90 protein-coding genes and 2 riboswitches (2 of these 92 only partly in view) are annotated in these 115,343 nt (G+C 66.3%); of the genes, 40 read left to right on the top strand and 50 right to left on the bottom strand.

Annotation, left to right across the window (positions count from 1 at the left end):
- The 4 genes from MTR65_RS08525 to MTR65_RS08510 all read right to left on the bottom strand — a co-directional run.
- On the bottom strand, window positions 1–787 hold the 5' portion of the coding sequence (locus MTR65_RS08525; protein WP_327194327.1) for a diguanylate cyclase domain-containing protein. Its footprint begins 614 nt before the window's first position; 787 of the gene's 1,401 nt are visible here — the first part of the coding sequence; it begins with the start codon at window positions 785–787; its stop codon lies off the left edge, out of view.
- A gap of 170 nt (window positions 788–957) precedes the next feature.
- Entirely contained in the window at window positions 958–2,160 is a 1,203-nt protein-coding gene (locus tag MTR65_RS08520) for a polysaccharide pyruvyl transferase family protein (protein WP_243799142.1), read from the bottom strand.
- A gap of 339 nt (window positions 2,161–2,499) precedes the next feature.
- Window positions 2,500–3,330: a sulfotransferase family protein gene (locus tag MTR65_RS08515; protein ID WP_243799140.1), complete on the bottom strand. Its 831-nt coding sequence runs from the start codon at window positions 3,328–3,330 to the stop codon at window positions 2,500–2,502.
- A gap of 213 nt (window positions 3,331–3,543) precedes the next feature.
- Complete coding sequence (locus MTR65_RS08510) at window positions 3,544–4,677, bottom strand: acyltransferase family protein (protein ID WP_243799138.1); 1,134 nt, start codon at window positions 4,675–4,677, stop codon at window positions 3,544–3,546.
- A 420-nt stretch (window positions 4,678–5,097) separates the two neighbouring features.
- Between MTR65_RS08510 and MTR65_RS08505 the strand changes: the two genes are divergently transcribed.
- Window positions 5,098–5,529, top strand: a complete 432-nt coding sequence (locus MTR65_RS08505; protein WP_243799135.1) for a GtrA family protein — start codon at window positions 5,098–5,100, stop codon at window positions 5,527–5,529.
- On the opposite strand, the gene MTR65_RS08500 is transcribed toward MTR65_RS08505, so the two are convergent.
- The 7 genes from MTR65_RS08500 to MTR65_RS08470 form a co-directional block, all read right to left on the bottom strand.
- The gene (locus MTR65_RS08500) at window positions 5,474–6,487 is read right to left on the bottom strand and encodes a glycosyltransferase family 2 protein (protein WP_243799133.1); all 1,014 of its coding nucleotides are present in this window, start codon (window positions 6,485–6,487) and stop codon (window positions 5,474–5,476) included. The two genes, MTR65_RS08505 and MTR65_RS08500, sit on opposite strands and share 56 nt — an antisense overlap.
- Entirely contained in the window at window positions 6,484–7,485 is a 1,002-nt protein-coding gene (locus MTR65_RS08495; protein WP_243799130.1) for an NAD-dependent epimerase/dehydratase family protein, read from the bottom strand. The genes MTR65_RS08500 and MTR65_RS08495 overlap by 4 nt, the downstream gene beginning before the upstream one ends.
- 25 nt (window positions 7,486–7,510) lie before the next feature.
- On the bottom strand, window positions 7,511–8,770 hold the full coding sequence (locus MTR65_RS08490; protein ID WP_243799128.1) for a class I SAM-dependent methyltransferase: 1,260 nt from the start codon (window positions 8,768–8,770) through the stop codon (window positions 7,511–7,513).
- The gene (locus MTR65_RS08485; RefSeq protein WP_243799126.1) at window positions 8,763–9,983 is read right to left on the bottom strand and encodes a DegT/DnrJ/EryC1/StrS family aminotransferase; all 1,221 of its coding nucleotides are present in this window, start codon (window positions 9,981–9,983) and stop codon (window positions 8,763–8,765) included. Before MTR65_RS08485 ends, MTR65_RS08490 begins: the two co-directional genes overlap by 8 nt.
- Window positions 9,974–11,131, bottom strand: a complete 1,158-nt coding sequence (rfbG, locus tag MTR65_RS08480) for a CDP-glucose 4,6-dehydratase (RefSeq protein WP_243799123.1) — start codon at window positions 11,129–11,131, stop codon at window positions 9,974–9,976. Before rfbG ends, MTR65_RS08485 begins: the two co-directional genes overlap by 10 nt.
- On the bottom strand, window positions 11,124–11,945 hold the full coding sequence (rfbF, locus tag MTR65_RS08475; protein ID WP_226637322.1) for a glucose-1-phosphate cytidylyltransferase: 822 nt from the start codon (window positions 11,943–11,945) through the stop codon (window positions 11,124–11,126). The genes rfbG and rfbF overlap by 8 nt, the downstream gene beginning before the upstream one ends.
- 145 nt (window positions 11,946–12,090) lie before the next feature.
- The gene (locus MTR65_RS08470; protein WP_243799120.1) at window positions 12,091–13,758 is read right to left on the bottom strand and encodes a hypothetical protein; all 1,668 of its coding nucleotides are present in this window, start codon (window positions 13,756–13,758) and stop codon (window positions 12,091–12,093) included.
- Between the two features lie 294 nt (window positions 13,759–14,052).
- Between MTR65_RS08470 and MTR65_RS08465 the strand changes: the two genes are divergently transcribed.
- The 3 genes from MTR65_RS08465 to MTR65_RS08455 are packed head-to-tail and all read left to right on the top strand — an operon-like array spanning window position 14,053 to window position 16,911.
- Window positions 14,053–15,225, top strand: a complete 1,173-nt coding sequence (locus MTR65_RS08465) for a glycosyltransferase family 4 protein (protein WP_243799117.1) — start codon at window positions 14,053–14,055, stop codon at window positions 15,223–15,225.
- Entirely contained in the window at window positions 15,222–16,193 is a 972-nt protein-coding gene (locus MTR65_RS08460) for an ATP-grasp domain-containing protein (RefSeq protein WP_243799115.1), read from the top strand. Before MTR65_RS08465 ends, MTR65_RS08460 begins: the two co-directional genes overlap by 4 nt.
- Window positions 16,186–16,911, top strand: a complete 726-nt coding sequence (locus MTR65_RS08455; RefSeq protein ID WP_243799113.1) for an HAD family hydrolase — start codon at window positions 16,186–16,188, stop codon at window positions 16,909–16,911. The genes MTR65_RS08460 and MTR65_RS08455 overlap by 8 nt, the downstream gene beginning before the upstream one ends.
- Window positions 16,912–16,926: 15 nt before the next feature.
- Here the strand turns inward: MTR65_RS08455 and MTR65_RS08450 are convergent, their stop codons facing one another.
- The 5 genes from MTR65_RS08450 to MTR65_RS08430 all read right to left on the bottom strand — a co-directional run bounded on the left by MTR65_RS08450 (window position 16,927) and on the right by MTR65_RS08430 (window position 24,103).
- On the bottom strand, window positions 16,927–17,598 hold the full coding sequence (locus tag MTR65_RS08450) for a sugar transferase (RefSeq protein WP_243799110.1): 672 nt from the start codon (window positions 17,596–17,598) through the stop codon (window positions 16,927–16,929).
- A gap of 6 nt (window positions 17,599–17,604) precedes the next feature.
- The gene (locus MTR65_RS08445) at window positions 17,605–19,959 is read right to left on the bottom strand and encodes a GumC family protein (RefSeq protein ID WP_243799108.1); all 2,355 of its coding nucleotides are present in this window, start codon (window positions 19,957–19,959) and stop codon (window positions 17,605–17,607) included.
- A 124-nt stretch (window positions 19,960–20,083) separates the two neighbouring features.
- Window positions 20,084–21,295 carry a glycosyltransferase gene (locus MTR65_RS08440; RefSeq protein ID WP_243799106.1) on the bottom strand — a complete coding sequence of 404 codons (1,212 nt, stop codon included), beginning with the start codon at window positions 21,293–21,295 and terminating at the stop codon, window positions 20,084–20,086.
- Window positions 21,292–22,725, bottom strand: a complete 1,434-nt coding sequence (locus tag MTR65_RS08435) for a lipopolysaccharide biosynthesis protein (protein WP_243799104.1) — start codon at window positions 22,723–22,725, stop codon at window positions 21,292–21,294. Before MTR65_RS08435 ends, MTR65_RS08440 begins: the two co-directional genes overlap by 4 nt.
- Before the next feature lies 1 nt (window position 22,726).
- Window positions 22,727–24,103 carry an O-antigen ligase family protein gene (locus tag MTR65_RS08430; protein WP_243799102.1) on the bottom strand — a complete coding sequence of 459 codons (1,377 nt, stop codon included), beginning with the start codon at window positions 24,101–24,103 and terminating at the stop codon, window positions 22,727–22,729.
- A 401-nt stretch (window positions 24,104–24,504) separates the two neighbouring features.
- Between MTR65_RS08430 and MTR65_RS08425 the strand changes: the two genes are divergently transcribed.
- Window positions 24,505–25,857: a pectate lyase family protein gene (locus MTR65_RS08425; protein WP_243799100.1), complete on the top strand. Its 1,353-nt coding sequence runs from the start codon at window positions 24,505–24,507 to the stop codon at window positions 25,855–25,857.
- Window positions 25,854–27,053, top strand: coding sequence for a glycosyltransferase family 4 protein (locus MTR65_RS08420; RefSeq protein ID WP_243799098.1), 1,200 nt, complete (start codon window positions 25,854–25,856; stop codon window positions 27,051–27,053). The genes MTR65_RS08425 and MTR65_RS08420 overlap by 4 nt, the downstream gene beginning before the upstream one ends.
- A 63-nt stretch (window positions 27,054–27,116) precedes the next feature.
- On the opposite strand, the gene MTR65_RS08415 is transcribed toward MTR65_RS08420, so the two are convergent.
- The 5 genes from MTR65_RS08415 to MTR65_RS08395 form a co-directional block, all read right to left on the bottom strand.
- Window positions 27,117–28,358, bottom strand: coding sequence for an outer membrane beta-barrel protein (locus MTR65_RS08415; RefSeq protein WP_243799096.1), 1,242 nt, complete (start codon window positions 28,356–28,358; stop codon window positions 27,117–27,119).
- 2 nt (window positions 28,359–28,360) lie between these two features.
- Window positions 28,361–28,957: a polysaccharide biosynthesis/export family protein gene (locus tag MTR65_RS08410; protein WP_243799093.1), complete on the bottom strand. Its 597-nt coding sequence runs from the start codon at window positions 28,955–28,957 to the stop codon at window positions 28,361–28,363.
- A gap of 190 nt (window positions 28,958–29,147) precedes the next feature.
- A complete protein-coding gene (locus MTR65_RS08405; RefSeq protein ID WP_243799091.1) occupies window positions 29,148–30,029 on the bottom strand; it encodes a sulfotransferase family protein in 882 nt (293 codons plus the stop codon).
- Window positions 30,029–31,231 carry a DegT/DnrJ/EryC1/StrS family aminotransferase gene (locus tag MTR65_RS08400; RefSeq protein WP_243799088.1) on the bottom strand — a complete coding sequence of 401 codons (1,203 nt, stop codon included), beginning with the start codon at window positions 31,229–31,231 and terminating at the stop codon, window positions 30,029–30,031. Before MTR65_RS08400 ends, MTR65_RS08405 begins: the two co-directional genes overlap by 1 nt.
- A 14-nt stretch (window positions 31,232–31,245) precedes the next feature.
- Window positions 31,246–33,342, bottom strand: coding sequence for a nucleoside-diphosphate sugar epimerase/dehydratase (locus tag MTR65_RS08395; protein ID WP_243799086.1), 2,097 nt, complete (start codon window positions 33,340–33,342; stop codon window positions 31,246–31,248).
- Between the two features lie 461 nt (window positions 33,343–33,803).
- On the opposite strand from MTR65_RS08395, the gene MTR65_RS08390 reads away from it, so the two are divergent.
- The 4 genes from MTR65_RS08390 to MTR65_RS08375 all read left to right on the top strand — a co-directional run bounded on the left by MTR65_RS08390 (window position 33,804) and on the right by MTR65_RS08375 (window position 37,915).
- Window positions 33,804–35,066, top strand: a complete 1,263-nt coding sequence (locus MTR65_RS08390) for a glycosyltransferase family 4 protein (RefSeq protein ID WP_243799084.1) — start codon at window positions 33,804–33,806, stop codon at window positions 35,064–35,066.
- Between the two features lie 48 nt (window positions 35,067–35,114).
- Window positions 35,115–36,026 (top strand): methionyl-tRNA formyltransferase, encoded by a 912-nt coding sequence (locus MTR65_RS08385; RefSeq protein WP_243799082.1) that lies wholly within the window; start codon window positions 35,115–35,117, stop codon window positions 36,024–36,026.
- 3 nt (window positions 36,027–36,029) lie between these two features.
- Window positions 36,030–36,719, top strand: a complete 690-nt coding sequence (locus tag MTR65_RS08380; protein ID WP_243799078.1) for a PIG-L deacetylase family protein — start codon at window positions 36,030–36,032, stop codon at window positions 36,717–36,719.
- Between the two features lie 668 nt (window positions 36,720–37,387).
- The gene (locus tag MTR65_RS08375; RefSeq protein WP_243799076.1) at window positions 37,388–37,915 is read left to right on the top strand and encodes a LuxR C-terminal-related transcriptional regulator; all 528 of its coding nucleotides are present in this window, start codon (window positions 37,388–37,390) and stop codon (window positions 37,913–37,915) included.
- A 15-nt stretch (window positions 37,916–37,930) separates the two neighbouring features.
- Here MTR65_RS08375 and MTR65_RS08370 read toward each other — a convergent pair whose 3' ends face one another.
- Genes MTR65_RS08370 through MTR65_RS08360 form a run of 3 tightly spaced genes read right to left on the bottom strand, consistent with a single transcriptional unit; the run spans window position 37,931 to window position 40,517 of the window.
- The gene (locus tag MTR65_RS08370) at window positions 37,931–39,310 is read right to left on the bottom strand and encodes a cobyrinic acid a,c-diamide synthase CobB (protein WP_243799073.1); all 1,380 of its coding nucleotides are present in this window, start codon (window positions 39,308–39,310) and stop codon (window positions 37,931–37,933) included.
- The gene (cobO, locus tag MTR65_RS08365) at window positions 39,307–39,936 is read right to left on the bottom strand and encodes a cob(I)yrinic acid a,c-diamide adenosyltransferase (RefSeq protein WP_243799071.1); all 630 of its coding nucleotides are present in this window, start codon (window positions 39,934–39,936) and stop codon (window positions 39,307–39,309) included. The genes MTR65_RS08370 and cobO overlap by 4 nt, the downstream gene beginning before the upstream one ends.
- Window positions 39,933–40,517 carry a hypothetical protein gene (locus MTR65_RS08360; protein WP_243799069.1) on the bottom strand — a complete coding sequence of 195 codons (585 nt, stop codon included), beginning with the start codon at window positions 40,515–40,517 and terminating at the stop codon, window positions 39,933–39,935. Before MTR65_RS08360 ends, cobO begins: the two co-directional genes overlap by 4 nt.
- 230 nt (window positions 40,518–40,747) lie before the next feature.
- A riboswitch (cobalamin riboswitch) is annotated at window positions 40,748–40,953 on the bottom strand.
- A 62-nt stretch (window positions 40,954–41,015) separates the two neighbouring features.
- Window positions 41,016–41,203: riboswitch (cobalamin riboswitch) on the top strand.
- A gap of 223 nt (window positions 41,204–41,426) precedes the next feature.
- On the opposite strand from MTR65_RS08360, the gene MTR65_RS08355 reads away from it, so the two are divergent.
- The 11 genes from MTR65_RS08355 to MTR65_RS08305 are packed head-to-tail and all read left to right on the top strand — an operon-like array spanning window position 41,427 to window position 51,472.
- Window positions 41,427–43,358, top strand: coding sequence for a TonB-dependent receptor plug domain-containing protein (locus MTR65_RS08355; protein ID WP_243799067.1), 1,932 nt, complete (start codon window positions 41,427–41,429; stop codon window positions 43,356–43,358).
- Window positions 43,358–43,777 carry a DUF1636 domain-containing protein gene (locus MTR65_RS08350; RefSeq protein WP_243799064.1) on the top strand — a complete coding sequence of 140 codons (420 nt, stop codon included), beginning with the start codon at window positions 43,358–43,360 and terminating at the stop codon, window positions 43,775–43,777. The genes MTR65_RS08355 and MTR65_RS08350 overlap by 1 nt, the downstream gene beginning before the upstream one ends.
- Window positions 43,774–44,793 carry a nicotinate-nucleotide--dimethylbenzimidazole phosphoribosyltransferase gene (cobT, locus tag MTR65_RS08345; protein WP_243799062.1) on the top strand — a complete coding sequence of 340 codons (1,020 nt, stop codon included), beginning with the start codon at window positions 43,774–43,776 and terminating at the stop codon, window positions 44,791–44,793. The genes MTR65_RS08350 and cobT overlap by 4 nt, the downstream gene beginning before the upstream one ends.
- Window positions 44,790–45,371, top strand: coding sequence for a histidine phosphatase family protein (locus tag MTR65_RS08340; RefSeq protein ID WP_243799060.1), 582 nt, complete (start codon window positions 44,790–44,792; stop codon window positions 45,369–45,371). The genes cobT and MTR65_RS08340 overlap by 4 nt, the downstream gene beginning before the upstream one ends.
- The gene (locus MTR65_RS08335) at window positions 45,368–46,081 is read left to right on the top strand and encodes an adenosylcobinamide-GDP ribazoletransferase (RefSeq protein ID WP_243799058.1); all 714 of its coding nucleotides are present in this window, start codon (window positions 45,368–45,370) and stop codon (window positions 46,079–46,081) included. The genes MTR65_RS08340 and MTR65_RS08335 overlap by 4 nt, the downstream gene beginning before the upstream one ends.
- Complete coding sequence (locus MTR65_RS08330) at window positions 46,078–47,058, top strand: aminotransferase class I/II-fold pyridoxal phosphate-dependent enzyme (protein WP_243799055.1); 981 nt, start codon at window positions 46,078–46,080, stop codon at window positions 47,056–47,058. Before MTR65_RS08335 ends, MTR65_RS08330 begins: the two co-directional genes overlap by 4 nt.
- Window positions 47,051–48,004, top strand: coding sequence for an adenosylcobinamide-phosphate synthase CbiB (cbiB, locus tag MTR65_RS08325; protein WP_243799053.1), 954 nt, complete (start codon window positions 47,051–47,053; stop codon window positions 48,002–48,004). Before MTR65_RS08330 ends, cbiB begins: the two co-directional genes overlap by 8 nt.
- Entirely contained in the window at window positions 47,992–49,452 is a 1,461-nt protein-coding gene (locus MTR65_RS08320; protein WP_243799051.1) for a cobyric acid synthase, read from the top strand. The genes cbiB and MTR65_RS08320 overlap by 13 nt, the downstream gene beginning before the upstream one ends.
- Window positions 49,449–49,979 carry a bifunctional adenosylcobinamide kinase/adenosylcobinamide-phosphate guanylyltransferase gene (gene cobU, locus MTR65_RS08315; RefSeq protein ID WP_243799049.1) on the top strand — a complete coding sequence of 177 codons (531 nt, stop codon included), beginning with the start codon at window positions 49,449–49,451 and terminating at the stop codon, window positions 49,977–49,979. The genes MTR65_RS08320 and cobU overlap by 4 nt, the downstream gene beginning before the upstream one ends.
- 45 nt (window positions 49,980–50,024) lie before the next feature.
- Entirely contained in the window at window positions 50,025–50,777 is a 753-nt protein-coding gene (gene yaaA / locus MTR65_RS08310) for a peroxide stress protein YaaA (RefSeq protein ID WP_226637497.1), read from the top strand.
- Window positions 50,774–51,472, top strand: a complete 699-nt coding sequence (locus MTR65_RS08305; protein WP_243799046.1) for an SDR family NAD(P)-dependent oxidoreductase — start codon at window positions 50,774–50,776, stop codon at window positions 51,470–51,472. Before yaaA ends, MTR65_RS08305 begins: the two co-directional genes overlap by 4 nt.
- Here the strand turns inward: MTR65_RS08305 and qhpE are convergent.
- The 10 genes from qhpE to MTR65_RS08255 all read right to left on the bottom strand — a co-directional run bounded on the left by qhpE (window position 51,469) and on the right by MTR65_RS08255 (window position 64,448).
- A complete protein-coding gene (qhpE, locus tag MTR65_RS08300; RefSeq protein WP_243799043.1) occupies window positions 51,469–52,227 on the bottom strand; it encodes a subtilisin-like serine protease QhpE in 759 nt (252 codons plus the stop codon). The two genes, MTR65_RS08305 and qhpE, sit on opposite strands and share 4 nt — an antisense overlap.
- Entirely contained in the window at window positions 52,227–53,999 is a 1,773-nt protein-coding gene (locus tag MTR65_RS08295) for an ABC transporter ATP-binding protein (protein WP_327194326.1), read from the bottom strand. Before MTR65_RS08295 ends, qhpE begins: the two co-directional genes overlap by 1 nt.
- The gene (locus tag MTR65_RS08290; protein ID WP_243799041.1) at window positions 53,996–55,006 is read right to left on the bottom strand and encodes a hypothetical protein; all 1,011 of its coding nucleotides are present in this window, start codon (window positions 55,004–55,006) and stop codon (window positions 53,996–53,998) included. The genes MTR65_RS08295 and MTR65_RS08290 overlap by 4 nt, the downstream gene beginning before the upstream one ends.
- 86 nt (window positions 55,007–55,092) lie before the next feature.
- Window positions 55,093–56,196, bottom strand: a complete 1,104-nt coding sequence (locus tag MTR65_RS08285; protein WP_243799038.1) for a YncE family protein — start codon at window positions 56,194–56,196, stop codon at window positions 55,093–55,095.
- A 118-nt stretch (window positions 56,197–56,314) separates the two neighbouring features.
- Window positions 56,315–56,686 (bottom strand): quinohemoprotein amine dehydrogenase subunit gamma, encoded by a 372-nt coding sequence (gene qhpC / locus MTR65_RS08280; RefSeq protein WP_243799036.1) that lies wholly within the window; start codon window positions 56,684–56,686, stop codon window positions 56,315–56,317.
- Window positions 56,683–58,161: a quinohemoprotein amine dehydrogenase maturation protein gene (peaB, locus tag MTR65_RS08275; protein WP_243799034.1), complete on the bottom strand. Its 1,479-nt coding sequence runs from the start codon at window positions 58,159–58,161 to the stop codon at window positions 56,683–56,685. The genes qhpC and peaB overlap by 4 nt, the downstream gene beginning before the upstream one ends.
- On the bottom strand, window positions 58,158–60,029 hold the full coding sequence (gene peaA, locus MTR65_RS08270; protein WP_243799031.1) for a quinohemoprotein amine dehydrogenase subunit alpha: 1,872 nt from the start codon (window positions 60,027–60,029) through the stop codon (window positions 58,158–58,160). Before peaA ends, peaB begins: the two co-directional genes overlap by 4 nt.
- Window positions 60,030–60,263: 234 nt before the next feature.
- Complete coding sequence (locus MTR65_RS08265) at window positions 60,264–61,463, bottom strand: MFS transporter (protein WP_243799029.1); 1,200 nt, start codon at window positions 61,461–61,463, stop codon at window positions 60,264–60,266.
- Between the two features lie 99 nt (window positions 61,464–61,562).
- Window positions 61,563–62,258 carry a TetR/AcrR family transcriptional regulator gene (locus MTR65_RS08260; RefSeq protein WP_243799027.1) on the bottom strand — a complete coding sequence of 232 codons (696 nt, stop codon included), beginning with the start codon at window positions 62,256–62,258 and terminating at the stop codon, window positions 61,563–61,565.
- Between the two features lie 150 nt (window positions 62,259–62,408).
- Complete coding sequence (locus tag MTR65_RS08255) at window positions 62,409–64,448, bottom strand: tetratricopeptide repeat-containing sulfotransferase family protein (protein WP_243799025.1); 2,040 nt, start codon at window positions 64,446–64,448, stop codon at window positions 62,409–62,411.
- A 463-nt stretch (window positions 64,449–64,911) separates the two neighbouring features.
- Between MTR65_RS08255 and MTR65_RS08250 the strand changes: the two genes are divergently transcribed.
- The 4 genes from MTR65_RS08250 to MTR65_RS08235 all read left to right on the top strand — a co-directional run bounded on the left by MTR65_RS08250 (window position 64,912) and on the right by MTR65_RS08235 (window position 71,905).
- Window positions 64,912–67,608 carry a TonB-dependent receptor gene (locus MTR65_RS08250; protein WP_243799023.1) on the top strand — a complete coding sequence of 899 codons (2,697 nt, stop codon included), beginning with the start codon at window positions 64,912–64,914 and terminating at the stop codon, window positions 67,606–67,608.
- Window positions 67,609–67,864: 256 nt separating this feature from the next.
- Window positions 67,865–68,320 (top strand): (2Fe-2S)-binding protein, encoded by a 456-nt coding sequence (locus MTR65_RS08245; protein WP_226637211.1) that lies wholly within the window; start codon window positions 67,865–67,867, stop codon window positions 68,318–68,320.
- Window positions 68,317–70,596: a xanthine dehydrogenase family protein molybdopterin-binding subunit gene (locus MTR65_RS08240; protein ID WP_243799021.1), complete on the top strand. Its 2,280-nt coding sequence runs from the start codon at window positions 68,317–68,319 to the stop codon at window positions 70,594–70,596. The genes MTR65_RS08245 and MTR65_RS08240 overlap by 4 nt, the downstream gene beginning before the upstream one ends.
- 214 nt (window positions 70,597–70,810) lie before the next feature.
- Window positions 70,811–71,905, top strand: coding sequence for a TauD/TfdA family dioxygenase (locus tag MTR65_RS08235; protein WP_226637209.1), 1,095 nt, complete (start codon window positions 70,811–70,813; stop codon window positions 71,903–71,905).
- A gap of 40 nt (window positions 71,906–71,945) precedes the next feature.
- Here the strand turns inward: MTR65_RS08235 and MTR65_RS08230 are convergent, their stop codons facing one another.
- Both MTR65_RS08230 and MTR65_RS08225 read right to left on the bottom strand, forming a co-directional pair.
- Window positions 71,946–72,620: a cysteine hydrolase family protein gene (locus MTR65_RS08230; RefSeq protein ID WP_243799019.1), complete on the bottom strand. Its 675-nt coding sequence runs from the start codon at window positions 72,618–72,620 to the stop codon at window positions 71,946–71,948.
- Entirely contained in the window at window positions 72,620–73,450 is an 831-nt protein-coding gene (locus MTR65_RS08225; RefSeq protein ID WP_243799017.1) for an oxidoreductase, read from the bottom strand. The genes MTR65_RS08230 and MTR65_RS08225 overlap by 1 nt, the downstream gene beginning before the upstream one ends.
- Before the next feature lie 204 nt (window positions 73,451–73,654).
- Between MTR65_RS08225 and MTR65_RS08220 the strand changes: the two genes are divergently transcribed.
- The 7 genes from MTR65_RS08220 (at window position 73,655) to MTR65_RS08190 (ending at window position 82,110) form a co-directional block, all read left to right on the top strand.
- Window positions 73,655–74,617, top strand: coding sequence for a ribokinase (locus MTR65_RS08220; RefSeq protein ID WP_243799015.1), 963 nt, complete (start codon window positions 73,655–73,657; stop codon window positions 74,615–74,617).
- 36 nt (window positions 74,618–74,653) lie between these two features.
- A complete protein-coding gene (locus MTR65_RS08215; protein ID WP_243799012.1) occupies window positions 74,654–75,778 on the top strand; it encodes an LLM class flavin-dependent oxidoreductase in 1,125 nt (374 codons plus the stop codon).
- Window positions 75,771–76,421 carry a cysteine hydrolase family protein gene (locus tag MTR65_RS08210; protein WP_243799010.1) on the top strand — a complete coding sequence of 217 codons (651 nt, stop codon included), beginning with the start codon at window positions 75,771–75,773 and terminating at the stop codon, window positions 76,419–76,421. The genes MTR65_RS08215 and MTR65_RS08210 overlap by 8 nt, the downstream gene beginning before the upstream one ends.
- A 76-nt stretch (window positions 76,422–76,497) precedes the next feature.
- Window positions 76,498–77,748 carry an MFS transporter gene (locus tag MTR65_RS08205; RefSeq protein ID WP_243799008.1) on the top strand — a complete coding sequence of 417 codons (1,251 nt, stop codon included), beginning with the start codon at window positions 76,498–76,500 and terminating at the stop codon, window positions 77,746–77,748.
- A 42-nt stretch (window positions 77,749–77,790) separates the two neighbouring features.
- Window positions 77,791–79,191, top strand: a complete 1,401-nt coding sequence (locus MTR65_RS08200; RefSeq protein ID WP_243799005.1) for a zinc-binding metallopeptidase family protein — start codon at window positions 77,791–77,793, stop codon at window positions 79,189–79,191.
- Window positions 79,192–79,325: 134 nt separating this feature from the next.
- Complete coding sequence (locus MTR65_RS08195; RefSeq protein WP_243799003.1) at window positions 79,326–81,692, top strand: acetamidase/formamidase family protein; 2,367 nt, start codon at window positions 79,326–79,328, stop codon at window positions 81,690–81,692.
- A 199-nt stretch (window positions 81,693–81,891) separates the two neighbouring features.
- On the top strand, window positions 81,892–82,110 hold the full coding sequence (locus MTR65_RS08190; RefSeq protein WP_243799001.1) for a hypothetical protein: 219 nt from the start codon (window positions 81,892–81,894) through the stop codon (window positions 82,108–82,110).
- Window positions 82,111–82,117: 7 nt separating this feature from the next.
- Here the strand turns inward: MTR65_RS08190 and MTR65_RS08185 are convergent, their stop codons facing one another.
- The 11 genes from MTR65_RS08185 to MTR65_RS08135 all read right to left on the bottom strand — a co-directional run bounded on the left by MTR65_RS08185 (window position 82,118) and on the right by MTR65_RS08135 (window position 96,405).
- On the bottom strand, window positions 82,118–83,545 hold the full coding sequence (locus tag MTR65_RS08185) for an MFS transporter (RefSeq protein WP_243798999.1): 1,428 nt from the start codon (window positions 83,543–83,545) through the stop codon (window positions 82,118–82,120).
- 102 nt (window positions 83,546–83,647) lie between these two features.
- Window positions 83,648–84,874 carry a serine hydrolase domain-containing protein gene (locus tag MTR65_RS08180; protein WP_243798997.1) on the bottom strand — a complete coding sequence of 409 codons (1,227 nt, stop codon included), beginning with the start codon at window positions 84,872–84,874 and terminating at the stop codon, window positions 83,648–83,650.
- A 38-nt stretch (window positions 84,875–84,912) separates the two neighbouring features.
- Window positions 84,913–85,725: a TauD/TfdA dioxygenase family protein gene (locus tag MTR65_RS08175; RefSeq protein ID WP_243798995.1), complete on the bottom strand. Its 813-nt coding sequence runs from the start codon at window positions 85,723–85,725 to the stop codon at window positions 84,913–84,915.
- Window positions 85,726–85,848: 123 nt separating this feature from the next.
- Entirely contained in the window at window positions 85,849–86,943 is a 1,095-nt protein-coding gene (locus tag MTR65_RS08170; RefSeq protein ID WP_243798993.1) for an acetamidase/formamidase family protein, read from the bottom strand.
- 60 nt (window positions 86,944–87,003) lie between these two features.
- Window positions 87,004–87,786: a 4,5-DOPA-extradiol-dioxygenase gene (ygiD, locus tag MTR65_RS08165; RefSeq protein WP_243798990.1), complete on the bottom strand. Its 783-nt coding sequence runs from the start codon at window positions 87,784–87,786 to the stop codon at window positions 87,004–87,006.
- 165 nt (window positions 87,787–87,951) lie between these two features.
- Entirely contained in the window at window positions 87,952–88,437 is a 486-nt protein-coding gene (locus tag MTR65_RS08160) for a VOC family protein (protein ID WP_243798988.1), read from the bottom strand.
- A gap of 192 nt (window positions 88,438–88,629) precedes the next feature.
- Window positions 88,630–89,844, bottom strand: a complete 1,215-nt coding sequence (locus tag MTR65_RS08155; protein WP_243798986.1) for an aromatic ring-hydroxylating oxygenase subunit alpha — start codon at window positions 89,842–89,844, stop codon at window positions 88,630–88,632.
- Between the two features lie 168 nt (window positions 89,845–90,012).
- Window positions 90,013–91,272, bottom strand: coding sequence for an MFS transporter (locus MTR65_RS08150; protein ID WP_243798984.1), 1,260 nt, complete (start codon window positions 91,270–91,272; stop codon window positions 90,013–90,015).
- Between the two features lie 296 nt (window positions 91,273–91,568).
- Window positions 91,569–93,977, bottom strand: coding sequence for a TonB-dependent receptor (locus MTR65_RS08145; RefSeq protein ID WP_243798981.1), 2,409 nt, complete (start codon window positions 93,975–93,977; stop codon window positions 91,569–91,571).
- A gap of 353 nt (window positions 93,978–94,330) precedes the next feature.
- Entirely contained in the window at window positions 94,331–95,752 is a 1,422-nt protein-coding gene (locus MTR65_RS08140; RefSeq protein ID WP_243798979.1) for a sensor histidine kinase, read from the bottom strand.
- The gene (locus tag MTR65_RS08135) at window positions 95,749–96,405 is read right to left on the bottom strand and encodes a response regulator (protein WP_243798977.1); all 657 of its coding nucleotides are present in this window, start codon (window positions 96,403–96,405) and stop codon (window positions 95,749–95,751) included. The genes MTR65_RS08140 and MTR65_RS08135 overlap by 4 nt, the downstream gene beginning before the upstream one ends.
- Before the next feature lie 115 nt (window positions 96,406–96,520).
- Between MTR65_RS08135 and MTR65_RS08130 the strand changes: the two genes are divergently transcribed.
- From MTR65_RS08130 to MTR65_RS08120, 3 genes are read left to right on the top strand one after another with little or no spacing between them, the layout of a single operon-like run.
- Window positions 96,521–97,639: an efflux RND transporter periplasmic adaptor subunit gene (locus tag MTR65_RS08130; RefSeq protein ID WP_243798974.1), complete on the top strand. Its 1,119-nt coding sequence runs from the start codon at window positions 96,521–96,523 to the stop codon at window positions 97,637–97,639.
- A 4-nt stretch (window positions 97,640–97,643) separates the two neighbouring features.
- Window positions 97,644–100,754: an efflux RND transporter permease subunit gene (locus tag MTR65_RS08125; RefSeq protein WP_243798971.1), complete on the top strand. Its 3,111-nt coding sequence runs from the start codon at window positions 97,644–97,646 to the stop codon at window positions 100,752–100,754.
- Window positions 100,747–101,997: a TolC family protein gene (locus MTR65_RS08120; protein ID WP_243798969.1), complete on the top strand. Its 1,251-nt coding sequence runs from the start codon at window positions 100,747–100,749 to the stop codon at window positions 101,995–101,997. The genes MTR65_RS08125 and MTR65_RS08120 overlap by 8 nt, the downstream gene beginning before the upstream one ends.
- 17 nt (window positions 101,998–102,014) lie before the next feature.
- Here the strand turns inward: MTR65_RS08120 and MTR65_RS08115 are convergent, their stop codons facing one another.
- Window positions 102,015–103,304, bottom strand: coding sequence for an MgtC/SapB family protein (locus tag MTR65_RS08115; RefSeq protein ID WP_243798966.1), 1,290 nt, complete (start codon window positions 103,302–103,304; stop codon window positions 102,015–102,017).
- A gap of 205 nt (window positions 103,305–103,509) precedes the next feature.
- Between MTR65_RS08115 and MTR65_RS08110 the strand changes: the two genes are divergently transcribed.
- The gene (locus MTR65_RS08110; RefSeq protein ID WP_243798964.1) at window positions 103,510–106,293 is read left to right on the top strand and encodes a DUF3857 domain-containing protein; all 2,784 of its coding nucleotides are present in this window, start codon (window positions 103,510–103,512) and stop codon (window positions 106,291–106,293) included.
- Here MTR65_RS08110 and MTR65_RS08105 read toward each other — a convergent pair.
- Window positions 106,286–107,407 carry a zinc-binding metallopeptidase family protein gene (locus MTR65_RS08105; RefSeq protein ID WP_243798962.1) on the bottom strand — a complete coding sequence of 374 codons (1,122 nt, stop codon included), beginning with the start codon at window positions 107,405–107,407 and terminating at the stop codon, window positions 106,286–106,288. The two genes, MTR65_RS08110 and MTR65_RS08105, sit on opposite strands and share 8 nt — an antisense overlap.
- A 246-nt stretch (window positions 107,408–107,653) precedes the next feature.
- Between MTR65_RS08105 and MTR65_RS08100 the strand changes: the two genes are divergently transcribed.
- The 4 genes from MTR65_RS08100 to paoC all read left to right on the top strand — a co-directional run bounded on the left by MTR65_RS08100 (window position 107,654) and on the right by paoC (window position 114,042).
- Window positions 107,654–109,930, top strand: a complete 2,277-nt coding sequence (locus MTR65_RS08100) for an FdhF/YdeP family oxidoreductase (RefSeq protein WP_243798959.1) — start codon at window positions 107,654–107,656, stop codon at window positions 109,928–109,930.
- 316 nt (window positions 109,931–110,246) lie between these two features.
- On the top strand, window positions 110,247–110,891 hold the full coding sequence (gene paoA / locus MTR65_RS08095; RefSeq protein ID WP_243798957.1) for an aldehyde dehydrogenase iron-sulfur subunit PaoA: 645 nt from the start codon (window positions 110,247–110,249) through the stop codon (window positions 110,889–110,891).
- Complete coding sequence (locus MTR65_RS08090; protein ID WP_243798955.1) at window positions 110,888–111,844, top strand: FAD binding domain-containing protein; 957 nt, start codon at window positions 110,888–110,890, stop codon at window positions 111,842–111,844. Before paoA ends, MTR65_RS08090 begins: the two co-directional genes overlap by 4 nt.
- On the top strand, window positions 111,841–114,042 hold the full coding sequence (gene paoC, locus MTR65_RS08085) for an aldehyde oxidoreductase molybdenum-binding subunit PaoC (protein WP_243798953.1): 2,202 nt from the start codon (window positions 111,841–111,843) through the stop codon (window positions 114,040–114,042). The genes MTR65_RS08090 and paoC overlap by 4 nt, the downstream gene beginning before the upstream one ends.
- 198 nt (window positions 114,043–114,240) lie before the next feature.
- Here the strand turns inward: paoC and rlmN are convergent, their stop codons facing one another.
- Window positions 114,241–115,343: the 3' portion of a dual-specificity RNA methyltransferase RlmN gene (gene rlmN / locus MTR65_RS08080; protein WP_243798951.1), read on the bottom strand. Its footprint extends 223 nt past the window's final position; only the last 1,103 of its 1,326 coding nucleotides appear in the window; the start codon falls outside the window, past its right edge; the stop codon is at window positions 114,241–114,243.

Here is a 115,343-nt window from a genome sequence, read left to right as displayed (position 1 = left end):
AGGCAAGGCCGAGGCTGACGGTGACATGGTCTGCAACCCGGGAGCGCAGGTGTGGGAGCGCGGCGTCCTCCAGAGCTGTCAGGATCGTCTGCGCAACCTCCATGCCCCCAGCTGCCGGCGTGTGGGGCAGGATCAGCGCCAGTTCCTCCCCGCCGATGCGCGCGACCGCGTCCGCGGGACGGCGCGCGCAGGTTTGCAACAGGTGCGCGACCTTGCACAGGCACTCGTCACCCGCAGCGTGGCCATACTGATCGTTGAAGAGCTTGAAATGATCGAGGTCGACGAGGATCAAGCTGAGTGGTTCGCGGCTTCGGCGAGCGCGGGCCAGCTCGTTGTGCAGCACCTCCTCATAGCGGCGTCGGTTGATGAGCCCGGTCAGCGGATCTGTCAGGTTGAGCTGCTCGAGTTCGCGGGTCAGGCGGGCCAGTTCCAACTGTGTTTTCACGCGGGCGCGCAAAACCGCTCCGCGGGGTGGCTTGGGGATGAAGTCCACGGCGCCGTTTTCCAGACCTTCGGTCTCGAAGCTTTCCGCGGTCTGTGCCGTGAGGAAGATGATGGGCACGTGCGCAAGGCGCGCGTCGCCGTGCAGCGCGCGGCACAGATCAATTCCGTGGGTGCCGGAGAGCTCGGTGTCCAGCAGGATCAGGTCAGGCACGCGCTGAGCGATCTGCTTCATCGCCTCGCCTGCGTTCGCGGCTACGCGAGGCCGCGCAAGTGGGGCGAGCTGTTCGCTGAGAATCTGGGTCATGATGGGATCGCCATCAATCGTGAGAATGTCGTGCTCCACCCCATACCCTTTTTGCCGTGCCGGGAAGGTCCTGAGGGTAAAGGCCAAATTAAAACGGCGGCCTAGGGTGAGGGTAGGTGTAAGCTCTCGTATTGGCGTCAACCGACTTTGCCTCGGCGCGAGGCGCCGCCGCTGTCAGGTCAGCGTCGCCATCGCGGGGCGATACGCAGCTAGGCCAGAATACTGACCGCTTCGCGAACCACGGAGGTGGTCTGGATATTCTCCAGTGCGCCTTTGATGCGTAGGGACTCGTTTGCGTGTTCCGCGCTCATGCGGTCGATCTGCTGGAAGATCCGGCTGGTGTCGGGCTCCCGGATGTCGACGACGTAGTCCTGCTGCGCGAAATGCTCGGCGAGGTCGGTGTACTTGCTGGCCCAGCCGAGGATCACGGCCGGAACCCCGCTCCTATAGGCAAACACCACCGAGTGGTAGCGCGATGCAACGACGTATTTGAAACGGCTGATGATCTCGATCAGGGTTGGGCTCGAGTGTTCTCCGCTTATGATCTGTATGCGCTCGGGCTTGCGGACCTTGCCGAGGACACCGTTTACAAGGTCCGTATCGGCGGTGGACGTGTTGATGATGTAGACATTCTCGCCGTTGTCGATCAGCCGGTCCAGGATCTTCGCATAGAGATCGAGGACGGCGTCCGGATCGCCAATCCGGAAGACGTTCTGGTTGATAATGAAGCCGACGGAATCTTCAGGGGGCAGGTCGAACGGTTTGGCTGCCAGGGATGTGTGGATGTCCTGGGCTGTCGGGAAGATCTTCTCGCGGATGACCATGTCCTGCGACAAGGCGACGTTCTTGAGGCCAAGCGATGTGAGGCAGTCGTAGCCCTCCTTTTCGCGGGCGTAGATCTTGAGGCAGTATTCCAGTTCGTCCTTGATCCGAGCAAGAAACTCGGAATTGTCCTCATCTGCCCAGTCGAAGGGCCCGAAGCTTTGCGGCATCAGGATGATCTTCTTGTTATAGGACCGCGCGATCCGGATCGTCTGGAGCAGCAGTTCTCCGGCCTCCTTGCTCCAGCCGGAGCCGAGCGTGTAGCCGCTGGCATCGAAAATGGCGTCGGCCTCGCGCAGCGCCTTCTCCATGGCAGGCACCTTGCCGTTCCACTTGTCGCTCTTTTTCCAGAGGCTGACCGAATAGGTCAGGAGCGATTCCAAGGGCAGGATCTTGTTGAGGTGATACTTGAATACACGGCGGGTGTAGTCGTCGTAAGGCAGCATGTCGAAGGTGTATTGTTCTGGGTGATCATACTTGTTGGCAAACCCCACGACCTCGCAATCGGGATAGAGGGAGCGCAGGGTGTAATACAGCGAGAGAAACATGGCCTGGGAGCCCTTGTTTCGCATCTGGATGCCGGTGATCACGAATTTCTTCATCGTTGTTACCCTCTCCCGCTGTGTCCGCATTCGGTGATCCCGCAGTGGGGGCGGCCTTGTGGGTTCTGCCATTCGCTTGCCTGGAAGATGCTTCGATCAGAGCGTGTCCAGCATATGCATCTGACCCTGTATCGCGCTGCCTTGGCGTTAGCCTTCGCAGGATCTGGGTTATCAGGGCGCGCGCTGGGGCACATCTGCATAAAGGGGATTAGCACGTTATCGACATCGCCCATGCCCATGGGAGCGAGGCCCAGGCGCGAAGGACCGAGCGACCCACTGGGGAAGGGGGAGGCCGTGCCCCTCAGCGCAGGCATTCGCATGCCCACCTCATGGCGTGGGGCCATACCAGTGGCGAAGGGACTGGCCGCTGATCCGCTCCAGGGCCTCGATCGAAGGGCTGTAGTAGTCGTTGAGACGCTTGCGCAGATCCTCCGTCAGCGGCGGGTACTGGACCTTTCGGGCAATCAGGCCCCGCATGGATTCGAAGGCGGGCGTGCCGCGCAAGGGGCGGGCGAGGGGCTTCATCCAGGCAAGGCGCTTTCGCAAGATGGGCGGGACGAGCGGGACCGTCTTGTCCTTGACCTTCCCCCCGCCATCGCTCGCGAGAGCGCGCGAAGGCAGGCCCAGGTGGGAGCGAACAAGAGCCATCTGCGCGTCGGGATCGCCCATGACGCCTTCGAAGAACAGCACAAGAAGCCGCTCCTCACCGAAGAGGTCGATATAGGGCTTCAGGTGCGCGGCGAAGTTCCCCGAGCCCAGGAGCTGCATGTTCTCGCTTGCCGCAGGATCGAGGTAGGACGTGATGTCCGAGCCGACCTCTCCGCGCCGGAACAGCATGCAGTAGCCCGAATAGGCGCGTTCGACCGGATTGCGCAGTTGGGCAACCAGCTTCACGTGCGGGAGGTGGCGATGCAGACGGGTCGCCGCCTCGGGTGAATAGAGGTACGAGTTGGACTTCTCGCCAACGGTCCGGCCCGCCGGATCCGTGCCAAACTGCGAGAGGTACCAGTCCGGACCGCGCGCGTACTCCCGCGAAAAGTAGTGAAGTTCCGGGTCTGGCATATAGACCCCCGGGTCGGACTGCAGTTGCTTCTGGAGCCAGGTTGTCGCCGATTTGGCGGCTCCAATGATGACGAAGTCGATGTCATTGAACTGCATGGGCGGACAAGGCCTTCCGGTTGATGCACTGTCACGGTCGACAACGTGAACGGCGAGTGGCTTGTGTCAGGGGACGCCACGGCTGCAAACGTTGTTGGTGCCTTTTTCGTACAAGTTGCGCGGGCAGCCTCGCAATTACCTCTTAGGTTGAGCGTTGCGCAAAAAGGGGCATTTGGCAGGCGGCCTTGTGGCTCTTCCGGTCAGTGCCAGGCCTCACTTGTGGAAGATGCGCTCGTGGAAGAAGCGCCGGTAGGGGTAGCGTTCCAGCGCGCGGTAGACACCTTCGGTCAGCAGCAACGTCAGCGGGATCGTGCAGGCGAGGAAGAGCGTGATCGAGACGAGCCAGTCCGATGTGAACAGGCCGGCTTTCACGAATACCGCGCGCAGCCCGTAGTAGGTGTAGGGATGACAGATGTAGAGGCTGTAGCTAACCGTGCCGAGATAGGATGAGAAGCGGTTTGCCAGCAGGCGCGAGGTGAGGCTGTTCGGGCTGATCGCCAGATAGAAGTAGGTGACCGTGGCAAGAAACACTGCGTAGGTACGCGGGTCCGAGAGGTCGCTGTGCCCGAAGGTATAGTGCCGCACCGAGGCGAGGATCAGGCACGCAGCGAAGGCCAGTATCTCGAGCCAGGGCCGTAGCCGTAGCGGTGGCCAGACCCGGCGCTCGTGGAGCAGGCGTACCGCGATCCCCCCAAGGAAGAACGCCATGGCGGGATAGCGCCACAGAAATACCAGTGAAATGGCCGCGAGGGCTAGCGTGAGGCCCTTGTTTCCCGTGCGAACGCCGGTGTGCACGATGAGGCAGCAAAGCGTGTAGAAGACGACTTCGTAGCTCAGGCTCCAGGCGTTGGGCGTCAATTGCTCGGTGTGGGTGAGCAGGTTGATCATCAGCAGCGCAGGCACGATCGAGCGCCAGTCGTTGAGCGCGGGATAGGCATTGGTGAGAGCGTTCGCCAAGATGAATACGAGCGAGAAGGCGAGGAACAGCGGGTAAAGGCGCAGCAGGCGGCGCAGGGCGAACTCGCGCGGGGAATAGCGCATGACGCTGGGCAGGATGACGAAGCCGCTGATCACGAAGAAGAGCCACACGCCCCAGCGCCCGAAGTTCCAGGGCGCGTACGTCAGGGCGAGGTAGGCCGGGACGTTGGCGTAGACGTGCTCACCCACGCCGCCGAGCATATGCGCAAGGAACACCATGAAGGCGGCCACCCCGCGAAGGGCGTGGACGGTGGTGTTGAAGGTTCGGTCCTGAGCGTGCGCGCGTTCGGGCGCGGCCGCGCTCTGGGCCGTCCGCGGGGCAAGTCGGTCGGGAGCCGTAGGGGCGAGGGTGTCGAGCCGGTCGAGCATGGGCGAAAGGGCCTGGTGATCCTGTACTGGGTCCCGAAGTGGTCGAGGGCAGACGGGAGGATCGGGGCCTGGCCGGTGCCGGATTCCGCGGGGACGCGAGGTTGAGCCTCGCGGGGAAGGCGGCCCGGGTCAATTGCCCTGAATTGCCGCGATGTGCCTCGAAAGATGGAGCGAACTGGCCAGGACGGGGCGACTTCGGGGAGCCCCCGAAAGGCCATGGCCCACCCCTTTGCGCCCTTGTTCCGGCGAGGGCGGGAGGGCAGCGTGGAGAGCGTGCGTCAGGCCTGGCGCGCATGTCCGCGAGCATGTCCCCCCGGCCCCTGAAAGGAGCGTCTTCGTGGCAACGCCTGTCCAGCTTTACTCTTCCGGAGCCCGTTCGAGCCCGAGCAGCCTCCGTTGCCAGGCGCGGCAGGTGCTCGGGTGACCCGCCTGCGCGCGGCGGCACTGCGCTCCGAACTCTTGCTGGCTCTGCGCTTCGGTCTTGTCGGGCTTGGCAATACGGCGATCGGTTATGGCCTGATCCTGGCCTGGCTTTTTGCGGGGGTCGGTGACTATGCTGCCAACGTCCTGGGTTTCGCGCTGGGCTTTCCGATCTCCTATGCGCTGCATCACAGGTTTACCTATCGCCGCCGGGAACCGATGAGCCGCCGGGCTCTGCGGGCCTATGCGCTCGCCTTCGCGGCATCCTATGCCGTCAATCTGGGGGTTGTGGCTGCCGGGCGGGCGCTGGGACATGCGGGCAGCCCGCTGGTGCAGGGGCTGGCCGTCCTTGCCTATGCCGCCTGCCTTTTCGTTCTCACTCGCTGCCTTGTTTTCCGTTCTTCACAAGCGAGACGACCTGCGGAAAGTTGAGCTGGCTCTCGACGATCGGCTTGATCTCGGTCTTGGCCTGCAGGAACAATCGGCCCACGTATTCGCCCAGGATTCCCATGAAGATCGCGTTGATCGCGATCGACATCAGGAGGAGGATCGTGGTCGTGGCAAAGCCGTCCGGCCAGGCCTGCCCGAAGATGAGCCGCCCCACCAGGTAGACGAAGGTCAAAAGGAGGCTGAGCAGGCCGATCACCAGCCCTGCAATTGAGGCGAGGCGCAGCGGCAGCAGCGAATGGTTGAGCACTCCATCGACTGCCAGCGAAAGCATCGATTTCAGAGGGAATTTGCTCTCTCCCTCGGTGCGGCCCATGCGGTCGTACTCGAGCCCGACCTGGGAAAAGCCCATCGCGCTGATGAGCCCGCGCAGGTAGGGCGAGGCATCGGTAACCTTCTGGAGCTCGACCAGGATGCGCCGGTCGACGAGGCGGAATTCGCCCACGTTGACGGGGAGCTCGTCCTCGCTGATGAACGAGACGAAGCGGTAGTAGAGGCGCCGCAGCGAGGCGATTACGAACCCGTCCTGCAAGGTGCGCCGGATACCGTAGACGACCTGGTGCCCGATGCGCCAGAGCTGCAGCATCTTGGGGATCAGTTCGGGCGGATCCTGCAGGTCGCAGTCGAGCTGGATTGCGCAGGCCCCGCTGGCCGCCTGGTAGGCCGTCAGCAGCGAGCGCTGGTAGCCGTAGTTGCGCGAGAAGCGGATCACCTTGAGTGCGGGATCCTTCGCCGCAAGTTCTTCCAGCAGCGGGAATGTCCGGTCGGTCGAGTGGTTGTCGGTGACGATGATCTCGTAGTCATAGTCCGGCAGCTGGCGGAAGACCTTGACGATGGTCTCGTAGCAGCGAACGACGTTGCCTTCCTCGTTGTAGGCCGGAACCAGGATCGAGACCAGCGTCCGGGGCGTGCCGGTGAACCCGGTGATGCCGGGGCCGGTCACGAGAAGGTCTCGGCAAGACGGGGCGCGGCAAGATGGGCCTCGGCACAGCGGGCGGCGCGTGCGCGGCGCTCGGATGCGATGGTTTGCACAAGTCCTTCCTCCAGCCCGATCTCACAGCGCCAGCCAAGACGATGCCAGGCAAGTTCCGGGCAGGTGCGAAGTTCCGTCGCAGGACGTCGCGAGGCTCCACTGGCGGGTTGTACGAAGTTCTCGGGGGCTCCGATCAGGGCGCGCAGCGTGTCGAGCACGTCGGCCATGCGCGGCGCATGGCCCGAGCCGATGTTGATGACGGGGCAGTTGGCGGGCACGATGTCGGCGATCCGCATCAAGCCCGCAACGGCATCGTCGACGTGCATCAGGTCGCGGCAATCGTCCGGCGCCAACAGGGCTATCGGGCGCTCGTCGAGGAAGGCGTCGATCGCCTCGGCAAGGAGAAAGGCATGCGATTGGCCGGGGCCGTAGCACAAGGCAAGCCTGGCCGTGACGACGGGAAAGGGCAGGCTGGCGGCCAGGACGTCGAGGGCGGCGGTCGCGGCAAGCATGCCCGCGCCGTAGGGCGTGGTCGGACGGACCGGGCCGTCCTCACGGCTGGGCACGTCGGTGGGACCATATTCGGCCAGTGTTCCCGCGCGGACCATGATCCGGGGCGGTACGGGGAGGCAGGCCAGGGCCTCCACAAGGGGCAGTGTGGACGTCAGGCTGGAGTGTATCGCGGCGTCGACCGCCGCGATGGGAGAGGCCGCCTGTGGCCGCGTATCCGCGGCAAGATGGTAGACGTGGGTGGGCGAAACCTCCTTGAGGCAGGCCTCCAGTGCCGTACGGTCGGCAAGATCGAGCCGGTGCAGGGTGATCCGGTCCAGCACGGGGGCCAGCCGTTCGAGCCGGGTCGAGGGCCGCACGAGAGCGTGGACCTGCCCCCCGCGTTCAAGGAGACGCCGCACCAGGTGCGCGCCGACGAAGCCGGCGGCACCTGTTACGAAAGAGACACTGGAAGGCACGCAATCCTCCTGAGGCGGGCGTCAGTCAGACGATCTGCGGCGAGGGCAGGGGGACCAGGAACTTGCCGCCGCGCGCGCGGAAGGCCTCCTGCTGCTCGTAGATCTCGTCGAAGAAATTCCAGGCAAGGACGAACAGGACGTCGGGTGCCTCCTCCTCGATCGCGCTCACCGGCTTGATCGGAATGCGCGTGTTGGGGGAGTAGAGCCCGTGCTTGAGCGGGTTGCGATCGACGAGGAAGTCGAGATAGCGCGTGTCGATGCCGAAGTGCGTGATCAGCGTGTTGCCGCGCGCCGAGGCCCCGTATCCCGCGATCTTGAGCCCTTGCGCCTTCAGGTCATCGAGCATTGCACGGGTTTCCCGGCCCATCTCCTCGACCCGCGAGGCGAGCTCGTCGTAGGTGCGTTGTTCGAGCATCCCCGAACCCATTTCCTCGGCCAGCATCGCGCCCACCCGGTCACTGGGCGCACGCGGTGCTTCCTTGCGGGTGAGAAAGACGCGCATCGAGCCGCCGTGGATGTCGGGAAGCGAAAGCGCGTCGGTGACTTCGAGGTCGAAGTTCGCCGCCAGCTTGGCAATCGAGAGCAGGCTGAACTCGGAGACGTGCTCGTGGTAGATGTTGTCGAATTCAGTGTGCTCGATGTACTCCTTGGCCCGCGGAACCTCGATCACGAAGGTGCCGTTGGGGGCCAGGAGAATGCAGATCGCTTCCATGAAGGTGTGCAGGTCACCGATGTGATTGAAAGTGTTGGTGGTGACGATCACCTTGGCCGGCCCGCGTTCGTCACGGACCTGCGCGGCCGTCTCGGGCGTGAAGTAGGCAAGGAAGGTCTCGACCCCGCGCTGGGCGGCGAGCTCGGCGATGTTCTCGGCCGGATCGAAACCCAGTGTCGTGCAGCCCAGCGTGTTGCAGGCGGCGAGCAGCAGCCCGTCGTTGCTGCCGATGTCGACGATCAGCTCCTCGCCCGCGATCCCGGCAAGGACCTCGGCGAAATCGTGGAAATGCGTGTGCATCCGCGCCGCGCCCGAGGGGACGTAGAGGTAATGGCGGAAGAAGTCGGCCGGGATCTGGTCGGCGATCTCGATCAGGCCGCATTCCAGGCACACCTGGGTGTTGAGTGGAAACGCGGGCTGGGGGCGATCAAGGTCTTCGGGACGGATCAGCATCTGCGCCGGGGCATGGTCGCCCAGCGGCAGGAACAGGTAGGGCGAAGGCGCCTTGCAGGCCCTGCAGGCGGTCAACGTGGAGTTGGTGGCGAGCGGCGGCATGGTCGTGTTCTCAGGCATTCGAAACCTCCCGGCTGCGCTGGTCGGCGAGCGCGTTGCTGAAATCCTCGAAACTGGCGTGCATGTAGTCGATATGCGCGTCCGTAAGACCGTGATGGCAAGCAAGCAGGATGCCGCCGCGCATCACATCGTCGGCGACTGGATAGCCCGCGGGATCGCGCGCCACGGTGACCGACTTCATGGCCGGCTGGCGCAGGATGTTGCCGGTAAAGACTGGCCGGGTCTGGATGTCACACCCCTCCAGCCAGGTCTGCAGCTCGCGCCGGGTGAAGGGCGCATCCTCGCGAATGGTGAGCGGGAAGGCCAGCCAGCCGGTGCGTGAGCCGGGCATCTGGCGGGGCAGTTCGAACCAGTCCTCGTAGGCCTTGAAGAAGTCGTACTGGCGCTGGAAGTTGTGCTCGCGCGCGGCGATGTTGCGTTCCAGCTTGCCCAGCTGGACAAGGCCGAAGGCCGCGCCGATCTCGGAAGGCTCGACGTTGAAACCCAGCTCCTCGAACAGGAACTTGGCATCGTAGCTGAACCCGTCGAGCTCGACGTTGAAGCGCTTGTCGACGCTTTCGGAATCGACGTAGAGCGAACTTGTCCGCCCCCATGAGCGCAGCAGCAGGCCGCGCCGCGCAAGGTCCGGATCCGAAACGCAGAGCATGCCCCCGTTCCCCGCCGCGTTGATGACGTGGCTGCCATAGAAGCTGGTCGTGGAGATGTGCGAGCGTGTGCCCGTGCTGGTGCCATGCAAGGTGGCGCCCAGCGTGTCGGCGCTGTCCTCGATCACCATGAGGCCATGGGCCTGAGCGATCTCCCAGATGCGGTCCCAGTCGGGAAGGTTGCCGATCAGCGAGGGGATCATCATCGCCTTGGTTCGCGGTGTGATCATCGCCTCGATCTTGTCGACATCGATGTTGTAGGTGCCAGGCGCGGCATCGACGAAGCTGGGCACGAGCCCTGCGCGCACGAGCGGGGCGACCGTCGTTGCGAAGGTGAGCACCGGGGTGATGACCTCGCTGCCCTTGGGCAGGTCGAGCAGCTCGACCGCGAGGTAGTTCGCCGAGGACCCGGAGTTGACCATGATCCCGTGCTCCTTCGCGAAGAGCGCGGCGACCTTTTCCTGCATCTCGCGGACCTTGGGGCCCATCTGGGTGGAGGTGCGCAGCACCTCGAGCACGGCGGCGATTTCTTCCTCGCCGTGGACTGTCTGGCCGTAGTTTACGCGCATGCTGCTGCCGCCCTTTCGATGGATGGTTGACGCGGGGTGAGGGAAGTGGGGTGTTCGCTGAAGCGGGCGATCTGCGCGGCGCTGAAGGCGCGCATGTCGGTGCCGTGTGCGCAGGCCTCGCGGTACCATTCCACGCTCATGCGCACGGCCTCTGCGGTCGAAAGGCGCGGTGTCCAGCCGAGCACGGCGCGCGCCTTGCTGCTGTCGAGCGTGAGCAGGCCCGCCTCGTGCGGGTCGTCGGGCCGCTTGCCGAAGACGATACGCGGGGCTCCTTCGCCCCAGGCCGCGACGACGTGCTGCGCGATGGCTTCGACGTCGAGGAAATCTTCGGCACTCGGCCCGAAGTTCCAGCCCTGCGCATAACGCTGGCCGTTCTCGCCCATGAGGCGTGCGCCGAGGAGGAGATAGCCCGCTAGTGGTTCGAGCACATGCTGCCAGGGGCGCACGCTGGCCGGATTGCGGATCGTGACCGGCTGGCCGGCAAGGGTCGCGCGCACGATGTCCGGAAGCAGCCGGTCGAGCGAGGCATCGCCTCCGCCAATGACGTTGCCCGCGCGCGCGGTGGCGATCTGGCAGCCCTTAGGATCGGTGAAGAACGAGCGGCGAAAGGCCTCTGCGACCAGCTCGGTGCAGCCCTTGGACGCGCTGTAGGGATCGGCTCCGCCCAAGGCGTCGGTCTCGCGGTAGGCCCAGTGCCACTCCCGGTTGTCGTAACACTTGTCACTCGTCACCACGACGACCGCGCGGGCGCTGGGCATGCGGCGCACCGCGTCGAGAACCACGGCCGTGCCGGTGACATTCGTGGCAAACGTCTCGACCGGCGCTGCGTAGGAGGGGCGCACCAGCGCCTGGGCTGCGAGGTGTAAGACGATGTCGGGAGCGAGCCCCGCGCAAGCCTCTGCAAAGGCGCGCTCGTCGCGGATGTCGGCGATGCGGTGGTCGATGAGCTCGGTAATTCCGACCTCGCGGCCGAAATCGGGGCCGTCGGGATCGGTGGGAAGGGCAATGCCCGTGACCTCGGCGCCGAGCGCTTTCAGCCACAGGCTGAGCCAGGCCCCCTTGAAGCCGGTGTGCCCGGTCACCAGCACCCGCTTGCCGCGATAGGTGTCAGCCAGCGTCTGCCCGAGAGAGGCGGCGCCTTCAGACATTGATGAGCTTCGTGGGGGCATCGGTGGTCAGGACGGCCTGCCCGTTCTCGAAGTCCATCCAGGGCGGAAGGGTCTGGTTGGCCAGCGCATCGAGCGTGTCTCGGTCGCGCACGGTGTCCATGGGATGCCAGAAGCCCTTGTGCTGGTAGGCCATGAGTTCGCCGTCGTGGGCGAGGCGGGTGAGCGGGGCCTGTTCGAGCGGTTCCTCGTCGCCCTCAAGGTAGTCGAGAACACCCGGTTCGAAGATGAAGAAACCGCCGTTGATCCAGGTTTCGTACTTGCGCACCTTCTCGGTGAATTCGACCACCTGGCCATCCTCGATCTCGAGGTTGCCGAAGCGGGCTGGCGGGCGCACCGCGGTCACCGTGGCAAGCTTGCCGTGCGAACGGTGGAAGTCGAGAAGTGCGCCGATATCGACGTTGCCTACGCCATCGGCATAAGTGACCATGAAGGTTTCATCGTCGAGCCAGGAGCGCAGGCGGCGCAAGCGTCCGCCGGTCATCGTGGCAAGCCCGGTGTCGACGACGGAGACGCGCCAGTCGATCTTGCTGGTCGGGCGCAGCGCCATCTCGCCATTGCCGATCCCCACCGTGAAGTCGTTCGACATCAGGTGCAGGTCCTGGAAGAAGCTCTTGATCGCCATGGCCTTGTAGCCGCACGCGACGATGAAGTCGTTGTGGCCCCAGTGGTCATAGATATCCATGACGTGCAGCATGATCGGCCGTCCGGCGACCTCCACCATGGGCTTGGGGACGCGAACCGTCTCTTCGGCAAGGCGGGAGCCCAGGCCCCCTGCGAGCAACACGACTTTCATGTTCCAAGGCTCCGATCAGTGATTGGGATCAGCGGTTGGGAAGCGCTCCTGAAGGTCTCGCTTCGGGACATGCAGGAAGGGTAAGGCTTGCGCGGTGTGCGGCGAAATGGGCATCGGGGTTAGGCGGGTTTAGCCAGGTGGACACTCAAAGGGTGGAGGGCCCGCCCGCCCGGGGCAGGACAGGCGTCGCATCCGGGCGGCGGTAGAGTTCGATGGTCCGTCCCTTGTGGCGGCGCCGATAGCCGGTGTAGCCGTGGGACAGGGCATAGGCCTTGAAGGGCTCTTCCAGCTTTTCCTCGCCACTGATCAGGATCGCTGGAGGCGGGGCCGCGTCGAGGAAGGCGGCCAGCCCGGCGGCGGAAGTCGTGGTGTAGTAGCGCCGGTCACCTGCCGGAATGTAGGGCGCAACGCGGTAGACGAACTGGCCCGCCGCGAATTCGGGGGGGACGGCGAAGTTCCCCGCGAGCGCTAGGGCCGGGGTGAGTGTTGCCACCCGTTCACCGCCGGAAAAGCCCGCTTCGCGCGCCAGAGCGCGCATGTCGCGGTGCAGGCTGATCGTCTCCCACTGCTGGGGCCGGGCCAGCTGGACAAGTCCGGGCCCGATCCGCGATGCGCATCCGACAAGGGCGAGGAGCGCCATGGCCCCGAGCACCGCCTGGGCTCCCGGAAGGTCGGGCGTTGCCGTGCGGGCGCGCAGCAGGACAACAGCCAGAATGAGAAACGGGATCGGGGGCACGAAATACTGCGGAAACGAGGGCGAGGGGACGAAAGCCACCACGAAGCCTGTCGCGGCAAGGCCAAGCGCCAGAACGACGCTCCAGCCCCGGACAAGGCGGAGGCTCTCACGCATGTTCGTGCGCATTGTGGGGATGAGCGCGAGCGCCACGATCCCCACGAGGGTGAGCAGCGTTGCATTCGCAAGCCAGATGCTCTCGGCGAGCAGCAGCTTGGCGGCGAGAGTGTCCACCTTGGGTTCGCTCGACGCGGCCCAGTAGGCAGGCTGCAACTCGGTGAAATAGCGCAGGGTGTGGGCAAAGAAGCTCTGCGTATCGAACACCACATACATCAGGACGGGCAGCCCTGCGAGCAGGCCGCCTGCCGCCAGCGGAAGGGTCCCGGCCAGAAGCCGTAGCGCGAACCCGCGTGGAGCTGGCGCGAACAGGGTCGCAAGCGCAAAGAGCGGGGCCAGGAAGATGTAGTTAGCCTTGAGGCCGATGGCGCAGGAAACCAGGACACCCGCCGCAAAGCAGGCGAGGGGCGAGGGACGTGTGGATCCGATACCGTGCAGCAGCGCGTAGAAGGCCAGCAACGCGGGGGCGAGCGGGAGCAGGTTGTTGGTGGCCAGCATCCCGGCGCCGCCCAGCAGCAGGACGTTGCCCATCAGCAGGCACGCGGCGGTGAAGAAGGCGAGGAACCCGGCTTCGGTCCGGCGGCAGATCAGCCCGATCGCGCCAAGCGCCGTGGCCCATCCGGCCAACACCAGCAGGCGCGCGACGAGGAGGAAATGTTCGGTTCCGACAAGGTCGTACAGGCCTCCCAGCAGCCAGGGCAGGATGGGCAGGTGATTGTAGCCAAGGTCACGATAGATGTCCTGCGTTCCGCCCAGCCGGGCGACCGTGAGGAACAGGTTTTCGTCTCGGCTGAGCGGGGTGGACATGAGCCGTCCCGCAAGCCCCAGGAACATGATCCCGAGCACTCCGAGCCCTGCAAGTTCGAGACGGGCAAGAGGCTTTGGCCGAGGACGAACATGCACGGCCTCGGCGTATTCGGGGCGAAGCTCCATCCAGTCCTCGGCGATCTCGACACGTTGCATCTGTGGCCCTGCATTTCTCGCTGTTGATCCTGTGAAATCTGAAGGATTGGCAGGCCGCGAGGCGAGCGCGATTCGGACGTACCCATTCCGGGTAGCGCCTCCTACGAAGGGGATCGCGAGAGCGCCGGGCGGGCGCGAAGCCGGGGCGTAGGTCTCCCAAGGGCTGCGGGTCGGGCCAAAAGGGGTAGACCGTATTCCCAGATTTCCGGAGGGCGCGATCTGATACGCTCGGGAGAACCGACAGAGCTCCGTGCGGGGGCTCCTTGCGTGAGACCGGAAGACGGATTTTGCCGCGTGCCTTCTAGCCAGACTCCACCCCAACACATTCTCATCGTGACCTCGGGCCTTGGTGCGGGGGGCGCGGAACAGGTCATCGCGCAGCTGGCGCACCACCTGGTCGAAGCTGGCCATGAGGTGGACGTCGCCGCTTTCGATACCGACGAGGCGCGTATCTACCACGAGCTTCCCGTCGTGAGCCGGGTCTTCCGGCTGGGCGGGCGCTCCGGATTTTCGGGCGTTGCAGGACGGGTCATGGCGCTTCGCGGCCTTGTTGCCCGGCGCCGTCCCGATGTCGTCCTCTCGTTCCTGACCAAGATCAACCTGGTGGCGGCCCTTGCGGTGCAGGGCCATCCTGCCCGCCTGATCTGCGCCGAGCGCAACAACCCCGAGCAGCAGCAACTGCATCCCTTGTGGAACCTGGCGCTGCGCTGGTTCTACCGCCGTGCCGACACCATCATCTGCCAGACCGAAGGGGTGCGCCGCTGCTTTGCGCACGACCTGCAGGGGCGGCTGGCGACCATTCCCAACCCCGTGCCCGAACCCGATGTCGTGCGCGGGGAGGGGGCCAGCTACACCGTCTGCGCGGTCGGGCGTCTCACCTATCAGAAGGGGTTTGACCGGCTCATCGAGGCTTTCGCCGGGATCGCAGCCGATCACCCGCAATGGCGTCTTGCCATCTGGGGGGAAGGCCCCGATCGCGAGGCGCTTGAGGCCGGTATCCGCGCGAGGGGCATGGAGGGGCGCATTGTCTTGCAGGGACTTGGTGAAAGGCCGCGGTCCTGGATCCGCGAGGCCGATGTCTTCGTGCTCTCGTCGCGCTACGAGGGGTTCCCCAATGCCCTGGCCGAGGCCATGGCGGCTGGACTTCCCGTGCTGGCGACCAGATGCGATTTCGGTCCCGAGGACATGATCTCGGACGGCAAGAACGGCCTCCTGGTCGAGGACGCGGACACAAGCCCAGCATTGGCCACGGCGCTTGCGCGACTGCTTGACGATGCGCCGCTGCGCGAACGGCTGGGTGAGGCGGCGGCGCGCTCGATGCTACGCTTTCGGCCAGCCTACGTGCTGCGCCGCTGGGACGAGGTCTTGCGGCAGTCTCCCGGCCATGGTCTGTCCTCAGGAGGTTCACGGCGAAGCGCGCGCCGGCGGGAGCCGGATAAGGCGCATGCCCTGGCGAGGAGCGAATGAGCGTGCCGATGCTGCGGGTCCTGTTCACGTCGGCGGGACGCCGGGTCGAGCTGACCCGATGCTTCCGGCGAGCGGGCAAGGTGCTGGATGTCGACATCGAAGTGCATGCCTGCGACCTCACGCCGCACCTCAGCGCGGCGTGTCTCGATGCCGATGTCAGCTTTGCCGTGCCGCGCTGCACCACCCCCGACTACGTGCCCCGCCTTCTTGAATATTGCCGTGCGAACGGGATCGACCTGCTGGTGCCGACCATCGACACCGAACTCGAGGCACTGGCCGCTTCACGTGAGGACTTCGCGGCGGCTGGAACGCTGGTTCACGTGAGCGCGCCCGAGACGATCGCCATTGTCCGTGACAAGGCCCGGACGACCGAGGTGCTTGAGCGCGCCGGTGTTCCGGTGCCGCGCACCGCGCCCATCGAGGCGGTGCGCGCAGCGCCGGACGAATGGAGCTGGCCGCTCTTCGCCAAGCCGGTCGGAGGGAGCGCCAGCCGCGGTATCGGCGTGCTGGAAGGTCCCGGCGACATTTGCGCCCTCTACGACGAGCCGATGCTGGTGCAGGACCTGCTCGAAGGTCCCGAATACACGATCAACATGTACCTTGATGGCGAGGGGCACATGCTGTGCGCCATTCCCCACGAGCGCCTTTCGGTGCGCGCGGGCGAAGTGGAGAAGGGGCGCACCTTGCGCGATTCCCGCATGATCGAGATTGCCGAGGCCATCGCGCGGACCCTTCCCGGGGCACAAGGGGCGCTGTGCTTCCAGCTGATCGATGACCCTTGCCATGGCCTGCGCGTGTTCGAGATCAACGCGCGTTTCGGTGGTGGGTACCCGCTTGCCGATCATGCAGGGGGACGCTTTGCCGAGAACCTCCTGCGCCGGGTTCTGGGCCGCGCACCGGTGGACCCTTCTGACTGGCGCGCCGGGGTGACCATGGTGCGCTACGACGCGGCCCATTTCCTTGGCTGATCCAAACCTGCCCGAGGACAGCGGACGCCTCGATCTGACGGGACGCGTCCTCGTCCTTGATCTCGACGACACCCTTTACCTCGAACGCGACTTCGCCTTCAGCGGGTTTGCCGCGCTGGAGCCGCTGGTCCTTCAGCGCACGGGCCGGAAAGGCTTTGCCCGGGCCTGCCGCACCCTGTTCGAGGCGGGCCTTCGCGGAACGATTTTCAACGAGGCACTGAAAGAACTGGGCGCCGGCGGTGAACAGGAACTGATTGGCGAACTGGTCGCGGCCTACCGTGCGCATGACCCTCAGATTGCGCTCGCCGCTGATGCGGCGCGCTTTCTTGCGCGGGCGATCTGCGCGAACTGCGCGCTGATCTCGGATGGGCCTGCTGGCATGCAGCGCTCCAAGGTGCGTGCGCTCGGCCTGGATGAGAGGCTGGGGCGGATCGTTCTGACCGGCGAACTGGGCCCGGGCTGCGGCAAGCCGCACCCTCTAGGCTATGCGCTTGTCGAGGAATGGTCGCAGCGTCCTCCTGAGGCGCATGTCTATATCGCGGATAACGCGGCCAAGGACTTCCTCGAGCCGCGCCGACGCGGGTGGACGACGATCCAGGTCCTACGGCCCGACAGGGTTCATCGCGGCGCAGCACCTACCCTTGCGCACCGCGCGCACCATGTCGTCGGTTCGCTGGATGGGCTTACGCTTCGGAGAGGTACGGCGAGCGTGCAGTAAGGTCCGGGGCGGCGCCTATTCGGCAGCGTCGGATGGGCAGGTCTCTACCCGGGGCGTCTCGATCTGCGGGGCCCGGCGTTCCCCGCCCAGCATCACCCAGAACGTGCGCAAAAGGATCTGCATGTCGAGGCGCGGGCTGGCGTTATCGATGTAGCACATATCGAGCGCGACCTTCTCGTCAAGTGAGAGCAGGGTGTTGCCGTTGACCTGCGACCAACCGGTGAGCCCGGGACGGACGCGCGCGCGCTGTCGGCCGCGTTCGCCGAGCTGTGCGATGGTTTCGGGAAGGAGCGGGCGCGGTCCCACGAAGGCCATGTCGCCGCGCACCACGTTCCACAGGCCAGGCAGTTCGTCGAGACGGCTTCGGCGCAGGAACTTGCCCAGGCCCGTGACGCGCGCCTCGTCGGGCAGGGGCGCTCCCGCGGCATCGAAAGCGCTGCGCATCGAGCGCAGCTTCAAGAGCGTGAAGCGTGCCTGATGAAGGCCGGAGCGTTCCTGCCGGAACAGGACCGGACGGCCCATGCTGAGCGCCACGCCCAGCCCCAGAACGCCGATGACGGGCGCGCAAGGGACAAGCAGCAGCGCGGCAAGTGTGCGCGGAAGCAGGCGCAGGCCGCCGGGGCGCGATGCCTGGAAGGCTTCCTGGGATGGGGGGGGCTGCAAGGGGGGCTCGGTGAGGTCGGCCATGGTCCCTCAGGCCGCACTTGGCTGGAAATCACCACGCGCGAACATGCGGCGGATACGCTCACCCCAGGTCGGGATCGGCGGGATGTCGGAGGTGTAGTAATCGGCCGAATAGCGGTAGAACTGCACCGAGTCCCCGTACCTGCGGCGGGCGTGTTCGGCGTAGTCGACCTGGTCGAAGATGACGCCGCGGATCCTGTCGGTGTCCATGACCTCGAAGGCGGCGCGCATCTGGTCGATGGTGGTCTTGCCCCAGCGCGCGACCAGGATCGTCTGGTCGGCAAAGTCGCACATGGTACGCGCATCGCGCACGGCCAGCGCGGCGGGGGCATTGATGACGATGAGATCGAAGCGTTCGCGAAGCTGTTCGAGCAGGCCGGTGAGCCGGTGGGAGGACAGGATCACGGCGGGCTCCGCGACGGGTGCCTTCGCGCTCAGGAGATAGATGCGCTTCTCGCTCGGCTCGCTGCCCAGGATCGCCTCGAGATCGCGCTCATCCCGGGCGATGTCATCCGGTCCTTCGACCCGGCGATGCGGCAGCATCAGCCCGTCAAGGTCCGCGCGGCCAGTCACGATGTCGACGAGGTCCGGGGCCAGCGACTGTTCCTGCAGGCGCTGGAGCACGCCGCGCTTGCGCAGGTCGAGGTCAAGGACGACCGTGCGATCCCCCATCGCGACGCCCGCTGCCGCGAGCGAGAGCGAGACGGTCGATTTGCCATCGCCGGGAACTGGCGAACTGATCAGGACGACCTGCGAGCCCTTTCGCCCCGGGCGCAAGGCGCGCAGGTCGCAGTAGGCCGAGCGGGCGACTTCGGAGAACAGCGACTGCGGTTCTGTGAGCACGACGCTGTCCTTGGGGTCCTGCGAAAGGCCGTGCGCGATCTGGGGCAGCATGCCCAGGGTCGGGCGAGCGAAGAGGCGGCGGATCTGGGCGACGGTGCGCAGCTTGTTGTCCAGGAATTCACGCGTCAGGGCCGCCATGAAGGCAAGGACGGTCGAGCCCAGGAACGCGGTGACCGTCATCTTGAGAGGGTTGGGCGCGATCGGTGCGTAGTCGGGAACCGCGGGCGAAACGATGGTCGAGGCCACGCCCTGCAGCTGCATCTGGGCACCCACCTGCTCCACGCGCTCGGCAAGGACCTTGTAGGCCGCTTCGGCAAGGTCGGACTGGCGCACCAGCTTGTCGAGCTCCACCGTGTTCTGGGCGTTGCGGTAGGCGCTGGACGACAGACTGCCGACGACGTTCTGCAGGCGCGCGGCCATGGCGGCGGCTCCGGCCGCTTCGCTGCGGGCAAGCTGGGCCATCTTCTCACCCTCGGCACGGGCGACGGCTTGGGTCGCGGCCTGAACCTGGTTGCGTTCGCGAGCGATGCTGGTGTCGATCGTGGCCAGCTGCGAGTTGACCCGGCGCACGTCGGGGTGATTGGGCCCCAGACTGGTGCTCAGCTTGGCCTTTTCCGCCACGAGTTCGCCGCGGCGCCTCTCCAGGGAATCGAGCGCAGTCGAGGTTGCGGTTGCCGTGCTCTGGATCTCGCTGGCGCGCGAAATTCCGGCGCTGCGGGCCGCCGAGGCATCGCGCGCGGCGTTGGCCGTTGCACTCTGGAGGGCAATGCGGTTGATCTGCTGGAGGTCCTCGGCCCCGCCAGCGCCCACAAGCATCCGGTTGCGCGTGCGGAACTCGGCGACCTTGGCGGCGGCGTCGAGGGCGGCCTGTTCGCGGGTCTGGAGCTCCTCCTGAAGCGAACCGAGAAGTTCCTGGCGCCGCTCGTTGGTCTTGGCGTTGCGCAGGATGCCGACCGAGACGGGCAGCTGGTTGGCGATATCGGCGGCAAGCTCGGGCGAACGCGAGGTCACCGAGATCTGGATGAGGTCGGAACCGCTTTCAGCATTGATCGCCAGCATCCCGAGCAGGTGGTTGATCGCAAGCTGCATCAAGGCCTTGCCGGTAAGGTTGTCGTTGCCCAGTTCGCGGCGGAACCTCTCGTCGTTCAGGAGGTCGAGGTCCTTGATGATCTGGCCGGCCACCGAGCGTGAGCGATGCAGGCGTACCGTGTTCGCGACACGCTCGGCGTTGCGCGAGTTGACGTCGGCCTGGTTGGTGCCAACCTCGTCGATCAGTTCGACCTGGACGTTGGAGCTGGACTGATAGAGCGGGGGCGAGGCCAGTTGCTGGGCGAGCACGAGCACGGTGATCACACTGACGATGGCGAGGATCATGCCACGATAGCGGTGGAACAGGCGCACCAGGTCCTGTGGCCCGATCTGCTCGGAGGCTGCGCCCATCGCGCTTCCTTCCGGCTGGGGGGATGTGCGGTGCAGCGCAACCGAAGCGTCAGGGTCGTGATGTGCGATCGACGTCGACATTTCCGCTCTCCTCGGGCTGGCCGCGGGGGCCATCCGATGTGTGTGGTGTCAGGAGGGGGCAGTATGGTTCACCGCCCAGCCGGAACAAATCGCGCATCCGGAAGGGGACCTGCTCCTTTTCTGGCTAGTCCTTATGGGCAGGACCGGAACGAAGGAGGGACTTGTAGAGGTCGAAATGGCGCTGCGCGGAGCCCTCCAGGCTGTAGCTCTGGCTCGTTGCGAGCGCGCCTTGCGAGTAGGAGTGGTAGTAGTAGGCGTTGTGGGCGAGGCGGGCGATCGCGTTGGCGAAGGAGGTCGGCTTGTCGAGCGCGCACAGCGCGCCATTACGGCCGGGCACGACCAGCCCGCGATTGCCGTTGACGTCGCTGGCAACCACGGGAAGTCCCATCGACATGGCTTCGTGGATCGCGATTGATGCGCCCTCGTAGCGCGAGGTGTTGAGGTAGATATCACTCGCGGCGAGGAGGTCGCGGATGTCGGCGCGTTCCCCCAGGAACTGCACCATGTCGGCAAGGCCAAGGGCATCGACCTTGCCGCGCAGCCGCTCCAGGTCCGTGCCGCCGCCCGCCACACGAAGGCAGAAGACGGGCTCGGTCCCGGGGCGGTACTGGCGAAGGACGCGCGCGACCTCGATCAGCAGGTCGTAGTTCTTCTGTTCCGAGATCGCCCCCACGGTCAGGATGCGGCAAGGGGTGCCCACGTTCTCGCGTGGGGCCTTGGCGCGGTAGCTGGCGGCCGGCGCATTGGGGATCAGCGAGAAGGGCCGACGCGAGAGGTCGCGATAAAGCGATGCGGTCTCGTTGCTGATCGCAACATAGTGCGCGACCACGTGGTCGAGGAAGCGGAATGCCGCTGGCGGAAACGAGAGCCGGCTGTTGTGGTGGGTGAAGACGATCGGCCCGCCAAATCCCGAAAAGGCGAGCATGAGGACGGCCCGCACCGTATGGGCATGGACGATGTGGGGGCGTGTCTCATGCAGGTGGCGCCGTAGCGCGCGGACCCCTTCGATCAGTCCGCGCCGCCGGGTCAGGGCCAGGCTGTCAAAGTGCGCGCCGGCTTTCGCGATGCGTTGCTGCAGTTCGGTTTCCATCGCTTGCGAATTGCCCAGGGTCTGGGCGTCGCACAGGGCCGTGATGCAGGCGCGCGCGCCAAGCCCGGCATAGGCCTCGTTGAGATTGGTGATCAGGATCTCGGCGCCGCCCGAGGTCAGGCTGGTGAGGATCGAGCAGATCCGCAGGGGCTCGGTCCCGGCCCTGGTCCGCGCGCCAGGCGATGACGCGGAGACGGGCGGCTGGGAACGGACGACGAATTTGCCCTGAGGGGACTGGAGGGTCATGGCAAGGGCTCCTTGGTCGAGGCGGCCACAGGTTCCGCGCGTCGGCTGATGGCGAGGCGGCCATGGAGCGCGATATCGAAGGCGAGGACCAGCATGAGGCCAAAAACGATGTGGGCGAAGTTGGCCCCGATCGCGCCGTAGCGCGGGACCATGAGGGTGGCCGTGATGAAGAAGGCGAGGGTGGCCAGAACGCTGCAGGCCAGGACGAAGCTCGGCCGGTTCATGGCCAGAAGCGCCGAGCGGGCCGGGGCGGCATGCAGCATCAGCATGATCGCGACGAGCTGGGCGAGGAGCAGCGCGAAGCTGCCCGAGAAGGCATTGCCGAAGACGAATTCGAGAAGCGGTCGGCCCATGAGCCAGCACAGCGCGAGGGCTACCAGTCCGATCCCTCCCAGGGCCAGTTGCAGCATCGTCACCAGGCGCCGCACGCCCTTGCGCGAGGACTGGTTCCACAGCCGCGCCAGGTCGGGATAGATGATCGTCTGAAGCAGGTCGCCCGCGGTCTGAACGACTTTCGCGATGCGCCGCGACAGATAGTAGAGGCCCGCCGCAGCGGGTCCGGCGAGAGTGCTGACAAGCAGCGTGTCCATCTCATGGGTCAGAGTGCGCAGACCCGAGGACAGGTTCGTCGAGATCGCAAAGCGCAGGAAGCCGGGGAACCGGCTGGGCAGATGCCGCTTGTCCGCGCGCCAGGGGCTGGGAATGCCGGTCTGTTTCAGGGTGCGCAGCCCCAGCGCATTGAAAAGGAGGGAATCGAAGAGCTGGGACACGGTCCAGGCCACTACGAATTCGGTGATCCCCCGGCCCAGGGCATAGAGCAGGCAGGCCAATGTCAGGCGCAGCATAACGGCGGCCAGCTGCACGTAGGCGAGCACGCGGAAGCGCCCGGCAAGGCGCAGGGCCGCGCTGGCCATGCCGCGCAGGTTCCCGGCAATCGCCAGGGCATAGATCGCCACCAGGAAGCGCGCCTCGCCTTCAAGGCCAAGCAGGGGTCCTGCGATCAGCGCGACCGCCACGGCGAGCAGCGCAGCGCCCAGCGCGCTGGCGATGTCGAGAAGGAGGCCATAGGCGTAGAGCGAGGCAAGGCGCTCGGGTGAGGCATTCTCTTCCTCGGCGGCGACGAAGCGGATCAGTGGCTGCCAGGATTCGAAGCGGACCAGGCGTTCGCAGGTGCGCGAGATGGTGAGGACGATCACGAAGGTCCCGAAGGCCTGGGTGCCCAGCGCCCGGGTGGCTATCGCCAGGGTCGCCATCATCAGGACAGCGGCGCCAAGGCTTCCGGACATGAGGTGGGCCAGGCTGACAAGACGAGGGCGGATGAGCGTGCTGCCCTGCCAGCGTACGCGCAGCGAGGCTCGCGGCGCGCCGGGTGTTATGGTGCGGGCATGGCGGCACGAGCCGCGCGGCGTCGGGCCGATGAGGTCCGTCATCTCAGGTCAGCTGCTGGTGGCGGGAGCCGGGCCCAGGCTCAGGCCCGTATGCCGTCCGGTGGCCGCCTGCGGGCAGTCCCGGTGCCGAGCGCGTGGAGATCCAGGCCAGCGCGAACATCAGCATGACGGGGCCATTCCAGAGCCGGGCAAACATGTGCGGCAAGGACATGGTGTAGATGAAGAACACGGCGAGGATCGCGAGGCAGGAAATGCCCTCCACCCGGTTCACTCCCGCAATCGCCTTGCCCTGGAGGAGAAGCGCCAGCGCCATCAGGCACAGGCCGAGGAAGGAGACGATCCCGCCTTCGTTCAGGACCAGCAGGTAAAGCTGGTGAACCGGCATCCCGTGGGGGCTCGCAACACGGTATCCATCGCTGCCAAGGCCGATGAGCAGATGGTCGTCGGCCAGCTGCCAGGCCTCGACGATCAGCGCCGAGCGGCCCACGAATGTCCCGGCCCGGGTCGGATCGCCGGTCATGAGGGCCTCGCCGACACGCTCTTCGAAGATACTGGGCACCGGACCGCCCAGGCTGGTGTAGGCCAGCACGATCAGGGCAAGGGGGACGGCGATGCGCACGAAGGTGCCCAGCCGCGAGAGGCCCAGCACGAAGCCGCAGGCAAGCAGGGCGGCGAACGTGCCGGTAAAGGTGGCGGAATAGACCAGCCCTGCGATCACGCAGAGCGCGAGGATCAGCGCGTAGATCGTGCGAAGCCGTCCGGTCATCACACCCCGGATGAGGAAGATCAGCGCGAAGGCGCAGACCGCGCCATTGGAATTGGGCTCTCCGGTCATCGCGCCCAGACGCCCATTCCCATAGACGACATGCTCATTCACCAGGGCGCTGACCTGTGCGCGATCGAACAGGGTTATGAGAGTGATGCCGATGACCTGCGAGACCGCTACGCCCAGGATGTAGGCCGTCGCGCAGCGTTCGAGAACGGGGCGGGAACACGAAGTCAGGAGCATTGGCACCAGCAGCATGGCAAAGGCATATTGCCCCGCCACGATCGGCCAGCGCATGAAATCGCCGTGGACGAGCGAGCCGACCAGCATTCCGCCCAGAAGCATCGTCAGCCCCGCCACCCACAGCGCTGTGTAGCGTGCGAACATGCGCGCGTTGAGGCCACCTGCGACGAGCGCAAGGGCAAGGGCCGTGAACAGTGCGACATCGGAGATCGAGATGTTCATTCCCGGCAGGCGTCCGGCCTGCCACCAGGACAGGAAGAAGGCCGCACCGGGCAAGAGTACGCCCAGCGCCCGTTCCTGGCGCGGGCGTGAGGCCGGGATGGGAGGTGCCCATTGCGGATGCTGGCGTGCACCTGCCGAGGGCGTGTCGCTGCCTCCGAGAGGAGCGTAAGGGGAAGGGCTGGTGGCCATGACGCAAGCATGAAACGCCCAGAGCCGGCAGGCAAAGGCGAGTGTGGAGAAAGCGCGGCGCATTGTCGGTAACGCCAAAGGGGCATCGCGAAGGGCGTAATATACCCAAAGGATAGCTTGTCCGGGCAGCAGGGCGCACCCACACTTGTCCGGACGCGTAAAGCCGCGTCGTGGACGAGGCGAATGGGCGTACACGCGGCGCGCAGGCGTCCGGGGCAAAGGCCCGAAGCCCAAGTGCGAAGGCGCTGACCTCATCCGCACAGGGCCTGATCTGGCATCCTGTTCCGATCGCGTGTGCGCCAGTCGGTCGGCAACCTTTCACCTGAAGCTGGCGCCAAGGGGAGAGCGCGGTGCGAACAGCAAGGCAGGAACGGGCGAGAACGGATCGCGCGGAAAGGTTCATGGCGGGGCGTTTCATGGCGAAGCGCGGGCTTGTGTTCGCAGGGCTCTTCGGTCTTGCGCTCGCCGATTGCGCGCCGCCAAGCGCGGCAGCTTCGGCCCCGGTCGTGAAGACGCCCTCGGGGCAGAAGGCCTTCCCCGGCGCCGTTGGCTATGGTGCGGTCAGCGCCGGCGGGCGCGGGGGGCGGATCATCTATGTCACGACACTTGCCGACGGCGGTCCGGGATCGCTGCGCTCGTGTATCGACTACAAGTTCCCGCGGGTCTGCGTCTTCCGCGTGAACGGGGTGATCCGCTTCACCCAGCGACCGCCGCGCATCCGCTATCCCTACATCACCATCGCCGGTCAGACCGCGCCGGGCGGCGGCATTACGCTCAGCCACAACGGCGGGGCCAACGGGCAGACGCCGCTCGTCATCAAGAACTCGCACGATGTGGTCGTGCGCCACATCCGCGTGCGCAATGACAAGGCGGGCAAGTACCGCGGCGCCGAGGACAACATCACGATCGAGAACAGCTCCAAGGTCATCATTGACCACGTCAGCACCTCGTGGTCGCGCGACGAGGGGATCAACGGCTATGCCGACAACGATCTTGTGACCATCAGCAACTCGATCTTTGCCTGGGGCATCCCCAAGCATGACAAGTGCGCGCTGCTTGCCAGCGACCCCAGGGACAAGCAGAATCTCAGCTTCATCAACAACATCTGCGCGCACAACGGTGACCGCAATCCCGACATCAATTTCCCCCGGGGCTCGTGCGTCGAGGTCGTCAACAACATCCTCTACAACGCCCAGTCGGAGTTCGCCGAGGTCTGGGAGACCTATGGCGGCTCGCCGGTCTCGATCGTGAGCAACACATTCCTCGCTGGCAACAACACCAACACCAACAGCCGGGGCATCGCGCGCGAGACGATCGGATCGACCGGCCGCGCCCAGATCTACCTTTGGGGCAACAAGTACGAAGGCAACTTCAAGCACATCAGCCCCGAGGTCGATGTCGCGCGGGTGCAAGATGGTCCGTGTCCGCTGACGATCACGCCGCAGACCGCCAATGCCTCGTTCTACACCGTGCTCGCCCGTTCGGGCGCGTTTCCGCGTGACAGCATCGATGACGAAATCCTGTCCGACGTGCGCAACCGCACTGGACAGATTGGTTCTCCGGCTCCCTCGCTTCCCTACCAGCCCGCCGCGAACCCCTATCCCGATGCGGACAAGGACGGCATGGATGATAGCTGGGAGGCCAGCCATGGCGCCAATCCCGCTAAGTCGGATGCCTGGGCCGATGCCAACGGCAACGGGGTCTCCAACTTCGAGGACTTCCTGACATCGCGCGAGCGGGGCTTCGGGCTGTGAGTGGCCTCGCCGGGACACAGCTCGCCTCCGCACCGCCGGTCGGCCGCGCCCGCGCGCAGGGCCGTCCGCTGACGATCTGTTTTCCCTTCAGCGGGGACGAGCTTGGCGGCAGCCACATGTCGGTGCGCGGGCTGCTCGAGCAACTCGATCCGAGCCGTTACCACGCCCTGATCGTGCCCGAGAGGCCGGGCGGGGATATCGCCGAGTTCTTTGCGTCCTGGCCGCAGGCCGCCGATCCCGCACCGCCGCGCCAGTCGCTCGTGCCCGGTGCCCGGATCGGTCCGGCCAAGGCGCTTGGCGCGCTTGCCGGGGTGCGGGCGCGAAGCCGCTTCCTGCAGGCGCGGGGCGTGGATATCGTTCACAGCAACGATGGGCGCAGCCATGCGGCCTGGGCGTTGGCCGCGCGCCTCGCGGGAAGCCGGTTACTATGGCACCACCGCGGAGATCCATCCGCGCGGGGGCTGCGCTACGTCGCGCCGTTGCTGGCCGACCGGATACTGACCGTGTCCCGCTTCTCCCTGCCCGCGCAAGGCTCGCGCGCCGCGCAGCGCGCGCAGGTCGTCCACAGCCCCTTCGACACGCAGGTTGAGGCCAGCCGGGAGACCATGCGGGCCCGGATCCTCGAACATATCGGAGCCCCGGCCAACGCGGTCCTGTGTGGCTATTTCGGGAACTTCATCGAACGAAAGCGTCCGCTGGGTTTTCTCGATACGGTCGAGGAACTGGGGCGTCTGGTCGATAGGCCGGTCCACGGGCTGCTCTTCGGTGATCCGCGCAACACCGAATACGGGGAGCTTCTGCCCGAGCGTGCGGCGCGGATCGGAGGCAACGCGCGGGGGCACATGATGGGGTTCCGATCGCCCGGCCACGCCTGGCTGGCGGGGTGCGATGTGCTGCTGGTGCCCGCCGCGCGCGAGCCGCTCGGACGCACACTGGTCGAGGCGATGCTGGTCAAGACGCCCGTCGTGGCGACCCGCTCGGGGGGCAATCCCGAGGCGCTCGAAGGTGACTGCGGGATCCTGTGCGATCTCGATGATCCTGTGGGCATGGCCCGCGCCGTCGCGCGCCTTCTTGCCGAGCCGGAACAGCGCCAGGCGATGTGCCTGCGGGCACAAGTCGTGGCCCGCGCGCGCTTCTCGCGCGAGCACCACGCCGAGCAGGTGGCGAGCGTCTACACCGAGCTTGCGATGTCCTGATGCGTGGCCGGGGGCAGGCGCCCCCGGTTGATGGCTGCGTGAGGGTGATCGAGGCTGGCCTCGTCAGAACCGGGCGCGCAGGCTGAAGCCGGCGCGAAAGCGTTCGAAACGCGCCGCGAACCGTTCGCTCGTGCGCTTGGAAAACTGCGCGTCGAGACTGAGCGAGAGGTTGCGCGCGATCACGTGCTCGATCTCGCCCGATACGGACGCTGTGTCCTCGCTTATACCGGTGCCCACGAACTTGCTGCGCCGGAAGCTGCCACTCAACCTGGCGAACAGGTCGTGGCGTATTTCCTGCTCGGCGGTGATCCGGAAGCGGGTGTCGGTACGTCCCTGCGCGCCGGTGCGGAAGGTCGCGACATCGCCATTGAAGGCATCGAGCAGGAGCGCGGTGCGCCGCGAAGGGCGGTAGATCAGGGCGCCCGAAACCGACAGGCCGGTGCGGCCCGGCGCGGTCGGCTCGTCGGGATCATAGCGAAAGACACCAACGCCCAGGCGCCCTTCGAAGAGCCCTCCAGGTTCGACGTTGAGCCCGAGCTGGCCGCCGTAGGTTGTCGTATCCCGCTCAAATCCGGCAGGGGTTCGCGATAGACGGAACTCGCGGCGATTGACGAAGGCACTGGCGGTGACGAACACGGTGCCACCCACGCGAAGGCCCATGGCCGCCTGGCCGTTGTAGGCGGAAAAATCGCGATCAGCATCGACGCTGGACAGGGCATCGAAGCGGGTCGCACTGGCCTGGACATCGAACAGGAGGCGCCCGGGCTGCGTGCGCAGGTGAAACTCGGTGGCCAGGATGTCGAACCGGCGCGGGCCGCGATCCGGGTTGGTACGGGCCTCGGAATCGCTGCGATCCTCGACCGCGCGTTGCAGGCTGGCGCCAAGCGAGTAGAGCGAGGTGCGGGATGGAGCCCATTTCACCGTTGTATCCAAACGCCAGCGCTCGGAATTCTCGGTGCTCCGGCTGCCATAGCGGCGCACGGTTCCCGTAATCCCGCCCGTCACCGTGACCGGCCCCGGGCTGCTGTCGGCGCGCACTTCGCCCGAGAAATCGGCGTAGACATCGTCGTACCGTTCGACGGGCGCGGCGTAGATGTTGCTGTCGTAGTTCAGCCGGACATTGGCGTTGGTGGTCAGGCTGAGGCCGCCCAGACGGATCGGTTGCGCACGGTACTCCGGATCGTCGGGATAGACCGTGGGCGCGGTACTGCCGAGGGTCTCGGTCTGCGCGCGGGCGGGGATGGCAAGGGCGCCCAGGGCACCCAGGTCGAAAACCAGCGCGGAGAGCGCGAGACGGGCCTTCATGGTCAGAACCAGCGTTCGAAGACCTGGATCCTGTCACCGGGTTGTATCGGTGTCATCTCGGTTGCCTTGGCGATGATGTCCCGTCCGTCGACCGAGCGCGTGATCGAGACCTTTCCGGTCGAGGCGCGGTAGGTGTACCCGCCGGCAGCCGAGAGGGCGGCAAGCACGGTCATGCCGTGGCGATAGGGGAACTCGCCCGGCCGATTGACTTCGCCCGTCACGTAGAAGGGGCGAAGTTCGATCGGGCGGACATTGACCACCGGCTGCCCGACGAGGATGCCTTCGGAAAGAAGCCGCCCCGCGATGCCCTGCTCGATCTCGCGGTAGCTGAGGCCGGCGACGGGCATCGTCTTGACGTAGGGCATCGAGATCGTGCCGGTCTCCTCGACGACGTAGTCACCGCTGGCGTCCTGCAGCTCCTGGATCGCGACGTGGATCTTGTCACCTGCGGCCACCTGGTAGGGAGCGGCCTCCATCTCGGCGAGCGCGGGCAGCGATCCGGTGGGCGAGGCGCAGCCGGCGAGCGCCATGGCGGTGGCCGTGCAGACAAGAACGGCGGTCTGTGCGAAGAGATGTCGGCGAGGCGCGGGGGCGGTCATGCTCGGCTCCTGAAACGGCTGGCCCGGCCAGGGCGTGCCATGCGGCGCGAGGGGCAGGACCAATGAACGGGTAGGATGCCCATAGGCTAACCTGTATCGGCCTGAATCGGAGATGCTATTCAGGGCTAGATCCCCCCTGAATTCGAACAGGGCGCTACCTATTCTGGAGCCGCGCCGCGGACACGAGGCATTACCTCGAAACCTGCGCGGGGATCGGTGTCCGGGCACTCTGCCAGCAGTCGAGGGAGCGTTCGATGAGCGCGCCCAGTCTTTGCGTGTCGGGCGCGTAGAACTCGCATAGCCGCGCGCGCAGGCTCGTACTCAAGGGTGGATAGCGCATTTCCTGGGCGAGGAGCGAGCGCGCGCCTTCGAAGATGGGCGTGCCCCGCAAGGGGCGCGCGGCATCCTTGAAAGGAGCCAGCATCCGGCGCAGCGGCAGGGGCAGGATCATCGTCCGGCTCGAATTCTCGTGCGTGGTGTCGATGGTGTCGGGAAGGGCCGGCTCCAGCCCGATATGGTGGGACACTTCGGCGAGAACCTCGCGCGGGCGCTCGTCGAGATCCTCGTGCAGGTAGACCCGGATCTGCTCGCGCGGGAAGACCTCCAGCCAGCGGTCGAGGTGGCGGGCATAGAGCCCGTCCTCGAGAAAGCGCGGGTGCGGATTGGCGAGATCGGTCAGATAGTCCTCGGGCGGTCCGGTGACGGTGCCGCGCCGGTAGAACATCTTGTAATCCGAATAGGCTCTCTCGACCGGATCGCGCAGCATCACGACCAGGCGGGCATGGGGGAGCATCCGGGCCAGCCGCGCGGGCGCTTCGGGATGGGCGAGGTAGTCGGCGGACTTTTCCCCGATGCAGGTGACGCCCTCGGGGATCTCGTTGAAGAAGCCGCGGTAATGGCCTTCGCCTTCGGCGTAGTCGGTGCTGAAGTAATGGGGTTCGGGATCGGGCATGTAGACAGCCGGATTTTCCTGGAGCCGGGCCTGGATCCAGGTCGTCGCCGCCTTGGCCGCGCCGATCACCACGAAGTCGGGCTGCCATCTGGCATCAGGGCGTGTGCGCGGCGCCGCCATCAGGTCACCACCTCGCCCAGAGCTTCGCCGATGCGCTGCATGTCGCGGGGCGAAAGGGTGTGGTCGCAGGGAAACATGAGGGTGCGTGCTCCAAGTGCGTTGGCAGCTTCCAGCGCGCCGTCGCACCTAAACGATTGCGCTTCGAGTGCGCGCTCGCGGCTCATGTCCGGGCACGATCCGCTGGCCGCCGGAATGCCTCTTTCGTGCAGGGCCGCGATGATATCGAGCCGGCGTTCGGCCAGATCGGGTGCGAGCTGGACATAGAACTTGTACCAGGCATGGCGCACGTGCTCGGGCGGCGCGGGCGGCGCGATGGCGGGAAGCGGAGCAAGGGCGGTACAGAGCGCCTGTGCATTGGCACGTCGCTGCGCGAGCCAGTCCTCCAGCTTGGTGAGTTGGCGACGGCCGATCGCGGCCTGCATCTCGGTCATCCGATGGTTCGATCCCGGCCGGGCGTGGACATAGCGGAATTCCCCGGGGCGCCCCTTGCCATCGCGCAGCATGGCCAGGTCCTTGCCGTGATCCTTGATCGACCAGCCCGTCTCCCAGGCATCCCGGTCACGCAGCAGGATCATGCCTCCTTCGCCGCCGGTCGACATGATCTTGTCGGTGCAGAACGAGAACGAGGCGACGGTGCCGAACGAGCCGACACGGCGCCCGTGCCACTGGGCCCCATGCGCCTGCGCGCAGTCTTCGAGGAGCGCAAGGCCATGGCGTGCGCACAGCGCCACGAGCCGGTCCATGTCGCAGGGCCATCCGGCATGATGGACGCAGATCACGGCGCGTGTGCGCGCCCCGACAAGGCGTTCGACCGAGACCGGATCGATGTTCTGGCTGTCGGGCTCGACATCGGCGAAGGCAAGGCTCCCCCCCACCGCGAGGACCGCGCTGGCGGTGGCAAAGAAGCTGCGGGCGGGTACGATGACTTCGTCGCCCGGCCCGATGCCCAGCGCCTTGAGCGCGATCTCGAGCGAGACGGTGCCATTGGCGACGCAAATGCCGTGCGGCATGCCGTTATAGGCGGCGAACTCCTGCGCGAAGCTGCGGGTCTCATCGCCGTGGACGAGTGCGTTTACCCGCCCGGATTGCAGGACCGCGCTCGCGGCCGCAATCTCGTCGGGCTCGTGGCATGGCCAGCCCGATTTCAGGGGCTGAGGGACCAAATGCGGGGGCTGTGCATCGGCAAGAACGTGGGATGCCATGCGTTCCGGGCTCCTTATGCGGGGGTGCGCGAGCGCGTGCGGGAGGTGTCCTGGGACATCGCCGGATTCTCGATGACCTGGAACGAGGCCGCACCGCTGGGCATCTTGACGAGGGTGTGGGTAATGCGCCGGGCCTCGGCCTGGTCGCCCGCCTCCACGGCGTGGGCGAGCTGGTCGATGCTGCGGGAAATGAGCGGGAGCGGGATGGGCCGCGACTGGGCCTCGAAGATGCCCTTGATCCGCGAACTGGTCTGTTCCTCGCAGATGTCGAAAAGCTCCTCGTAGAGCTTTTCGCCCGGGCGCAGGCCGACGAACTGGACGGGCACGTCGATCTCGGGCTGGAGGCCGTAGAGCCGGATCATGCGATAGGCGAGATCAACGATGCGTACGGGCTTGCCCATGTCGAGCACGAAGATCGTGCCGCGCTGCGACTGCTCGCTGAGCGCGGCGGCGCTGCTTTGCAGGATGAGCTGCACCGCCTCGCGCACGGTCATGAAGAAGCGTTCGATATCGGGGTGGGTGACAGTGAGCGGGCGGCCTTCGCGCAGCTGGCGCTGGAACAGCGGAACGATCGAGCCGCTCGAGCCGAGCACGTTGCCAAAACGCACGGTCATGAAGCGCGGCGCGTCGGGATCATCGATCCCGCACATGTCGAGGGCCTGGCTGTAGAGTTCGCCCACGCGCTTGGTCGCACCCATCATGCCGACCGGGTTCACGGCCTTGTCGGTCGAGACCTGGACCATAGCCCTCGCGCCGAATTCGCAGACCGCATCGGCGATGATGCGGGTGCCCAGGATATTGGTGTGGACCCCGGCACACGGGCTCGTCTCGACGATCGGCACGTGCTTGAGGGCCGCCGCATGGTAGACGATGGTCGGGCGGTGCTTGGCGAAGATGCGGCGCACCTCGGAGCGTTCGCGGATGTTGCACAGCTCGGCCTCGATGGGGACATCGGGGTAGCGCTCGCGCAGTTTCATCTCGGCGGCGTAAAGGTGGTATTCGCTGTGATCGAGCACGACCAGTTTGGAGGGGCGGAAGCTGGCCAGCTGCCAGCACAGTTCCGAACCGATGGTGCCGCCACCGCCTGTCACCAGCACGCACTTGCCCGATATCTGGCTGGTGATCTGCTCGCCTTCGAGCGTGAATTCGCTGCGGCCCAGCAGGTCCTTGACCGAGAGCTCCTCGTGGACCGCGCTCGGGCTGCGCTGGAGGATGTGGCTCCAGCAGTCGCGAATGCGCGAGAGCTCGAGGCCCAGGTGGCGCGCACGGCTGGTGAGCCGGGCCATCTCGCGGTTGGTGAGGTCATTGCCGTCGTCGCTCGCAATCACCAGCGAAGGGCGCTGGTCCTTGGCTTCCAGGCGTTCGACGGCATCCACGATATCGTCGTGGCTGCCCAGCACCGGCACCTTGCCGATCTGCATCAGCGTGTCGTTGAGGGTCGGCAGGAGAATGCCGGAAATGACGAAGGACGGGGTCGTTTCACGCCGGAGCATCTCGATGATGGAGAGCACCCAGTCGGGCGAGCCGACAAGCAGCGCGTGGGGCAGCTGCCGGCCTGCGACATGGCGCAGGTGCGCGCTGCTGGTGCGGGTCAGGTGTTCATGCACCAGGCGTCGCAGGGCCCGCAACGTCACCAGGCCCGAGGTCGCCAGAAGCCAGTGGATGGCGATGACCGCGGCCAGGTTGGACTGTTCGGCGCGCACCGCCGGAGAAAGCAGCGCGACCGCCCAGCCCAGACCGATGCAGGGTAGGATCAGTGCGACCAGATGGATCGAGTGGGCAAAGCTGAAGAAGCGCCAGCTGCGGCGGTAAAGGCCGCTCATGAACAGGCCCAGCACGGTCACGATGCCCATGCCCGCGGTCGTCCAGGAGATGCCCTCGCTCTGCAGGAAGGGACCGCGTCCCACCAGCAGGAAAGCCGCGATAAACGTGGCGCCGATAGTCAGGGTGTCGAAGCTGATCAGCAACTGGTTGCGAAAGGTTCGTCGCAGGCTGAAGCGTCCGATTGCGGCGTTTTCGCGCGCGCCGTCCAGCTTGCGAATACGCAGCAGCGGACGGGAGGATGCGCTCCTGGCGGATGACGCGGCGCGGTCTGCAATGTTCTTGCTCATGCGGGCAGCCTTCGCTGTTTTGGACGATCCGGGGATCCGGGCGAGGCAAGATGGCCGTGGCAAGTGCTCCGGCGGCCTCTGCAGTTTGCTAGGCTATGGTAGCGCTGCCGGGGGCGCACGTGATCTTAAAGCCATAAGCCGAAATCGCCGTTTTGGGAGTTCACCTCCCGAAAGAAATGCCAGCCCTGCCAAATATACGTATCGGAATTCCCCGTAGCTGTCGCAAAAGGGGATCAGCCACTTGCGTTCTTGCAGTTTCGCCGGCTGCGGGCATCGTTGGAGAGGACCTGGGGGGTCGTTCAGCCAGGAGAAGAAAGTCGCAGGAAGGATGCGTGGTGCCCTGCAGGTGGCCGCGCTCGACTTCGGCTTTTCCTATCCATGGCGGGCGAGGTCGCGGTGCCCAGGGCATCGTCGATCGCAGCCGCCCTCGGCCGTCTCGCAATCACGGGCCAAACCGCGCTATGAAAGTTCTTGTTCTCTCCAGTCTTGCCTATTCGCTGACCAATTTTCGCGGCGCCTTGTTGCGCGAACTTGTGGCCAACGGACACACGGTCGTGGCGGTGGCGCCCGACCGGAACGAGGATGTCGAACGTGAACTGGATGCATCCGGGATCGGGTTTCGCCAAGTCGCGATGGAGCGCACGGGAACCAATTTCCTGCGCGATCTGGGCCTTCTGTTCGAGTACGTGCGGCTGATGCTGCGCGAGCGCCCGGATCTCGTGCTGGCCTATACCCAGAAACCGATCATTTACGGTGGGATCGCGGCGCGCTTGCTGTGTGTCCCGCGCTTCTACGCGCTGATGTCGGGGCTGGGACATGTCTTCAGCGAGGACAGCCACGCGCGTGTCGGACTGCGCAAGCTGGTAAGCAAGCTCTACCGCGAGGCGGTGCGCCGGGCACGGGCGATCTTCGTGTTCAACCGTGACGACCGGGCCGACATGATCCGCTTTGGCATCGTCACGCCCCGGCACAATGTCGTCCAGGTGCCGGGTTCGGGCGTCGATCTGGAGCGGTTCGTACAGGCCCCGCTGCCACGCCAGGGCCTGCGCTTTCTGCTCATCGGCCGGCTGATGCGCGACAAGGGCGTCTACGAGTTCCTCGAGGCCGCAGCCCGCATCAAGGCGGACCATGGCGACTGCGAATTCTGGGTGCTGGGCCATTATGAGCGCAACAATCCGACCGGTATCGACGAGGAGGAATGCGCCCGGCTCGCCCGGCAGTATCCGGTGACCTTCATTCCCGGCTGCTCGGACGTGCGGCCCTATCTCGAGGCCTCCTCGGTCTTTGTCCTGCCCTCCTTCTACCGTGAGGGCCTGCCGCGCACTATCCTGGAGGCGATGGCCACCGGACGCGCGGTGATCACGACCGACATGCCCGGGTGCCGCGAGCCGATCGTGGAGGGCGAGAACGGCTATCTCGTTGAGCCCCGCGATGCCGAGGCGCTGCGCGCGGCCATGATGCGCTTCGTTGAGGAGCCAGAGCGCGCCGCGACCATGGGCGCAAGGGCACGTGACCTGGCCGAGAAGGTCTACGACGTGCGCAAGGTCAACCACCAGCTGCTCGAGGAAATGGATCTGCTGCAGGCGCCCTGGCGGGCCGAGCCGGAGGCGCCGGAAGTACGGAGGGGCATTTGCGATGCTGCTGCGTCAGGGGGGGCGACAGGTCCCGTGCCGGTGCGGTCCGAGCCGGACACGGTGAGCGAGCCGCGCAAGGTGGCGCACTGATCTCCTGCGGTGATGCCGCGGCGAGAAGAGGGAAAGCGGGAGGAGGTGATGGGGGTGCGGGCAGTCGTGGTTGGTGCCGTAGGGAGCACGCAGGTGCTCCTGGAAGAATTGCTCGGGGCGCCCGGCTGGCAGGTGCCGCTGGTCCTAACCCTGCCGCCAGCTCTTCATGGGCGGCACTCCGATCTGGTGGACCTTGCTCCCCTTGCCGGGGATCTGGGAGCCCGGCTGGAGCATGCGGCGCAAACGAATTCTGCAGAAACCCTGACGATGGTTCGCGCTGCCGCACCCGACTACGTCTTCGTCGTGGGCTGGTCGCAGATCGTGGGAGAGGCGTTCCTGTCCATCGCGGCCTCGGGCACGATCGGGTATCATCCCGCGCCCCTGCCACGCCTGCGCGGCCGGGCTGCAATACCCTGGACCATCCTTCTGGGCGAACCGATCTCCGCGTCCAGTCTGTTCTGGATCGGGGAGGGCACCGATGATGGTGACATCCTGGCCCAGAAGTTCTTTCACGTCGCGCCCGACGTGACGGCGCAGCAGCTCTATGACCAGCACATGGACGCTCTGCGCGCGATGCTGCGGACATGCCTTGCGCAGTTGGCCTCGGGCACCGCGCCGCGCGAGCGTCAGGACGCGCGCCTTGCGACCTGGGCGGCGCGGCGGACCCCCGCCGATGGCCGTATCGACTGGCGCGCCGATGCCACCCGGATCGACCGGCTCGTGCGCGCGGTGGGACGCCCCTATCCCGGGGCGTTCGCCATGGACGGACCGCACCGGTTGACCGTCTGGAGCACCCGTCTGTGCCCGGACGTCTGGCGCTACCACGCCTTGCCCGGGCAGGTCCTCGGGATCGAGGACGGGGTCTTGCGGGTCATGACGGGCTCGGGTCCGATCGACCTCGTCGAATGGGAAAGCGCGAGGGGCGCGCCTCCCAAGTTGCACGGTATCCTGGAGGCCTAGATCATGTCGCTTGCGCATTTCGGGAAGGTTCTGGTCGTGGCACCGCACCCCGACGACGAGATACTGGGGTGTGGCGGGACCATGGCCCGTCTCGTTCAGGAGGGGCACGAGGTGGAGGTGTGCCTCGTCACGCGAGGCCGGCCTCCAGCCTTCGATGAGGAGGGGGTTGCCCGCGTCATGGCCGAAATGGAGCAGGCCCATGCGCACCTTGGTGTTTCGCGTGTGCACCGTCTCGATTTTCCCGCTGCACGGCTCGATACGGTTCCGGCCTGGCAGATCAACCGGGCGATCGGCGAAGTGGTGGAGGAGGTCGCCCCCGATACCCTGTTCCTGCCCTTCGTCGGCGACATCCATCTCGATCACCAGATCGCCTTCCTGGGAGCGATGGTCGCGGCGCGACCACGCAACGCGGGCGTCCCCAAGCGCATACTGTGTTACGAGACCCTGTCCGAGACGAACTGGCTGGCCGCGCCCGTGACGCCGGCCTTCGTGCCGAACTGCTACATCGATATCGGCGCGACGCTCCAGCGCAAGCTTGATGCCTTCGCCCTGTTCGAAAGCCAGCTCAAGCCGTTTCCGGACGAGCGTTCGCTCAAGACGATCGAGAGTCTGGCGGTGGTACGGGGCTCGACGGTCTTTGCACAGGCTGCGGAGGCGTTTGTTGTCGTGCGGCAGATTGAAGGACGTTTGTAGGTCAGGCGCGGGCAATCGGATGGGCACGCGAAGCCCAGACGAATCGCCGAGTCGTTTCCTTCGGGTGTCAAAACATTTCCAAAAGGGTATCCTATTCCCATCTGAATCTGAGGTATTTTACGTATTTATACGGCAGTTGTATAAATAGGTCGACTTGCTGTTAACTATGTGGTTTACTTATTCTCATGAAGTGCAGTCGCAAGATGACGTAGTGTAAAAAATAATATACAATATCTGTGCTGGCCGTGTGATGCGCCCAGATTGCCTCGACAAGGTCTCTGCGTTTGGACAGAGACATGTGGGGAGGGGCAGATATTATCTTCTTGTGCGTCAAATCTTGCTTGGTTTTGTAATTTTCATGTCTGTTCAAGATTTGAATGGATTATGAAGGCGCAAAATTTTCAAGTGCGGTCTTGGGTCGTCCGTATTTCCATCTTAGGGAGAGAAAGACGATGACATCTCTAGATTCCGTAGTGGATGTTTCCATAATTGGTTTTACTTCACTTATTCGTGAAGGTATTGGGAAGATACTTGAGGGAAGCGAGTTCGCTTGTGCGAAATGCTTTTCCTCATGCCAGGATGCGCTGTCCGACGAACAGGCGTCGAACCTCGATCTGGTCATTCTCGACCTCGCCGTTCTGGAAGGCGACATCGATAATCTTCACCCCTTGAAGGAGCGCTTTCCCGGTCTTCGCATCGCGGCGCTCGTGGACAGCTTCAACTTCGGTCAGATGGTCGATGCCTTCAATCGCGGTGTCGATGCTTACCTCCTCAAGGAGATCGCCTCGGACCCGCTGCTGGGGTCGCTGCGTCTCGTCCACCAGGGGGAGAAGGTCATGCCCACGGCGCTGCTTGAACATCTCGCGCACAAGCGGCCGCTGATCGAGGGGGAGGCCGAGATCAAGGTCGAGCTGGGCGAACTGTTGTCCGAACGCGAGATCGATACGCTGCACTGCCTGGTGATGGGCTATCCCAACAAGGTGATCGCCTATCGTCTCGATATCAGCGAGGCGACCGTGAAGGTTCACGTCAAGGCGATCCTGCGCAAGCTCATGGTCCAGAACCGCACCCAGGCCGCGATCTGGGCGGTCAACCAGGGGGTCGTCCTGGCCAATGGGCGCTTCGCCGATGCGGAGCCCGGCGAGGTCGTGCCGTCCGAGGATGCGACGCCGCCGCTGGTGGCCATGGCGCACTGAAGGGGCGCAAGGCCGTCAGGCCCTTGCGGGTTGCAGCGTGCGACCGGTGCCGTCGGCAGGACTGTCGGCACCGGCGCGCGTTGCGCTTTTCTGGAATAGGAGCGCCGTCGCTTCCGGGGCGGATGCGAAATAGAGGTGCATGTAGGTGGCGGTGAGACGGCTGCTGGCAAACACGCCTTCACCGGCGCGGCCGCGTGGTGAGCGCGATTGCGCGATTGGTGACAGCGGCGTTTCCATGGTGGAGTAATGGAAAGTGTGGCCGCGCAGGCTCCCGCCCTTGAGGGTGACCTCCTGAAGACCAAGGGCGGCGAGGCGCGGTTGCAGCGCTGCGTGGCCGGGCAGCAGTCCGGCCATCGCGACAGGTGCGCTTTCACGCGGGGCGAGGGTGTCCAGGCAGAAGAGCATGCCGCCGCATTCGGCAAGGATGGGCTTGCCTGCATGGTGGTGGCGGCGGAGGTCCGCGATCAGGGATGTGTTCGCGGACAGGCGCTTGGCGTGAAGTTCGGGGTATCCACCCGGCAACCAGACCGCATCACAGACGGGAAGCGCTGTGTCCTCCAGTGGCGAAAAATAGGAAACCCGTGCGCCGAGCGCTTCGAGGCAGGCAATGTTGGCGGGGTAGATGAAGCCGAACGCGGCATCGCGGGCGACGGCGACCGTGTGCCCCTCCAATGCGCGCGCGGAGACTGGTCGCGGGGCGGGCGGCGTGAAGGTCACGGCTTCGGGTAGCCAGTCGGCGCCGTCCGGGAGGCTGGTCGCGGCCCGGTCAAGGCGCGCGTCGAGATCGGCGATCTCGTCGGCCTGGAGAAGGCCGAGGTGACGCTCGGGAAAGGCCAGGTCGGGATCGCGCGCCAGCGCGCCCAGCCAGGCGATGCCTGCGGGCAGGCTCTCTTCGAGCATCTCACCGTGGCGCGCACTGCCGACCCGGTTGGCAAGGACGCCCAGTAGGCGCGTGTCGCTGCGATAGCTCGCTAGCCCCAGCACCAGTGCGCCGAAGGTTTGCGCCATCGCCGACCCGTCAAGCACGGCCAGCACCGGCAGGCCGAAGCGGGCGGCAAGGTCGGCGGCGCTCGGGTCTCCATCGTAGAGGCCCATGACCCCTTCGACGAGGATCACGTCGGCGTCTCTGGCGGCCTCGTGCAGCAGGCGTCGGCATTCCTCCTCTCCGACCATGAACAGGTCGAGCTGGTGGACCGGCGCCCCGCTCGCGCGTTCGAGGATCATCGGGTCGAGGAAATCCGGCCCGCACTTGAACACGCGCACGCGCCGCCCGGCACGCCGGTGGCGGCGGGCGAGGGCGGCCGTCACCAGTGTCTTGCCCTGGCCCGAGGCCGGGGCGGAGACGAGCAGGGCGGGGCACTGCGCGCTATCACAAGCGGGGCCGCAGGGGCTCACAGGTCGATCCCGACCTGCGCGCGCACGCCCGCGCGAAAGGCGTGCTTTTCGTCGCGGATGGCGCTGACCGTGTCGGCCAGTTCGAGCAGTTCCTCGTGCGCGGCGCGGCCGGTGATCACCACGTGCTGCATGGGGGGGCGGCCCCGGATCGCGGGCAGGATCTCGTCCAGTTCAAGGTAGCGATAGGTCACGAGATAGGTCAGTTCATCCAGCACGACCAAAGAGATGTCGGGATCGGCCAGCGCGGCCCTGGCCTTCTCCCAGCCCGCCCGCGCGGCGGCGATGTCGCGTGCGCGGTTCTGGGTTTCCCAGGTGAAGCCCTCGCCGCAGTTCTCCCAGGTGACGCCCTCCTGGCGCGAGAGGAAGGCGCGTTCGCCCACGTCTTCCTTGCCCTTGATGAACTGGAACACCGCGGCCTTGCGGCCATAGCCGAGCGTGCGTGCGACCATGCCGAAGGCGCTGGAGCTCTTGCCCTTGCCGTTGCCGGTCAGGACGAGCACCAGGCCCTTGTCGATTTTGGCCGCCGCGATCCGCGCGTCGACCACCTTCTTGTGCTTTGCGGTGCGTGCCTTGTGGCGGCGCTCCTCCTCGCTCAGCGTGGCGGTTTCGCTGGGACTGTCGCTCACCGTGCGGCCCCGCGGCGCAGGTCGGGGCGCGCGCTCAGCGTCAGCGCCCAGAGGGCTGCGGCAATACCGCTCCAGGTCAGCGAGGCGACCAGCGCGCGCGGGAAGTAGCGTGCGAAGCGGGGCGCGAATTCGGCCAGCGTCGGGTCGGGATAGCGCCCGCCCAGGAAGTAGAACCCGCCGCTTGAGCACAGATGCGCGACCACCGTTGCGCCGCCGACGAGGAGGGCCATGATGGGAAGCGAGGAGAGGCGCTCGGGCAGGTTGGCCGCAAAGCGTCCGGCCATCCACATCGCCGCGTAGGCGGGGATCAGCATGGCGTAAGCGGGCGTGTAGCAGAAGTCCGAGACCCCCAGCACCGACATCGAGACGACGTCAATCGCATAGGCAAGGCCGAACAGGCCCGCAAAGCCTGCCGCACGGCGCACGAAGTAGCCAAGGACGAAGAAGCTGGCGAGCGCGGTGCTGGGCACATGCTCCATGTGGGTGAGCGCGTGCGAGCGGGTCAGCAGCATGACAGGGGCGAGGATGGCGAAGATCGTCCACTGGAAGCGGGACGAGGAAAGGGCAGGCGAGCGGTGCATGCGAGGTATCTCCTTGCGGAAAAAGGGGAAAGGTGCGTCGGCGCGCGCCCGGACGAGGGCACGGCCACGGGAAGCCCACGGAACGGGCCCTGGCTGGAGACCAAAAAAGGAGGTTCAGCAGTACGGCATGGATCACAGGCTCCCTTCGACGCGACACACGAATGTCGTCCGCCAAGGGATCTCCCCGCAGTGTGCGAGGCCCTCGTCCGCCCGGTTCATCCCGCCCGCGCGAAGAACGACGGCATCGGGCCGGTTTCCTGACTTCCCGGTTCACAGCGCGTCTTCGCCGCCTTCTCGGGAGATCCCTCCCAATGGCACCTGGCGATGCGCTCCCCGGTCACAGTTGCGGGAGCAGTGCCGGCCCAGATCGCCCTCTGGCGACCTTTCCGGACTTCCCGATTAAGCCCTCTCGGGCACCCGTTGCGCCCCCACGATTAGGCGAGCATGGCCTTTCCCGCAAGCATATTGCACTTGCGCAGCGGGCAACGGAGCTATAGTTCGCGGGCCCAAGCGACAGGTTCCCCGCAAGGGGATCAAAAGGGAACCGGGTGCAAGACCCGGGCTGCCCCTGCAACTGTAAGCGGCGAGCCATCCGGCCAATCTGCCATTGGGACATGTGTCCTGAGAAGGCGGCCGGAGCGCCCTGACCCGCGAGCCAGGAGACCTGCCTGACGCCGTCGTTCTTCATCCGGGCAGGGTGCACCGGGTGTTCGAGGGCCGCGCCGTCACTGGTCAAGGTCATCCCTCGCGTAGCGACAGCCACCGCCTTGCCGGATGCGATCCGGGCAGGGGGCGTCGGGTCGTGCGCTCTTCTCGCAAGCAGAAGACCTGCGATACGGCGGTTCCTTGCCACAACGGAGCGCAAGCGGCGGGCAAACCGTTGTTTGCATGAAGGGAATTGTCCCGCCCGTGTTGAAGCTTCCTTATCTGGCCGGCGTTTCGGCCCTCGTTGTTCCGCTTTCCGTCCTCGCGCCTTCCTTCGCCCATGCGGACGAAGCCCCTCCAGGCACGATCTATGTCAGCGCGCTTCGGACGCCGGTCGCGGCCGAACGGGTTTCCTCCAGTGTCACCGTGCTTGATGAAGAGGCTATCGCGCAGGCTCAGACCTTCTCTGTCACCGATATCCTGCTGCGTACGCCCGGTGTCTCGATCTCGCGCAACGGGGGCTACGGCACCAGCACGAGCCTGCGCATTCGCGGCGCCGACGATGGCACCACGGTCATGGTGATCGACGGCATGCGCCTGTCCGATCCCTCCTCGACGGCGGGCGGCGTCAACGTCTCCAACCTGTTCCTCGACGATGCCGAGCGCATCGAGATCCTGCGCGGGCCGCAGTCGATCCTATGGGGCAGCAACGCGATCGGCGGTGTCGTCAATGTGACCACGCGGCAGGCGTCCGAACCGCTCGAAGGCAGCTTTGCCGCCGAGGCAGGTTCGAACCAGACCGTCTCGGCCCGCGCTGGCGTGGGCGGCACGAGCGACCTTGTCGACTGGCGCGTGGCGGGCTCCACCTTCCGCACCGACGGCATCTCGGCCCGTTCGAGCGGGACCGAGGACGATGGCTACCGCCGTACCTCGGCGAGCGGTTCGGCTCGCTTCAAGCTGGCCCCGGATGTCTCGCTGGACCTGCGCGGCTATTGGTCGGATGCGCGTTCGGAGTTCGACGGGTCATCGGGCGATACCTATGCCTTCGGCACGACGCAGGAATGGTCGGGATATGCCGGGCTCAACTTCGGCCTGTTCGATGGGCGCCTCGTCAACCGGCTCGCGGTGACGCAGACGACCTCGGATCGTGAGAACTTCGATCCCGAGCGTGACATTCGCCAGATCACCTTCGACGCGCATGGCCGCCTGCGCCGCTTTGAATACCAGGGCACCTTCACGCTGAACGAGGCCGTACAGGTCCTTTTCGGCGCCGAGCGCGAAGAGCAGCGCATGACTACCGCGTCGCCGGGCAACAACCTCGTGGCCTATGAGCTGACGCGCCACGCGGTCGATACCGACAGCCTCTACGGCCAGCTGCGCGTGACACCGCTCGAGGGGCTCACGCTCGATGGCGGCGTGCGCTACGATCACCAGTCGCGCTTTGGCGGCAACACGGTGGCAAGCGCGGGCGCGGCCTACTCGCCCAACGATGGCGTAACCGTGGTGCGCGCGAACTATTCTGAAGGCTACAAGGCGCCTTCGCTGTACCAGATGTTCTCGGCCTACGGCGTCGCCGATCTCGAGCCCGAGCAGGCCAAGGGCTGGGAAGTCGGGATCGAGCAGGGGCTGGGCGAAATCCTGCGCGCCTCGGCCACCTGGTTCGAGCGGCGCACGACCAACCTCATCAACTTTGCCTATTGCCCGAGCGGCGCCGACCAGCCCGAAGTCTGCTACATTCCGGGCACCGACACCACGCGCTTTGGCTACTACGCCAATGTCGACAAGGCACAGGCCAAGGGACTGGAGCTGGCCGCGACGGCGCGCCTGGGCGTCTTCTTCGCCGATGGCAACTACACCTGGACGAATGCCGAGGACCGCACGCCCGAGGCTTCGACGTATGGCCGCCAGCTCGCCCGCGTGCCGCGCCATACCGCCAATGTCGAGGGAGGTGTAGACATCGCAGGACTTCGGGCCAGTGTGGCTGCGCGCTATTCGGGCAAGACCTTCACCAGCGCCAGCAGTTCGACCGTGCTCGACGATTACTGGCTGGTCGATCTGCGCGCGCAGATGGAGGTCACGCCTGGCCTTACCTTCCAGGCCCGCGTCGAGAATGTCGGCAATGAGCGCTACGAAACCGCGAGCGGCTACGGGATGCTGGGCCGCACGGTCTACGCCGGTATCCGGAGCCGTTTCTGATGCTGCGCGCGCTGGAGGGAGATGGGGCGGGAAAGACGCAGGTGGTGGTCTGCTCGACCTGCCGTCATACGTCCGAGGCGCGCGAGGACGGCGAGGGGCTGCGCGGCGGCGCGCGCCTCGCTGCGGCCTTGCGCGAGGTGAAGGCCGCCGAGGAGGGCTTCGCCGGGGTCGAGGTCCAGGACATGCCCTGCCTCTTTGCCTGCAAGCGTTTCTGCACCATCCACATCCGCGCGCCCGGCAAGGTCGGCTACGTGCTGGGCGACTTCTCGGCCGACGCCGAGGCCGCCCGCGCGATCCTGACCTATGCAGCGGCGCACGCCGAAAGCGAGGAGGGCGTCGTGCGTTACGCCCATTGGCCGGACGGCGTGAAGGGCCACTTCATCACCCGCACCCCGCCCGAAGGATACCTGTGCACATGAGCCTGTTCGAGAACCGCGACGTTTTTCTGGCCGCGCTCGCGGAGATGCCCGGGCCCGATGCCGGGGCTGTCGCAGCCGCGCGCGCCCGACAGGCCCAGCTGACCAAGCCCACAGGATCGCTGGGACGGCTGGAGGACATCGCAGTCTTCATGGCCGGATGGCAAGGAGCCGAGCGCCCTCGGCTCGACACGGTACAGGCGGTGGTCTTCGCCGGAAACCATGGTGTCGCGGCGCGCGGGGTCAGCGCCTTCCCGGTCGAGGTGACCGCGCAGATGGTTGCCAATTTCGCGGGCGGCGGGGCGGCGATCAACGCACTTGCGGGTGCGTGCGGGGCGGACCTTTCGATCGTCGCGCTCGATCTCGACCGTCCGACCGGCGACATTGCCTGCGAACCGGCCATGGACGAGGCGGACTGCCTGGCCGCGCTGAACGCGGGCGCAAATGCCTTGAAGGAGGAGGCCCAGCTTCTTTTCGTGGGCGAAATGGGCATCGCCAACACGACCCCTGCCGCCGCGCTTGCGGCGATGGCGTTCGATGGGGAGGCGGCCGACTGGTGCGGGCGCGGCACTGGCCTCGATGCAGCAGGTGTTGCGCGTAAGGTCGCCGCGGTCGAGGCCGCTCTGGCGCTCCATGCCGGGGCCTGCACCGATCCCTTCGAGACCCTGCGCCGCCTTGGCGGGCGTGAAATCGCCGCGATGGCAGGTGCCATGCTGGCCGCGCGCATGCAGCGTATTCCCGTGCTGCTCGACGGCTTCATTGCCTCGGCATCAATCGCGCCGCTGGCTGCGGCTTTTTCGGACTTTCCCGACCACTGCCTGGCCGCGCACCGTTCGGCTGAAGCGGCGCATGGGCGCTTGCTGGACCACCTCGGACTGGAGCCGCTGCTCGCGCTGGAGATGCGGCTGGGTGAGGGCTCGGGCGCGGCGGTGGCGGTGCCGCTGGTGCGCGCCGCGCTTGCCGCGCACGGTGAGATGGCGACCTTCGCCGAGGCCGAGGTGGCCGCCGGGAGCGCATGAACGTGCGGCGGATCCACCTTGTCCGGCACGTCCCTCCGGTGAGCCCGGGACTGCTGTGGGGGCATGGCGACGTGGCGCCCGCCGTGGTTGATTGCGCCGCGCTCCAACAGCGCGTGCAGGAGCTTGCGCCGACGCGGCTGGTGAGCTCGGACCTTGCGCGCGCAATGCTTCCGGCACAGCGAGTGGCCAAGAGGCTGGGGCTGGAACTGGAGACCTGCCCGGGCTGGCGGGAGCTCGATTTCGGAGCATGGGACGGCCTTGCGCCCGAGGCCATCGATGTTGAGGCCCTGACCGCCTTCTGGGAAGATCCCGAGGCAAACCCTCCTTCCGGCGGCGAGCGCTGGTCGCAGCTTTGCGCCCGCGTTCGGACGGGGCTGGCTGCTCTGGAGGACGGCGCGCTGGTGGTGACACATGCAGGCGCAATGCGCGCCGCGCTCTCGGTTCTGACCGGGCTCGACCATCACGGCGTCTGGGCCATCGATCTGCCCTACCGGGCGCGCCTGACCTTGCGGATCTGGCCGGGCAGCACGCTTGCCGGGCAGATCGTGGGGCTCGAAACCGGGGATGCGGGCCCATGAAGGCAGCGATCCTTGCGCTCCAGTTGATGACGCGCCTGCCGCTGCCGGACGTGGGAGCCACCAGCGATGACATGGCCCGCGCGATCCGCTGGTTTCCGATTGCGGGCCTCGTGGTCGGCGCCTGCCTTGCAGGGGCGGTCTGGGCAGGGGGGCTCCATAGCGGAGCCCTTGCGGCCTTGAGCGGGCTCCTCGTCTGGGTCGGCATTACCGGCGCGCTCCATCTCGATGGTCTGGGGGACATTGCCGATGCGTCGGGTGCGGCCCATGGGGACCGTGAGCGCCTGTCCGCCGTCCTTGCCGACCCGCATATCGGCAGCTTCGGCGTGGTCGCCATCGTCCTGCAACTGCTGGCCAAGCTGGTCCTCCTTTTCCTCGCGTGCAGCATGGTGCCCCTCCCGGCGCTGGTGCTCGTGCCCGTGGCGGCGCGCATCGCACCGCTCGCCTGGACGTTGCTGCTGCCCCCGCTCCATTCCGGGATGGGCACGCGCTTTGGCAGCGGTGCGAGCTGGCAGGTGTGCCTTGCCTGGTGCGCCTTGCTCGCGGTGTGTGCGTCGGTATTCGCGCCAGCTCTCCTGGCCGCACTTCCGGCGAGCGCGCTCTGGGCGCTCTGGCTCAAGCGCTGTATCGGCGGGATTTCGGGCGATGGGCACGGTGCAGGGATCGAGCTCGTCGAGACGGCGACGCTGGCCGCACTGGTGGTGCTGGCATGAGCGCCTTCGTGGCCCACGGCGGACGCCTCTCGGCGGCCTGCGCGCGCTACGGTGGGGCGCCCGAAGACTGGCTCGACCTTTCCACCGGCATCAACCCTGTGCCCTGGCCGGGGGCGCAGACTTATGTGCCTGACTGGCGAGCCTTGCCCGACCCGGCCGCGCTCGCCCGGCTAGAGGCGGTGGCCGCGTCCCACTTCGGAGCCGATCCGGCATTGTGCGCGGCGGTGCCGGGAAGCGAAGCGGGCCTTCGCGCTCTGGGAGAGGTACTGCGGGAATTTCCGCTTGCGCCGGGCCCCCTCACGTACAGCACCTATACCAAGGCGTTCGGCTCCGCTGATAACGGTGCGCCGGGCCCGACCGTGCGTGTCCTCACCAATCCCAACAACCCCGACGGTACCTTGCAGACGCGCACCGAGGTGCTGGCGGCGCTGGATCGTCAGGAGGCGGACGGCGGCTGGCTGGTCGTCGATGAAGCCTTCGCCGACCCGCATAGGGACGTGAGTGTTGCGGGTGAGGTGCGCGAAGGGCGCCGTTTGATCGTGACCCGCTCGTTCGGCAAGTTCTTCGGGCTGGCGGGGCTGCGCCTTGGTTTCGTGCTTGGGCCGCTGGCCATCCTCGACGCCCTCCGCCGCCTGCACGGAGACTGGCCGCTGTCGAGTGCAGCCATTGATCTGGGCCTTACCGCCTACGCGGATACCGACTGGATCGGGCAGGCGCGTCAGAGCTTACAGCGCCGTGCGCAAGCGCTTGATATGTTGCTCGCGCGTCACGGCCTCGCGGCGCAGGGAGCTTCGCCACTGTTTCGCTTGGTGCGCACCAACAGAGCCGCTTCGCTCTTCGAAACACTCGCCAGAGCGCATATCCTGACCCGGCCTTTCGAGGGGTATCCCCAGCTCCTGCGCTTCGGGCTGCCGGGACATGATAGCGCACTGGCCCGGCTGGAGGCGGCTCTCACGCGCTGGTCCTGTGATGGTTGAGGGCCTGGCTGTCCTCGGCGCGCTGGTGCTCGATGCCGCGCTCGGCTGGCCCGATGGGCTCTACCGCCGGATCGGTCATCCGGTCGGGGCCTTCGCGCGGTTAATCGGCGGCCTGGAGCGTCGCTGGAACCGGCCAAACTTTTCGTTCTCCGCGCGGCGCCTGCGGGGCGTTGCTGCGATGATCGTGCTCCCGGTGATGGTGGGAGGGGCGGCCTGGGGTGTGGAAACCGTCGCAGGCCGCCTTGCTGGCTCCTGGAGTTGGTTCGTGGTCGCACTCGCGGCCTGGCCCGCGCTTGCCCAGCGCAGCCTGTACGAACATGTCGTGCCCGTGCGCCGCGCCTTGGCTGCGAGCGACCTTCCCGCCGCTCGCATGGCCGTGGGGCGCATCGTCGGGCGCGATACCCGGGACCTGGACGCGCCGGGCGTAGCCCGCGCAGGTATCGAAAGCCTCGCGGAAAGTTTCTGCGACGGGGTGATTGCGCCGCTGTTCTGGTTCGTCCTCGCGGGCCTTCCTGGCCTGTGGGTCTACAAGGCGATCAACACCGCCGACAGCCTGATCGGCCACCCTGAAGAGCCCTTGCGCGCCTACGGTTGGGCGGCGGCGCGGATTGATGATCTCGCCAATTTCCTGCCTGCGCGCCTTAGCGGCGTTCTCATCTGCCTTGCAGGCGGCGGAGGCTGGCGCATCCTGTGGCGCGACCATGCCCACCATGCCTCGCCCAATGCGGGCTGGAGCGAGGCGGCGATGGCCGGCGCGCTGGGCCTGAGGCTCGCAGGTCCCTTGCATTACGACGGCATCCGCACCGAGAAGCCCTGGATCGGGGACGAGGGGGGCATCGCCAATGCACCGGCGATGCGCAGGGCCGAGACCATCTATCTGCGCGCCTGCCTGCTGGCCTGGCTGGTCTGCGCGCTTGCTACAGGAGGCCGCGCATGGCTGGGGTGATGTTGCAGGGGACCGGCTCGGATGTCGGCAAGTCGGTGCTGGTCGCAGGGCTGTGCCGGGCGCTGTCGAACAGGGGTCTGTCGGTCCTCCCGTTCAAGCCGCAGAACATGTCGAACAACGCCGCGGTTACCGTCGATGGGGGGGAGATCGGCCGGGCGCAGGCGCTTCAGGCGCTGGGAGCCCGCGCGCCGCTCCTCACCGACATGAACCCGGTGCTGCTGAAGCCCCAGGCCGACCGCACTTCGCAACTGATCGTGCATGGCGAGGTGCGCGGCACGCTGGGATCGGGCAATTTTCGGGAAGGACGCCGCAATCTTCTGAGTGAAGTGCTGACCAGTTGGAAGCGTCTCTCCGAGCGCTGCGACGTGGTGCTGGTCGAGGGCGCGGGCTCACCCGCCGAGATCAACCTGCGCAGCGGGGACATTGCCAACATGGGCTTTGCCCGCGCGGCGCATGTGCCCGTCGTGCTGGTGGGCGATATCGACCGGGGCGGGGTGATCGCCTCGCTGGTGGGAACCCGCGCCGTACTGGAGGCCGAGGACGCGGCGATGATCCGGGGCTTCATCGTCAACAAGTTCCGGGGCGATCCGGCGCTCTTTGCCGATGGCTACACGGCCATCGCGGAGCGCACGGGCTGGCGCGGCTTTGGCCTCGTTCCCTGGCTCTCCGCCGTCGCCGACTTGCCGAGCGAAGACGCGGTGATACTGGAGAAACGTCAGGACCGCTCCGAAGGCAAGACGCTCATCGCCTGTCCGATGCTGCCACGCATTGCCAACTTCGATGATCTTGATCCGCTGCGCGCCGAAGAGGATGTCGAGTTGGCGATGATCCCGCCCGGCACGCCGATCCCGCCCGAGGCGGCCCTGATCGTCCTGCCCGGCTCCAAGGCGACGCGCGCCGACATGGATTTCGTACGCCAGCAGGGCTGGGACATCGATATCCTGGCCCACCATCGGCGCGGCGGGCGCGTACTGGGGATCTGCGCAGGGTTCCAGATGCTGGGGCGGACCATCGCCGATCCTGACGGGATTGAAGGTCCGCCGGGCGAGACGCCGGGGCTCGGGCTCCTGGACCATTCGACCGTGCTCGGTCCGCGCAAGGCCCTGCGGCAGGTGCGCGGAACGGCGTTGGGCGAAGGCTTTCGCGGCTACGAGATGCACATGGGCGAAACGCACGGGGCCTCGCTGGCCCATCCTTTCGCCATACTGGACGTCGATCGCCCGGACGGGGCGCTGTCGGGCGACGGGCGTGTCATGGGGACCTACTGCCATGGCCTGCTCGCTGCCGGGCCGTTGCGCCGCGCCCTGCTCGAGCGGATTGGCGTTACAAGTTCGGGGGCGGATCACGACGCGCGTGTCGACGTTGCGCTCGACGCCTTGGCGCAAGGGCTGGAGGCGCACCTCGATATCGACGCGCTTATTGCGCTTGCCCGCGAGAAGACGGCATGACGAGCCTGCTGGTTCTAGGTGGCGCGCGCTCGGGTAAGTCTCGCCACGCGCAGGCGCGGATCGATGCCGTGCCCGGACGCCTCGCCTTCATCGCCACCGCGCAGGCCTTCGATGCCGAGATGGACGAGCGCATCGCCCGCCATCAGGCCGACCGCGACGCGCGCTGGACGACTATCGAGGCGCCGCTGGATCTGGCCGAAGCGTTGGGGCGCGCAGGCCTGGAGGCCGAGGCGGTGCTGGTCGATTGCCTCACCTTGTGGCTTTCCAACCTGATCCTGGCCGACGAGGATGTCGCTGCGCGCACCGAAGAATTGCTGGCCGCGCTGGCAATCTGCCCGGTGCCGATTGCCTTCGTCGCCAACGAAGTCGGCATGGGCATCGTACCGGATAACGCGCTCTCGCGCCGCTTTCGTGACGAGGCGGGACGGCTCAACCAGCGCCTCGCGGAGGAGGTCGACGAGGTCGTCTTCGTGGCGGCGGGACTGCCCCTTGCGCTCAAGGGCGAGGGCAAGTTTGCAGGGGGCTGATCTCGCTGTTTGACGCTGCCCTTCGTCATGGGTACCCAGCCTCCCATGATTGCGCTCCTGTCCCCTGCCAAGACGCTCGACTTCGAGCGTGAACTCCCGCCGCTCGACCTCACCACCCCGCACTTCGCCGAGGAGGCGATGGGGCTGGCGAAATCGGCCTCGAACCTCAGCCAGAAGAAGCTGTCCGAGCTGATGCACATCTCGCCCAAGCTGGCGAAGCTCAACGCGGATCGTTTCCGCGATTTTCCCGAGCTTCCCGAGCGCCAGGCGCTGTTCGCCTTCGCGGGCGACGTCTATGCAGGCTTCGACGCCTTCTCGCTGCACGAGGAGGGCATTGCCTTCGCGCAGAACCACATCCGCCTTCTTTCTGGTCTCTATGGCCTGCTGCGTCCGCTTGATGCGATGCGCCCCTATCGCCTTGAAATGGGCACGCGCTGGGCGCCGCGAAAGAAGGCCCTGACCGACTGGTGGGACGACCGTATCGCCGCCTTCCTGCGCGCCGAAGTTGCCGAGGAGGGTTCGGGCGCGATCCTCAATCTGGCGAGCCAGGAATACTTCGCCTCGGTCAAGGGACGCCTCGAAGGCTTGCGCGTCGTGGATGTCGATTTCCGCGAACCGGGTCCCAACGGTCCCCGCTTCATCAGCTTCAACGCCAAGCGCGCGCGCGGCATGATGGCGCGCTGGATGTGCGAGCACCACATCACCGAGATCGAGGACATGAAGGGCTTTGATGCCGAAGGCTATCGCTTCGTGCCCGAACAGAGCGAAGAGAACCGCTGGATGTTCTCGCGCGCATGAGTTCGAGCGCGGTCGTCATCGGCGCCTCGGGCGGGATTGGTGCGGCCTTCGAGGCGGCGCTGATCGAGGAAGGAGCCTTCGAGGTCGTCCACGGGTTCGCCCGTTCGCGCAGGGGTGACGCGCATATCGACCTTACCGATGAGGCGAGCATCGAGGCGGCCGCGGCGCACGTGGCCAAGGGCTCGCCGCCATCGCTGGTGATCGTGGCGACAGGGCTCCTCCACGAAGGGGACAAGGGACCGGAAAAGGCGCTGCGCGATCTTGATCCCGAGTGGCTGGCGAAGACCTATGCCGTCAACGCGATCGGTCCGGTGCTGGTCGCCAAGCACTTCCTGCCGCTCATCCCCAAGGGCCACCGCGCGGTTTTTGCCGCGCTTTCGGCACGGGTCGCTTCGATCAGTGACAATGGTCTGGGCGGCTGGCACGGGTACCGTGCGTCCAAGGCCGCGCTCAACATGATGGTGCGCAATCTTGCCATCGAGGAGGCGCGGCGCAAGTCGCGTACGGTCGTTGTCGCGCTGCATCCGGGCACGGTCGATACGCCGCTCTCCAAGCCCTTTCAGGGTAATGTGCCCGAAGGGCGCCTGTTCGATCCCGAACGCGCCGCGCTGCAGCTCCTCGACGTGATCGAGGACCTGAAGGTGCCCGACAGCGGCAAGCTGTTCGATTACGAGGGTCGCGAGATCGCGTTCTAGGACAGCGCCGGAGCGGTCTCGAGCGCCGCGACGAGCGCGGCGTGCAGGGCCTCGGCTCGGTCACCTTCGTCATGCCTTTCACGGCCCTCCAGGGCGCACGCGGCAAAGCCGGTCACCTGCGCAACGGCGAAGCTGATGCCGTATAGGTTACGCCGGGGCGCAACGCCCGGAATCGCGCGCGGATAGCCCGAGGCGCATAGCGCGCCGGGGACGTGGGCGGGCACATAGTAGCGTTCCCGCGGACAGTCCCAGTCGAGCGTAACCCCGAGCACGCCAGGCAGGCTTCCGGGCAGACATGCAGTTCCGTCCACATCGTGCGCGGCGATTACCGCGATCCCCTTTGCAGCGGCCTCTGCAACCGCCTCGGCGAAGACCGCGGTGTGGGCCGTGTTGGTCGTGCCAAGGCTGAGGTTGATGACATCGACGTCCTGCGCCGTGGCCCAGCGGATTGCGGCAAGAAGCGCGCGGGCGTTGGTGGCGAGGCTGTCGGCAAAGACACGCACGGGGATACAGGTCGCGCCGGGGGCCTTCTCGAGGATCGCGGCCGTGACCGCCGTACCATGGCCAAGCCGGTCGAGCGTTTCGTCCGGTCCTTCGTGGCACTGGCCTTCGCGGTCGATCCGAACGCCTGGCGCGATGCGGGCGGCATCGATGTGGTCGTGCGCCGGGTGGACGCCGCTGTCGATCACCGCAATGCGCACGCCCTTCCCATCACGTCCGGGAAAGAGCGGGGGCAGGGGCCTATCGGGACCCATCAGGCGTCGACCAGCGGCGCGAGGGTGTCGGGCGTGCGGACGTACGCACGCCCCTCCTCGATGGTGATGATGCGGTCGGCGACCTCGGCAAGCGCGGGGCGGTGGGTGATGGCGATGATCGTTGCCTCGGGGAGGAACTCGCGCAAGGTCTGCGCGATGTGGCGCTCTGTCTCGGGATCAAGCGCGGAAGTGGGTTCATCGAGGATCAGGACCTCGGGGCGGCGCAGCAGCACGCGGGCCAGCGCAATGCGCTGACGCTCGCCGGCGGACAGGGCAAGGCCGCGCTCGCCCGCAGGCGTCGCCAAGCCCTGTGGCAGGCGCTCGAGCAGGGGATCGAGGCCAGCCTGGTGCGCGGCGGCGCGGATCGCCTCTTCGCTGGCTTCGGGGCGCGCGAAGGCGATGTTGGCGCCGATGGTGTCGTTGAAGAGATAGGGCGTCTGGTCCAGCAGGATCACCTTCTCGCGCAGGGACCCCAGCGTAAAGGCAGACAGCGGCGCCTGATCGAACAGGATGCGCCCCGCGTCCGGATCGAGGTAGCGTACGAGAAGATCGGCAAGCGTCGACTTGCCCACGCCGCTCGGCCCCAGCACCGCGCAGAAGCTGCCACGGGGGATCTCCAGCGTGAAGCCCTTGAGGACTGCGCGGCCGTCATGGGCAAGGACGACATCCTCGAAACGGATCGCCTCGGCAAGGCCGGGGAAGGCGCGGGCGTCGGCACTTTCGTGGACTTCGGCCTGCGTGTCGAAAAGCTCGAATATGCGCGCGAGCGAGACACGCGCGGAACTGAGCCCGGAGACGAGGCCCATCAGCACCTGGATGGGGGAAAACAGGCGCGACTGGTAGGCCATGAAGGCGACCAGCGTGCCGATCGACATGGTCCCCTCGATGATCTGGTAGCCGCCGTAGAGTATCACCCCGGAGGTGGTGACGGCGAGCAGCGTGCCGGGCACGGCTCCGGCCATGAACGAGGCGACCTGCATGCGCAGCATGGCCTCGACAAAGGCGGAATTGCGGGTGCGAAAGCGCTCGGTCTCATGCGCGGCGGCGTTGAGCGAGGAGACGACGCGCATGCCCATGATCGTGTCGACGAGCAGACTGCCGAGGTCCGCGCCGCGCTCGCGCATGGTGCGAGTGAGGCGGTCGAGCTTCCGCTGGAAAACTACGAAGAGACCGACACACGCGGGCAGCAGGACAATGGCGAGCAGGAACAGCTTCCAGTCGAGCCACAACATGATCGCCACCCCGCCTGCCAGCATCAGGAGGTTGCTGAGGACCGAGAGCATGGTGTCGGCGGTGACGCGCTGGATGTCGCTGACATCGCTGTTGATGCGCGACATGAGGTCGCCCAGCCGAAAGCGGCTGTAGAAGCGCGGCGAAAGCGTCTGGAGATGGCGCAGGAGCGCGACGCGGATATCGAAGAGCATGTCCGCCGAGGTCGAGATGTAGCGGTAGCTCGCCAGGATATTGAGCGCGTAGTTGCCGATGGTGACACCGATCATGGCGAGCCCGATGGCAACGAGCGCCCCCATGTCGCGCGGCAGCAGCGCGTTGTCGATCAGCATCTTGGAGAGATAGGGCTGGGCAAGGCCAAGTGCGGTCGAGACCAGGCTGACGAGGAGAACCAGCGTCAGGCGTCCGATATAGGGGCGCAGGTAGGGCAGGAGGCGCGCGTAGCTGCCCCAATCGGCAATCCGGTCCGGCTCGCGCGCAGGTCCGGGCGGGCCGATCGGGCGCTGGGGCATGGGGGCAGCTTTGAGGGACGGGCGGCTCATTGTGGGTTCCCGAGCGCTGTCAGGGTCAATCCGTCGAGACGGTAGCGCGGTTCGGGGAAAGTCGCCAGCTGCGCGCTGCACCAGTCGAAGCCCTCGCGCGTGGCGTCCAGTTGTGCGCGCCACCAGGGGCTGTCCGCGCCGGTTGCGTAGAATTGCCCGCATTGGCGCAAGTGGCGCCGCATGCCGGCCAGTAGCATCGAATGGTAGTGGTCAAGATAGGGGCGCACGGCCTCTTGGCTACCGTCCGTATCCGCAATGGCGTGGAGCGTGGCGGCGGCAAGGCTCGCCTCGCGCGCGGCCTGCGCGGTGCCATCACCGCACAGCGGATCGAAGGCGAGCGCGTCCGTCCCGCAGGCGAGCCAGTCGGGCCCGGAAAGGCGGGTCAACATGCGCGGGGCCGTCTCGAAGCGGGCGGAAGGCGCCGCTTCGCCGCGTTCCATGCGCGGGGCGATGTGGCGGCTGAGCGCGAGCAACTCGGGGATCTCGGCGCCGACGCCCAGCAGCCAGGCGGCCCTGTGGCCCGAGGGGATCATGAAGAGCCAGCCCTGTGCCACAGCTTCCACCCAGCAGGCCTCTTCGTCGTCGGCATGGAGGAGGGCAACGGCCTCGGCGCTGGCTGGACGCGCGCCGAAGTGACGTGTCTCCTCAGGTGGGAAGGGAGCTTCGGTGTGGATGCCAAAAACACGGGGAAGTAAGGCCCCGCCGGGCCGGGAAGTGCGCTCGTGCTCCATCGCCGCATGCAGGTCGCCGCCCGAAAGAACAACGGCATCGTGAGGCAGGACGGTCGGCTCGGAGCCGCCCCAGACGACGATGCGGCGCCGGATGTGACGGGCATTCGCCAGAAGGTCGGGGGCTTCCAGGCAGTCGCGCAGGAGCTTGACCGCAACCGCGCCCAGCAGGATCGCGGGCGTAGAGGAAGGGCGCGCAGGCGGATGCATGGCTGCAAGTCCCGCCTGGCGCAGAAGCCCTGCGCAGCAGTGCGCCGCCACGCCTCCCCCGCGGATCAAGATTGGAGCGATCTTCGAGGAAGGCGCCGTCTCCGCGTGCAGAGACGTGTCGCGGCGACCCGCGGCATAGCGGCGCAGAGTTTGGTTCACGGCAGGTGCAGCAGGCCCGCCATGGTGATGTCGTTGCGCACCTCCCAGTCGGCCTCGAGCTTGAGCGTGGCGGCATCGTAGACGGCGATGTCGTAGCCCGCGCCGTAGATGTAGAGCTTCTTGCCGTCGGCCGACATGGCGAAATAGAAGCGGCGACGGCATTCGAATTCGGCCTTGCCGACCGCGGTGTTGGTTTCGAGGTCGAAGTGCCAGAACTCGCAGCGCTGGTCGCCCAGGTCATCCATGACCGCGACGGTGTAGCCGTCCTTGCCATCGGGCGTGACCTGGAGGCCTTCGAGGCGATCGGGCGCGGGTCCGATGGGATCGAAGGTGAAGCTTCGCTGCGTCAGGTCGAAGCGGGCGATGCCGAAGACCTTGTTGTGGATGTAGGGATCCTCGCCGTTGAAGAGCGAGACATAGGTGCCCGGATCCTGGCGCGAATTGAGCGTGCCGCCAAAGCTCACGTCCTGGAGCGCGGAAGACTGGGGCTTGGCAAGGTCGATGCGCTCCAGCACCGAGAAGTCCTTGGTGTCGAGCACGCGGACCTTGTCGCCAAAGACGTAAAGCGTCTTGCCGTCGGGAGAGATCGCCATGCTGGCCGCCCAGCCCGGACCGTTGTCTTCCTCGGCGAAATCGACTGCGCGCACGACCTCGCCGCTCTTCAGGTCGATGGTGTAGTACTGGAACTTGCTGACCCGGAAGAGGTCCACTTCCTTGTCGAAGCGCTGGCCAATGGCGTAGAAATAGCGCCCTGTGGGATCGGGCACACCGCCCTTGAAGCGGTAGCGCGTGCTCGGCGTGTTGAGCTCGAAGTGGTTGAGGACCTTGCGGGTCTTCGTGTCGATCACCTCGATCCCTGTACGGGTGAGGGTGGTGACATAGAGCTTCGAGCGATCCTGCGAGAGCTGCAGGTTGTCGGGAAGGCCCGTCTCCAGCGTGACGAGGTCGGTGACCTTGCCGCTGGTGTCGTCGATGAACTGCACCTGGTCGGGATAGCCGCCGATGACGATGGTGTCGGCAGCGGCGGGCTGGGCGAAGGCCAGGGCGGCACCAAGGGCGGCGCTGGCGCTGCCGGCAAAGGCATGACGAAGCGATTTCATGAAGGCTGCCTCTTTCTCGAGGGGCGTGGGCGCGTGGCGGTCCAGGCGAACGGGGCGGACCGAACACGGCCCGCACGGCTCCCCTTCACACAGATCGGGCGAAGGGGAGGGGCGCGCATCACGGGAAGACCAGGTCGAGATTGCGCCAGTCCTTCGCCGCCGAGGCGCAGTTGCTGGCCCAGTCGGGCGAATAGTTGACGTGGTCGGGCACCTGCACGGGCCAGAAACAGCTGACGTAGCAGTCGTAGATGTCGCGCTCGACCGGCTGGCACAGGCCTGCCGTGCCGCCGCCTGCATCGACTTCCCAGCCCGGCGAGAAGGCCAGCGTGCAGCCCATCGGTACGTGGGGCTGCTGGGTCTTCTGCTGGAGCGCGACGACGTCGTCCTCGCCCAGCGGGTCGGACGTGGCATCCATCGTGGTTTCGGGGGCAGGAGAGGCCAGATCGTCGATCCTCTGGGCCTTCCGATTGATCGGCTTCAGGTGCTTCATGCGTTGGCCTTCCGCGTTGCGAAACGTTCGAGAAATCCGGGGTTTTGCGCTGCGACCGCGCCGTAGACACGCAGGCACGTGTCGGTCCATTCGCGGATCCAGTCGCAGTAGTGCAGATTGGCGTGGCCGGTGTCGCCGTAGCGTACGAAGGCCTCGTGATGGCAGCCGCCCGCGCACAGGGGCCGTGCCCAGCAGCTCTGGCATTCGTACTTGGCGCTGACGTGCCCGCGCGAGAGGAAGTCCTCGCGCTTGTCCGCATCGATGCCGCTTTCGATGTTGCCCAACGTGTGGGTGTCGGCGTCGGTGAAGCGGTGGCAGGGCGACAGATCGCCCGAGGGGCTGACACCCAGCAGGCCAAGTCCCGCGCCGCACGGGTGCGACTTGTTCACGCCCTGCATCAGTTCGGCGATGGTCTCCGAGACGTTGGAGAAGCCGTGCATGCGGTTCTCCAGCGCGTAGTCCAGCCATTCGTCGGCCAGCGCGTGGAAGTCCACCAGAACCTTGCTCATGCCATCGCCGTTGATCGCGTAATCCTGCTCGCCCGAATTGGTGACGGGGGCAAAGCCGACTTCGTGAAAGCCCAGCTCGTCCTTGAGGTGGCGGTAGATGCGAAGGACATCGGTGACGCCTTCGCTCAGCGTCACGCGCGCGGTGATGGCGCGGGTGCGGTGGCGGGCGATGAGCTTCTTCAGGCGCGGCTCGATGACCTCGTAGGAGCCCTTGCCACTGCGGTAGATGCGGCGATGGTCCTGGAGGTCCGCGGGGCCATCAATGCTGACCGTAACGCCCACGTCGTTGTCGGCGAGGAACTCGATGATCGGGTCCGAAAGCAGCGTCGCGTTGGTGGTGAGGCTGTAGGTGATCGCGCGCCCTTGCGCGGCGGCGGCGTCATTGGCGTAGAGGACGACTTCGCGCAGCAGCTTGAAGTTCATCAGCGTCTCGCCGCCGAAGAAGGTGACGTGGACCGTCTCCCGGCTGCCCGACTGGGACAGCAGGAAGTCGATCGAGGATTTTGCCGTCTCCAGCGTCATGAACTTGGGCTTGCCCTGGGGCGTCGCGATCTTGTCCGCGCCGAACTCGTAGCAATAGGTGCAGGCGAGGTTGCACTGGTTGGTGATGTTGAGCACCAGCGCTTGGAGCGGGAAGTCGGCCGGAGGGGCGCTCGGCTGCGGATCGAGCGCGGGCGCGATCCGGTCCGAGACGATGCCGCGCACGAACAGCAGTTCGCGGATCAGCTCTTCGGCGTCGGCATGCGCATAGCCATGGGAAACGAGCGCGGAGACGATCTCGCCGTGCGCCATCTCGCCTTCTCGCAGTTCGTCGAGCACCGCGCGGGCGCCGTCGTCGAGAGCGAAGATCGCGCCGGCGCCGACAAGGTAGACATAAGGCTGGTCTGCCGCTTCGAACTCGTGCAGCTCGCCCAGGCGATAGCGCGCGGTGCGAAAGTCGGCGGCAGGGGTGGTCATCGTGTTCATTCGGACACCTCCGGCTGGTCCCAGCGCTTGTAGGTGGGAACGGTGGTGACGAGGTAGGAACGGCCGACCAGCGGCTTGCCGTCCTTGCCTGCGAAGTTCTTCGCGGTCGCAACGACCCAGACCTCGCCATAGTTGTTGCGCCCGAAGCGGCGTTCGGGATTGGGGCCTTCGACATTGGGCGTGAAGAGACCCGAGGCCGCGTCGAGCGAGCCCACGAACTTCGTGTCGTTGTCGTAGGTCGTGGTGATGAACTCGCCCAGCGACCAGGTCGCCTCGATCGGCATGATCGCGAAGTCGTCCTTCGTGCCTTCCTTGCCGTCGGGACCATTGGAATAGCCCCAGGCGGCGAACTGCTCGAAGCCCTTGGCGTACTTGATGCCGCCCAGGTGGGCGAGGGCTGTGTCGGGGGTGACCTTCACGTAGTCGACTCGGGCATAGACCGGCAGGGCCTTTTGCAGCACCGCGCTGCCGACCGTGACGTCGCGCGGGCCGGGTACCGCATTTGCGGCGATGTCGAGCGTGACGACCGCTTCGCCCGGCGTGACCGAGACGAGCTTCGCCACCTTGGTCCCGCTGCCGAAGTCGATGTCGCCGGCCGCGAGATCGGCGGGAAGGTTCGCGCCATAGATGTGGACTTCGGCACCCTTGGTGCCGGTCTTGAGCGCGTCGAGCGAGATCGCGGCCAGTACCGGCGCTCCGCTCTCACGGCGCAGCGTCACGTCATAGCCAAACTCGTGGTATTCGCCCCAGTACCAGCGGCCCATGGCCATGGTCTGGTCAGGTGCGAACCACAGCGTCTCGCGCAGCTTGCTGTCGAGGTCGTCCGGGGCGGCCGAAGGCGCGGCGCCGAGTGACGAGCCGCGCCACGAGAAACCGCCGTAGATCAGCGATGCCCCCTTGCGGGTGTGGACCGAACCGTCCTTGAGCGAGCGCAGCACGGTCGAGGTGATGTACTCGTCCGATCCGGGTTCGCGCGGGGCAATGGTCATTTCGCCCACAAAACGGCCGTGGCCGCGCATTTCGGCCGAGACGAGCCACTTTCCGCCCAGCTTCGGAGCGCGAATGCGTGGGCGCCAGGCGGACCATTCGGGCGTGTGCAACGGGGCGTTCTCGGAAAGCCACTTGAGCGCGGCAATCGCCTGCTTCTCGGGCTTCGCGCCGTCGCTGTCGCCCGCGCCGCCGTTCTCGTCGTAGCCGCCGCCGACCGGCGTCTCGTAGATGAATTCCGCGGTCGAGTAGAGCGCACGGTGCATGTTTTCCAGCAGGCCCCATTCGCGCTTGGAGCGGCGCGAGGACATCGGCTGGGCAAAGGCGTGGCAGCTCGCGCAGGTCTGGCGCAGCGTGTCGTTGGGGATGATGGTCTCGTCCTGGATGCGCTTTTCGGCGAGGTACATCACCGGCTTTGCCTCTTCGGGCGCAAGGCCATGGTAGGTCGAGAGGTACTTCACCACTTCGCGCGCTTCGCCCGGCTCGATCTCGAGGCCGTTCAGCTTGACCATGCGCTTGATGGTCTGCGCCCAGCCCTCGGGCGTCGCGCGGATCCAGGAGATTCGCGAGAGATTGCCGTCCGCGTCGGGCGCGTGGCAGGTGCCGCACTTCTGCATGGTAAGGCTGTCGGTGACCGGAATGCCGGCTTCGGTCTCATCCCAGCCGGCCGGGTCGCTGGTGAAATCGTCCTCACCCCCGGCCTGCGCGACGACCACGCTGGTCGAAAGGGCGCCTGCGGCCAGCAGCGCGGCGACGGGCAGGCGGTGCCAGCTGCGGGTGGATGGGCCCGTGGCGGCAAGTACGCTGCCCGCTTCAACATCGGATGTGACTTGGGGCGTGCGCGCAAGGGCGTCGCCGCGATTCTTTCGCGAAAGGCGCATTATTTGAAAATACCCCCCTGATTACACGCGCAATTCGGTGATTCCGCGCTTGGGCAGTAGAAAACTGGACAATCATCAAGAGTTGGTCAAGGCGCTTTTTCGTGTCGCCGCATTTTTGTGTCGGAGTGGCGCTGGAAACGGGCGTCGTTGCCTTCGCAAAGGGCTGCAGAAGCGACAGATCTTGCGCAATGCCCGCTGCCTCCAAGCCATCACGCAGATGCAGCATCGGTGGGCTCAGGCGGCCTGGCGTTCCTCGTAATAGAGCTCCGCCGGGAGGACTTGCGGGACGGGACGGCGCTGCCAGGCGATGAAGGCGCCGCAGGCCAGGACCGTCGCGAGCGCGGCAGCCTCGAGCGGGCCGTTGCGGCTGTCGCCCATCGCGGCCAGCGATCCCAGCGCGGGGCCCGCGATCATGCCAAGGGTTTGCATCGAGGAGACGAAGCGCAGCGCGCGGGAGGAGGTGCATGAAGCTGCGGCAAGCCCGGAGCAGCGAATGACGCTGGCCGTCGCGCCGATGTTGAAGAGGACGATGGATGCAATGAACAGCTCCGATTGGCCCGCGCGCGCGCCTAGCATGGGGGCCAGCAGCGCCGCCCCGCACAGGAGCGCGGTCAGCGTCGGAGGGACCAGGATCCGCTCGCGAAGAACGGCGAGGGCGGTCACGGCACCGGCGAGCGAACCCAGGCTGACCGCGGTGCCAAGCGTGTCGTTGCCCAGTCCGGCGCCGAGCGCAAGCGCGCCGGTCAGCGACCATACGATCATGTTGGCGCAGACGAAGGCGAAGATGGCGCCTGCAATCAGCAGCGTACGGGGCGTGATCGCGCGGGCGGTGGCGTGCGTGTTCAGCGCCTCACGGCGGGGGGCGACGTCCCATTCGGAGCGCTGGCCCAGCGCATCGCGGCAGGTGGCAAGGATAAGCAGAATGGCGAAGGGGGCGAGGGCGAGCAGTTCGAGAGCCGCGGACGCGCCGCGCTGATCGGCCAGACTGGGCAGGCCGGCGGCCACCACCATCGACAGCAGCAGTTGGACAAGCAGGGCGGCAGCAAAGGCGCCGGTCGGGCGGTGGCGCGCGGCGTGGGCCATGGCTTGCGTGTAGATGAGGCCCATCGCCGCTCCGTGGGCGGCGCGCAGGGCCAGGAGCGCTGGGAAGTCGGCAATCGCGCCGGTTGCCAGGGCGGCCGCCATGGCGGCCAGCGCGGCGGCGGCAAAACTCCATGAGGGCAGGCGTGCGCCCGCAAAGAGGCTCAGCAGGGAGCCGAGGGCGAGCCCGGCCTGGGCGGCGGCCACGACCCAGCCGTGAAGGTCGGGCGAGAGAGCATGGGCCTCGCTCAGCAGGGCGAGGAAGACCGGGTCGATGCCCGGTTGCAGGATCGCGAGCGCGGCGACGCCGATGGCCGGTGCAATGATGCGAAATCCGGAACCGAAAACCTGCACGAGCCCTCCCTGATGTGCACGAGTGCTTGCACGCCCCCACGTGCACGTCCCATCAGGTCATCGCTCTCCCGGCCCGGCGAATTCGCGAAGTCCTCTTCGTCAGAAATCGATCGCCTTGGTCATCTCGGCAATGTCACCGGGTTTCAGGGTCTTTGCAAGATGAATAAAGGTCTCGACACTGAGCGCCATTATCTGGGGCATCTTGGCACGCCAGGGCTTCTCGTAGCCCAGGAACGGCGTGGTGCCTTCCATCGAGGCGCTGATGAAGAGCGCGAGGGTGTGCACATCTTCGTCCTCGAGCGCGGGGTTGAGCACGCGGATCTGCTCGCCGATCTGGACGTGGACGTCGCTGTAGAAGGCCTCGATGCGCTCGGCGATGAACGCGCTCTGGTTGGCGAGGGACCACAGTTCGGTGAAGAGGCGGGTGGTGCGCTTGGAGCAAATGTCCTCCAGGCACATCAGGATCACGCGGCGCAGGCGCTCCTCGGCCGAGATGTCGGCAAGGCGCACATCGTCGTCGAGCTTGGTCTGGTAGCTCTCCATCATGTCGTCGAGCATGACCTTCACCAGCAATTCCTTGCGGGGGAAGTGGTAGCTGACGTTGCCGACCTTGAGACCGCACTCGGCGCCGATCCGGCGGATCGAGAAGGCGGTTGCGCCCTCGTCGATGATCACACGCAGCGCGGCCTTGATGATGGTGTCGACCGTGTCCGCACCGCGCGCGTAGACGCCGGGGCGCTGGTGCTCGGTACCTGTGTCCTTGGGATTCTCGTTGGTTGCCGCTTTGCGGGGCATGGCGATTCTCCCTTGCCGTGTTGCCCGTCGATCCTCTTCCCTCGGTCCGCGTGTACCCGAGAAGGTGAAACGGGGCCGGAGGGGCGCCCTAGGCCCCTTTGCTGCGCACGTAAATACAGTGTCTTGCCCGTCCCGCGGGTGAGAGCGCTCTCAGTGTGCGGGTGGCTCGGGGTAGATCGCCTCGATCGGGCCGAGCGCCTCTTGAAGGGGGGCGAGCCAGGGGGCGTAGTGGGTCCAGGCATCGAGGCCTGTGGTGAAGATGGGTTGGCGCACCTGCTCGGAACTGGCCGTACGCACCGCGCGCGCGTTGGTGTGGAAGTGAAGGCAGGCCTCCTCGAAGGGTAGATCGAGATAGGCGAGCAGGCGGCGTATCTCGGCTTCGGTGGAGTGCACCATGTCCTCGTAGATCACGCGGTGAACGGCGCCCGGCGCGGCCGCATCGTAGGCAGCCATCAGCCCCACGTAATCCCGGTAGTAACGCGCGATCTCGGCGAGGTCGTAGGTGAAGGTCTGCCCGCGCGCGAAGTGCTGTTTCCAGCCCGAGAAGCAGCACGACATCGGGTGACGGCGCGCATCCACGATCTTCGCGTTCGGCAGGATCGTGCGGATAAGGCCTACGTGCTGCCAGTTGTTGGGCATCTTGTCGATGAACAGCGGCGCATCGCTCTTGCGGTGGACGCGCGTGCCTTCGAGATATTCCTCGCCCAGGCGCACCCGGTCGCGCGGCGTCAGGCTTGCGATCATGGTCTTGAAATCGGGAAACTCACCCTCGTCGACGCGCGCCTGCAGGCGGCTCGCGATGATCATCATGTCGGGCAGTTCGAGCGTGCCTTCGACCTGGCTGTGGCTGGAGAGGATCTGCTCGACCAGCGTCGAGCCTGAGCGTGGCAGTCCCACCACGAAGATCGGGTCCGGCGCCGGGCACCCGCCATCGCCCAGCGTGGCGAGGAAAGGGGCGGTAAAAGTCTGCGCCGTGGCGGCCACTTCGGCGGAAAAGCCTTGCGCATCGTGGGGCACGCGGGCGCGCCGCAGGCGGTTGCCTTCCTCGTAATGGCGAAACGAGGCGGCGTAGTCCTTCGCATCTTCCAGCGCCTTGCCAAGTGCGAAGTGCAGGTGGAAGCGGTCTTCGGCCTGCTCGTCGCCGTCCTCGGGCAAGGTCGCAAGAGCGGCCTCCATCGCGGCGATGTCCTCGGCCCCGAGCCGTGCGGTCTTGAGGTTGGCGAGGCTCCACCAGGCCTCCCCCATCGAGGGCTGGCGGGCGACAGCCTCGCGGTAGGCGGCGATCGCCTCGGCCTGTTCGCCCAGGGTCTTGAGGACATGGCCCAGGTTCTGCCAGAGCTGGGGCTGGTCGGCCTTGAGATCGAGCAGCGCGCGGTAAAGCTCGCAGGCGCGTTCGTGTTCGCCAAGGCGCACCAGCACAGAGGCGAGGAGCAGGCGGTGCGCCGGGTTCTCAAGCGGCGATTCGACCAGGATCTCGGCTTCGCGGCGCGCGTCGTCCAGGCGGTTGGTCTGGAGTAGCAGGCGGATGCGGAAATCGCGGGCAAGGTCGAAGCCCGGCGCGCGTTCGAGCGCGCGGCCGGAGTAGTCGAGCGCCTCGCTCATGTTGCCCTTGCGCCAGTGCATTTCGCCCAGCAAGCGCAGCGAGGGGGCATCCTCGCCGCCCCGCGCCGCGCGGGCTTCGAGCAGGGCAATGCACTCGTCCAGCCGTCCCTCGTTCATGGCAAGCGCGGCGTCGACCAGTTCGGGATCGCCCGCGGAGGCGTGGACGCCCGAGATGTCTGCGCGCCAGGCCTCCTCAGCGCGTCCGGCCTTGCGCAGTTCGCTGGCGAGGAGGAACCAGCCGTGGCTGATGCCGGGCTGCAGTGCGGTCAGGCGTTCGAGCGCGGAGATGGCCGTCGCGCTGGCTTTCCCGGCAATCGCGGTCTGGGCCAGTTCCCAGAGCACGGCAGGCACCTTGGTGTCACGGCGGGCGAGCGTTTCGAGCCGGGACAGCGCCTCTGGCGTGCGGCCAAGCTGGCGCAGCGCCTGGCAGGCAAGCAGTTCGGCAGGGCCTAGGCCGGGCGCGGTCTGCAGCAGGTTCTCGGCGTCGGCCAGAGCCCGGGCGGGCGCGCTGCTGATAAGCGCGGCGATGCGGGGCAGGGCGCGTGCGGGCGAAACGGGACGGGCGGCCTCAGTCGTCGATCCGGTCATGGTCTGGAGGTCTATGTCCTTTCTGCGAGAGGCAGGCCCGATTGCCAAAGGCGTCGCGGCGCGGGTGAAGTTGCGCGGCTGCGAACATTTTCAGGTGTGCACATGCACATCTTCAGGATCATCATTTCCCCGGCTTGGGCAAGCACGAAATAAAGCTCCAAAATTCGTACCGATAGGCGCTTGACAGGATCGGGCCGTGTCGGTTTACTCAATCTAGGACAGGCGTTCAAGTTTGTGCAAGAGCGAACGCGTCCGGACGAATTTTTCAATACGAGTTCTTTGCAGGTGCAAGTTGCGCCTGCGAACCCGAGGGCGACTTCGGGGCAGGAGGTGTGCGTCTGCAGGGGCCGGCAAAAGGTCGCGGGCGCACTATTCGTGAAAATGGGGGGACCCGCGCCAAGCGGGCAGTCTTCTTGGGGGAGGAGACGCACGAATTTCAGGGAAATAGGGGGACTCCAACAGTATGAGTATTCGTACCCGTGTGCGCCGGTGGAACGCCGTGTGCCTTCTTTCCACGACCGCGATCGTCGCGCCTCTGGCCGGAGCCGGAACGGCCTACGCCGAGGACGACGTGCCGGCGGCGGCTGCCGAAGCACCCGCACCGGCACCCGAGGCCGCGCCCCAGGCGCAGTCCTCGCTCGGCGATATCGTCGTGACCGCGACGCGCACTTCGGAGAGCGTCCAGAAGGTGCCGATCTCGATCCAGGCGCTGGGTGAAGCAAAGCTGGAGGCGCGCCAGATCAACGGCCTCTCGGATTTTGCCAACCTGCTCCCCTCGGTCACCATCGCCGGGCTCGGGCCGGGCCGTCAGACCCCGTATTTCCGCGGCATCGTGCCCGCAGGCGGCGCATATGCCTCGGTCGGCTACTATCTCGATGATATTCCCATCGCGGGCACCGACCTTCCCGACATTCACGTCTACGATATCGAGCGCATCGAGGCGCTCTCGGGGCCGCAGGGCACGCTCTATGGCGCGGGCTCGCTGGCAGGCACGATCCGTTTCATTTCGAAGAAGCCCGAAATCGGCGAGTTCGAGTGGGGCTACAACGCCGAGCTCAACAAGTACGGCTCGGGCGACTTCGGCCAGCAGATCGAGGGCTACGTCAACATTCCGGTGAGCGACACGCTCGCCGTGCGCGCGATGGGTTACTATCGTCACGATGGCGGCTTCATCGACAATGTCGCCAACAATGGCCTCAACAACGTGGGCGATTCGCTTGCGCTGGAGCTGGGCGATCTCAACCCCGCGACGACCTATACGCTCGACAACGGCGACATTGCCGAGAACGACTATAACCCGATCTACGAAGTGGGCGGGCGCCTGCAGCTTCTGTGGGAACCGGCCCCGGGCTGGGAAATCCGCCCCGAAGTCACCGCGCAGCGCCAGATCGCCTATGGCTACTTCGGCTACGATCCGCGCGTGGGCGACCTGGAAGTCCACGACTACGACCTCACCCGCCAGAACGACAAGTGGTACCAGGCGCAGCTCGCGATCCATGGCCACATCGGGGACTGGGACGTGGTCTCGGCGACCGGCTACTTCAACCGCAAGGTGAACCTGCGCAACGACTACACCTACTACACCGTCACCTACGACAGCTTCGGCCCGGGTTACGAAAGCTACCTGCAGTTCTGGGATCCGGCGAGCTGTTCGGGCGCGGGGGCGGACATGGCCTGTACCGGGCTTATCAACCCGCAGCAGTACTACAAGGGCCTGACGCGCGACAAGCAGTTCACCCAGGAACTGCGCGTGACCACCCCGTCGAGCTGGCCCTTCGATGTCACCTTCGGCGGCTTCTACCAGTCGCGCAAGGAGCAGACGAACGACCAGTACGCCACCCACGGCCTTGCCGACATGATGGGCTACACCCAGGCTGGTGGCGGCGATGTCGCAGGTGGCCTGCTGGGCGTTCCGGGCATGTACGGCATCGCCTGGGACGATGATGGCACGCCGTTTTTCGACACCAGCGACGTCATCAATCCCAACGGCAATCCGATGGGCACGATGATCCTGGGCTCGCGCGCGGTGAAGTACGATGCCTTCTACCTTTCGGAACGCAACAACGACTGGAAGGACAAGGCGCTCTTCGCCGAAGGGCACTACGACATCACGCCGACCCTGAAGGTCACGGGCGGGATCCGCTTCTTCTGGACCAGCTTCAAGTCGGAAGGCTTCAGCGGCGTGGCGGCCTCGGCGGCAGGCGCGGGCTGTTCGGTGCCGTTCCCGATGGAGCGCCTCTCGTGCATCAACGCCAACGGTTCGTACAAGGAATCGGGTGAGACCCACAAGATCGCGCTCGACTGGCAGATCGATACCGACAAGATGGTCTACGCGACCTACTCCACCGGCTTCCGTCCCGGCGGTTACAACCGAGCCCTGCGTGTGAACGGGGTGGGTTTGGTGACGGTGCAGCCCTACGATTCCGAAACGCTCTCCAACTACGAGATCGGCTTCAAGACGACCTGGGGCAACATCTTCCGCTTCAACATGGCCGCCTATTACGAGACCTGGGACAACATCCAGTACAGCGTCGTGGTCTCGGGCACGCAGGGGGCCGGCATGACCGGCAACGCCGGCAAGGCCGAGGTGAAGGGCATCGAATACGACGCAGACCTGAAGCTGGGCGATGTGACCATCTCGTCCTCGGGCGCGTTCAACGATGCCAAGTTGAAGGGCAACTTCTGCAACTTCGCGCTTGATCCGGTGGCGATGTCGATCTCGCAGCTTTCAAGCTGTACCGCCGGGGCCTATGTGCCCGATTCCTATCCGCCCACGCCGCAGGTCGCGGCCGCGGACGGCACCCGCCTGCCGCGCCAGCCCCGCTTCAAGGGCACGACCTCGGTGCGCTACGACACGTTCCTGGGCGGGATGGACGCCTACCTGATGGGCTCGGCCAATTACCAGACCGGCGCCACGCAGGACCTCAACGTCGCGAACAACGCGCTGCTCGGCAACACGCCCGGCTTCGTCTCGTTCGACTTCTCGGCAGGCCTCAAGCGCGATGGCTGGACGCTCGACCTGTTCATCCAGAACGCCTTCGACAAGCGCGGGCAGCTGACCAAGAACACCTTCTGCTCGATCACTTTCTGCTCGGGCTCGTCACGCACGTTCGCGATCAAGCCGCAGTTCTTCGGCCTGCGCTGGGGGCAGAAGTTCTGAACCATCCGTCTCTGACGACCTGAACGGCTCCCTCTTGCGGTCTGGTACTGCGGGAGGGGGCCATTTTTTCAGAGGCTTGAAAGAAAATTGATCGGGGCTGGCGGAGGGGCTAGAGGACCGCCTGCCCCGCACGAGCGTTGGGGCGTTGTCTCACGCGAAACGATTGCGTATTCCTGTCCTTCGGGGTCGACGGCAGGTGTGCGCCGCACGTGGGCCGGACGGGCGGACAACCCGCAGGACTATCAGGGGAAAGACCATGAAGCTTGAGATCAACGGCGAGATGCGCGAGCTCGACGCCGAGCCCGAAATGCCGCTGCTGTGGGCACTTCGCGACGTGCTGGGCATGACCGGCACCAAGTACGGCTGCGGTATCGCGCAGTGCGGCGCCTGTTCGGTGCTGGTCGATGGTGTGGTCACCCGTTCGTGCGTGACGCCCGTTGGCAGCCTTGAAGGCAGCAAGGTCTCCACCATCGAGGCGATGGAACAGGACGCGGTGGGCCAGAAGGTCGTTGAAGCCTGGGTCAAGCACCAGGTCCCCCAGTGCGGCTACTGCCAGTCGGGCCAGGTCATGGCGGCGGTCTCGCTGCTCAAGGAGAACGCCGCGCCAAGCGAAGAGGACGTGCGCGCCTCGATGCAGAACCTGTGCCGCTGCGGCACCTACAATGCCATTCACGCCGCGCTGAGCGACCTTGCCGGACAGGAGAACGCATGATGGCCCGCATCTTTCTCGATGGTCCCGCAAACGGCAGCGGGGATGAGCGTTTCGCGGCGCCCGCGCAGCCTGTAAACCTTTCACGCCGCCGTTTCCTTATGGGTAGCGCGGGCGTCGCCACGGGCGCGCTCGTCCTGGGTTTCGGTATCCCCGTCGGTCCGGCCCGCGCCCAGGGCCCCGCAGCGCCTGCGCCCAAGGCGCTCGACGTGCCCGCATTCCTGGAAATCCGCCCGGACAACACCGTGCGCTTCCTCAGCCCCTTCATGGAAGGCGGGCAGGGGGCCTTCACCGCGATGGCGCAGATCGTGGGCGAGGAACTCGACATGGACCCGGCCGTCTTCGAGGTGGAAGCTGCCCCTGCGGGCAAGGTCTTCCAGGTCATGTTCGGCGGCACCATGCGCATCACCGGCGGCTCGATGTCGGTGCGCACCAGCTACGACACGATGCGCCGCCTGGGCGCCTCGGCCCGCGCGATGCTGGTCAGTGCGGCCGCACAGCGCCTTGGCGTCGGCGTTGACACGCTGACCACCGAGCCGGGCAAGGTGATCCACGCCGCCTCGGGCCGTTCGCTCAGCTACGGCGAACTGGCCGAAGGTGCGCTCGACATGGGCGTTCCCGAAGCGGGCCGGATCTCGCTGAAGGATCCCAAGGACTTTCGCTGGATCGGCAAGCCGGTCGCGCGCATCGACATGCACGCCAAGTCGACGGGCCAGGCGATGTACGCCATCGACAGCCAGGTCGAGAACATGCTCCAGGCCGCCGTGCAGCACGCGCCGCGTCTGGGCCTCCAGCCCGGCGCCATCCGCAACGAGGCAGCAGTAAAGGCGATGCCCGGCGTCCACTCGGTGCACACGCTCGATGGCGCGGTGGCCGTGGTGGCCCCGTACTGGTGGCACGCACGCCAGGCCGCCGATGCGCTCGATGTCGACTGGCAGGATCCGGGTGAGAGCGAGGAGGTGCGCTACATGCCCGCCGACTTCGCGACCGATGCCTTCACGCAGCATCTCTCCAGCCAGACCGGGCGCGGCGAGGAAGCCGAGACAGCGGGCGACAGCGCGGCGGCCTTTGCCTCGGCGGCCAAGGTCGTGGAAGGCGAATTTACCAGCCAGTACCTCCACCACGCCCAGCTGGAGCCGCCCTCGACGCTGGCGCGCTTCAACGAGGATGGCAGCCTGGACCTGTGGATGCCCAACCAGGGGCCCGAGATCTTCCAGGCGGCAATTGCCGCCAAGACCGGCCTCGCGCCCGAGAAGATCAACATTCACAGTCCCTTGCTCGGCGGTTTCTTCGGCCGTCACTTCCAGTACACTTGGGGCAATCCCTATCCCCACGCCATCGCGCTCGCCAAGGCGACGGGGCGTCCGGTCAAGGTGATCTGGAGCCGCGAGGAGGAGTTCCTGCGCGACCCGATGCGCCCGATGGCGGTCGTCAAGTTCAAGGGCGCGCTCGATGCCGATGGCTGGCCGGTCGGTCTGGACGTTGTCAGCGTGTGCGAGGGCCCGGGTGAGGGCATTGCCAACAAGCGCGGCGAGAAGCTCGACGAATCTGCGCTCGAGGGCATCACCGCCAAGTCCTATGCGATCCCCAACCGCCGCATCGCGCAGCTTTTCGTCAAGAACCCGACCACGCTGGCCTACTGGCGCTCGGTCGGCAACTCGATGAACGACTTCTTCTACGAGAGCTTCTTTGACGAAATGGCGGACGCTGGCGGCAAGGATCCCTACGCGCTGCGCCTGAAGCTGCTGGAAGGCAACGAACGCCTGACGACGCTCCTCAACGCGGCGGTCGAGCTTTCGGGTGGCTGGAAGCGCGGGCCTTTCACGGCAGCCGATGGTACGCGCCGCGCGCGCGGTATCGCCATGGCCTCGCCCTTCGGATCGGAAGCCGCCGCGGTTGCCGAAGTTTCCATCCAGGACGGGCAGGTCGTGGTTCACGACGTGTGGGAAGCCATCGATCCGGGCAGCATCGTCAACCCGGCGATTGTCGAGGCGCAGGTCAATTCGGCCGTGGCGCTGGGCCTCTCGCAGGTGCTCGTCGAAGGAGCCGAATACGAGGCCGGGATGCCGGTCGCGCGCAACTTCGATGTCTACCAGATCCTGCGCCCCGAACAGATGGCCAAGGTCCACGTGAAGATCGTGGAAAGCGGCGCGGAGATGGGTGGTATCGGCGAGCCGCCGCTGCCCGCGATCCCGCCCGCCGTCGCCAACGCGGTTTCGGTCCTGACGGGTAAGCGCGTGCGCGTGATGCCGCTCTCGAAGGAAAGCTTCGAGGCCTAAGGCAGGAAGACAGGAATGGGTCCGAGGGCCATAGCCCTCGGGCTCCCCATACCATCGACTTCACTTTGTGCCGGTTGCCTTGGCTGAGCGGGGTGAGGTTGGCAGTTCCGGGGCGTTCCCAACTTTTTGAACATCGCGCGACAAGTCTTGGCTCCGGCGCGCGGCTAGTCTGCCCGAAACACAGACCGCAGTTTCAAGGAGCAAGGATCAGCGCATGGCCACCAATCCGTCCGCGTCGATGGAGGCAATTCCTCCGGTTACCACCGCGGCTGCCTGGCGCGGCGATGAACTGGTGAAGTCGGGGGAGTGGATCTACCTTCTCTCCGATGCGCAGGTCCTCGAGCTGGAGCAGCTGGGCAAGCGATTCCTGGATGAGAACCCGGACCTTCGCACCGTGCAGGCCTCGGACTATCCGCTCGTCGCCTGTGCGGATGCGGTGAAGGAATGGGGCGCCGACGTCGACTACGGGCGCGGTTTCGTGCTCGTGCGCGGACTTCGCACCTATCTCTATTCCGACGCGTTCTCCGCGGCGATCTACTACATCCTCGGCCTGCACATGGGCGATCCGATCCGCCAGAACGAGATGGGCGATCTCATCGACCACGTCTACGCGACCTCGGACAAGACGATGGACGATCCGACGGCCCTTTCGGCCAAGGTGCGTGACAAGCTGGTCTACCACTCGGATAGCTCGGACATCGTTTCGCTGATGTGCCTGCGCCCGGCCAAGGAAGGGGGCGCCTCGTGCCTCGTCTCGGGCGCGCAGATCTACAACGAGATCCTGAAGCGCCGTCCCGATCTGGCCCCGCTGCTGCTCGAGCCGTTCCACTGGGACTGGCGCAAGCAGGACCACAGCGCACCCGCCGATACCTACACCTCGCCCATCGTCAGCCTGGTCGATGGCGTGTTCTCGATGTACGCGGGCTCGCTCTACATCCTGACCGCGCAGGAGTACGAGGGCGTGCCCAAGCTGACGCCGGAGCAGATCGAGGTGCTCGAACTCTTCGACACGATCACCTACGAAGAGGGCATGGCCATCGAGATGGATTTCCGTCCCGGCGACATCCAGTGGCTCTCGAACTACGCCGCACTTCACGCGCGCACGACGTTCTGGGACTATCCCGAACCGCAGCGCCGCCGCCACCTGCTGCGCCTGTGGCTGAGCCGCGATGCCGGGCGTCCGGTCGTCGATGGGTTCGGCAAGAACGGTGTCGTTCAGGTCCGCTCGGCTCCCCGCGACGGCGCGCCCGAGCATCCCGAAGCCCATTTCGACATCTACGGCATGTCCGTCCCGCGCGTCATCGAGTGAACGCCGGATAGAGAGGTCCCAACCGGAAGGGCGCCGTTCCTCAAGGAGCGGCGCCCTTCGTCATTTCCAGGACCTGTGCGCAGCTCTTCACGTCGGCGAAGTTGAGCCGCAGGTTGAGGAGCGTGGCGTCCTGCTCGGCATCTGTCACGGCCGAGCAGGCATCGGCGACGACGAGCACCTTGTAACCGCGCATGTTGGCTTCGCGCGCGCTCGATTCCACGCAGACATTGGTGAGCGTGCCGACCAGCACCACCATCTCGATCCCCCGCCGCGCCAGAGCCCGGGCAAGCTGGCCATCCGGGCACGAGAAGGCCCCGTAGCGATACTTGTCGAGACGGACGTCGCCCTCGTGAAAGTCCATCGCGGGATGCAGCGCGTGGGAGGAACTTCCGGGGCGCAAGGCCTCGACCGCACGGGCGACCTCGGGATCGGTGAGATCGTACTGCCAACTGGGCATGGCCAGTGGCGCGCGGTCGCTGACGGTCTGGCGCGTCCAGATCACCGGCGCACCAAGGGTTCTAAAGGCGGAGCACAGCGCGTTGATCGCGGGGATCGTGGCGCGCGAACTGGCTTTCCCGAAAACCTCGCCTTCGCCCACGAACGCGCTCTGCATGTCGATCACGACAAGCGCGGTCGCACCCGGTTCGAGCGCGTCGAAGCGGTTGAGGCCCTGGCCGCGCGCGACGGCCCAGTCGGGCAGGGAGAACGGGTGCATCAGGCCTCGGCGAAGGCGATGGAGCGGGCGAGCGTTTCCCAGGTCTGCATGTCCTGCGCGACGCGGGCGTGCTGGTCGCTGGCGTAATGCAGCGCATCCTCGCCCAGCAGCAGATGCAACGGCGGCTCGGGGGCATCGAGCGCTTCCAGGATCGCTTGCGCGGCGCGCGCGGGATCGCCAGCCTCCGAGCCCGCATTCTCGGTCAGGGAGCGGCGGGCGAAGTGGGCGACCTCGTCGTATTCGGCAATGTCGCGCGCGGCGATGGTGAGGTTGCCGCCTGCAAACTCGGTGCGCATGCCGCCCGGCGCGACGTTGGTGACGCCGATGTTCATGGGCGCGACTTCCTGGGCAAGCGTCTGGCCGATGCATTCCAGGGCGTACTTGCTGGCCCCGTAGATGCCGGTTCCGGCCCAGGGCGCGTGGCCACTGACCGAAGTCACGTTGACGATATGGCCGCGCTTTTGCGCGCGCATCGCAGGCAGCACGGCGCGGATCATGCGCAGGGCGCCGAAGACGTTGATTTCGAAGAGCGCGCGGGCCTCTTCGATGGAGACTTCCTCGATCGCCCCGACAAGGCCATAGCCGGCGTTGTTGACGAGCCGGTCGATGCCGCCGGTCAGGATCTGCGCGCGTGCGACCGCCGCTTCGACCGAGGCTTCGTCGGCGAGATTGACCTGAACGATGTGCATGCGCTCGGGCGCGAGGGCGGTCAGCTCTGCATCCTCGCGCTTGCGGGTGAGGCCCACGACCGTGTCCCCGCGCGCGAGGGCGGCTTTCGCCAGTTCGCGGCCAAGTCCGCCGCCAATGCCCGTGATAAGCCAGTTCGTCATGTCTGAGGTCTCCTTGTTGGCGCCGAGACTAGGTAGTGGCCCTGTGCATCCTCTTTGCGCTGGCGCCCGCAAATCTTGTGCGAGGGCGCACCGCCCGTGCCCACGCTTGACCAGCGCGCGCAACCCATGCTGCACCACTGGGGCTGCAATGCCATTCGAGGCATTTTCGGCAAGGTTTTTTGGGTAACGGGACGGGGCGCGCACTTGGCTGTTCACATCGTCGGTTCGATCAACATTGATATCATCACCTCGCTCCAGCGCCTGCCGCTGCCGGGCGAGACGGTTCTGGCCGAAGCCACCGCCCGCCTGCCGGGGGGGAAGGGGGCCAACCAGGGCGTGGCCGCGGCCCGCATGGGGGCGCAGGTCCACTTCGTGGGCGCGGTCGGCGAGGACGACTCGGGCAAATGGATGGTCCAGCGTCTGGCCATGGAAGGCATCGACGTTGCGGGTATTCGCACGCTTCCCGGCGAGGCGACCGGCACCGCCTATATCGCGGTCGATGCGCTGGGCGAGAACCAGATCATCGTCGTCTCGGGTGCCAATGCGCGGCTGGAAGGCTGCGCACCGGTGGAGAGCGGGGTGCTGCTCTCGCAGCTCGAGGTGCCGATCCCGGCGCTGTCCTCGCTTCTGGCCGAGAGCGGGGCGTTGCGGATCCTCAACACTGCACCCGCCCTGGTCGAGGCCAAGGCGTTGTTTGCGCACGTCGACATTCTTGTCCTCAATCGACCAGAGCTCGACGTCTACGCGCCCGCCGCACAGGTCAGCGCGCCGTTGCCGGGCGAGGACGCCGAGATGGCGGCGCTGGCGGCACGCACGCGCACGCTGTTCTGTCGAGAGGACCAGGCCGCGATCGTGACGCTGGGCGCGGCTGGCGCGCTGATCGTGCGCCAGGGGAGTCTGGTCCACGTGCCCTCGATCCCGGTCCAGCCGGTCGATACGGTGGGCGCGGGCGACTGTTTCTGCGGGGCATTGGCCGCGCTGCTTGACGAGGGGCGCACGCTCGAACAGGCGGTTCCCTTCGCCTGCGCGGCGGCGGCGCTCTCCACGCTTTCGCATGGGGCCGCACCTTCGATGCCCTCGCGCGCGGTGGTTTCCGATCTGCTTTCCGAACCGGCAACAGAACATGCGCTGCCAATCAAGAACCGGTCGGCCGCCATCCTACCTTGATGGGGCGAGACACGAGAGAGACGATGGGACAAAGTGATGGCTGAACTGCAACCGACCCAATTCGGCGTGCCTTCCGACACGGGCGGCAAGGATCTCGGGATTTTCCTGCCGATCGCCAACGGCGGCTGGATCATCTCGAAGAACAAGCCCGAGATCGACGGCTCCTACGATTACTGCCGCCAATGCGGCGTACTGGCCGAGGAGGCCGGGTTCGACTTCATCATGGCGATGGCCAAGTACCGCGGCTACGGCGGCGAAACGCACCACTGGGACAGCTCGCTCGATTCGGTCATGACCATCGCCGGTCTGGCCGAGGCGACCAGCCGGGTGAAGACCTGGGGCACGGTCCATACGCTTCTCCAGAACCCGGGCGTGGTTGCCAAGATGATCGCCACGCTCGACCAGATCTCGGGCGGACGTGCCGGGCTCAACGTCGTGACCGGCTCCTACAAGGGCGAGTTCTCGCAGATGGGCGCCTGGCCCGAAGGCGTGGACCACGACGCGCGGTACGATCTCGCCAAGGAGTGGGTCACCGCGATCAAGCGTCTGTGGGCCGAGGATTCGGTCACGATGGACGGCAACTACGTCCAGCTTGAGGACTGCCAGTCCTGGCCCAAGCCCCAGAAGCGCCCCTTCCTCGTGTGCGCGGGCTCGTCCAAGAAGGGCATGCGTTTCACCTCGGAGGAAATGGACGCGATCTTCCTGTCGGGCGGCGATGCCGAGCAATTGGCGCAGGCCAGCAAGGACGCCAAGGAGGACGCCGCCAGCATCGGGCGCTTCGTGCGCACCTATTCGATGATGACCATCGTGCTGGGCGAAACCGACGAGGAGGCACAGGCCAAGGCAAAGCACTACGCCGACGGGTTCGACGAAGGCGCGCTGGAAGGCATGATGCGCGCCTACGGGTTCCTCGATAATGAGATCGGCAAGGAAAACGACTTCACCCGCAAGGCGCGCTCCAGCTTCATGTCGGCGCACATCGCGGGTTCTTCGGAAACGGTCGCGGCGCAGCTGACCGAGCTGTTCGAGGTGGCCGGGACCGATGGCCTGATGCTGATCTTTGACGACTACGTCACCGGGATCCCCAAGTTCGGCAAGGAAGTCCTGCCTCTCCTGCGAGAGCGCTTCCCAGGCAAGATCGCGGTCGGCCAGAATGCCTGAAGTGGCCGATCTGCCCCACGTTGCGGGCGCTGATCTTGCAGGCATGATCGATCCGGCAAAGACGGCGCTCGTCGTTGTCGACATCCAGGTCGATTTTGCCTCGCCCGAAGGCGTAGCAGGCACGTTCTGCAACGACTTCGCGCCGATCGAGACGACCATCGATCGGATCGAGGATCTGATCGCGGACCTACGCCATGCAGGCGGCACGGTTGCCTTCATGCGCGTGGTGACGCGGCCTGAAACCGACAGCGGTGCGCTCAAGACCCTGATGGTCCGGCGCGGCATGCCGGGCGGTGAGGCGATCTGCCGGGGCGAGGGCGGCGGTGCGGACTATTACCGCGTGGCTCCGCAAGAGGGCGACATCGAGATCGAGAAGCTGCTCTTCGACAGCTTCCACGGAACCGATCTCGATGCACAGCTGCGCGCCCGCGGCATCGACACGCTGCTGATGAGCGGCATGACCACCGAGTGCTGCGTCGACAGCAGCGCGCGCACGGCCTTTCACAAGGGCTACAACGTGTTCCTCGTGAGCGATGCCTGCGTGGCTTACGAAGAGCATTTGCACGCCAGCACGCTCGACGTCCTGGCGCAGAATATCGGTCTTCTGACAACGAGCGCGGCCGTGCACGAGGCGCTGGCCTGATGCGCGGCGGGCCGGGCCTTGCACAGATGCACGCCCGGTCGGCCTCCCGAGACATTTTCAGGAAAGGTGCTTGCCGATGACCCCGCGAGATCCCTCCGCCGTAGCGGGACGCACACCTGTCCTGTTCGCCTGCACGCTGGGCAATGCGGTCAGCGTGACGCCTGCGGTTCACGCCGTCTTCGGCCTGTTTCTGGTGCCCTTGTCCGAGACCTTTGGATGGTCGCGCGCGAGCATTTCGGGCGTGCTTGGCATTCTCGCGGTCGTGGGCGCGGTCAGTTACCCGATCATCGGGCGCCATGTCGACGCGCACGGCGCGCGCCGTACCCTGCTGACGGGTGTGGTCGGACTGGCTCTCTCCATCGCCGCGCTGGCGCTGACGAGCGGCAGCCTGATCCAGTTCTACGCGACCTTTGCCGTACTCTCGATCTTCAGCGCGATGGCGGGAACGCCGATCTACCAGAAGGTCGTGGCGGACTGGTTCGAGAGCAACCGGGGCACCGCGCTGGGCATTAGTGCGGGCGGGGGCTGCGGGATCGGATCGGTCATCATGCCGGTGCTGGCCGCTGTTCTCGTCGGCGCCTGGGGCTGGCGCGCGGGGTATCTGGGCATCGCCGCCTTCGTGCTGCTGCTGGCCTTCCCGCTCCTCGTGCTGTTCCTGCGGGACCGGGCTGCAAGCGCGAGCGCGGCGCAGGAAGAGGCCCCGCGCGACGGTCTGACGCTGGCCGAGGCTGCCAGGCTTCCCGCATTCTGGCTGGTTCTCCTGGCCGTTGCGGCCGGGGCTGGCGGGACCACCGCAATCTTTAGCCACGTTGTGCCGATTCTGGGGGACCGGGGTGTTTCTGTCGCGACGGGCACTGCGGTGGTCAGCGTCTTTGCGCTCGCGACATCGGGCTGGCAGGTCGTGACCGGGCGGATCATGGACAAGATCCAGACGCCGCGCGTGGCTGTGCCGATGTACGGCCTTGCCATCGGCGGCCTCGCGCTCCTGGAATTCGGCGTGGGAACACCGGTGCTGCTCTTCGCCGGACTGCTGCTGGGCGTGGGCATGGGCGCACAGTACGGCGCTCTGCCCTATTACATTGCGCGCTATTTCGGGGTGCGCCACTTCGGCTCGATCATCGGGGCCATGTACTCGGCCGTGATCGCGGCACAAGGCATCACCCCGATCCTGCTCGACCTTGTCTTCGACAACGTCCATTCCTACCGCCCGGCGCTTCTGGGCGTGGGCGCGGCGCTTGCGGGCGGCGCGGTGCTGCTCCTGCTGCTGCCGCGCTATGGCGAGGTAGAGGGCACTTCCCCGGACGCCATGCCCGTGCCATCCCACTGACGCCTGCCTTTCCGGTAACATTCGACAAACGAGGACCCTTTCGTGGCCGATATTCCTGCCTGTGCCCCCGCTTTCGCCGATCCTGCCGCCGCGCCTTACGCGGTGAGCGAGGAGGAGCGCGAGGCGATTGCCGCCGCGATCGACACCGACGAACTGGTCGCGCTGGCGCTGGAACTGGGCAACATCCCCAGCCGCTCACGCGAGGAACTGGCCGCGGCCGAGTTCGTCCACGACTGGATGGGCCGTGAGGGCTTCAAGCCGCGCAAGGTCGGCGCCGTGCCCGAACGACCCAACGTGATCGGCGAATACGGCGGCACCGCGCCGGGCGCGAACCTGCTCTTCACCGCGCACCTCGACACCGAGAGCCCGAGCGGCATCGCCGAGCAGGACCGCTTCCGCTACCGCGAGAGCACGATGGCCGACCCTGAGTGGACGAAGTGCTGGCTCGACGAGGAGGGGCGCCTGCGCGGCTTTCCCATCTCCAACGACCGGGGCCCGATGTCCTGCTTCCTGATCGCGGCGAAGGCGCTCAAGAAAGCGGGCATTGGCCTCGCTGGAAAGACCTGGCTGACCGCGTGCCCGGGCGAGATCGGACCAGAACCGATCGAGGAATTTTCCGGCATCGACTACATGGGCAAGGACATCGGCGCCCATTACCTGTTCCACCACGGCGGCGTTGCGCCCGATTACGCCATTGCGGCGGAAGGCACCGACTTCGGCCTCACCTGGCAGGGCTCGGGCTATGCGGTCTTTCGCGTGCGCATCTACGGGCAGGGCATGTTCACCCCGATCCTGGAGGCGCCGCGCCTGGCCACGGCCCACCCCAACCCGATCTATCGGCTTGGCCCGGTGATCGAGGCGCTTCACGCCTGGGGCCTGACATGGGAGGCGAACTCGGTCCTGCGCACGGCGAGCGGCGAGGTCGCGCCCAAGGTGCAGATCGCCTCGGTGCGCGGCGGCATGCCCACCGACTTCGGTGCGGGCACCGAGATCTGCGCGCTCTACATCGAGGTCGGCCTCAACCCGCGTCAGAAGGCGGCCGAGGCCATGCACGGGATCACGGCGGCCATGCGCAGCGTCGATGTCGAGAGTTTCGATGTCGAGCCGGTCGTCGTGCGCCACGGTTTCGAGGCCGCCGAGCGCGAAGTCGCTGCTCTCACTGGTGCCGTCGATGCCGCGACCCGGCTGGCGCGCGGCGCGCCGCTGGAGGTGGCCCATCCGGTCTATTCGAGCATGTGGCGCGACCATAACGTCTTCAACATGCACCGTATTCCGGCGGTGACGACCGGTATGCCGCGCTGGCGCCCGACCCCTGCGGACATGGCCTCGAGCGCGCTCGTCTACGCGCTCACCATGCTCGCTGTCTGCGGGCGGGGCGAGGCGCCGGGCGACGATGGTCCCACCAGCGTCTATGGCAGCGCCGAGACCCCGTTCGAGAGCTGAACCCAGCGCTTTTGTCTGGGTACTTGCCGTAATGGGAAGGGCGCGCTAGCGCATGCGAGCGCGGTGGCGGATGAGGGCGGAGCCAAGGCTTCGGCCGCCCCCGTTGAGAGAGCAGGATAACGGGTGGAAATTCCTTGCGTATAACGACAAATGTCTATCCCAAGGAACAGCGCCGCGATGCCTGGCGCTTTGCCTTGAAACGGCTTTCGCTGACGCTCGACGAGGCTGACGAGGCGACGCTCTATGGGGAACTGATCCAGTTCAAGTCGAGCACGGGCATCAGTTTCATTCGTGTCACCGGGACCCAGCAGACCTGGACCATCGACTTTCGCGATCAGCCCCAGACCTACTGGGTGGCGCTGCTGCTCGATGGCAGCGCGACGATGCGCGATGCCAAGCAGGAATTGCGCCTCTCCGATGGCGAACTGATCTGCGGGCAGGGCGATGTGCCCGTCCAGCTCTCCTTTGCAGGCGACAACCGCACGCTCATCGTGCAGGTGCCCCACAGCGAACTGACCGCGCGCCTCAAGACCCCGGTCGGTGCCGCGCCGCGCCAGATCGCGACCGACACGGGCACTGCGCGCGTCTTTGCCGGTATGCTGCGCTCGCTGGCCGATACCATCAACGAGATCACCACCGATCAGGCCCGGCCGGTGGAACTTGCGTTCCCCGAGTTCCTCGTTACCAGCCTGCTCGACAATGCGCCGCCCAAGGCGCTGGGCGGCGCTGCGGGCATGCGCGCGGCGCTCCTGGAGCGGATCTTCCAGACCATCGAGATCCGCCTGTCCGACCCGGACCTCAACTACCAGCAGGTCGCGGCCGAGCATGGCATCTCGCCGCGCTACCTTCAGAAGCTGTTCGAATCGATCAACGACAGTTTTGGCCATTACGTGAAGGTGCGAAGGCTGGAGCGCTGCCGCCTCGACTTGCGCAGCCCGCTGCACGTTCAGAAATCTATCTCGGACATCCTGTTCGAATGGGGCTTCAACGATTCCGCCTCGTTCAGCCGGGCCTTTCGCGAGCAGTACGGCATCTCGCCGCGCGAGTACCGCAAGGGCCAGCCCCAGGAAAACGAGGCGGTCGAACTCTTGCGCCGCGGCAAACCTGCACGCGGCGAGACGCCCGCCGCCAAGGCCGAGAACGAACCTGTCGAGAGCGAAGATGCCACCGATGCGGAAGCGCCGGACACGGCGGAGGCCGTGCAAGGCGGCCCGAAGGTTGGCGCGCCCTACAGTCCGCATCTCGAGGGGGAGCAGGTGCGCCATCACCACCTGCCTGCCTCGCCCGAGACGGTGCACTGGGGCTTTCTCAGCAGGGATTTGAAACCGGCGCTCTCCATCCGCTCGGGCGATTTCGTGACCATCGAGACGCTGACCCACCACGCCAACGACGATGCCGAGCGCATGGTTGAAGGCGATGGCGGTGCGGAAAGCGTGTTCCACTGGGACGCGCAGGGCAAGTCGGTCAACCGGCGCGGGGCCGGTCCGATGGACGCCTCGGCGCTCGGGCGTGGTCCTGGCGAGGGTTTCGGCGTCCATATCTGCACGGGTCCCATCGCCATCGAAGGCGCGATGCCGGGAGATCTCATCGAGGTGCGCATCCTCGATCTGAAGCCCCGGCCCAGCGGGAATCCGCGCTTTGCGGGCAAGTCCTTCGGCTCGAATGCGGCGACCTACTGGGGCTTTCACTATCATGACCTCCTGACCGAGCCCAAGCAGCGCGAGGTCATCACCATCTACGAGGTGGAGGCAGGCGGCATGCGTCCGCCCACGGCCCACGCGGTCTATTCCTACCGCTGGACCGAGCAGACCGACCCGGCCGGTGTCGTGCACCCGCGCTACGATTATCCGGGCGTGCCGGTCGATCCGGCGACGATCGAAAAGAACTTCGATGTGCTGCGCAATGTCGAGATCCCGATCCGGCCACACTTCGGCGTGATCGCAGTGGCGCCCAACCACAACGGCCTTGTCGATTCCGTGCCGCCGTCCAGCTTCGGCGGCAATCTCGACAACTGGCGAACGGGGCCGGGCGCGCGCGTGTTCCTGCCGGTCCAGGTCGAGGGCGGGCTTCTTTCGCTGGGCGATCCGCACGCCTCGCAAGGCGACAGCGAGCTATGTGGCACGGCCATTGAATGCTCGATGACCGCGCTGATCCAGGTCGTGCACCACAAGGCGCAAGGCGTCATGGAGCAGCTGCGCGATGTCGATTACCCGCTGATCGAGACCGAGACCGAGTGGGTTATCATGGGCTTTTCGCACCCGGATTACCTCAAGGAACTGGGCGCGGACGCGCAGAGCGAGGTCTACAAGAAGTCCTCGCTCGACGAGGCGATGCGCGATGCCTTTCGCAAGGCGCGCCGCTTCCTGATGACGGCCAAGCAGCTTTCCGAGGACGAAGCAATCTCGCTGCTCTCGGTCGGCGTCGATTTCGGGGTGAGCCAGGTCGTGAACGGCAACTATGGCGTTCACGCGGTGATCCGAAAGGCGCTCTTCACGAGTTGAGCAGGAAGATATTTTTCAAGGGGTTATTACCCCTTGACCCCAAGAATGGGCGACGTTGCCTTTTGCAGCCAGGGGAGCGCGAGCAACGTGAGGTCGACAATTTTGGGAGCCCGAGGGCGATGGCCCTCGGACATGTTCTTCCTGCTCTGGGGCAATTCGCCCGCTGGCAGCTCTCAAAACCCTGTGCTAGCGGCCGCCCATGCCTTCCAAACTTGCTGCCGGGGCGTTCGTTCTCCTCGCCCTTCTCTTCACGTTCGTCATTCTCTTTGCGATCCTCGTCATCGTAGGCTTCGCCGGGTTCGATGCGCTGTTTCGACGTCCGCTCGAATTTCTGATCGTGCTGCTTCTGGCAGGCTCGCCTGTCCCGGTGTGGAGCTGGAGCGCGCGCCGTGCGCGGCGCGCCTGGGCAAAGGGCTAAGGCAAGCTCAGGCCTGCGACTTACGGCCGACGAAACTGTCGCCCGCATCGCGCGGCAGGCGTAGCGCTTCGATCAGCGTGGCAAGACACAGCAGGCTGAGTGGCAGGAAGGCGAGGCGGTAGGGCATGTCGGGCGCGCCGGTGCCGAGCGCATCCCCTAGCTTCACCGCGAGGGCGGAGAGCGCGATGCCGCTGGCCATCATCAGCTGGATCGAGGTGTTGAACAGGCTCGTCGCATCGCTCATCTGCGGCTTGGGAATGTCCGAGAAGGCCATCGTTCCCAGCGTCGTGAAGTGCATCGAGCGGGTCATGCCTGAGAAGAACAGAAAGGCGCAGATCAGCGTGACGGGGGTTCCCGGTGCGAGCAGCGCGCCGCCGGCGATCCCGGCAAAGCTGGCGAGCGAGGAGCCGATGAGCACGCGGCGATAGCCGAAGGTGCGCAGGACCGGCGTCGTTACCGACTTCATGGCGAGGTTGCCCGCAAAGAGCGCGATCAGGATCAGGCCCGCCTCGGACGGGCTGTAGCCCAGGCCAACCTGCAGCAGCAACGGCACGAGGAAGGGCGCGGCGGCGACCCCGATGCGCGAGAGCGAGCCGCCCCGGATGGTGGCGCGGAAGGTCGGGATCGCGAAATTGTCGAGCCGGACCATGGGTGTGGGCACGCGGGCCATGTGCCGGAGCGCGAGGACCAGGAAGGCCAGCCCGAGCGCGACGAGCGCCAGCGCCGCCAGGCTTCCGGTCGCCCCCATGAGTTCGAGTCCGGCCAGGAGGCCGAAGGTGCCGAGTGCGGTGATCGCAAATCCGGCCCAGTCGAAGCGGCGGCTTTCTGCCGGGCGGGCGCTCTCGGGCACGAGTGCCCAGGCACCCACAAGGCCGATGAGGCCGAGCGGCACGTTGAGATAGAAGATCCAGCTCCAGCCCAGGTGCTCGGTGATGAAACCACCCACAGGCGGTCCGACCACCGGCGCGATGAGTGCGGGCCAGATCAGGTTGGACATCGCCACCATCAGCTTGTCGCGCGGCGTGCAGGTCAGGACGATGACCTGGCCGACCGGCACCATCATCGCGCCCGCTGCCCCCTGGAACACGCGCAGGGCGACGAACTCGGTCAGGGAGGATGCCTGTCCGCACAGCGCCGAGGCGAGGGTGAAGAGACCGATGGCGATGGCGAAGATACGCCGCGCCCCGAAGCGTTCAGCCACCCAGCCACTTGCCGGAATGAGGATGCCAAGGGTCAGGATATAGGCGGTTACGCCGATGTTGAGCCCCACCGCGCTCGTCCCGAAATTGCGCGCCATGCGCGGCAGTGCGGTGATGATGATGGAGGCGTCGAGGATCTCCATGAACAGGGCGCCGGTGACCAGCGCCATGATGAGACGCAGCCGCAGCGGTGAGAGGGAAGGTGTCTCGGGTGAGGCGGGGGCGGTCGTGCTCATCGTGAACCTGTCGTGGCGTGGCTGTGCATCAGGGGCCTTTAGTGGTTTTCCAGCCTGGCGTCGTTGCGCTCGCGCAAAGCATTCGCGTTGGACGCGGTCACGCTAGCGCTCGGCCACAGCCAGTGCGGCGCGGTTGATCGCTTCGCGCAAGCGCCAGGTGCGCGCTTCGAAGGGGCCCGGCGTCAGTTCGTTGGTCATCAGTATCGCGACGATATCGTGGAGAGGATCGACGAAGAAGTAGGTGTTGGCCGATCCCGACCAACTGCCTGCACCGATCGGAAGCCCCCCGCGCGCCTCGGTTCCGGCATCGCCGATGGCAAGGCCGAGGCCGAAGGGGCTGTCCAGATGTTCGCCGCCTCCGGTGCGCAGTCGGGGCGAAAAGATGAGGTTCACGCTGGCCTCGGAAAGTACGCGTTTCCCCTGCCAAACGCCCTTGTGCGCCAGCATTTCGGCGAAGTGGCGGTAGTCCTCGAGTGTTCCGGCGAGGGCGCCGCCGCCATCGCGCAAGCGCTTGGGATCGCGGTATTCCGAGGTCGCAGGGGCGTCGACGGCGACGAGACCGCCAGGGCTCGCTCGGTATCCGGTGACAAGGCGCCGGGCCTGCGCGTCGCTGACGACGAACGTCGTGTCGGTCATCTGGAGCGGGGCAAAGATATGCGCCTTCAGATAGGCATCGAGGCTCTGGCCCGAGACCTTCTCGATGACTGCGCCCAGAACCGTGGTGGAAAAGCCGTAGCTGAATGGCTCTCCGGGCTGATGCAGCAGAGGTGCCGTTCCCAGGCGCGCGACCAGTTCCCCAAGATCATGCGCTGGCTCGGCCTGTGCCTTGCCACTGGTCGCCTGCGTTGTCCGGCCTACGCCATGTTCCCGGTAGAAGCGGTGAACGGGCGATGCGCCCATGAATTCGTAGGTGATGCCCGAGGTGTGGGTCAGGAGGTCGAGAATCGTGACGGGACGCGTCGTGTCCAGTGTGCGTGGAGGATAGGCCGCGCTGCCATCCCAGACCTTGAGGTCGGCAAGTTCGGGAAGGAAATCGCCCACCGGCGTGTCGAGGGCAAACCGGCCCTGCTCGACCAGCTGGAGGGTGGCGAGGGTCGTGATCGGCTTCGACATCGAGTAGAGCCGGAACAGCGCATCGCGCCGGATCGGGGTTTTCGTCGCGATATCGCTGTAGCCGGCGGCGATTTCGATCAGCGGGGTATCGTCCTGGCTGATGAGGACCAGCGCCTGGGGCAGGCTGCCGTCTGCGACCAGAGCCTTGAGTTCGGCTTCGAGGGCCTCCCGCACGGCGCTGGGATCGGCCTTCGCCTCGAGTGCGGCGGGCAGCATGGCCAGGGCACAGGCTGCCAGCGCCAGCAGGGCATGTCTCAGAATGGGCGATCACCCGCGATGGTCACGCGGTAGCCCGAGCGCGTTTCGGGGAAGTAGTCCCACACCGCGAAGTGCTGGGTGCAGCGGTTGTCCCAGAAGGCGATGGAGTGCGGGCGCCAGCGGAAGCGGACCTGGAAATTGGGGTCCTTCACGTGCTCGTAGAGGCACTTGAGGACCGCATCGCTTTCGGTCTTGGACAACTCGTTGATCTTCGTGGTGTAGGAGGAGTTCACGAAGAGCAGCTTGCGGCCCGTTTCCGGATGAGTGCGGATGACCGGGTGCGTGTTGCACTCGTACTGCTTGTCGATGTCCGGGAAGATCGCCTTGTAGACTGGGTTCGCATCGTGAACCGCGGTCAGCGGTTCGAGGAAGCGCTTCATCGGCTCGGACAGAGCCTCGTAGGCCGCGGTCATGCTGGAAAACAGCGTGTCGCCGCCGTCCTCGGGCATGGTGTGCATGTAGAGGATCGAGCCCATCGGCGGTTCGGGATCGCACGAGAGATCGGAATGCCAGTTGTCGCCCGCGATGTACTTGCTGTCGGCATCGGCGTGGATCTGCACGATGTGCGGGTGGTCGGGCAGGCCCTTTACCGCCGAGTGCGTGTGGAACTTCCCGAAGGCCTGGCCGAAGGCGAGGTGCGCCTCGTGGTCGATCTCCTGCTCGCGGAAGAACACGACCTGGTGCTTCAGAAGGGCTTCGCGGATCTCGGCGTAGGTCTGGTTGCCGAGCGGCTTCGTCAGGTCGACCCCGAAGATCTCCGCGCCGATCCGCTTGGTTACCGGCCGCACGTCGATCGTTTCATAGCTCATGGTCATTCTCCGTCGGGGCCTGGCCCGTCTCTCTAGCGCGGTCGGTGAAGAGGCGCGAGGCCGGACCGGAAAGAGGAGGTTTTCCGGTCCGGCCTCGCCTTGCGGTCGCCCGCAAGCGGTATGTCATTCAGGATCGGTGAAGGTGCCCTTTTCGGGGAAGATCCGCCGTTCGATGCGGCAGTGGATGCCCTGCGTGCCGTCCACCACCTGCGTCACGCCGAAGTCGGAGGCGACGCTCATCAGCGAGTAGCTGTCGTGGCGCGAGAGGCCCTGATGCTCGGTCAGAAGGTGCATCATGTCGAGCGAGGCGCCCTTCATGGCCGCGTCGAGATCCTCGCCAAAGCCGTGGACGATCCAGTAGTCGGGCGTTTCCAGAAGGGGCGAGGGGAACGAGAAGTCCTTGCGCAGGATGATCTGGAAGAGGACGTCGAGCGAGCTTTCGATCGCCGTGCCGCTGATCTCGCCGTCGCCCTGACTGACATGGGGATCGCCGATCGAGAAGAGGCCGCCCTTGACCTGCACCGGGTAGTACATCTTGGCACCTGCGCCAATGCGCCAGTTGTCGATGTTGCCGCCGTGAAGGCCGGGCGGGATCGTGCTGACCGGTTCGTTGACGGCGGGCGCGACGCCCGCGGTGCCCAGATGCGGACGGGCCGGAATGGTGATGCCGGGAAGGGCTTCGGAGCGGTCGCAGGTCGGGCAATGCGTGATGCGTCCGGGCGTCGTGTAGACGCCCTCGACATCGTAGGCGTAGAGCGCCGAGGCCGTCATCGCGTTGGGATCGAGCTTGTAGATCGTCACGCGCTCGGTCTCGTCGAACTCCTTGTAGAGGTGGCCCCAGTTGGCCTGAAGGTTCGAGCCGTAGTTGTGGCGCGGCTTCATCTCGAAGTAGCGCACTTCCAGCATGTCGCCCGGTTCTGCGTCCTCGATGTAGATCGGGCCGGTCATGATGTGGCAGCCGGGCGCGCGGGTGGAGGGATCGATCTCGGTGAAGATGCGCTTGATGTTCTCGTCGAACATCAGGTCGGGATCATCGCCAGCGTGGTGGGTGATGGCCTCGCCGTGGATGAGGTCCCCGCTCTTCACGCGCAGCACCGGCTTGATCTCGGGCGAGAAATAGCCCCAGTGCACGGTCTCGGGCGTGGCCTTGAGGTGGTGCAGGGCGCCGGGCATCGCGGTCGCGCGCGCGGCTTGGGACTTGGGGTTGATGAGGGCCATCGAAACTCCTGTGGGCGTAGAAAGGGGGAGTGCGCGAGGTGCAGGATGCGGCGGGACGGATCAGTCCGCGCCGATCAGCACGCTCGTCATGGAAAGCGATTTGTGCTGGATGAAGTGGGGCGCGAAAGTGGCGTCTTCCCCTTCATGCCGGGCACCCAGGAAATAGAGCAGCGGCAGGAAGTGGTCCGAGGAGGGCACCGAATAGCGCGCCGCATCGCCCAGTTGCTGGTAGTCGATCACGACCTGCGGATCGTCGTTTTCGACTGCCTGGCACATCGTGTCGTTGAAGAGGGTGGCCCAGGGGTAGGGCTCGGCCATCGGATTGGCCCAGTCCATCGCGGGCAGGTTGTGGACGATGTTGCCGGTGGCCATGATGAGCACGCCCTCGTCGCGCAAGGGGCGCAGCGCACGGCCGATCTCCCAGTGCTGCTGCGGCGTCTTGGCCAGGTCCATCGAGAGCTGGATCACCGGCACGTCGGCTTCGGGGTAAGCATGGACGAGGACGGTCCAGGTGCCGTGGTCGAGTCCCCAGTTGGCGTCCATCTTCACATCCATGGGCGCGAGCAGTTCGCGCACGCGCTGGGCAAGTGCGGGATCGCCGGGCGCGGGGTACTGCACGTCGAAGAGCGCCTGCGGAAAGGCACCGAAGTCATGGATGGTGCGCGGCTGGGCCATGGCCGTGACGGCGGTACCGCGCGTCTGCCAGTGGGCCGAGATGCACAGGATTGCGCGGGGCTTGCCAATGCGCTCGCCCATGGCCTTCCACTGGCGGGTCACGTCGCTCTTTTCCAGCGCGACCATCGGGCTGCCGTGCCCGAAGAAGACGATGGGAAGTCGGCTCATTGCTCTTGGCTCTCCTTGGACCTGGCGGCCCCCTTGTCGTGTCGTCGTGGGTCTGGGGGCGTGCTTGGACGCTATGGCGCAGGCTGCCTCCCGGTCTTGGATCGCGGCGCACAAGAACTTGTCGCGCAGCTTTCGGGCCGGAAGGCAGGTCCTCCTGCGTCCCGCTTATTCGCGGGTATAGTCCTCGGGCACCTTGGGCGGATTGCCGGCCTTGCCCCAGAGCATGATGTGGTTGCCCCAGGGGTCCACGAAGCAGTGGTTGAGGCCGTTGAACTCGGCCCAGTAGTGGTTGCGCCACAGGACCGTCGCGCCCAGCTTCTCGGCGGTGGCGAGGATGCGCTCGGGCGTGTCGTCGTCGTCGATCAGGATCCAGATGCGCGGGCCGCGGCCACCGCTGCTCATCGTGCGCGGCTCGATGCCCTCGGGATCGGGATGGGGGCGCATGTTGGAGACCTTGCCGATGCCCATGTGCAGGTGCCCGATCTCGCTGTCCGAACCGTCCTTGTTGGCGAAGAAACCGCCCGGAACCATGCGGTGGTACGCACCGCCCAGGCGCGGATCGTCCTCCCACCCGAAGACCTCGGCGTAGAACTTGCCCGCCGCATCGGGATCGTCGCTGGGAATGTCGAAGAAGATGAGGCTGTTGGTCATGTGCCGGTATGCTCCCCTTGGCTGGCATGTCTTGGCCTTGTGGGTAGCCAGAGGGGGTGCATGAAGGCTGGAGCGGGCACGCACGAAAGCTTGATCGGCAGCGACCGGAGCCTGTTTGGGTCCGCAAAGAAAACGGCGCCCGGACAGGCCGGACGCCGCAAAGTTGGGAGGGTATCCAGTGAAGGATCAGGTTCAGCCGGACGAACCGGCACGAAGGCGGGTGACGGGTGCGGAAGGGCCGCGGCGGCGGTCCCATTCGGCCCAGTAGCGATCGACCAGCCAGACGTTGAGGAGCCGCTGGGCGCCTTCCTGCCAGGAATAGCGGCCGCGCGGTGCATGGCGTGAGCGCAGCCCCTGCTGGACGAGCTCGTCGACGTGGAAGTCCTGCGCGACGATGCGCTCCACCGCCTCGTCGGTCATCTTGACCTTGAGGTCGTAAAGCGGGTCCTCCATCGCCTCGGGCGCCATCAGCGTGCCGATGGTGAGTGCGTGCGAGTTCGCGGACTTGGGGTCCATGATGAGGTAGATGACGCTGTCGTTCAGCACGACCAGGCTGAGGCTGGGCGGCAGGTTCACGAAGAGCAGGCGGTTCTGCTCCTCCTCGGTCAGCTTGGGGAAGACCGGGAAGATCGACTTCTGCGTCGCGTTGAACCCGGCGTTCTTGTGGAGCGTGCCGTTGAGGCGATAGTAGCCTGCGCTGTCGGCTGGCACTTCGGGGAAGGTCGCAAGGCCGCTCGGGATGAAGTCGTGGAGGGGCCCGGCATGGAGACGGCTGGCGTGGTAGCCGTCGTTGTTGTTCTCCAGCATGACCTTCCAGTTCCAGGGGAACACGGTCGGCTCTTCGGGCCGGGGGCCGCGCAGCGAGGCGAAGTCGTAGTTGGCCACGACATCCTCCAGCCCAGCCAGGCGCGGGGTGAGCGGCTCGGCTTCGGGATCGAGGTTCACGAAGATGAAGCCGTGCCAGATCTCCATGCGGATTTCGGGCAGCGAGGCGGCCTTCTTGTCGAAGTTGCAGGTCCGGCTCATCGCGGGCGCGCCGACCAGCGTGCCGTCGAGGTCATAGGTCCAGTGGTGGTAGGGGCACACGAAGGCGCGGGTGTTGCCATGGCCTTCGGCGACCAGCATGGCGCGGTGCTGGCAGACCGAGGAGAGCGCCTTGATCGTGCCGTCGCGGGTCTTGCACACGATCATCGGTTCGTCGGCGCGGCTGACGGTGAAGAAGTCGCCCGGCTCCTCCAGCCATTCCGCGCGCCCGACGCAGAGCCATTCGTGGGCGAAGACGGCTTCCATCTCGAAGTCGTGGAATTCCTCGCTCGCGTAGCATTCGCGCGGCAGGGTCTCGGCCTCCAGCGTATCCAGCTTCGAGCTGGCGAGGCTGTCGAAGAACTGGTCGGTGAGGAGTGTCATGCGTGCCTGTTCCCGTCGTTGTGGTCTGGTGCGGCCTTCGTCTGGCGCACGAGGGCGCCGGGCCGATACGAGGGAGACTAGAAAGGCAAGGGCGCGCAGGCTTTGCCCAGCGCGCCCTCATTCTTGGCAAATGTGATCCTGGACGCCGGTGCGCGTCGGGGAAGCGCCTTATTCGGCGGGTTCCAGCTTGAGTGCGGGCGCATCCGGGGTGTCTTCGCTTTGGGCTGAGCCCAGTGGGCGCGGGGCCTTGAGGAAGAGCAACGCGATGATCGCCGCTGCGAGCAGGAGCCCGGAAAAGACCACGATGGCAGGCGCGTAGGTGCCAGTAACGTCAGCCACGCGGCCTGCGCCGATGGGGCCGAAGACGGCGAATGTGGAGGCGGTCGTCACCATCGCGGTCATCGTGCCCGCAAGGCGCGCGCCGAAGTAGCGCAGAAGCAGGATATGCCCCGAAAGCCAGGCCATGCCCCAGCCCGCGCCGAACACGATGGCCGCGGCAATGGCGATGGCTACGCCCGGCGCATAGGAGAGGAGCGCCATGGCAAGCGCCTGGAGGACAAGGCCGCCGATCAGGATCAGGCGCGGCGAGACCCGCTCGCAGATGGCGCCGGTCACGCCCTTGGTGCCCGTTCCAGCAAAGGCCAGGAGGCTCATCGCGATGGCGCCCGGCGCAGCGCCATGGCCCAGATTGGCAATGTGCGCGACCAGCAGCGAGTGGGTCGCGGTGACGACCGTCTGCACGACGGTGAGGATCACCGCGAGGATGAGGAAGGTGCGCGTCAGGAGCGCCTGGCGCACGGTGTACCCGCTGTCCGCGATGGTGCCGCTGGCCTCGGTGTCTTCCTGCGTTTCGGTTGTGGTGGCGGCCTCGGTGTCGCGGATGCAGACAAAGCAGATGAGGCCAAGGACGGCGGCGGCGACCGCCATGACCATCCAGTGCAGGCGCCAGTCTCCGGTCGCCCCGGCAATGGCGCTGACGATGAGGGGGCCCGCGATCCCGCCCGAGGAGCCCACCATGAAGTAGAACCCGATCATTCGGCTGGAGGTGCGCGGAAACCAGTTGGCGAGGAGATAGACCGCAGGCGACGGCGCGAGCAGAGTGAAGCCGGCCCCCATCAGCGAGGTCGCGACGAAGAAGAAATTGAGGTCGTTGATGACCGAGGCCATCGCGAAGCCACCCGCCAGCACGAGCGCGCCCAGGACCATCGTCAGACGCGTCCCAATGGTCTTCATCAGGTATGGGGGCAGCGGGCTGGCGAGCCCGCAGGCAAGGCCCAGCAGGGCAAAGCTGAAGCCCGCAGCCGCAGCCGACCAGTCGAGCTGGTCGACCATGATGTAGAGGACATAGCCCAGCGAGGTGAAGGTCGTGGCCGTCACGAAGAAGAACGCCAGCGAGGCGGCAATCATGACCTGTGCGTTGCGGGGCATCGTATCTCCTGCTTACAGCTTCGTCCCGGCTTCGTGGCCGGGATTCGTGTGGCAGCATGTTCCCGAACTGGCGGGACGCACTCTTGATGGTGTGCGCCTCAACACTTGATCCGGCAGCGGTTTCAGCTCTGGTGTCCTTGCGTGCGACAGGGGCATGGCGGCGGGGCAGCGCATGGGGCTGTTCTCACCTCCATGATGCGCTGCAGCGTCTTATGCCGCACTTGCGCACAAAAGGGAACGGGCGCGAGGAGTCTTGCTCCCCGCGCCCGCAGATCGGCCATTGCTGGCAGATGGGATCAGAAGGTGTAGCCGAACGACAGGATGAACTGGCGCGGGGGAATGTAGGTCTCCATCACCTGCGCGCTGCCGTAGGGATCGGAGAAGCGCGAGTTCACCCCGTCCGTGTCGAACAGGTTGATGACGCGGAACATCATCGAGAAGTTCGTGTCCTCGGGCTCGTACTTCACCATGGTGTTGACCTGGGTGTAGGAGGAGGCGAGGTCGACGTCGGCGTCGTTGAACACGCGGTACTGGTACTTGCCGCGGTAGATCGCCTGGGCGCGGGCGGTCAGATTACCCGGGCCGACCTTGTTGGTGTAGGTCGCCGCCAGCGTGCCCTGCCAGCGCGGCAGCTTGGGGATGCGGTTGCCCTTGATGTTGGCGCGTGCGGTGTCGCGCGCCGCCGCGGCCCCGGCCGGATCGAGCCAGAACAGCCAGTCGCCGTAGCCCGCCGCGTTCTGCGCCGCCGCCGCCGCCGCCGGATCGAGCGCGAAGTAGTCCTCGGTGAACTCACCCTCCAGCCAGGAGCCCGAAGCATCGACGCGGAAGTGCTCGGTCGGCGCCCACTGGGCTTCGAGCTCGATGCCGTAGACGCGCGCCTTGGGCGCGTTGGAGATGCCCTCGCCGTAGAGCACGGGATCTTCCTCCAGGAACTGCATGTCCTTGTAGAGATAGAGGAAGCCTGAGGCGTTCAGCTGGAGCGTGTCGTTTGCAAAGCGGTTCTTGGTGCCGATCTCGAAGCTGTCGACGGTCTCCTTGGTGTAGGTGGGCTGGACCGAGTCCATGAGGCCCAGCGCGAGGCCCCCGTTGCCCGCCGAGGCCGCCGAATTGATACCGCCCGGCTTGAAGCCGCGCGTCCAACTGGCGTAGACCATGTTTTCCGGCGTGATCTGGTAGTCGAGCGCGACCTTGCCGGTCCAGGCCTTGGTCTTGCGGCTGCCGGTGTAGGCGGGCTGGAGATAGGCACCTGAGGTCTGGCTGGAAGAGCCGCCCGACACGCTGTCCGACATGCCCTGTGCCTTGTCGTGGTTGTAGCGAACGCCTGCGGTAAGCGCGAGCTTGTCGGTCAGATCGTAGGTGGCTTGCGCGTAGACGGCCCAGAGGTCACGCTCGATCGAGGAAAGCTCCGCATAGGCCAGGTTGTCCACCAGCGGGTCGTCCCAGGGCGTGGTCAAGGGCAGCGCGGGCTGGATGATGTTGTCGTCGGCCGCGCGGTACTCGTTGATGTACTGCTCGTTGTCGGAATGCAGGTAGACACCGCCCGCGACCCAGCTCAGCGGGCCGGAACCGTTGGAGGTGATGTTGAATTCCTGGCTCCAGCTTTCCGTGTCCGACTGCCACAGGGGCACGTGGTCGTAGTTGGAGAAAGTCCAGCTGTCCGGGTTGTAGGTGATCGCCGAGAAGGTGGCGGCATCAAGCCCGTCGGCGTCCCAGGCCTGGATCGAGTGCAGCTTCTGGTAGCCGCTGATCGACTTGAACGTCGCAAACGGCGCCTCGTAGCGGATCGTGCCGGTGTAGAGCTCGGTCTCGACCAGCGAGCGGCCCGGGTAGTCCTGGGTCAGGATGCGCGGATCGTCCTCGGGATCGAGAATGTTCTTCTGCGCCGGGCCGTTGGTGTCGGAGTGGAAGTTGATCGCGTTGAGAGTGATCGAGAAGTTGGCCGTGGGCGCCCACTTTGCGCCAAGGCGCCAGCCGTACTCGTCCTGATCGTCGAGATCATAGCTGTCCGTGCCGGGGACCTCGGTGGCCTTGGCATAGCCATCGTGCTTGGTCATCTGGAAGGCACCGCGCACGGCCAGCGTGTCGGTGAGCGGCACGTTGAGCGCCGCGCTCGCTTCCTTGTAGGCGTAGTTGCCGAAGCCGCCGTTGGCATAGCCGGTGACCGCGTCCATCGTCGGGTCGACCGAGACGACGTTGATCGTGCCGCCGGTCGAGCCCTGGCCGAACAGCGTGCCCTGGGGGCCGCGCAGGACCTCGACCTGGGCGACGTCGATGAAGGCGGCCGAGGCGGCGATCGAGTTGAAGATGTAGACGCCGTCGATGTGGTAGGAGACGCCGGGCTGGGTGTTGGTGTTCTCGGGGGTTTCCGAGCCGATGCCGCGGATCGAGATGATGCGCTCACCACCGCCCGAACGCGCGACGACAAGGCCCGGGACCGAGCCGTTGAGGCCCGTGATGTCGGTGATATTGGCGGCCTTCAGGTCCTCGGCGCTGATTGCCGAGACCGAGAGCGGAGCATCCTGGAGGCTGACCTCGCGACGCTCGGCGGTCACGATAATGTCGTTGAGGCCGGTGGCGGCCGGAGCCGGGGCGGGTGCAGGCGCTGGTGCCGGCGCGGCGTCTTCGGCCTGTGCGGTCCCGGCCGTGAAGGCCATCAGCGAAACACTGCAGGCCAAGGCCCTGGCGAAATGCATCTTCGTCAACATGAAAGCTCCCCAAACCATGAATCTAATGGCAGTCCCGTGGTGGCGGCCGCTGGTTTTGTGGTTTGGCCGCTTGCCGGGGAAGCTGGCGAGAATTGGCCCGCGCGGTCTTGTGCGCGTGCGAATAAGTAGTTGACTGTAGACCCTCGCAGCGATGCCGTTTCGGGCAATCGTCGGGCCGATTTCAGGCGCGTGGGCAAGGATTACTGTTCCGTAAGGGCTGTGGGACGCGGGCCGCGACAGGGCGCGCTGCAGTGCAGGGTGGCTCCTCTACTGCGCGTGCGCGACGGGTCAATGGGGCGGGGCGATGCGCGACAAGACGCGCTATGTCCCGCACCCGTGCCGGCAGGCGTGGGTCAGTCGGTGTCGCCCGGGACCGGTATTTCCACGCGCGCTTCGAGGCCGCTCGGGGCATCGCCGCGCGTGGAAAGGGCAAGTTTCAGGCCATAGGCCCCGGCAATGTCGCGGGCGATGGCAAGGCCGAGCCCTGAGCCCGCCATGGCCGGATTGAAGCGCGAGCCGATTTCGAAGGCCTGCGCGATCTGTTCGGGCGTAAGGCCCGGGCCATCGTCGAGAATTCGCACCACGAGCAGGCTTCCCGTCGCCGTGCCCCGTTGCTCGACGGCGACGAAGACCTTGCGGGTTGCCCACTTGCCCGCGTTGTCGAGAAGGATCGCGAGCAGTTCGGAGAGGTCCACCGGGTCGACCGGAAGGGCAAGGTCGGTCTGTTCGGACATGGCGACCGAGAAGGTGGTGTCGCGGTGGAGGCGCTGCATCGCGCTGACCAGCGGTGGGAGGACCTTGGCGATGCGGCTTACCGTTCCGGGACGCCGCGCGCTGGCCGTCGCGCGGGCGCGGGCGAGCTGGTACTCGATCTGCTGGACCATGATCCGGCTCTGCTCCAGCAGGGTGGCGCCTGCCGCCTGCGTTGCCGGATCCTGGCTGAGGCGCTCGGCCTCGTCGGTCATGACCGCAAGCGGGGTACGCAGCGAATGGGCGAGGTTGCCCGCCTCCAGCCGCGCGCGCTCGACCGCGCCCTGGCTGTGCTCGATAAAGACGTTGAGGTCCGAGACAAGCGGGGCGATCTCGGTCGGGTAGGTCCCTTCCAAGCGTTCGGCCGTGCCCTCGCGCAGCCGCGCGCTGGCCGCGCCCAGCCGGTCGAGCGGACGCAGGCCGAAGGCGACATAGACCACGCCAGTCGTGCCCAGCAGCGCGGCGAGCAGCCCCAGCCAGAGCCGCAACTCGTGGTCAAAACGGGCGATGATGTCGTCGAGGATGCGCTCATCGGTGGCGATCACGTAGTGAACATCGCCCAGCCCCTTGGCCTTGCGCACGAAGCCGTAGGTGATGGTAGGGCCCGTGGGGCCGCTCTCGACGTGGTGGTGGATCGAACTGTCATGCGCGATCGAGGTGTCGAGTTCGCCGTGAGTGAGCGAGGCCGAGCGCAGCGGCGGATAGCCATCGATGCTGACCTGCCAGTAGAAGCCGCCATCGGGCACTGCGAAGCGCGGATCGGACAGAGGACGGTCGAGCCGGATCGTGCCGTCGGGCTCGACGCGCACGAGGCGGCCCAGCTCCCGGACGTGGACCTGAAGCTCGTCATGGTAGTTCTGCTCGACGTGCTTGGCAAAGAGGCGGGTTGCCGAATACCAGATCCCGGCGATGCCAAGCGCGATCCAGGCCAGCGAGGCGAGGAGCAGGCGCACTCTCAGCGAGCGCCAGTTCCAGCGCCCGCGCTTCGGGGTGTGCGCGGTGTTGCAGGCGGCGGAATGGCTCATGCGCCGAACCTGTAGCCAAGCCCGCGCACGGTGTGAATGCGGCTCTTGCCGATCTTGCGGCGCAGGCGCGAGACCAGGACCTCGACCGAGTTGAGGTCGTAGTGGCTGGACAGTTCGTAGAGGTGCTCGCCGATATCGGCCTGCGAGAGGATCTGGCCTGAACGCCGCACGAACAGGCTGAGCAGGCGGAATTCCTGTTTGCTGAGTGCGAGCGGCTCCCCGTCGCATTCGACCACACGGCCGACCGGATCGATGCGGATGCCGCTGTCCTCCAGCCAGGTTTCGCGCGCGCCGTTCTCGCGCCGCAGGAGAGCGTGAAGGCGGGCGAGCAGTTCCTCGAAGCGCACCGGTTTGACCACGAAGTCGTCCGCGCCCGCGTTGAGCCCGGCGACCTTGTCCTGCCAGCTGCCGCGCGCGGTCAGGATCAGGATCGGGCATGTCACCTTGCGGCGTCGCCAGTAGTCGAGAAGCTCCATGCCCGACCCGTCGGGAAGGCCAAGGTCGAGGATGATGACCGCGATCTTGTCCATGTCCGGCCAGTCCTCGCCTTCGCTGCGCGAGCGCGCGACATCCACGGCAAAGCCTGCCGAGCGCAGGCGCCCGGAAAGGCGCTCGCTCAGTTGGTCATCATCTTCCACCAGAAGTGCGCGCATGGCCGCTGTTCTCCCTCGGCTGGGCTAGGGCCTCATCGGCCTGTCCTCGTGAACCTGTCAATACGCTGCGAAACTGACAGGGTCCTGTCAGGTTGAAGGCGCATTTCAGGAGACCATGAACAGGACCACTCTTGCCGGCCTTGCCGCCGCCGCGCTTGCCCTTGCGGGCGGTGTCTATTTCGCCTTGCGCCCGGACGCCCGGGTCGAGGAAAGTAGCGAGGCGGCGCAGGATGGCCCTGCGGGTGCCCTGAGCGCAGAGCAGGTCAAGGCGCTGGGGATCCGGACCGAGGCGGCCGTACGCGCCGAGGGTGTGCCGCTGGGGACCGTCCCGGCGCAGGTGACGCTCCCGCCTCAGGCGAAGGTTGCGGTGACGACGCCGTTCACCGGCACGGTCGCGCAGCTCTTCGTGCTCGAAGGCGAGAATGTCGCGCGCGGGGCTCCGCTCGCGGTGGTGCGCGCGGCCGATGCGGTGCAGTTCAGCGCGGCGTTGCAGCGCGCCCGCGCCGATCTCGCGCTGGAGCGGGCGCGGGCGCAGCGGCTGGAAACACTCGCAAAGGAAGGCGTCGTGGCCGGAGCCCGCGCGGACGAGGCGCGCGCCAGCCTGCGCCAGGCACAGGCGAGTGTATCGGAAAACCAGCGCCTCCTCGCGCTCGCCGGGGCCGGGGCGGATGGCACCGTGACCCTGCGCGCGCCGATTACCGGGCGTGTCGCCCATGTCGGCGTGGAAACGGGCGGCGGTGTCGGCGGCGACGAAGCCCCTTTCGTTATCGAGAATACGGCGGCCTTGACCCTCGATCTCCAGTTGCCCGAGCGGCTAGCGGGCAAGGTGCGTCCAGGCATGGACGTCGAAGTGGCTGCGCGCGGTGGGGACGCCACGCCGGTCGCGGGGCGCATCGTGTCCGTTGGCGCCTCGCTCGATCCGCAGACGCGCTCGATCCTTGCCAAGGCGCGGCTGCACGAAACGGCGGGCCTCGTACCCGGGCGCGGCGTCATGGCGGTGATCCGCGATCCCGGCGGGGCCGGAGAGGGAGTTTCCATCCCCGCCACCGCAATTACCCGGATCGGCGAGGCGGACGTCGTCTTCGTCGCGCAGAAGGGCCGTTTCGCGCGCCGCGATGTGCAACTGGTCGCCGAGGCCGGTGGGCGTGCCATCGTGGCCGAGGGCCTGAAGGCCGGAGAACAGGTGGCGACGCACGGCGTGGCCGAACTCAAGTCCCTTCTGGCGGAGCAGTAAGGCCATGTTGCGCACCCTCGTCGAACGGGCGCTGGCCTGGCGTCTCGCCATGCTTGCGCTCGCGATTGCGCTGGCCGGGCTCGGCACCTGGTCGTTCCTGCGCCTGCCCATCGATGCCTTTCCGGACATCTCCAGTACGCAGGTCAAGATCATCCTGAAAGCGCCGGGCATGACGCCCGAGGAGGTCGAAAGCCGCGTCATCACCCCCATCGAGATGGAGATGCTGGGCATCCCCAGCCAGGCCACGCTGCGCTCGGTTGCCAAGTACGCCATCGCCGACATCACCATCGACTTCGACGACAGCGCCGACATCTACTGGGCGCGCACGCAGGTGGCCGAGCGGCTGAACGGGATCATGGGCGACCTGCCCGAGAACGTGTCGGGCGGCATGGCACCGATCTCGACACCGCTCTCGGACATGTACATGTTCACGCTGGAGGGGCCACAGAGCCTTGCCGAGAAGCGCCGCACGCTCGACTGGGTGATCCGCCCGGCGCTGCGCACGGTGCCCGGCGTTGCCGACGTCAACGCGCTGGGCGGCCGGGTCGAGACCTTCGAGGTCGCTCCTGACATGAGCGCGCTGGCCGCAGCGGGGCTCACCATTTCGGACCTTGCCGAGGCGGTCGAGGCCTCCAACCGCAACGATGGTGCGGGCCGTCTCGATACAGGTGAGGAGGCGCTCATCGTGCGTTCCACCGCGCGGGTGGAAACGCTGGAGGATCTGGCCGCCGTGGTCGTGCGCAGTGACGAGCAGCGCGTGGTGCGCGTGAGCGATGTCGCCGATGTGCGCACCGGCAGCCTGACCCGCTACGGCGCGGTCAGCAAGAACGGCACGGGCGAGGCGGTGGAAGGCCTTGTCATCGGACTTCGCGGGGCGGACGCAGCGCAGGTCGTCGATGGCGTGAAGGCACGCCTTGAGGAGCTCCAGCCGAGCCTTCCCGAGGGGATGAAGGTGGCGGTCTTCTACGACCGTTCGGACCTCATCGAACGGGCCGTGGGCACGGTGGAAAAGGCGCTGCTGGAGGCGACCATCCTGGTCGTTGTCCTGCTCCTCCTGTTCCTGGGCGATGTGCGCGCCTCGCTGATCGTGGCGCTGGCGCTGCCCATGGCGGTGCTCCTCACCTTCATCTTCATGCGCGCGATCGGCCTCACCGCCAACCTCATGAGCCTTGGCGGTATCGCGATCGCGGTGGGTATGCTCGTCGATGGCGCGGTCGTCGTGGTCGAGAACGTGGTCGAGCGGCTTTCCGACCCGAAACATGCCAAGAACGGCAAGCTTCCCAACGTGCTCGTCGCGTCTGCCGAAGTGGCCAAGCCGGTCGCCTCGGGTATGGCGATCATCGCGCTGGTCTTCCTGCCGCTCCTCACGCTGCAGGGGCTGGAGGGCAAGCTCTTCGCGCCCGTCGCCATGACCATCGTGCTCGCGCTGCTGTCCGCGCTGGTGCTCTCGCTGACGCTGGTGCCGGTGCTCGCCTATTTCGTCCTCAAGGTGAAGGCCGAAGAGCACGGGCACGCGCACGAACCCTGGCTGATGCGCCAGCTCAGCCCGCGCTATCATGGCCTGCTGGCAGGGGCCTTCGCGCGGCGGCGGCTGGTCTACGCGGTGGCGGGGCTCTCGCTGGTGGTCACCGTCTTTGCCTATAGCCTGACCGGCAAGACCTTCCTGCCGACGATGGACGAGGGTTCGGTCATCGTGCAGCTGACCAAGCTGCCCTCGATCTCGCTCGAACACAGTGTCGAGGGCGACATGAAGGCGCAGCGGGTGATCCTCGACAAGGTGCCCGAAGTGCGCGCGGCGATTGCCCGGGTGGGCTCGGACGAACTGGGCCTTGACCCGATGAGCCCCAACGAGACCGACACCTTCCTGGAACTTGCCCCGCGCGAGGAATGGCGCGTGGCCGACAAGGAGTGGCTCATCGGCGAGATCCGCACGGCGCTTGCCGCGCTGCCCGGCATCGAGCCCAGCTTCACCCAGCCCATCGACATGCGCATTTCCGAGATGCTCACCGGTTCGCGCGGGGACCTTGCGATCAAGGTCTTCGGGCCGGACCTGGCCGAGCTCTCGCGCATCGCGGGCGCCATCCAGGGCCGCCTCGAAGTCATTCGCGGAACCAGCGAGGCGATGACCGTCGCGAACGACAGCGTCGATTATCTCCAGCTTGCGGTTGACCGCGTCGAGGCGGGCCGCGTCGGCATGCCGGTCAGCGACCTGCAGGACGCCATGCGCGCCCAGATCGAGGGCGTGCACGCGGGCGTGGTCGCGCAAGGCATCCGGCGTGTCCCCATTGTCATTCGCGGCGAAGGCGAGGGGCTGACCGCGCAGACCTTTGCCGATACGCTCTACCGTTCGCCCAGTGGCCAGCTCGTGCGTGCGAGCGACGTCGCGCACGTTGCACGGGTTGAGGGGCCCGTGAAGCTGGAGCACGAGAACGGTTCGCGCTTCGCGCTTGTCCAGGCCTTTGTCTCGGGCCGCGACCTTGTCGGCTATGTCGAGGAGGCCAAGGCCGATATCGCGCAGAACGTAGCGCTGCCGCAGGGCTACCGCATCGTCTGGGGCGGCCAGTTCGAGAACCAGCAGCGCGCCTCGGCCCGGCTGATGGTGGTGCTGCCGATCTCTCTGGTGATGATCTTCGTGGTCCTCTACGCGACGCTCCACTCGCTGCGCGCCTCGCTGCTGATTCTGGCGATGATCCCCTTCGCGGTGGTGGGCGGCATGGTCTCGCTCGCGCTCTCGGGCGAGTACCTCTCGGTGCCTGCCTCGGTCGGCTTCATCGCGCTGCTCGGTATCGCGGTGCTGAACGGGCTCGTCATGGTCAGCTACTTCCGGCAACTGCGCGAGGAGGGCGTGCCCCTTGCCGAGGCCGTCCGGCGCGGCGCGGAGCGGCGGCTGCGCCCCGTTCTGATGACCGCAACGATCGCGGCTTTCGGCCTTGTTCCGCTGCTCTTTGCCAGTGGTCCGGGCTCGGAAATTCAGAAGCCGCTCGCCATCGTTGTCATCGGGGGGCTCGTCTCCTCCACGCTGCTGACGCTGATCCTCCTGCCCATGCTTTACGAACGCTTCGGGGAGAGCCGTGCCGAGACCCGCGCCGAAGAGGAGGAGAACGCCCATGCGTAAGCGTCTTCCCATCACCGCTGCGCTGGTCCTGACCCTGGCCGCCCCATGGGCCCATGCCCAGGAGGCCGGACTGCCCGACCTCGCCCAGGTCCAGGCCGCGCTCGATGCGCATCCGTCGGTCCAGGCCGCGCAGGCGCGCACCGGAGCCGCGCAGGCCCAGGCCCGCGCGCTTGCGCGCGGCAGCCACGAGGTGACCTTCCAGGGTAGTTACATGAACCGCTCGGTCACCCGCGAGGGAACCTACGACGAGTTCGACGCTCAGCTCATGCGGCCTTTCCGTCTGCCCGGCAAGGCACGGCTCGACAAGGAGATCGGCAGCTACGGCGTCGTCGCAGCCCAGAACCGGGCCGAGGATGCGCGCCATCAGGCCGCGACACTCCTCAACGACAGCTGGTGGGACTGGCTGGGCGCGGTCGAGGACGTGCGCATTAACCGGCAGGCCGTGGCGAACTATGAGACGCTGCTCAAAGCCGTGTCCCGGCGGGTGGAGCTGCGCGATGCGGCCCAACTCGAAGCCGATCAGGCCGAAGCGAGCCTGGGCGCGGCGCGGCTCGCGCTTCAGCAGTCGGAAGGGCGCGCGGCGCTTGCCCGCACGCGCCTGAGGGCCCAGTTTCCCACCCTCGCCCTGGATGGGGAGGCGCCTTCGGTTCCCGTGCCGGTACTGCCCGAAGCGGGTATCGCCGCGCTCGGCCAGAAAGTGATCGAGCACAGCCACGAGATCGCGGCGGCCGAGGCGGCGGCGGGCGGTGCGGACGCTTCGGCAGCGCGCGCGCGGGCCGAGCGCACGGCCGATCCGTCGCTCGGCTTTCGCGTCTTTTCCGAGCGCAGCGGCGAGGAGCAGGGCGCCGGCGTCCTTTTCCAGATGCCTCTGGGGGGAGGGCACCGCCGGGCGCTCGCCGATGAGGCGGAGGCTGAGGCCAGCGCCGCACGCGCCGAGGCCATGGCAACCCGCTTTGCCGTGACCGAGATGGCCGAGGCGGACATGTCCGAGGCGCGCTTCCGGCACGCGGCCTGGGAGCGTGCGCGCGAGGGCTTGAAGGCGCAGATGGCGGCGCTCCTGAAGCTGCGCATCGGCCACAAGGCGGGCGAGATAGACCTCTCGGACGAGCTTCTGGGTGAGCGGCAGGTCCACGACGCCCTGCGCCAGGAAGTTCTGGCACGGGCCGAAGCGATGCGCGCGCTGACCCGGCTGCGGCTCGATGCTCACGCGATATGGATCGGCGATCCGGCGGAACGCGACTAGAGGCGGGCGCGGCGCGTTCAGCGAAGGAGCGGGATTGCGCCCAAGACCAGCGTGACCAGCAGTACGGCCAGACTGGCAAGGAGGGCGAGCCCGGCGCGGCGCCCGGCGCGAGGACCTGCGTTGACGAAAACGAGGACGGTCTTGAAGGCCATGTTGCTCGCCACGGTCCCGGCAAGCGCGAGAGAGGCAATGGCCGAGGCGACCGCGCCTTGTGGCAGCGTGGAATAGGCCACCATCGCCGCATCGACGTCGAAGCTTCCGGCGAGGAACAGCGAGAGCCCTCCGCCCGCCTCGCCGAACTGGTCCTGCGCCCAGCGCACCAGAAGCGCGGCGCCCGCAACAGCCAGAAGAAAGCCGAAGGCGGGGAGCAGTTCGAAGGGCTTGCCCCCTTGCGTGGGACTGCTCGCGCCGGAACTCGTCTCGCGGCGCCAGACAAGACCCGATACGAGGAATGCGACCAGCAGCGCAGGGCCGAGCAGTACGGCGAGGCGCACCAGGATGTCGGGCGCGAGGACAGCGGCGAGGATCAGCACGCGCAGGTACATCACCGCCGAGGCCAGCGCGATGCCGGTTGCGAGCGGGCCCTCGCTCCCCTTGCGCAGCTGGCTGGCGAAGGCGGCGGTGACCGCGGTCGAGGAATAGGCTCCGCCGATGAGTGCGGTCGTGAGCGTCCCGGCCGAGGCACCGATGGCGCGCCGCGCGATGTAACCCGCAATCGAGAAGCCGGTGATGAGAATTACGACGAGCCACAGCTGGAACGGGTTCCAGGCCGCGTAAGGGCCCATGCTGCGGTCGGGGAGGAACGGTAGGACGGCCACCGCGATGACCGCAAAGCGCACCAGCGCGCGCAGTTCCTCCGGGCTCAGCGCGCGCAGCAGGGCATGGGCCTGCTGCCGGGCCGAAAGGAGAAGCGTGGCGATGGCGGTCAGGGCCAGCGCAAGGGCGGGGTATCCCGCTCCTGCAAGAAGCCCGAGGCCGATCGTCATCAGGGCCGCGACGGGCGTGGTCGCATCGAAAGTGGCGGCGGCCCGGCGCGAGACGAAGAAGGCGCCAATGAGAAGGGCGAGGAGGGCGCTGAGCAGCACGGCGCCCAGGATCGCGGAAACGGTGAGCGAGAGCGCTGCAATGAGCCCCCCGCAGGTGCCGATGAGCGCGAAGGTGCGCACCCCTGCGACCCGGCTGCCATCAGCGGCCTCGCGCTGGCGCCAGCCGCGCTCGATGCCCACCAGCAACCCTGCGGCGAGCGCCGCCAGGAGGTGGCTGGCAAGATCCAGCTGGCTGTTCCAGTCCACGGTCTCGATTGGCACGCGCATTTTCCCTGGTGACTGTCTGGAACGATCCGCCTCCCCTAGGCCGGATCGGACCTGGGTGAAAGCGTCCTGTATACTTTCCGAAATAGTCCTGTAGTCCCACGACTTGTGCAATAGTTTAACCCCAAGTCGGAGGTGAGCCACCTTGCCTTGGCGCGGCGTTCTTGCCACTCTTCCTCCGAGTAATTCTTGAGGGGGTATGATGCGGTTTGTTTCTCTGTGCCTGGCCGGGGTTTCGTTGCTGGCGGCAGGTACGGCCATGGCGGGCGAGGAGGTGCTTTATGCGCCTGCGCCCGATTGGGTCGAGGAAGTCGATGCGGATGTCATCGATACCTCGTCCTCCACCCCGCTGGCGCTCTACGACATGCAGCAACGCATCGAGGACGGTACGCTGTCGATCTATGTCGACCGGGCCTTCAAGCTCGATGCGCCCCAGGCGCTGACCCAGGCGGGAACGAGCACCGCCTCGTGGCTCCCGGACAAGGGCGATCTCACCATCCACAGGGTCGAGATCCTGCGTGGAGACAAACGCATCGACGTGCTGGAAGGCGGCGCGAAATACACCGTTCTGCGCCGGGAGACCCAGCTGGAAAAGCGCACGCTCGATGGCGCGCTGACCGCAACGCTCGCGGTTCCGGGGCTTGAACTGGGCGACGTGCTGCGCATCGCCTTCACCCAGTCGATCAAGGACCCCACACTCAAGGGCGAGGTCCAGATGACCAACGTCCTGTTCGCAGCTCCCACCGAGGCAGGCTTTGCGCGCGACATCGTCTCCTGGCCCGAGGATGAAGGCGTGCGCTGGCAGACAGGCCCCGTCGACGTTGCGGTGGAGGAAACCAGCAAGGGCGGCGAGCACCGTCTCACCGTTGCGCTCCCGCTGCCCGAGCCCGAAGACATGCCCTCCGATTCGCCGGTCCGCTACCGGCGCCCCGCGCTGATCCAGGCCGGGACCTTCTCGTCCTGGGAGGACGTCTCCAGCATCTTCGCGCCATTGTACGATCCGGCGGGGCGTATCGCGCAGGGCAGCGCGCTCGCAGGCGAAGTCGCGACGATCCGCGCGGCGAGCGCCGATCCGCTGGAACGCGCCGCGCTGGCGACCCGCCTCGTCCAGGACAAGGTCAGTTACCTGATGAACGGGATGGCCTCGGGCAACTACGAGCCGCAGGCTCCCGACGAAACCTGGCAGCTGCGCTACGGTGACTGCAAGGCCAAGACACTGCTCCTGCTCTCACTGCTCCATGAACTGGACATCTCCAGCGAGGCGGTGCTCGTCCACTCCTCGGCCAGCGATGCCATTCCCGACCTTTTGCCCATGCCCAGCGCGTTCGATCACGTGCTGGTGAAGGCGAACATCGGGGGGACCGACTACTGGCTCGATGGCACGTCGGCGGGCACGCGCATGAGTAACATTGCCGACACCCCGCCGTTCCGTCACGTCCTGCCGATCCGGGCCGAGGGGACGGGCGTGATGGCTCTGGCCCCGCGTGTCCCTGCGACCCCGCAGGCTTTCGTCAAGCTGACGTTCGACGAGCGGGGCGGGGTCGATCTGCCTGTGCTCGTCACCGCTCGGGCGACGCTGTCAGGGCCGGTGGGCGTGGGTCTTGGCGCGGTCATCAAGCAGGTTGGAGAGGACCAGAAGGACGAGCTGATCGACAAGTTCGCCTCCTCGACGCTGGACGGACTGGTCGTGACCGAAGGTTCGATGTCCTTCGACGAGGAGCAGGGCATTGCCCATGTCGATGTCAGCGGCATCCGCACCACCGCCTGGAGCCGGCAGGGCTCGCGCAAGCGCCAGGACTTTGCGGACCTGCCAAGCCAGGACGTCGACTTTTCGCCCGACCGCGCCCGACCGGCCTGGCGCGAGATCCCGGTCGACACCGGCGCGCCCACGCTGCAGGTGACCGAACTGACCGTTCTCCTGCCCGAGGATGAGGACGGCTATCTCCTGCGCGGGCGCCCCGAGCTCGACATGAGCTATGGCACCACCCACTTCGTGCGCCGTGCGCAGCTGGAGGGACAGACCCTCACCGTGACCGAGCGGGTCGAGGGGCTGGGCGGCGAAGTGCCAAGCGAGGCCATCGCGGCCGAGAAGGGCAAGGCCGCGCGGATCTCCAATTCCGCCATCTTCCTCCTCGCGCCCGGCGATGCGGTGCGCCAATGGCAGCTGCCCATGCCCGCCTACGAGGGACGGTTGAAACCTTACGAAGAGGCCTACGCCAAGGTGATCGCGCGCGAACCGGACAAGGCGTTTGGATATACCAACCGCGCGCTGTTTCGCTGGCGCACCGCGAACCTGGAAGGCGCGCTGGCCGATTACGACAAGGCGCTGGAGCTTGACCCGGCTGCGGGAACCTACCGCTCGCGCGGTTCGGTCCTGTTCGCCATGGACCGCTTCGAAGATGCTCTGCCCTCCTACAGGAAGGCGTTCGAGATCGATCCCTCCTCGGCTTCCGTACTTGGCCTCGCCGGTGCGCTGGGACGCAACGGCAAGGTCGAGGAGGCGCTGGCGCTGCTGGACGAGTACGATGATTACGGCACCCAGCATCCTCAGTTCGTGGATCTGCGCGCCGAGGTTCTGGCCTATGGCGGCCGCGCGGAAGAAGGTCTCGCCGCCATCAATGAGTTGATCGAGGAGCGTCCCGGGCAGGGGTACCTCTATAACAATTCGTGCTGGTACCGTGCGCGCTTCAAGGTGGGTACCGAGGGCATGATCGAGACGTGCGACAAGGCGGTCGAACAGTCCTCGAGGGCCGCCGCTGCGCTCGACAGCCGGGCCCTTGCCTGGCTGCAGCTGGGAGAGCCTGCCAAGGCTCTCGCCGATGCCGATGCGGCCATCAACCTTGCGCCGGACCAGACGTCAAGCCGGTACTTCCGCGCCGTGGCGCAGCAGCGGCTGGGCGATGACAGCGGCAAGGACTTCATCGCCTACATGGATCGCTTCTGGCCCGGCCAGGCCCGCGATTTCGCGCTCTACGGCCTCAAGTAGCCGCCACAGGCCGGGCCTTCCCGCCCGCCTCGACGCGGTTCTTCGCGACGAGGCGGGCGATGAAGTCGAGCTTGGCGACGATGGTTCGTGACAGGCGGAAGGGGTAGAGATCTCCGATCCCCATGGCGCGGTTCATGGAGTTCAAGGCAAAGGCGATCGGCTCCATGTGCCGGGCGAGGGTTGCGGCATCGGCGCGGTAGGGATCGAAGCGGACCTCGACGTCGTTGCCGGGCGTGGCGTCGGCGCTTTCGCCGGGCAGGTGTAGCGAGAGGTCGAAGCTCTCGGCCGTTGCCTGCAGGTCCACCATGTGCAGGTAGTGCGCCCAGGTTTCGGCGAAGTCCTCCCAGGGGTGCGAGGTCGCATAGTAGCTGACATAGGCGTCGGTCCACACGGTGTTGCCGTTACCGTTGTAGTGCTCGGTCAGCGCCCGCTGGTAGTCGATCCGCTCATCGCCGAAGATTTCGCGGAATTCGGCGAGGCTGTCCGGGTCCGTCTCGACCAGGCGCGACCAGTAGTGGTGGCCGACTTCGTGGCGGAAATGGCCGAGCAGCGTGCGGTAGGGCTCCCCCATGTTCTGGCGGATGCGCTCGCGCTCGGCATCGTCGGCTTCGATCAGGTTGAGCGTGATGAGGCCCGAGGCATGGCCCGTCATGACCTGCGGAGCCTCATCGTTCTCGGCCGCCGGATCATACAGGAAATCGAAGGCCAGGCCCTGGCGCCCGGGCGCTTCTTGCGCCTTGGTCTCCATCGGCAGGCCCAGCTTGAGGAGCGTGTGAACCATGCGCCGCTTGGCCGCCTCGATCCGCGCCCAGCGTGGCGGCACGGACGGTTCGGCAAGATCGGGGATCGTGCGGTTGTGACGGCAGGCCCGGCACAGGTGCGAAGGCTCGTCCGGTTCCACCAGCCAGTTGCAGATCGCGTGCTCGTTGTTGTTCGCGCACACCACCACGTCGCGCGCGCCGCCGTCCTCGCCGCGCCAGCGCGTGGCTCCGTCGGTCAGGTGGCGAAAGGCGTCGAGGACGGGGTCGTAGCCGAGCGTTGCCTGGCAATGCGGGCACAGGCGCGCCTCGAAATGGATCGGCTGGTGGCAGTTGGGGCAGGCAAAGGCGTGCATGGACACTCTCGTTCCCGAAACAGGACTTCTGGATAAGCGGCGGGGCGCCGTCTCGTGGCTCGCATAACGCATGGAAGGCGCGTAAGGTTCGCGACGAGATGAAGGGCGGCGCGTCAAAGTGTTGTGCGCCGTAAGGTGGCAGTTCCTATACCATTGGAATGCTTACCCCTTGCGGGCCCTTTGCGAAACGTGGAACCAGCGCTAGGCGTCGCGCATTGCGCGCACAGGAATATCGGGAGAATACGAATGACGAAGGCCCCCAAGGTGCAGGGTTACAAGGGATCGGCAGGGGGCTGGGGATCGCTCAAGGGTATTTCGCGCATTGAACGTTCGCAGAAGGCGGGCCCGTCCGTGCTCGACACCCTGCGCCAGCTCAACAAGCCGGGCGGCACGATGTGTACTTCCTGCGCGTGGGTGAAGTCGGAAAAGCCCAAGCCCTTCGAATTCTGCGAAAATGGCGCCAAGGCCACCTTGTGGGACCTGACCACCGACCGCTGCTCGCCCGAATTCTTCGCCCAGCATACCGTCAGCGAACTGGCGATGTGGTCGGACTACGAGCTGGAGATGGAAGGGCGCCTGACGCACCCCATGCGCTACGAGCCCGAGGTCGACCGCTACGTTCCGACGAGCTGGGACGAAGCGTTCAAGGCCATTGGCGCCAAGCTGCGCACGCTCGATCCCAAGGGGGTGACCTTCTACGCCAGCGGCAAGGCGGCGCTGGAGCCCAGCTACCTCTACGCGATCTTCGCGCGGATGTACGGGCACAACAACCTGCCCGACAGCTCCAACATGTGCCACGAGACGACCTCGGTCGCGCTCAAGAAGGTTGTCGGCTCGCCCGTCGGCACCTGCCAGATGGAGGATTTCGAGCACTGCGACGCGATTTTCTACATGGGGCAGAACCCGGGGACGAATTCCCCGCGCATCCTCCACCCCTTGCAGAAGGCGGTGAAGCGCGGATGCAAGATTGTCGTCTTCAACCCCCTGAAGGAAAAGGCCCTTACCGAGTTTCGCAGCCCCCAGAACCCGCTGCAGATGACCTTCGGCAAGGCCACGAAGATGAGCCAGCTCTACCTGCAGGTGCGCCCGGGCGGCGATATCGCGGCGCTGATGGGCACGATGAAGCGCGTTCTCGAACGCGACGAGGACGCCAAGGCGCGCGGCAGCCGGCGCGTCCTCGACACCGCGTTCCTCGAACAGCACACCAACGGCCTTGAGAGCCTCTTGGAAAAGCTGGCCGCCACGAACTGGGACGAACTGGAAGAGGCCAGCGGCGTCACCCGCGCCGAGATGGAAGCGGCTGGCGACATCTACGCCGATGCCACCAAGGTGATCGGCATTTACGGCATGGGCCTGACCCAGCACGTGCATGGCAACCAGGCCATCGGCATGCTGGTCAACCTGCTGCTTCTGGGCGGCAACATGGGCCGTCAGGGCGCCGGCTGCTCGCCGATCCGTGGGCACTCCAACGTGCAGGGCCAGCGCACCGTCGGCATCACCGAGAAGGTCGCGCTCGCCCCGGTCGAGAAGTACCGGGAGGTTCTGGATCTGGAGACCCCGCAGGAGGACGGCCACACCACCGTCGAGTTTCTGGAGGCGCTGCTGGCGGGTACCAACACCGGCTTTATCGGTCTTGGCGGCAACCTGGCGCGGGCGATTCCCGACCATGACCGGGTCTATCCGGCCTGGCGCAACATGGAGCTGACCGTCCACGTCGCGACCAAGCTCAACAAGACGCACTGCATGCCGGGCAAGGAGGCCTGGCTGCTGCCCTGCCTCGTGCGCGCCGAGGAGGACATCCAGGCGACCGGCAACCAGTGGGTCTCGATGGAGGACAGCTTCAGCCACGTTTCGGCCTCGAAGGGCAAGCGCAAGCCCGCGAGCGAGCACCTGATGAGCGAGACCGCGATCATCTGCGAGATCGCCAAGGCCACCCTCGATCCCAACCCGAAGTGGCAATGGGATGCCTGGCGCGGCGACTATGCCCGCATCCGCGACCTCATCGCGCGGACCTATCCTGATCAGTTCTACGAGATGAACTCGCGCATGCACGAGCCGAGCGGCTTCTACCGCGGCAATCCGGCGCATGAACGGATCTGGAAGACCGAAAGTGGCAAGGCCGAGTTCACCACGCCCAGCGTTCTCAACGCCTGTGGCATTCGCGGCAATCCGGGCGGTATGCACCTTGTCACGCTGCGCTCGAACGACCAGTTCAACACCACGATCTACGGCTTCTCCGACCGCCTGCGCGGGCTGGAGGGCAACCGCATGATCGTGCTGGTCAGCCCCGAGGAAATCGCGCGTCTGGGCCTGCACGAATACCAGCAGGTCTCGCTCGTCACCGAAGTGGACGACAACATCGAGCGCCGCGTTTCCGGGCTGTCGGTACGCGCCTACGATCTGCCCAAGGGAGCGGTGGTCGGCTATTTTCCCGAGCTCAATCCGCTGGTGCCGCTGTGGTACCACGACGAGCTGGCCAAGGTGCCCGCGAGCAAGGGCATTCCGGTTCGTATCGAGCCCTGAGGACCGCCGTCGCCGGTCCCGATGCGGACCGCTCATTGCGACGGTGAATTATTTACAGTGTCGTTTCGTGTGCGTTTGCGGAACGAGTGCGCCGCATACGCATTAGCTTAGGCGAGGGGCCCCGGACCATTTGGGTTTCGGAGCCCTTTCGTATTCTGGCGTCGAGGCGCTGCGTTCTCGATGCCTGCGGGCAAACAGGCAGGAAAACACGCGCACCGGGCGCAGGAAAACGGGTCGCTCGCGCCTTGCAAGGGGGCGTGGTCCGGACATCGCCCCCGAGGATAGGTGCGCGGCACAGGACGGAGAAGCTTTCCCGATGGATCAACCCGACTATTTCTCGGTGTCCCGGCGCGGCGTGCTCGCCAGCGGCGCGGCAGGGCTGGCAGCCGGATCGATTTCGCCACAGGTCGCCTTTGCGGCCTCCACTCCCGTCGCGGAAAGGGCTATTGCGATGCAGACCGTTTCAATGCGGATCAACGGCAAGAGCGAGACGCTCGAACTCGACACGCGCACCACGCTGCTCGACGCTCTGCGCGAGCATGTGAAGCTGACCGGCACCAAGAAGGGCTGCGATCACGGCCAGTGCGGCGCCTGCACGGTGATCGTGAATGGTGAGCGCATCAATTCCTGCCTCAGCCTTGCGGTCATGCACGAAGGCGACGAGGTTACCACCATCGAAGGCCTCGGCACGCCCGAGAACCTCCACCCCATGCAGGCCGCGTTCGTGAAGCACGATGGCTATCAGTGCGGATACTGCACCCCGGGCCAAATCTGCTCGGCCGTCTCGGTTCTGAAGGAAATTGCCGATGGGGTTCCCAGCCACGTGAGCGCCGAACTGACAGGACCGATGGAAGCCAGCAACATCGAGATGCGCGAACGCATGAGCGGCAATATCTGCCGCTGCGGCGCCTATTCCAACATCGCCGAAGCCATGGCCGAAGTCGCAGGAGAGCGCGCATGAAGCCCTTCAGCTACGAACGCGTTTCGAGCCCCGCCGAAGCGGCTGCCGCGGCGGCGCGCGCGGGCGGCGCCAAGTTCATCGCAGGCGGCACCAACCTCCTCGATCTGATGAAGCTCGAGATCGAAACCCCGCGCCACCTTGTCGACGTGACGGGAACCGGGCTCGATGCGATCACCGAAACCGACGAGGGCGGCCTGCGCATCGGCGCGCTTGTCAGCAACACGGCGCTCGCCAGTGATGAGCGGGTCAAGCGCGACTACGCCGTCCTTTCGCGCGCCATCGTGGCGGGCGCCTCGGGCCAGCTGCGCAACAAGGCGACAACGGGCGGCAATCTGCTCCAGCGCACGCGTTGCCCCTATTTCTATGACACCAACCAGGCCTGCAACAAGCGCAAGCCCGGGAGCGGCTGCGCGGCCAAGGAGGGCGTCAGTCGCCAGCTGGGCATTGTCGGTGTCAGCGATGCCTGCATCGCGACCTACCCGGGCGATATGGCCGTAGCGCTGCGCGTGCTCGACGCGGTGGTGGAGACGGTCAAGGCCGACGGCACGACCCGCGCCATCCCGCTGGGGGAGTTTCACCGCCTCTGGGGCGATACCCCGCACATCGAGACCGTGCTGGAGCCGGGCGAGATGATCACGGCTGTGACCCTGCCCAAGCCCCTTGGCGGCACGCATATCTACCATAAGGTGCGCGACCGCCGCTCCTACGCCTTCGCGCTGGTCTCGGTTGCCGCCGTGCTCGACGCGGATGGCAAGGGCCGGGTCGCCATCGGCGGGATCGCCCCGCGCCCCTGGCGTGTCGAGGCGGCCGATGCGGCGCTGCCTGACGTGAAGGCTGCCGCGCGTGCGCTCACGCAGGGGGCCAGCCCCACCGATCAGAACGCGTTCAAGATCGCCCTTGTCGAGCGCACGCTCGCGGGCGTCATGGCCAAGGCTCGAGGAGAGGCGGCATGAAGTACACCACCCCTGCAGGCGACACCGTCATCGACCGCCAGCGCGTTGTCGGTCAGCCCACCACCCGTATCGACGGCCCGCTCAAGGTGACCGGCCACGCGCCCTACGCCTACGAGCGCCACGATGTCGCGGCGAATCAGGCTTATGGCTACATCGTGCCCTCGGCCATCGCCAAGGGCCGCGTGCGCAGCATCGATCTGGCCGAGGCCAAGGCGCAGCCCGGCGTCATCACCATCCTGACGACGACCGAGGTCGATGAACTGCCGCTCGGCATGGGGCACACCGTGCCGCTGTTCGGCGGTTCGGAAATCCGCTTCTACCACCAGGCGCTCGCGCTCGTGGTGGCCGAGACCTTCGAGCAGGCCCGTGCAGCGGCCAAGCTCGTGCGCGTCGATTACGAGCGCACGCAGGGCAACCACGATTTCCACGCCCTTGCCCCCGATGCCCCTCTCGTCGAAGGCTCGGACGGTCCCGACGTCAGTAAGGTCGGTGATTTCGAGGCCGCCTATGCCTCGGCGCCGGTCTCGATCGACGTGACCTACGAGACCCCGCACGAGAGCCACGCGATGATGGAGCCTCACGCCAGCATCGCGGCGTGGGAAGGCGAGAAGCTCACCATCTGGACCTCGAACCAGATGATTGCCTGGAGCAAGCAGGCGGTCGCCAAGATGCTCGATCTCGACCCGGCCAATGTCCGTCTCGACAGTCCGTTCCTGGGTGGCGGTTTCGGCGCCAAGCTGTTCGTGCGTGTCGATGCGGTCGTGGCCGCGCTGGCTGCGAAGAAGGCGGGCCGTCCGGTCAAGGTCATGCTCGACCGTCCGCTGGTGTTCAACAACACCACGCACCGTTCGGCCACAATCCAGCGCCTGCGCTTTGGCGCCGAGCGTGACGGGCGCCTGACCGCGATCTCGCACGAGTGTACTTCGGGCAACCTGGCGGGTCAGGAAGGCGAGAACGGCATTGCCCAGACGCGCCTGCTTTACGCCGGGGCCAACCGCTACACCGCGCAGCGCATTGCCCGCCTTGACCTTCCCGAAGCGAACGCGATGCGCGCGCCGGGCGAGACGGCGGGCCTCATGGCGCTGGAAGGCGCGATGGATGAACTGGCCGAGAAGCTGGGCATGGACCCGGTTGAGCTGCGCATCGTCAACGACACGCAGGTCGATCCCGAGACGCCCAACCGTCCCTATTCGAGCCGCATGATGGTCGAATGCCTGCGCCGCGGCGCCGAGGCTTTCGGCTGGGACAAGCGCAACAAAACGCCGGGCGGCATGCGCGAGGGCCGCTGGCTGATCGGCCACGGCATGGCCGTGGGCTTCCGCAACTCGGTCCAGATGAAGTCGGCCGCGCGCGTGCGCCTGTCGAGCAACGGCAAGCTGACGGTCGAGACCGACATGACCGACATCGGCACCGGCTCCTACACCATCCTTGCTCAGACCGCGGCGGAGATGCTGGGTCTGCCGCTGGAGGACGTCACGGTCACGCTGGGCGATTCCGACATGCCGGCCTCGTGCGGCTCGGGCGGCCAGTGGGGCGCGCAGAACTCGACCTCGGGCGTTTATGCTGCCTGCGTGAAGTTGCGCGAGGATATTGCGGAGCGCTTTGCGATGGACCCCAACACGGCCGAATTTGCCGATGGCGAAATTCGCTCCGGGGGCGAGAGTCGCAAGCTCACCGAAGCCACCGCCTCGGGCGAAATCGTGGCGGAAGACTCGGTCGAATACGACGAGCTTTCCAAGAAGTACCAGCAGTCGACTTTTGCCGGGCACTTCGTGGAGATCGCGGTCGATGCCTACACGGGCGAGACCTACGTGCGCCGCATGCTCGCGGCCTGCGCAGCCGGGCGCATCCTCAACCCGATCTCGGCGCGAAGCCAGGTGATTGGTGCGATGACGATGGGTGTGGGCGGCGCGCTGACCGAGGAGCTGGCGGTCGACACCCGCTTCGGCTTCTTCGTCAACCACGACCTTGCCGGGTACGAAGTGCCGGTGCACGCCGACATCCCGCACCAGGAAGTGATCTTCCTCGACGAACTCGACGCCATTGCCTCGCCGATGAAGGCCAAGGGCGTGGGCGAACTGGGCCTGTGCGGCGTGGGTGCGGCGGTCGCCAACGCGCTCTACAACGCAACCGGCGTGCGCGTGCGCGAGTACCCGCTGACGCTCGACAAGTACCTCGACCAGCTGCCCGCTGTCTGAGGTGTCAGAGTGCATGAAAAAGGGCGGTCGGAGTGATCCGGCCGCCCTATTTTGCATGTCCAGGAAATAGATCCGAGGGCCATCGCCCTCGGGCTCCCCATAATGTCCAGCTCACGTCCCGCGCGCTACCTTGGCCGAGCTTGGTGAGGTGGCCCGTTGTGGGGTCAAGGGGTGATGCCCCCTTGAATCCTGCCTTCCTTATTCGGGAAGCTGCGCCAGTTCCTCGACTACTTCCTTGTCCTTTTCCGCGTAGAGCCGGTCGATCTCGGCGCGGCTCATCTTCTTGGCGGCGGTCTTGAGCTGGCCGCAGGCCGCATCGATGTCGCGCCCGCGCGGGGTGCGCACAGGCGCTGAGATGCCCGCCTCGAAGACGATGTTCGAGAACGACTTGATGCGCTCGGGCGTCGAGCATTCATAGGCCGCGCCGGGCCAGGGGTTGAACGGGATGAGGTTCACCTTGGCGGGCAGCTTGTACTTCTTGAGCAGGCGGACCAGTTCGCGCGCGTCCTCGTCGCTGTCGTTCTTGTCCTTGAGCATCACGTATTCGAAGGTGATGCGCCGCGCGTTGCTCGCACCGGGATAGTCGGCGCAGGCCTGCAGCAGGTCCTCGATGCCGTACTTCTTGTTGATCGGCACGATCTCGTCGCGCACTTCCTTGGTTACCGCGTGGAGCGAGACTGCAAGGTTGACGCTGATTTCCTGGCCGCACCGCTCGATCTGCGGGATCACGCCCGAGGTCGAGAGCGTGATGCGGCGGCGCGAGAGGGCAAGGCCATCGCCGTCCATGACGAGCTTCAGAGCATCGCGCACGTTGTCGAAGTTGTAGAGCGGTTCGCCCATGCCCATCATCACGATGTTGGTGAGCAGGCGCCCGTCCGCGCTGTACGAGCCTTCATCCTCGTCCTCATCGAGCCCGGCCATGGTGGCAAGGCGCGTGTCCGAGGCGGACTTGGGCCATTCGCCCAGCGCATCGCGCGCGAGCATGACCTGGCCCACGATCTCACCCACCGTCAGGTTGCGTACGAGGCGCATCGTGCCGGTGTGGCAGAAGCGGCAGTTTAGCGTGCAGCCGACCTGCGAAGATACGCACAGCGTGCCGCGGTCCGCATCGGGGATGAAGACCATTTCGTAGTCGTGGTTGTCCGCGGTGCGCAGCAGCCACTTGCGGGTGCCGTCACTGGAATGCTGGGCCTGCACGATTTCCGGGCGGCCGACGACGAAACGCTCGGCCAGCCAGGGGCGCATGGTCTTGGCGATGTCGGTCATCGCTTCGAACTCGGTCACGCCGCGGTGGTAGAGCC

The organism is Novosphingobium mangrovi, from assembly GCF_022818885.1.
In the GTDB taxonomy this organism is placed as follows: domain Bacteria; phylum Pseudomonadota; class Alphaproteobacteria; order Sphingomonadales; family Sphingomonadaceae; genus Novosphingobium; species Novosphingobium mangrovi.
The sequence above is the reverse complement of the archived record's forward strand: the minus strand, read 5'-3'. Positions and strand labels throughout refer to the sequence as shown.

What these genes read in the sequence shown, in the direction of transcription:
- MTR65_RS08250 (WP_243799023.1), top strand. Translation starts at nt 64,912, where the DNA reads ATGAGTATTCGTACCCGTGTGCGCCGGTGGAACGCCGTGTGCCTTCTT.
- MTR65_RS08490 (WP_243799128.1), bottom strand. Translation starts at nt 8,770, where the DNA reads ATGCCTGAGAACACGACCATGCCGCCGCTCGCCACCAACTCCACGTTG.
- MTR65_RS08395 (WP_243799086.1), bottom strand. Translation starts at nt 33,342, where the DNA reads ATGAGCAAGAACATTGCAGACCGCGCCGCGTCATCCGCCAGGAGCGCA.
- paoA (WP_243798957.1), top strand. Translation starts at nt 110,247, where the DNA reads ATGGATCAACCCGACTATTTCTCGGTGTCCCGGCGCGGCGTGCTCGCC.
- MTR65_RS08240 (WP_243799021.1), top strand. Translation starts at nt 68,317, where the DNA reads ATGATGGCCCGCATCTTTCTCGATGGTCCCGCAAACGGCAGCGGGGAT.
- ygiD (WP_243798990.1), bottom strand. Translation starts at nt 87,786, where the DNA reads ATGAGCCGACTTCCCATCGTCTTCTTCGGGCACGGCAGCCCGATGGTC.
- MTR65_RS08160 (WP_243798988.1), bottom strand. Translation starts at nt 88,437, where the DNA reads ATGACCAACAGCCTCATCTTCTTCGACATTCCCAGCGACGATCCCGAT.
- MTR65_RS08510 (WP_243799138.1), bottom strand. Translation starts at nt 4,677, where the DNA reads ATGCTCGACCGGCTCGACACCCTCGCCCCTACGGCTCCCGACCGACTT.
- MTR65_RS08255 (WP_243799025.1), bottom strand. Translation starts at nt 64,448, where the DNA reads ATGACCGGATCGACGACTGAGGCCGCCCGTCCCGTTTCGCCCGCACGC.
- MTR65_RS08390 (WP_243799084.1), top strand. Translation starts at nt 33,804, where the DNA reads ATGAAAGTTCTTGTTCTCTCCAGTCTTGCCTATTCGCTGACCAATTTT.
- MTR65_RS08260 (WP_243799027.1), bottom strand. Translation starts at nt 62,258, where the DNA reads ATGCCCCGCAAAGCGGCAACCAACGAGAATCCCAAGGACACAGGTACC.
- MTR65_RS08150 (WP_243798984.1), bottom strand. Translation starts at nt 91,272, where the DNA reads ATGCCCCGCAACGCACAGGTCATGATTGCCGCCTCGCTGGCGTTCTTC.
- MTR65_RS08215 (WP_243799012.1), top strand. Translation starts at nt 74,654, where the DNA reads ATGGCTGAACTGCAACCGACCCAATTCGGCGTGCCTTCCGACACGGGC.
- MTR65_RS08485 (WP_243799126.1), bottom strand. Translation starts at nt 9,983, where the DNA reads ATGCGCGTAAACTACGGCCAGACAGTCCACGGCGAGGAAGAAATCGCC.
- rfbF (WP_226637322.1), bottom strand. Translation starts at nt 11,945, where the DNA reads ATGAAAGTCGTGTTGCTCGCAGGGGGCCTGGGCTCCCGCCTTGCCGAA.
- MTR65_RS08425 (WP_243799100.1), top strand. Translation starts at nt 24,505, where the DNA reads ATGGCGGGGCGTTTCATGGCGAAGCGCGGGCTTGTGTTCGCAGGGCTC.
- MTR65_RS08225 (WP_243799017.1), bottom strand. Translation starts at nt 73,450, where the DNA reads ATGACGAACTGGCTTATCACGGGCATTGGCGGCGGACTTGGCCGCGAA.
- qhpE (WP_243799043.1), bottom strand. Translation starts at nt 52,227, where the DNA reads ATGGGTCCCGATAGGCCCCTGCCCCCGCTCTTTCCCGGACGTGATGGG.
- MTR65_RS08305 (WP_243799046.1), top strand. Translation starts at nt 50,774, where the DNA reads ATGAGTTCGAGCGCGGTCGTCATCGGCGCCTCGGGCGGGATTGGTGCG.
- MTR65_RS08330 (WP_243799055.1), top strand. Translation starts at nt 46,078, where the DNA reads ATGAGCGCCTTCGTGGCCCACGGCGGACGCCTCTCGGCGGCCTGCGCG.
- rfbG (WP_243799123.1), bottom strand. Translation starts at nt 11,131, where the DNA reads ATGTCTGAAGGCGCCGCCTCTCTCGGGCAGACGCTGGCTGACACCTAT.
- MTR65_RS08440 (WP_243799106.1), bottom strand. Translation starts at nt 21,295, where the DNA reads ATGACCCTCCAGTCCCCTCAGGGCAAATTCGTCGTCCGTTCCCAGCCG.
- MTR65_RS08205 (WP_243799008.1), top strand. Translation starts at nt 76,498, where the DNA reads ATGACCCCGCGAGATCCCTCCGCCGTAGCGGGACGCACACCTGTCCTG.
- MTR65_RS08245 (WP_226637211.1), top strand. Translation starts at nt 67,865, where the DNA reads ATGAAGCTTGAGATCAACGGCGAGATGCGCGAGCTCGACGCCGAGCCC.
- MTR65_RS08350 (WP_243799064.1), top strand. Translation starts at nt 43,358, where the DNA reads ATGCTGCGCGCGCTGGAGGGAGATGGGGCGGGAAAGACGCAGGTGGTG.
- MTR65_RS08430 (WP_243799102.1), bottom strand. Translation starts at nt 24,103, where the DNA reads ATGGCCACCAGCCCTTCCCCTTACGCTCCTCTCGGAGGCAGCGACACG.
- MTR65_RS08445 (WP_243799108.1), bottom strand. Translation starts at nt 19,959, where the DNA reads ATGTCGACGTCGATCGCACATCACGACCCTGACGCTTCGGTTGCGCTG.
- MTR65_RS08180 (WP_243798997.1), bottom strand. Translation starts at nt 84,874, where the DNA reads ATGCTGCCCGCCGCACTCGAGGCGAAGGCCGATCCCAGCGCCGTGCGG.
- MTR65_RS08190 (WP_243799001.1), top strand. Translation starts at nt 81,892, where the DNA reads ATGCCTTCCAAACTTGCTGCCGGGGCGTTCGTTCTCCTCGCCCTTCTC.
- MTR65_RS08460 (WP_243799115.1), top strand. Translation starts at nt 15,222, where the DNA reads ATGAGCGTGCCGATGCTGCGGGTCCTGTTCACGTCGGCGGGACGCCGG.
- MTR65_RS08400 (WP_243799088.1), bottom strand. Translation starts at nt 31,231, where the DNA reads ATGGCATCCCACGTTCTTGCCGATGCACAGCCCCCGCATTTGGTCCCT.
- MTR65_RS08405 (WP_243799091.1), bottom strand. Translation starts at nt 30,029, where the DNA reads ATGGCGGCGCCGCGCACACGCCCTGATGCCAGATGGCAGCCCGACTTC.
- MTR65_RS08120 (WP_243798969.1), top strand. Translation starts at nt 100,747, where the DNA reads ATGCGTAAGCGTCTTCCCATCACCGCTGCGCTGGTCCTGACCCTGGCC.
- MTR65_RS08380 (WP_243799078.1), top strand. Translation starts at nt 36,030, where the DNA reads ATGTCGCTTGCGCATTTCGGGAAGGTTCTGGTCGTGGCACCGCACCCC.
- MTR65_RS08090 (WP_243798955.1), top strand. Translation starts at nt 110,888, where the DNA reads ATGAAGCCCTTCAGCTACGAACGCGTTTCGAGCCCCGCCGAAGCGGCT.
- MTR65_RS08320 (WP_243799051.1), top strand. Translation starts at nt 47,992, where the DNA reads ATGGCTGGGGTGATGTTGCAGGGGACCGGCTCGGATGTCGGCAAGTCG.
- paoC (WP_243798953.1), top strand. Translation starts at nt 111,841, where the DNA reads ATGAAGTACACCACCCCTGCAGGCGACACCGTCATCGACCGCCAGCGC.
- MTR65_RS08135 (WP_243798977.1), bottom strand. Translation starts at nt 96,405, where the DNA reads ATGCGCGCACTTCTGGTGGAAGATGATGACCAACTGAGCGAGCGCCTT.
- MTR65_RS08125 (WP_243798971.1), top strand. Translation starts at nt 97,644, where the DNA reads ATGTTGCGCACCCTCGTCGAACGGGCGCTGGCCTGGCGTCTCGCCATG.
- MTR65_RS08155 (WP_243798986.1), bottom strand. Translation starts at nt 89,844, where the DNA reads ATGACACTCCTCACCGACCAGTTCTTCGACAGCCTCGCCAGCTCGAAG.
- MTR65_RS08130 (WP_243798974.1), top strand. Translation starts at nt 96,521, where the DNA reads ATGAACAGGACCACTCTTGCCGGCCTTGCCGCCGCCGCGCTTGCCCTT.
- MTR65_RS08100 (WP_243798959.1), top strand. Translation starts at nt 107,654, where the DNA reads ATGACGAAGGCCCCCAAGGTGCAGGGTTACAAGGGATCGGCAGGGGGC.
- MTR65_RS08295 (WP_327194326.1), bottom strand. Translation starts at nt 53,999, where the DNA reads ATGAGCCGCCCGTCCCTCAAAGCTGCCCCCATGCCCCAGCGCCCGATC.
- MTR65_RS08285 (WP_243799038.1), bottom strand. Translation starts at nt 56,196, where the DNA reads ATGAAATCGCTTCGTCATGCCTTTGCCGGCAGCGCCAGCGCCGCCCTT.
- MTR65_RS08175 (WP_243798995.1), bottom strand. Translation starts at nt 85,725, where the DNA reads ATGAGCTATGAAACGATCGACGTGCGGCCGGTAACCAAGCGGATCGGC.
- MTR65_RS08235 (WP_226637209.1), top strand. Translation starts at nt 70,811, where the DNA reads ATGGCCACCAATCCGTCCGCGTCGATGGAGGCAATTCCTCCGGTTACC.
- MTR65_RS08470 (WP_243799120.1), bottom strand. Translation starts at nt 13,758, where the DNA reads ATGCAACGTGTCGAGATCGCCGAGGACTGGATGGAGCTTCGCCCCGAA.
- cobU (WP_243799049.1), top strand. Translation starts at nt 49,449, where the DNA reads ATGACGAGCCTGCTGGTTCTAGGTGGCGCGCGCTCGGGTAAGTCTCGC.
- MTR65_RS08335 (WP_243799058.1), top strand. Translation starts at nt 45,368, where the DNA reads ATGAAGGCAGCGATCCTTGCGCTCCAGTTGATGACGCGCCTGCCGCTG.
- qhpC (WP_243799036.1), bottom strand. Translation starts at nt 56,686, where the DNA reads ATGAAGCACCTGAAGCCGATCAATCGGAAGGCCCAGAGGATCGACGAT.
- MTR65_RS08210 (WP_243799010.1), top strand. Translation starts at nt 75,771, where the DNA reads ATGCCTGAAGTGGCCGATCTGCCCCACGTTGCGGGCGCTGATCTTGCA.
- peaA (WP_243799031.1), bottom strand. Translation starts at nt 60,029, where the DNA reads ATGCGCCTTTCGCGAAAGAATCGCGGCGACGCCCTTGCGCGCACGCCC.
- MTR65_RS08230 (WP_243799019.1), bottom strand. Translation starts at nt 72,620, where the DNA reads ATGCACCCGTTCTCCCTGCCCGACTGGGCCGTCGCGCGCGGCCAGGGC.
- yaaA (WP_226637497.1), top strand. Translation starts at nt 50,025, where the DNA reads ATGATTGCGCTCCTGTCCCCTGCCAAGACGCTCGACTTCGAGCGTGAA.
- MTR65_RS08410 (WP_243799093.1), bottom strand. Translation starts at nt 28,957, where the DNA reads ATGACCGCCCCCGCGCCTCGCCGACATCTCTTCGCACAGACCGCCGTT.
- MTR65_RS08110 (WP_243798964.1), top strand. Translation starts at nt 103,510, where the DNA reads ATGCGGTTTGTTTCTCTGTGCCTGGCCGGGGTTTCGTTGCTGGCGGCA.
- MTR65_RS08360 (WP_243799069.1), bottom strand. Translation starts at nt 40,517, where the DNA reads ATGCACCGCTCGCCTGCCCTTTCCTCGTCCCGCTTCCAGTGGACGATC.
- cobT (WP_243799062.1), top strand. Translation starts at nt 43,774, where the DNA reads ATGAGCCTGTTCGAGAACCGCGACGTTTTTCTGGCCGCGCTCGCGGAG.
- MTR65_RS08145 (WP_243798981.1), bottom strand. Translation starts at nt 93,977, where the DNA reads ATGTTGACGAAGATGCATTTCGCCAGGGCCTTGGCCTGCAGTGTTTCG.
- MTR65_RS08435 (WP_243799104.1), bottom strand. Translation starts at nt 22,725, where the DNA reads ATGACGGACCTCATCGGCCCGACGCCGCGCGGCTCGTGCCGCCATGCC.
- MTR65_RS08415 (WP_243799096.1), bottom strand. Translation starts at nt 28,358, where the DNA reads ATGAAGGCCCGTCTCGCGCTCTCCGCGCTGGTTTTCGACCTGGGTGCC.
- MTR65_RS08450 (WP_243799110.1), bottom strand. Translation starts at nt 17,598, where the DNA reads ATGGCCGACCTCACCGAGCCCCCCTTGCAGCCCCCCCCATCCCAGGAA.
- cbiB (WP_243799053.1), top strand. Translation starts at nt 47,051, where the DNA reads ATGGTTGAGGGCCTGGCTGTCCTCGGCGCGCTGGTGCTCGATGCCGCG.
- MTR65_RS08170 (WP_243798993.1), bottom strand. Translation starts at nt 86,943, where the DNA reads ATGGCCCTCATCAACCCCAAGTCCCAAGCCGCGCGCGCGACCGCGATG.
- MTR65_RS08140 (WP_243798979.1), bottom strand. Translation starts at nt 95,752, where the DNA reads ATGAGCCATTCCGCCGCCTGCAACACCGCGCACACCCCGAAGCGCGGG.
- MTR65_RS08185 (WP_243798999.1), bottom strand. Translation starts at nt 83,545, where the DNA reads ATGAGCACGACCGCCCCCGCCTCACCCGAGACACCTTCCCTCTCACCG.
- MTR65_RS08105 (WP_243798962.1), bottom strand. Translation starts at nt 107,407, where the DNA reads ATGCACGCCTTTGCCTGCCCCAACTGCCACCAGCCGATCCATTTCGAG.
- MTR65_RS08515 (WP_243799140.1), bottom strand. Translation starts at nt 3,330, where the DNA reads ATGCAGTTCAATGACATCGACTTCGTCATCATTGGAGCCGCCAAATCG.
- MTR65_RS08340 (WP_243799060.1), top strand. Translation starts at nt 44,790, where the DNA reads ATGAACGTGCGGCGGATCCACCTTGTCCGGCACGTCCCTCCGGTGAGC.
- MTR65_RS08385 (WP_243799082.1), top strand. Translation starts at nt 35,115, where the DNA reads ATGGGGGTGCGGGCAGTCGTGGTTGGTGCCGTAGGGAGCACGCAGGTG.
- peaB (WP_243799034.1), bottom strand. Translation starts at nt 58,161, where the DNA reads ATGAACACGATGACCACCCCTGCCGCCGACTTTCGCACCGCGCGCTAT.